Source organism: Bacillus sp. AFS053548 (genome assembly GCF_002575105.1).
Classification (GTDB): domain Bacteria; phylum Bacillota; class Bacilli; order Bacillales; family Bacillaceae_G; genus Gottfriedia.
The window spans coordinates 346,028-461,370 of sequence record NZ_NUHI01000026.1 but is presented as its reverse complement, the minus strand read 5'-3'; the positions used below and the strand labels follow the sequence as shown (position 1 = coordinate 461,370).

General features: G+C 31.6%; 115 protein-coding genes and 2 pseudogenes (2 of these 117 running past the window's edge). 78 read left to right on the top strand and 39 right to left on the bottom strand.

Annotated features, from left to right (window positions below; all coding sequences use genetic code 11):
• From CN946_RS15690 to CN946_RS15680, 3 genes are all read left to right on the top strand, one after another.
• Nucleotides 1–335, top strand: partial view of a glycosyltransferase family 4 protein gene (locus tag CN946_RS15690; RefSeq protein WP_098861988.1) — the end only. The gene continues 1,378 nt to the left of window position 1, outside the view; the window shows 335 of its 1,713 coding nt (coding positions 1,379–1,713); its start codon lies beyond the left edge, outside the window; it ends in the stop codon at nt 333–335.
• Between the two features lie 704 nt (nt 336–1,039).
• Nucleotides 1,040–1,951, top strand: coding sequence for a UTP--glucose-1-phosphate uridylyltransferase GalU (gene galU / locus CN946_RS15685; RefSeq protein WP_098861987.1), 912 nt, complete (start codon nt 1,040–1,042; stop codon nt 1,949–1,951).
• 1 nt (nt 1,952) lies between these two features.
• Nucleotides 1,953–3,263, top strand: coding sequence for a UDP-glucose dehydrogenase family protein (locus tag CN946_RS15680; protein WP_098861986.1), 1,311 nt, complete (start codon nt 1,953–1,955; stop codon nt 3,261–3,263).
• Nucleotides 3,264–3,310: 47 nt separating this feature from the next.
• On the opposite strand, the gene CN946_RS15675 is transcribed toward CN946_RS15680, so the two are convergent.
• The gene (locus CN946_RS15675) at nt 3,311–4,093 is read right to left on the bottom strand and encodes a HipA family kinase (protein WP_098861985.1); all 783 of its coding nucleotides are present in this window, start codon (nt 4,091–4,093) and stop codon (nt 3,311–3,313) included.
• Entirely contained in the window at nt 4,086–5,195 is a 1,110-nt protein-coding gene (locus CN946_RS15670; RefSeq protein ID WP_098861984.1) for a glycosyltransferase family 4 protein, read from the bottom strand. Before CN946_RS15670 ends, CN946_RS15675 begins: the two co-directional genes overlap by 8 nt.
• 316 nt (nt 5,196–5,511) lie before the next feature.
• Between CN946_RS15670 and CN946_RS15665 the strand changes: the two genes are divergently transcribed.
• Genes CN946_RS15665 through menC form a run of 4 tightly spaced genes read left to right on the top strand, consistent with a single transcriptional unit; the run spans nt 5,512 to nt 9,523 of the window.
• Nucleotides 5,512–6,366, top strand: a complete 855-nt coding sequence (locus CN946_RS15665; RefSeq protein WP_098861983.1) for a MurR/RpiR family transcriptional regulator — start codon at nt 5,512–5,514, stop codon at nt 6,364–6,366.
• 24 nt (nt 6,367–6,390) lie between these two features.
• The gene (locus CN946_RS15660) at nt 6,391–7,566 is read left to right on the top strand and encodes an amidohydrolase (RefSeq protein WP_098861982.1); all 1,176 of its coding nucleotides are present in this window, start codon (nt 6,391–6,393) and stop codon (nt 7,564–7,566) included.
• Complete coding sequence (locus CN946_RS15655; protein WP_098861981.1) at nt 7,541–8,383, top strand: GNAT family N-acetyltransferase; 843 nt, start codon at nt 7,541–7,543, stop codon at nt 8,381–8,383. Before CN946_RS15660 ends, CN946_RS15655 begins: the two co-directional genes overlap by 26 nt.
• Before the next feature lie 30 nt (nt 8,384–8,413).
• Nucleotides 8,414–9,523 carry an o-succinylbenzoate synthase gene (gene menC, locus CN946_RS15650; protein ID WP_098861980.1) on the top strand — a complete coding sequence of 370 codons (1,110 nt, stop codon included), beginning with the start codon at nt 8,414–8,416 and terminating at the stop codon, nt 9,521–9,523.
• A gap of 530 nt (nt 9,524–10,053) precedes the next feature.
• Here the strand turns inward: menC and CN946_RS15645 are convergent.
• Genes CN946_RS15645 through CN946_RS15635 form a run of 3 tightly spaced genes read right to left on the bottom strand, consistent with a single transcriptional unit; the run spans nt 10,054 to nt 13,409 of the window.
• Complete coding sequence (locus CN946_RS15645; RefSeq protein WP_098861979.1) at nt 10,054–11,241, bottom strand: hypothetical protein; 1,188 nt, start codon at nt 11,239–11,241, stop codon at nt 10,054–10,056.
• A 17-nt stretch (nt 11,242–11,258) separates the two neighbouring features.
• On the bottom strand, nt 11,259–12,458 hold the full coding sequence (locus CN946_RS15640) for a DUF58 domain-containing protein (RefSeq protein WP_098861978.1): 1,200 nt from the start codon (nt 12,456–12,458) through the stop codon (nt 11,259–11,261).
• Nucleotides 12,459–13,409 carry an AAA family ATPase gene (locus tag CN946_RS15635; protein ID WP_098861977.1) on the bottom strand — a complete coding sequence of 317 codons (951 nt, stop codon included), beginning with the start codon at nt 13,407–13,409 and terminating at the stop codon, nt 12,459–12,461.
• Nucleotides 13,410–13,807: 398 nt separating this feature from the next.
• On the opposite strand from CN946_RS15635, the gene CN946_RS15630 reads away from it, so the two are divergent.
• From CN946_RS15630 to CN946_RS15610, 5 genes are all read left to right on the top strand, one after another.
• The gene (locus CN946_RS15630) at nt 13,808–14,980 is read left to right on the top strand and encodes a CapA family protein (RefSeq protein ID WP_176547338.1); all 1,173 of its coding nucleotides are present in this window, start codon (nt 13,808–13,810) and stop codon (nt 14,978–14,980) included.
• Nucleotides 14,981–15,699: 719 nt separating this feature from the next.
• On the top strand, nt 15,700–16,248 hold the full coding sequence (locus CN946_RS15625; protein WP_098861975.1) for an RNA polymerase sigma factor: 549 nt from the start codon (nt 15,700–15,702) through the stop codon (nt 16,246–16,248).
• Nucleotides 16,245–16,706, top strand: a complete 462-nt coding sequence (locus tag CN946_RS15620) for an anti-sigma factor (RefSeq protein WP_098861974.1) — start codon at nt 16,245–16,247, stop codon at nt 16,704–16,706. The genes CN946_RS15625 and CN946_RS15620 overlap by 4 nt, the downstream gene beginning before the upstream one ends.
• 14 nt (nt 16,707–16,720) lie before the next feature.
• Nucleotides 16,721–17,176 carry a hypothetical protein gene (locus CN946_RS15615; RefSeq protein WP_141546926.1) on the top strand — a complete coding sequence of 152 codons (456 nt, stop codon included), beginning with the start codon at nt 16,721–16,723 and terminating at the stop codon, nt 17,174–17,176.
• Nucleotides 17,173–18,384, top strand: coding sequence for a DUF4097 family beta strand repeat-containing protein (locus CN946_RS15610; protein WP_098861972.1), 1,212 nt, complete (start codon nt 17,173–17,175; stop codon nt 18,382–18,384). Before CN946_RS15615 ends, CN946_RS15610 begins: the two co-directional genes overlap by 4 nt.
• Before the next feature lie 162 nt (nt 18,385–18,546).
• Here CN946_RS15610 and CN946_RS15605 read toward each other — a convergent pair whose 3' ends face one another.
• From CN946_RS15605 to CN946_RS15595, 3 genes are all read right to left on the bottom strand, one after another.
• On the bottom strand, nt 18,547–19,212 hold the full coding sequence (locus tag CN946_RS15605; protein ID WP_098861971.1) for a DUF2642 domain-containing protein: 666 nt from the start codon (nt 19,210–19,212) through the stop codon (nt 18,547–18,549).
• Between the two features lie 28 nt (nt 19,213–19,240).
• Nucleotides 19,241–20,599: an arsenic transporter gene (locus CN946_RS15600; RefSeq protein WP_098861970.1), complete on the bottom strand. Its 1,359-nt coding sequence runs from the start codon at nt 20,597–20,599 to the stop codon at nt 19,241–19,243.
• Nucleotides 20,600–20,846: 247 nt separating this feature from the next.
• Nucleotides 20,847–21,176 (bottom strand): DUF1904 family protein, encoded by a 330-nt coding sequence (locus tag CN946_RS15595; RefSeq protein ID WP_098861969.1) that lies wholly within the window; start codon nt 21,174–21,176, stop codon nt 20,847–20,849.
• A gap of 733 nt (nt 21,177–21,909) precedes the next feature.
• On the opposite strand from CN946_RS15595, the gene qoxA reads away from it, so the two are divergent.
• The 5 genes from qoxA to katG all read left to right on the top strand — a co-directional run bounded on the left by qoxA (nt 21,910) and on the right by katG (nt 28,229).
• Nucleotides 21,910–22,809 (top strand): cytochrome aa3 quinol oxidase subunit II, encoded by a 900-nt coding sequence (qoxA, locus tag CN946_RS15590; protein ID WP_097975828.1) that lies wholly within the window; start codon nt 21,910–21,912, stop codon nt 22,807–22,809.
• Nucleotides 22,809–24,773, top strand: coding sequence for a cytochrome aa3 quinol oxidase subunit I (gene qoxB, locus CN946_RS15585; protein WP_098861968.1), 1,965 nt, complete (start codon nt 22,809–22,811; stop codon nt 24,771–24,773). The genes qoxA and qoxB overlap by 1 nt, the downstream gene beginning before the upstream one ends.
• Nucleotides 24,751–25,341 (top strand): cytochrome c oxidase subunit 3, encoded by a 591-nt coding sequence (locus CN946_RS15580; protein ID WP_025672298.1) that lies wholly within the window; start codon nt 24,751–24,753, stop codon nt 25,339–25,341. The genes qoxB and CN946_RS15580 overlap by 23 nt, the downstream gene beginning before the upstream one ends.
• Nucleotides 25,338–25,619 carry a cytochrome aa3 quinol oxidase subunit IV gene (gene qoxD / locus CN946_RS15575; protein ID WP_098861967.1) on the top strand — a complete coding sequence of 94 codons (282 nt, stop codon included), beginning with the start codon at nt 25,338–25,340 and terminating at the stop codon, nt 25,617–25,619. The genes CN946_RS15580 and qoxD overlap by 4 nt, the downstream gene beginning before the upstream one ends.
• 426 nt (nt 25,620–26,045) lie before the next feature.
• The gene (gene katG, locus CN946_RS15570) at nt 26,046–28,229 is read left to right on the top strand and encodes a catalase/peroxidase HPI (RefSeq protein WP_098861966.1); all 2,184 of its coding nucleotides are present in this window, start codon (nt 26,046–26,048) and stop codon (nt 28,227–28,229) included.
• A 215-nt stretch (nt 28,230–28,444) separates the two neighbouring features.
• Here the strand turns inward: katG and CN946_RS15565 are convergent, their stop codons facing one another.
• Nucleotides 28,445–29,656 (bottom strand): MFS transporter, encoded by a 1,212-nt coding sequence (locus CN946_RS15565; protein WP_098861965.1) that lies wholly within the window; start codon nt 29,654–29,656, stop codon nt 28,445–28,447.
• Nucleotides 29,657–29,850: 194 nt separating this feature from the next.
• Between CN946_RS15565 and CN946_RS15560 the strand changes: the two genes are divergently transcribed.
• Together CN946_RS15560 and CN946_RS15555 are read left to right on the top strand one after the other, a co-directional pair.
• The gene (locus CN946_RS15560) at nt 29,851–30,522 is read left to right on the top strand and encodes a DNA alkylation repair protein (RefSeq protein WP_098861964.1); all 672 of its coding nucleotides are present in this window, start codon (nt 29,851–29,853) and stop codon (nt 30,520–30,522) included.
• Between the two features lie 218 nt (nt 30,523–30,740).
• A complete protein-coding gene (locus CN946_RS15555; protein WP_098861963.1) occupies nt 30,741–31,946 on the top strand; it encodes a D-alanyl-D-alanine carboxypeptidase family protein in 1,206 nt (401 codons plus the stop codon).
• A 44-nt stretch (nt 31,947–31,990) separates the two neighbouring features.
• Here CN946_RS15555 and CN946_RS15550 read toward each other — a convergent pair whose 3' ends face one another.
• Nucleotides 31,991–33,001 (bottom strand): inorganic phosphate transporter, encoded by a 1,011-nt coding sequence (locus CN946_RS15550; RefSeq protein WP_098861962.1) that lies wholly within the window; start codon nt 32,999–33,001, stop codon nt 31,991–31,993.
• Nucleotides 33,002–33,012: 11 nt separating this feature from the next.
• Nucleotides 33,013–33,633, bottom strand: coding sequence for a DUF47 domain-containing protein (locus CN946_RS15545; protein WP_098429972.1), 621 nt, complete (start codon nt 33,631–33,633; stop codon nt 33,013–33,015).
• A gap of 323 nt (nt 33,634–33,956) precedes the next feature.
• Here CN946_RS15545 and CN946_RS15540 point away from each other — a divergent pair, with 323 nt between their 5' ends.
• The 5 genes from CN946_RS15540 to CN946_RS15520 all read left to right on the top strand — a co-directional run bounded on the left by CN946_RS15540 (nt 33,957) and on the right by CN946_RS15520 (nt 39,241).
• On the top strand, nt 33,957–35,351 hold the full coding sequence (locus tag CN946_RS15540) for an aldehyde dehydrogenase (RefSeq protein ID WP_098861961.1): 1,395 nt from the start codon (nt 33,957–33,959) through the stop codon (nt 35,349–35,351).
• Nucleotides 35,352–35,466: 115 nt separating this feature from the next.
• Entirely contained in the window at nt 35,467–36,441 is a 975-nt protein-coding gene (locus tag CN946_RS15535; protein ID WP_098861960.1) for an ABC transporter ATP-binding protein, read from the top strand.
• Nucleotides 36,438–37,289: an ABC transporter permease gene (locus tag CN946_RS15530; protein ID WP_353616025.1), complete on the top strand. Its 852-nt coding sequence runs from the start codon at nt 36,438–36,440 to the stop codon at nt 37,287–37,289. Before CN946_RS15535 ends, CN946_RS15530 begins: the two co-directional genes overlap by 4 nt.
• Nucleotides 37,290–38,096, top strand: a complete 807-nt coding sequence (locus CN946_RS15525) for an ABC transporter permease (protein ID WP_098861959.1) — start codon at nt 37,290–37,292, stop codon at nt 38,094–38,096.
• A gap of 98 nt (nt 38,097–38,194) precedes the next feature.
• Nucleotides 38,195–39,241: a polyamine ABC transporter substrate-binding protein gene (locus CN946_RS15520; RefSeq protein ID WP_098861958.1), complete on the top strand. Its 1,047-nt coding sequence runs from the start codon at nt 38,195–38,197 to the stop codon at nt 39,239–39,241.
• 41 nt (nt 39,242–39,282) lie between these two features.
• Here the strand turns inward: CN946_RS15520 and CN946_RS15515 are convergent, their stop codons facing one another.
• Entirely contained in the window at nt 39,283–39,708 is a 426-nt protein-coding gene (locus CN946_RS15515) for a MarR family winged helix-turn-helix transcriptional regulator (protein WP_098861957.1), read from the bottom strand.
• A 200-nt stretch (nt 39,709–39,908) separates the two neighbouring features.
• Between CN946_RS15515 and CN946_RS24110 the strand changes: the two are divergent.
• A pseudogene (locus CN946_RS24110) lies at nt 39,909–40,107 on the top strand (histidinol dehydrogenase); the annotation flags it as partial.
• Nucleotides 40,108–40,448: 341 nt separating this feature from the next.
• On the opposite strand, the gene CN946_RS15505 reads toward CN946_RS24110, so the two are convergent.
• Nucleotides 40,449–41,060: a YitT family protein gene (locus tag CN946_RS15505; protein ID WP_098862068.1), complete on the bottom strand. Its 612-nt coding sequence runs from the start codon at nt 41,058–41,060 to the stop codon at nt 40,449–40,451.
• Nucleotides 41,061–41,695: 635 nt separating this feature from the next.
• Here CN946_RS15505 and adhE point away from each other — a divergent pair.
• The 3 genes from adhE to CN946_RS15490 all read left to right on the top strand — a co-directional run bounded on the left by adhE (nt 41,696) and on the right by CN946_RS15490 (nt 46,009).
• Nucleotides 41,696–44,299, top strand: coding sequence for a bifunctional acetaldehyde-CoA/alcohol dehydrogenase (adhE, locus tag CN946_RS15500; protein ID WP_098861955.1), 2,604 nt, complete (start codon nt 41,696–41,698; stop codon nt 44,297–44,299).
• A 98-nt stretch (nt 44,300–44,397) separates the two neighbouring features.
• Nucleotides 44,398–45,306: an RluA family pseudouridine synthase gene (locus CN946_RS15495; RefSeq protein ID WP_098862067.1), complete on the top strand. Its 909-nt coding sequence runs from the start codon at nt 44,398–44,400 to the stop codon at nt 45,304–45,306.
• 10 nt (nt 45,307–45,316) lie between these two features.
• Nucleotides 45,317–46,009, top strand: a complete 693-nt coding sequence (locus tag CN946_RS15490) for a copper homeostasis protein CutC (protein ID WP_098861954.1) — start codon at nt 45,317–45,319, stop codon at nt 46,007–46,009.
• 84 nt (nt 46,010–46,093) lie between these two features.
• Here CN946_RS15490 and CN946_RS24105 read toward each other — a convergent pair whose 3' ends face one another.
• The 7 genes from CN946_RS24105 to phaQ all read right to left on the bottom strand — a co-directional run bounded on the left by CN946_RS24105 (nt 46,094) and on the right by phaQ (nt 52,463).
• Nucleotides 46,094–46,906: a CAP domain-containing protein gene (locus CN946_RS24105; RefSeq protein ID WP_483295396.1), complete on the bottom strand. Its 813-nt coding sequence runs from the start codon at nt 46,904–46,906 to the stop codon at nt 46,094–46,096.
• 687 nt (nt 46,907–47,593) lie between these two features.
• A complete protein-coding gene (locus CN946_RS15480) occupies nt 47,594–48,691 on the bottom strand; it encodes an SDR family oxidoreductase (RefSeq protein WP_098861953.1) in 1,098 nt (365 codons plus the stop codon).
• Nucleotides 48,692–49,148: 457 nt separating this feature from the next.
• Nucleotides 49,149–50,513, bottom strand: coding sequence for an N-acetylglucosamine-specific PTS transporter subunit IIBC (gene nagE / locus CN946_RS15475; RefSeq protein ID WP_098861952.1), 1,365 nt, complete (start codon nt 50,511–50,513; stop codon nt 49,149–49,151).
• Nucleotides 50,514–50,699: 186 nt separating this feature from the next.
• Nucleotides 50,700–50,888 carry an alpha/beta-type small acid-soluble spore protein gene (locus CN946_RS15470; protein ID WP_056474082.1) on the bottom strand — a complete coding sequence of 63 codons (189 nt, stop codon included), beginning with the start codon at nt 50,886–50,888 and terminating at the stop codon, nt 50,700–50,702.
• Nucleotides 50,889–50,978: 90 nt separating this feature from the next.
• Nucleotides 50,979–51,422, bottom strand: coding sequence for a MaoC family dehydratase (locus tag CN946_RS15465; protein ID WP_098861951.1), 444 nt, complete (start codon nt 51,420–51,422; stop codon nt 50,979–50,981).
• 64 nt (nt 51,423–51,486) lie between these two features.
• On the bottom strand, nt 51,487–51,996 hold the full coding sequence (locus CN946_RS15460) for a hypothetical protein (RefSeq protein WP_098861950.1): 510 nt from the start codon (nt 51,994–51,996) through the stop codon (nt 51,487–51,489).
• Nucleotides 51,997–52,043: 47 nt separating this feature from the next.
• Nucleotides 52,044–52,463, bottom strand: coding sequence for a poly-beta-hydroxybutyrate-responsive repressor (phaQ, locus tag CN946_RS15455; RefSeq protein WP_098861949.1), 420 nt, complete (start codon nt 52,461–52,463; stop codon nt 52,044–52,046).
• 208 nt (nt 52,464–52,671) lie between these two features.
• Between phaQ and CN946_RS15450 the strand changes: the two genes are divergently transcribed.
• The 6 genes from CN946_RS15450 (at nt 52,672) to CN946_RS15425 (ending at nt 57,730) form a co-directional block, all read left to right on the top strand.
• On the top strand, nt 52,672–53,184 hold the full coding sequence (locus tag CN946_RS15450; protein WP_098861948.1) for a polyhydroxyalkanoic acid synthase subunit PhaR: 513 nt from the start codon (nt 52,672–52,674) through the stop codon (nt 53,182–53,184).
• 21 nt (nt 53,185–53,205) lie between these two features.
• Nucleotides 53,206–53,949: a 3-oxoacyl-ACP reductase gene (locus CN946_RS15445; protein WP_098862065.1), complete on the top strand. Its 744-nt coding sequence runs from the start codon at nt 53,206–53,208 to the stop codon at nt 53,947–53,949.
• A 62-nt stretch (nt 53,950–54,011) separates the two neighbouring features.
• Entirely contained in the window at nt 54,012–55,076 is a 1,065-nt protein-coding gene (gene phaC / locus CN946_RS15440; RefSeq protein WP_098862064.1) for a class III poly(R)-hydroxyalkanoic acid synthase subunit PhaC, read from the top strand.
• A gap of 135 nt (nt 55,077–55,211) precedes the next feature.
• The gene (locus CN946_RS15435; RefSeq protein ID WP_176547337.1) at nt 55,212–56,432 is read left to right on the top strand and encodes an NAD(P)/FAD-dependent oxidoreductase; all 1,221 of its coding nucleotides are present in this window, start codon (nt 55,212–55,214) and stop codon (nt 56,430–56,432) included.
• Between the two features lie 98 nt (nt 56,433–56,530).
• Nucleotides 56,531–57,199 carry a DUF421 domain-containing protein gene (locus CN946_RS15430; RefSeq protein ID WP_098861946.1) on the top strand — a complete coding sequence of 223 codons (669 nt, stop codon included), beginning with the start codon at nt 56,531–56,533 and terminating at the stop codon, nt 57,197–57,199.
• Nucleotides 57,200–57,223: 24 nt separating this feature from the next.
• Nucleotides 57,224–57,730 carry a DUF3189 family protein gene (locus tag CN946_RS15425; RefSeq protein WP_098861945.1) on the top strand — a complete coding sequence of 169 codons (507 nt, stop codon included), beginning with the start codon at nt 57,224–57,226 and terminating at the stop codon, nt 57,728–57,730.
• Between the two features lie 28 nt (nt 57,731–57,758).
• Here the strand turns inward: CN946_RS15425 and CN946_RS15420 are convergent, their stop codons facing one another.
• A complete protein-coding gene (locus CN946_RS15420) occupies nt 57,759–58,238 on the bottom strand; it encodes a spore coat protein (protein ID WP_098861944.1) in 480 nt (159 codons plus the stop codon).
• 239 nt (nt 58,239–58,477) lie between these two features.
• Here CN946_RS15420 and CN946_RS15415 point away from each other — a divergent pair, with 239 nt between their 5' ends.
• Complete coding sequence (locus tag CN946_RS15415) at nt 58,478–58,879, top strand: DinB family protein (RefSeq protein ID WP_098861943.1); 402 nt, start codon at nt 58,478–58,480, stop codon at nt 58,877–58,879.
• 61 nt (nt 58,880–58,940) lie between these two features.
• Here the strand turns inward: CN946_RS15415 and CN946_RS15410 are convergent, their stop codons facing one another.
• A complete protein-coding gene (locus CN946_RS15410) occupies nt 58,941–59,288 on the bottom strand; it encodes a DUF3905 domain-containing protein (protein WP_098429914.1) in 348 nt (115 codons plus the stop codon).
• Between the two features lie 225 nt (nt 59,289–59,513).
• Nucleotides 59,514–61,256: a B12-binding domain-containing radical SAM protein gene (locus CN946_RS15405; protein WP_098861942.1), complete on the bottom strand. Its 1,743-nt coding sequence runs from the start codon at nt 61,254–61,256 to the stop codon at nt 59,514–59,516.
• A 531-nt stretch (nt 61,257–61,787) separates the two neighbouring features.
• On the opposite strand from CN946_RS15405, the gene mtnB reads away from it, so the two are divergent.
• The 5 genes from mtnB (at nt 61,788) to CN946_RS23835 (ending at nt 66,431) form a co-directional block, all read left to right on the top strand.
• Complete coding sequence (mtnB, locus tag CN946_RS15400; RefSeq protein WP_098861941.1) at nt 61,788–62,423, top strand: methylthioribulose 1-phosphate dehydratase; 636 nt, start codon at nt 61,788–61,790, stop codon at nt 62,421–62,423.
• A 462-nt stretch (nt 62,424–62,885) separates the two neighbouring features.
• Complete coding sequence (locus CN946_RS15395; protein WP_025671755.1) at nt 62,886–63,077, top strand: aspartyl-phosphate phosphatase Spo0E family protein; 192 nt, start codon at nt 62,886–62,888, stop codon at nt 63,075–63,077.
• Between the two features lie 74 nt (nt 63,078–63,151).
• On the top strand, nt 63,152–63,598 hold the full coding sequence (locus tag CN946_RS15390; protein ID WP_056474121.1) for a MarR family winged helix-turn-helix transcriptional regulator: 447 nt from the start codon (nt 63,152–63,154) through the stop codon (nt 63,596–63,598).
• A 213-nt stretch (nt 63,599–63,811) separates the two neighbouring features.
• Nucleotides 63,812–65,506, top strand: a complete 1,695-nt coding sequence (locus tag CN946_RS15385) for a M3 family oligoendopeptidase (RefSeq protein ID WP_098861940.1) — start codon at nt 63,812–63,814, stop codon at nt 65,504–65,506.
• Between the two features lie 814 nt (nt 65,507–66,320).
• The gene (locus CN946_RS23835; protein ID WP_235832784.1) at nt 66,321–66,431 is read left to right on the top strand and encodes a DUF6254 family protein; all 111 of its coding nucleotides are present in this window, start codon (nt 66,321–66,323) and stop codon (nt 66,429–66,431) included.
• A gap of 212 nt (nt 66,432–66,643) precedes the next feature.
• On the opposite strand, the gene CN946_RS15375 is transcribed toward CN946_RS23835, so the two are convergent.
• Complete coding sequence (locus CN946_RS15375) at nt 66,644–66,829, bottom strand: YkvS family protein (RefSeq protein ID WP_098861938.1); 186 nt, start codon at nt 66,827–66,829, stop codon at nt 66,644–66,646.
• 175 nt (nt 66,830–67,004) lie between these two features.
• Here CN946_RS15375 and CN946_RS15370 point away from each other — a divergent pair, with 175 nt between their 5' ends.
• From CN946_RS15370 to CN946_RS15345, 6 genes are all read left to right on the top strand, one after another.
• Nucleotides 67,005–67,313, top strand: coding sequence for a spore germination protein GerW family protein (locus tag CN946_RS15370; protein ID WP_098234421.1), 309 nt, complete (start codon nt 67,005–67,007; stop codon nt 67,311–67,313).
• Nucleotides 67,314–67,405: 92 nt separating this feature from the next.
• A complete protein-coding gene (locus CN946_RS15365) occupies nt 67,406–67,600 on the top strand; it encodes a hypothetical protein (RefSeq protein WP_098429920.1) in 195 nt (64 codons plus the stop codon).
• Between the two features lie 358 nt (nt 67,601–67,958).
• Nucleotides 67,959–68,318, top strand: coding sequence for a class Ib ribonucleoside-diphosphate reductase assembly flavoprotein NrdI (gene nrdI, locus CN946_RS15360; protein WP_098429921.1), 360 nt, complete (start codon nt 67,959–67,961; stop codon nt 68,316–68,318).
• Entirely contained in the window at nt 68,305–70,389 is a 2,085-nt protein-coding gene (gene nrdE, locus CN946_RS15355; RefSeq protein WP_098861937.1) for a class 1b ribonucleoside-diphosphate reductase subunit alpha, read from the top strand. The genes nrdI and nrdE overlap by 14 nt, the downstream gene beginning before the upstream one ends.
• A gap of 160 nt (nt 70,390–70,549) precedes the next feature.
• Entirely contained in the window at nt 70,550–71,518 is a 969-nt protein-coding gene (gene nrdF, locus CN946_RS15350) for a class 1b ribonucleoside-diphosphate reductase subunit beta (RefSeq protein WP_098861936.1), read from the top strand.
• An 18-nt stretch (nt 71,519–71,536) separates the two neighbouring features.
• Nucleotides 71,537–72,505, top strand: coding sequence for a quinone oxidoreductase family protein (locus tag CN946_RS15345; protein WP_098861935.1), 969 nt, complete (start codon nt 71,537–71,539; stop codon nt 72,503–72,505).
• 45 nt (nt 72,506–72,550) lie between these two features.
• On the opposite strand, the gene CN946_RS15340 is transcribed toward CN946_RS15345, so the two are convergent.
• Nucleotides 72,551–73,774: a two-component system sensor histidine kinase NtrB gene (locus CN946_RS15340; RefSeq protein ID WP_098861934.1), complete on the bottom strand. Its 1,224-nt coding sequence runs from the start codon at nt 73,772–73,774 to the stop codon at nt 72,551–72,553.
• Between the two features lie 126 nt (nt 73,775–73,900).
• Here CN946_RS15340 and CN946_RS15335 point away from each other — a divergent pair, with 126 nt between their 5' ends.
• Nucleotides 73,901–74,749: a DUF72 domain-containing protein gene (locus CN946_RS15335; protein WP_098861933.1), complete on the top strand. Its 849-nt coding sequence runs from the start codon at nt 73,901–73,903 to the stop codon at nt 74,747–74,749.
• Here CN946_RS15335 and CN946_RS15330 read toward each other — a convergent pair.
• Both CN946_RS15330 and deoD read right to left on the bottom strand, forming a co-directional pair.
• Nucleotides 74,746–75,159, bottom strand: a complete 414-nt coding sequence (locus CN946_RS15330; protein WP_098861932.1) for a disulfide oxidoreductase — start codon at nt 75,157–75,159, stop codon at nt 74,746–74,748. The two genes, CN946_RS15335 and CN946_RS15330, sit on opposite strands and share 4 nt — an antisense overlap.
• 317 nt (nt 75,160–75,476) lie before the next feature.
• The gene (gene deoD / locus CN946_RS15325; protein ID WP_098861931.1) at nt 75,477–76,181 is read right to left on the bottom strand and encodes a purine-nucleoside phosphorylase; all 705 of its coding nucleotides are present in this window, start codon (nt 76,179–76,181) and stop codon (nt 75,477–75,479) included.
• 298 nt (nt 76,182–76,479) lie between these two features.
• On the opposite strand from deoD, the gene CN946_RS15320 reads away from it, so the two are divergent.
• The 7 genes from CN946_RS15320 to CN946_RS23520 all read left to right on the top strand — a co-directional run bounded on the left by CN946_RS15320 (nt 76,480) and on the right by CN946_RS23520 (nt 82,163).
• Entirely contained in the window at nt 76,480–77,208 is a 729-nt protein-coding gene (locus tag CN946_RS15320) for a hypothetical protein (protein ID WP_098861930.1), read from the top strand.
• A gap of 10 nt (nt 77,209–77,218) precedes the next feature.
• Nucleotides 77,219–78,040 carry an HAD family hydrolase gene (locus CN946_RS15315; protein WP_098861929.1) on the top strand — a complete coding sequence of 274 codons (822 nt, stop codon included), beginning with the start codon at nt 77,219–77,221 and terminating at the stop codon, nt 78,038–78,040.
• A 186-nt stretch (nt 78,041–78,226) separates the two neighbouring features.
• Nucleotides 78,227–79,114, top strand: coding sequence for a ComEC/Rec2 family competence protein (locus CN946_RS15310; RefSeq protein WP_098861928.1), 888 nt, complete (start codon nt 78,227–78,229; stop codon nt 79,112–79,114).
• Between the two features lie 248 nt (nt 79,115–79,362).
• Nucleotides 79,363–80,499 carry an N-acetylglucosamine-6-phosphate deacetylase gene (nagA, locus tag CN946_RS15305; protein ID WP_098861927.1) on the top strand — a complete coding sequence of 379 codons (1,137 nt, stop codon included), beginning with the start codon at nt 79,363–79,365 and terminating at the stop codon, nt 80,497–80,499.
• A complete protein-coding gene (gene nagB, locus CN946_RS15300) occupies nt 80,496–81,206 on the top strand; it encodes a glucosamine-6-phosphate deaminase (protein ID WP_141546923.1) in 711 nt (236 codons plus the stop codon). The genes nagA and nagB overlap by 4 nt, the downstream gene beginning before the upstream one ends.
• Entirely contained in the window at nt 81,206–81,943 is a 738-nt protein-coding gene (locus CN946_RS15295) for a GntR family transcriptional regulator (RefSeq protein WP_098861926.1), read from the top strand. Before nagB ends, CN946_RS15295 begins: the two co-directional genes overlap by 1 nt.
• Before the next feature lie 67 nt (nt 81,944–82,010).
• Nucleotides 82,011–82,163 carry a hypothetical protein gene (locus CN946_RS23520; protein WP_176547336.1) on the top strand — a complete coding sequence of 51 codons (153 nt, stop codon included), beginning with the start codon at nt 82,011–82,013 and terminating at the stop codon, nt 82,161–82,163.
• A 189-nt stretch (nt 82,164–82,352) separates the two neighbouring features.
• Here CN946_RS23520 and CN946_RS15290 read toward each other — a convergent pair whose 3' ends face one another.
• On the bottom strand, nt 82,353–83,135 hold the full coding sequence (locus tag CN946_RS15290) for a Cof-type HAD-IIB family hydrolase (RefSeq protein ID WP_098861925.1): 783 nt from the start codon (nt 83,133–83,135) through the stop codon (nt 82,353–82,355).
• A 180-nt stretch (nt 83,136–83,315) separates the two neighbouring features.
• Here CN946_RS15290 and glcT point away from each other — a divergent pair, with 180 nt between their 5' ends.
• From glcT to CN946_RS15265, 5 genes are all read left to right on the top strand, one after another.
• Entirely contained in the window at nt 83,316–84,167 is an 852-nt protein-coding gene (gene glcT / locus CN946_RS15285; RefSeq protein WP_097976180.1) for a glucose PTS transporter transcription antiterminator GlcT, read from the top strand.
• A 288-nt stretch (nt 84,168–84,455) separates the two neighbouring features.
• Complete coding sequence (gene ptsG, locus CN946_RS15280) at nt 84,456–86,507, top strand: glucose-specific PTS transporter subunit IIBC (RefSeq protein ID WP_098861924.1); 2,052 nt, start codon at nt 84,456–84,458, stop codon at nt 86,505–86,507.
• A 142-nt stretch (nt 86,508–86,649) separates the two neighbouring features.
• Nucleotides 86,650–86,913, top strand: a complete 264-nt coding sequence (locus CN946_RS15275) for a phosphocarrier protein HPr (RefSeq protein WP_025568635.1) — start codon at nt 86,650–86,652, stop codon at nt 86,911–86,913.
• On the top strand, nt 86,913–88,622 hold the full coding sequence (ptsP, locus tag CN946_RS15270) for a phosphoenolpyruvate--protein phosphotransferase (RefSeq protein WP_098861923.1): 1,710 nt from the start codon (nt 86,913–86,915) through the stop codon (nt 88,620–88,622). Before CN946_RS15275 ends, ptsP begins: the two co-directional genes overlap by 1 nt.
• Nucleotides 88,623–88,831: 209 nt before the next feature.
• A complete protein-coding gene (locus tag CN946_RS15265; RefSeq protein WP_025568637.1) occupies nt 88,832–89,131 on the top strand; it encodes an ArsR/SmtB family transcription factor in 300 nt (99 codons plus the stop codon).
• 65 nt (nt 89,132–89,196) lie between these two features.
• Here CN946_RS15265 and CN946_RS15260 read toward each other — a convergent pair whose 3' ends face one another.
• A complete protein-coding gene (locus CN946_RS15260; RefSeq protein WP_098861922.1) occupies nt 89,197–89,811 on the bottom strand; it encodes a nitroreductase family protein in 615 nt (204 codons plus the stop codon).
• Between the two features lie 231 nt (nt 89,812–90,042).
• On the opposite strand from CN946_RS15260, the gene CN946_RS15255 reads away from it, so the two are divergent.
• Nucleotides 90,043–90,933, top strand: coding sequence for an NAD(P)-dependent oxidoreductase (locus CN946_RS15255; RefSeq protein ID WP_098862063.1), 891 nt, complete (start codon nt 90,043–90,045; stop codon nt 90,931–90,933).
• A 22-nt stretch (nt 90,934–90,955) separates the two neighbouring features.
• A complete protein-coding gene (locus CN946_RS15250; protein WP_025568640.1) occupies nt 90,956–91,405 on the top strand; it encodes an RDD family protein in 450 nt (149 codons plus the stop codon).
• Between the two features lie 44 nt (nt 91,406–91,449).
• Here the strand turns inward: CN946_RS15250 and CN946_RS15245 are convergent, their stop codons facing one another.
• The gene (locus CN946_RS15245) at nt 91,450–92,610 is read right to left on the bottom strand and encodes an aminotransferase A (RefSeq protein ID WP_098861921.1); all 1,161 of its coding nucleotides are present in this window, start codon (nt 92,608–92,610) and stop codon (nt 91,450–91,452) included.
• A gap of 145 nt (nt 92,611–92,755) precedes the next feature.
• Between CN946_RS15245 and corA the strand changes: the two genes are divergently transcribed.
• The gene (gene corA, locus CN946_RS15240) at nt 92,756–93,700 is read left to right on the top strand and encodes a magnesium/cobalt transporter CorA (protein ID WP_098861920.1); all 945 of its coding nucleotides are present in this window, start codon (nt 92,756–92,758) and stop codon (nt 93,698–93,700) included.
• Between the two features lie 164 nt (nt 93,701–93,864).
• Nucleotides 93,865–95,169 carry a sensor histidine kinase gene (locus tag CN946_RS15235; RefSeq protein WP_098861919.1) on the top strand — a complete coding sequence of 435 codons (1,305 nt, stop codon included), beginning with the start codon at nt 93,865–93,867 and terminating at the stop codon, nt 95,167–95,169.
• A gap of 85 nt (nt 95,170–95,254) precedes the next feature.
• Here CN946_RS15235 and CN946_RS15230 read toward each other — a convergent pair whose 3' ends face one another.
• From CN946_RS15230 to CN946_RS15210, 5 genes and pseudogenes are all read right to left on the bottom strand, one after another.
• The gene (locus tag CN946_RS15230; protein WP_098861918.1) at nt 95,255–96,553 is read right to left on the bottom strand and encodes a DUF3967 domain-containing protein; all 1,299 of its coding nucleotides are present in this window, start codon (nt 96,551–96,553) and stop codon (nt 95,255–95,257) included.
• Between the two features lie 281 nt (nt 96,554–96,834).
• Nucleotides 96,835–97,098: a phage holin gene (locus tag CN946_RS15225; RefSeq protein ID WP_088013908.1), complete on the bottom strand. Its 264-nt coding sequence runs from the start codon at nt 97,096–97,098 to the stop codon at nt 96,835–96,837.
• Between the two features lie 199 nt (nt 97,099–97,297).
• Nucleotides 97,298–97,849, bottom strand: a complete 552-nt coding sequence (locus CN946_RS15220; RefSeq protein ID WP_098861917.1) for a YkyB family protein — start codon at nt 97,847–97,849, stop codon at nt 97,298–97,300.
• Nucleotides 97,850–98,139: 290 nt separating this feature from the next.
• Nucleotides 98,140–98,367 (bottom strand): annotated as a pseudogene (locus tag CN946_RS15215) (hypothetical protein); the annotation flags it as partial.
• 131 nt (nt 98,368–98,498) lie between these two features.
• Nucleotides 98,499–99,332 carry a metallophosphoesterase gene (locus CN946_RS15210; RefSeq protein ID WP_176547335.1) on the bottom strand — a complete coding sequence of 278 codons (834 nt, stop codon included), beginning with the start codon at nt 99,330–99,332 and terminating at the stop codon, nt 98,499–98,501.
• Nucleotides 99,333–99,454: 122 nt separating this feature from the next.
• On the opposite strand from CN946_RS15210, the gene fadH reads away from it, so the two are divergent.
• Both fadH and CN946_RS15200 read left to right on the top strand, forming a co-directional pair.
• Entirely contained in the window at nt 99,455–100,219 is a 765-nt protein-coding gene (gene fadH / locus CN946_RS15205) for a 2,4-dienoyl-CoA reductase (protein WP_098861915.1), read from the top strand.
• A 13-nt stretch (nt 100,220–100,232) separates the two neighbouring features.
• Entirely contained in the window at nt 100,233–101,447 is a 1,215-nt protein-coding gene (locus tag CN946_RS15200; protein ID WP_176547334.1) for an EAL-associated domain-containing protein, read from the top strand.
• 211 nt (nt 101,448–101,658) lie between these two features.
• Here the strand turns inward: CN946_RS15200 and CN946_RS15195 are convergent, their stop codons facing one another.
• Both CN946_RS15195 and CN946_RS15190 read right to left on the bottom strand, forming a co-directional pair.
• The gene (locus CN946_RS15195) at nt 101,659–102,390 is read right to left on the bottom strand and encodes a class I SAM-dependent methyltransferase (protein WP_098861913.1); all 732 of its coding nucleotides are present in this window, start codon (nt 102,388–102,390) and stop codon (nt 101,659–101,661) included.
• Between the two features lie 510 nt (nt 102,391–102,900).
• A complete protein-coding gene (locus tag CN946_RS15190) occupies nt 102,901–103,134 on the bottom strand; it encodes a glutaredoxin family protein (RefSeq protein WP_098861912.1) in 234 nt (77 codons plus the stop codon).
• Between the two features lie 251 nt (nt 103,135–103,385).
• Between CN946_RS15190 and CN946_RS15185 the strand changes: the two genes are divergently transcribed.
• From CN946_RS15185 to CN946_RS15130, 12 genes are all read left to right on the top strand, one after another.
• Nucleotides 103,386–103,622, top strand: a complete 237-nt coding sequence (locus CN946_RS15185; RefSeq protein ID WP_056474223.1) for a YkuJ family protein — start codon at nt 103,386–103,388, stop codon at nt 103,620–103,622.
• Nucleotides 103,623–103,799: 177 nt separating this feature from the next.
• Entirely contained in the window at nt 103,800–104,273 is a 474-nt protein-coding gene (locus CN946_RS15180) for a ribonuclease H-like YkuK family protein (protein ID WP_419179289.1), read from the top strand.
• Between the two features lie 53 nt (nt 104,274–104,326).
• Complete coding sequence (gene abbA / locus CN946_RS15175; protein ID WP_056468609.1) at nt 104,327–104,518, top strand: antirepressor AbbA; 192 nt, start codon at nt 104,327–104,329, stop codon at nt 104,516–104,518.
• 295 nt (nt 104,519–104,813) lie between these two features.
• Nucleotides 104,814–105,260, top strand: a complete 447-nt coding sequence (gene cbpB, locus CN946_RS15170; protein WP_069035530.1) for a cyclic-di-AMP-binding protein CbpB — start codon at nt 104,814–104,816, stop codon at nt 105,258–105,260.
• A 109-nt stretch (nt 105,261–105,369) separates the two neighbouring features.
• Nucleotides 105,370–106,245 (top strand): transcriptional regulator CcpC, encoded by an 876-nt coding sequence (locus tag CN946_RS15165; protein ID WP_056468602.1) that lies wholly within the window; start codon nt 105,370–105,372, stop codon nt 106,243–106,245.
• A gap of 76 nt (nt 106,246–106,321) precedes the next feature.
• Nucleotides 106,322–107,038 carry a 2,3,4,5-tetrahydropyridine-2,6-dicarboxylate N-acetyltransferase gene (gene dapD, locus CN946_RS15160; protein WP_098861911.1) on the top strand — a complete coding sequence of 239 codons (717 nt, stop codon included), beginning with the start codon at nt 106,322–106,324 and terminating at the stop codon, nt 107,036–107,038.
• 241 nt (nt 107,039–107,279) lie between these two features.
• Nucleotides 107,280–108,395: an N-acetyldiaminopimelate deacetylase gene (locus CN946_RS15155; protein ID WP_098861910.1), complete on the top strand. Its 1,116-nt coding sequence runs from the start codon at nt 107,280–107,282 to the stop codon at nt 108,393–108,395.
• 111 nt (nt 108,396–108,506) lie between these two features.
• Entirely contained in the window at nt 108,507–109,049 is a 543-nt protein-coding gene (locus CN946_RS15150; RefSeq protein WP_056468592.1) for a peroxiredoxin, read from the top strand.
• A 247-nt stretch (nt 109,050–109,296) separates the two neighbouring features.
• Nucleotides 109,297–109,752, top strand: coding sequence for a TlpA family protein disulfide reductase (locus CN946_RS15145; RefSeq protein WP_098429991.1), 456 nt, complete (start codon nt 109,297–109,299; stop codon nt 109,750–109,752).
• Nucleotides 109,753–109,922: 170 nt separating this feature from the next.
• Nucleotides 109,923–110,957: a cytochrome d ubiquinol oxidase subunit II gene (locus CN946_RS15140; RefSeq protein ID WP_098861909.1), complete on the top strand. Its 1,035-nt coding sequence runs from the start codon at nt 109,923–109,925 to the stop codon at nt 110,955–110,957.
• Nucleotides 110,958–111,229: 272 nt separating this feature from the next.
• Nucleotides 111,230–111,820 carry a hypothetical protein gene (locus CN946_RS15135; RefSeq protein WP_098861908.1) on the top strand — a complete coding sequence of 197 codons (591 nt, stop codon included), beginning with the start codon at nt 111,230–111,232 and terminating at the stop codon, nt 111,818–111,820.
• Nucleotides 111,821–111,898: 78 nt separating this feature from the next.
• Nucleotides 111,899–112,135 (top strand): DUF3977 family protein, encoded by a 237-nt coding sequence (locus CN946_RS15130; RefSeq protein ID WP_098861907.1) that lies wholly within the window; start codon nt 111,899–111,901, stop codon nt 112,133–112,135.
• 119 nt (nt 112,136–112,254) lie between these two features.
• Here CN946_RS15130 and rnjA read toward each other — a convergent pair whose 3' ends face one another.
• Complete coding sequence (gene rnjA, locus CN946_RS15125) at nt 112,255–113,922, bottom strand: ribonuclease J1 (RefSeq protein ID WP_098861906.1); 1,668 nt, start codon at nt 113,920–113,922, stop codon at nt 112,255–112,257.
• Nucleotides 113,923–113,925: 3 nt separating this feature from the next.
• Nucleotides 113,926–114,138, bottom strand: a complete 213-nt coding sequence (locus CN946_RS15120; RefSeq protein ID WP_069035537.1) for a DNA-dependent RNA polymerase subunit epsilon — start codon at nt 114,136–114,138, stop codon at nt 113,926–113,928.
• A gap of 348 nt (nt 114,139–114,486) precedes the next feature.
• On the opposite strand from CN946_RS15120, the gene CN946_RS15115 reads away from it, so the two are divergent.
• Nucleotides 114,487–115,343, top strand: the 5' portion of a protein-coding gene (locus CN946_RS15115; protein WP_098861905.1) for a DMT family transporter. The gene runs 52 nt beyond the window's last position; the window shows 857 of its 909 coding nt (coding positions 1–857); its start codon is at nt 114,487–114,489; the stop codon falls past the right edge of the window.

Here is a 115,343-nt window from a genome sequence, read left to right as displayed (position 1 = left end):
CAGTAACTCAGTCCGAAATCAAATCTCTTGAAGAATTGCTAGGAATCCTAGTAGAGAAAGCAAAATCAGTTCCTAAAGAAAAAGTAGTCGCAAAAGTAACGAAAGAATTTTCAACTAATACGAATCCTAGAGTACTAAGACGAATTAGAAGAGTAACTGATCAGGTCGTAAATAATGCAACCTCTTATTCAAACCTAAACCAACGACCATATGCAAATGAAGTAAGTAGAGTAGAGAATAGATCTAACAATCTATCTAATAATGTTAATTCAGAACCTTTTAGATTAAAGAAAATTCCTAGCGTTACTGAAATGCATAGAAACAGAAATCGATAAAAAATCATATTTTGAGGAACTTGTCTAAATTGAAAGAGGCTGTCTCATAAGTTTAAAGACTTTTGAGGTAGCCTTTTTTAGTTTGGAAATTATTTATTGCTGATGGATTTCCGAAGAGAGCAACTTATGCAACAAGTGAACTCTATTGATCAAGTTATGAACACCGCTTAATTAAAGTTAAATTGGCTAAATTAACGCCAAAACTGGTGTAATGAATGACAACTCCTGGAACGACAAAAATGGCTAAATTAGCGCTAAAAGTAGCGTAATGAATGTAATGACATGAGTAGCAAATTTGGTTTAATTAAGGGGTAAATCGACTTGCTTAACGCCTATCCTGGTGAAAAGAATGACAATAGCGAGGATGGAAAACCTCTCTTAAATAACGATTAAATTAGCACATTAATTTAATGCCCATGCAGACGCAATTAATTTTCAAATCGCATAATGAATGTCATACCATGCAAACTTGGATTCAAGTAACATGAAAACTCTCTCAAATAAATTTATTTTGGTGCATAAATACCTATGAACATTATCTTTTAATAGATTGGTTTAGTGTGCTTAAAAAAAAATAAATTTATAGGCGAAAAAACCCTAGTTTTTAAGTCATAAACTTTCTAAACATAATAGGTATATATGGTGACAAGACCTCCTTCATTTACATATAAAGTAGAATGAACAAATGTTTGGAGGCAAGTCAAATGAAAATCCGCAAGGCTATTATTCCCGCTGCTGGTCTCGGGACGCGTTTTTTGCCAGCAACAAAAGCGTTGCCAAAAGAAATGCTACCTATAGTTGATAAACCAACTATTCAATATATCGTTGAAGAGGCTGTAGCTTCTGGAATTGAAGAAATCATTATTATTAGTGGTAGAGGCAAACGAGCAATCGAGGATCATTTTGATAAATCATATGAATTAGAAGAATCATTATCTCGAAAAAACAAGCTAACTGTTTTGGAAGAAATGCAGAAAATATCCAATATGGTGAAAATCTTTTATGTGCGTCAAAAGGAACCGAAAGGATTAGGAGATGCAATATTATGTGCTAAGAGTTTTATAGGAGATGAACCATTTGCTGTTTTGTTAGGGGATGACATAGTGATGTCTACAACACCTTGCTTACAGCAAATTATTAATGTTTACGAGAAATATAATGCACCAGTTATTGCTGTTCAGAATGTTCCTGATGAAGAAGTAAGTAAATATGGCGTTATCAAACAAAAAGAAAGTACTTACGATACAAACACAAATCTATTTCAAGTTGAGTGTCTAGTAGAAAAACCAAAATTGAAAGATGCCCCATCAAATTATGCAATTATGGGACGTTACATTCTTACTCCAGAAATTTTTGATATTTTAGAAACAATTTCTGTGGGACAAGGCTGTGAATTACAATTAACAGATGCGATTAATGAATTAAATAAAAATCAATTTGTCTTAGCATATAATTTCGAAGGTAAACGATATGATATCGGAAATAAAATCGGATTTATAATGGCTACAATTGATTTTGCGATTAATAGAGAAGATATAAAAGATGAGGTAATCGCTTTCTTAAATGAGGTCATATCTGATCATGCTCTAAATATGAAGAATCAGGAAGTGGATTAACTTGAAAATTTCTATATTAGGTACGGGCTATGTCGGTTTAACAACGGGAGTCTGTTTAGCAGAGATTGGTCACTCAGTAACTTGTATTGATATAAATGAACTTAAAATAAAGAATTTGTGTGCAGGAATTTCTCCAATATATGAACCAGGAATTGAGGAGTTAATAACTAATAATATAAAGTTAGGAAGATTATCCTTCACAACCTCATATGATAAGGGGTTAGAAGATGCAAAGGTTATTATCATTGCAGTAGGTACCCCTCAAAGAGAAGATGGGGCAGCAAATTTATCCTATCTTGAGGGTGCAGCGATTGATATCGCAAAAAATATTAAACAAGACGTAATTATTGCTATAAAAAGTACTGTTCCAGTTGGAACGAATGAAGTAGTAAAGGAAATTATTCAGCAAAATTGCAGTAAAGATATTGTTGTTGATGTGGTTTCAAATCCAGAGTTCCTAAGACAAGGCTCCGCAATTAAAGATACGATGGAAGCAGATCGAATCATTATCGGTAGCAATAATCAAGAGTCTGCTAGAATTGTTAAAGAAATGTATAAACCATTAAATGTACCAATCTTAATGACTAGTATTCGAAGTGCAGAAATGATTAAATATGCATCCAATGCATTTTTAGCTAGCAAAATAAGTTATATAAATGAAATTGCAAATCTTTGTGAAGCACTCGGTGCAAATGTAGAAGATGTAGCTAAAGGAATGGGGAAAGATAAACGAATTGGTGAAGCATTTTTATATGCTGGAATAGGTTACGGCGGCTCTTGTTTCCCAAAGGATGTTAAAGCATTATTGCATACAGCCGGGTTAAATGGGGTTGAATTTGGTTTTCTAAAGGAAACTATTTCAATTAATAATTATCAACGCGAATTGCTCGTAAAGAAAGCTATTGAACGATTTGGTATATTAAAAGGGAAAAAGATTGCATGTCTAGGATTATCGTTTAAACCAGATACAGACGATATGAGAGAAGCACCTTCTATTAATATCATAAATTCTTTAATAGAATTAGGAGCAGAAGTCATTGCATATGACCCCGTTGCAATTGACAACGCAAAAGAAATACTAGGTAACAATTTAACGTTCGCTAGTTCTATAAATGAATGTGTAACGGATACAGATGCAATTCTTATTGTTACTGAGTGGAGAGAATTTAGAGAACTTGACTTATCTAGCATACTAAAGAAAATGAAGAATCCAATCATTTTTGACGGAAGAAACTGCCTGACGGAAGAAAAAGTAAGAGATTGTGAGAAAATAGAATATTACCCAGTTGGTAAACCGTCCATAATTCAATAAAAATGAAAAAACGACTTTCAAACTAATTTGAAGTCGTTTTTGTTATACTATTCATTTTGTTCATGTAATGGACGGTAGATCGTTTTGACGAATTTATGTTTAAGATAAGGGAGAATTTTTTTTCTACGATTTACTAATCTGCCTACAATTGCCTTTTTGTCTTCCTTTGATAAAAACCAATCATCAGGTATTAATTCTACTATTTCTTCTAAAAGCAGTACCGGGAATCTTTGGATGATTTGAAGTTGTTCATTAAATTCTTCTTCACTATTTATATATTGGGACATGAATTGATGAGTTGAACTTTTCATAATATTTTGAGGCAATGTTTCTAACTCTGAAGTTAACCAGCTATAGGAGCCAAATGCTTCAGCATGGTCAATGATCCATAGTTTAAATTGATCTAAACTTTCTTCGCGAAGTAATATGTTTTTTCGGGTACGGTCTCCATTACACAGCCAATAATCGAATAAAATAATACCTGGAAGCTGTTGGTTATTTAAAATACTAGGAACTGATCCAACTTGATGTCCATTTAACGTTTCCGGTACATATAAAGAAGCAAACTGAAACTTTGAATGTTGAATTTCTTCTATGATTAGATCCGGTATTGTTTTTGAAAATTCTTCAGGAATAGAAACGATTTGAGCAAAAGGAACTGGTAAATCTAAAAATCTAGCAATACAATAGGCAACCCATTCGTTTGGTAATGTTTTCTCATATCCAGACCGAAAATATTTCACAACATAATCTCTACCATCACTAAATGTAATTAAGTGAGCATTGGATTTTCCTTCTAGTTTTTTAATATAGGAAACTGGTTCAATCATTTTGAATCACATCACTATTATTGCCTTTACCAAATTTCAGTAGATATTCGCGATAAATATCGGCTACTTTATGAATAGCAAAATTTTGTTCAACATGGTTGATCGCATTTTGCGATAGCTTTTCATGAAACTTCTTATTATCAACGATTGAATATATTTTTTTAACAGCATCTTGAACATCATGTCCTCGAAAAAGCATACCTGTTTCACCTTGAAGAACGATTTCCGAAATAGGCATTATATTAGAAGCAACAACAGGAACACCACAAGCCATAGACTCAATAAAGGTATTCCCAAATGATTCTACTTTTGTAGTTGCGATTGTACAACCACCGGATTGAAGTACTTTTGCGTATACATGAGGCATTTGTTGATAAGGAATAACCGGAAACCATTTAATTATATCGGTTAGATCTTCTTCCTTCCAAGCTAATGCAAAATCCTCTCGCTGAACGCTTTGAGCTCCTCCAATTAACCAAATTTCAATATCCGACCGTTCACTTTTTATCAATTTTGCAATTTCAATTAACATTGGCCAGTTTTTTCGCTTATCCACTCTACCGATACAGCACACAATTTTTTTATTGTTTGGAAGGATTGGATTATTTTCGGATGCGATTTCAACTTGAGCTAATGGATGGAAAAATGATGTGTCAACACCATTGTAGATTACTTTAATGGGGATATTATCTGTTAAGATGGAAACTAATCTTTTTTGATAATTAGATGGAACAATAATAGAAACAGGTTCAATGGATCTGAATTTCTTTAAATGAGGTTGTAGTTTTATAAGCTCGGGCGTACGTGCTTCTACAATAACAGGACCTTTATATTTAGCTTTTTGTAACCATTTATATGCTGCTCCCGTATCTACTACAATGATTGCATCGTATGCATTGTTTTTAATAATATCAATAATTTCGTTTTCGTCCTTCGTTAAATAGACAGGTGCAACATCTTCCATTATGTGTAATCCACCATGATCTGTTGTGTATAGAAACTCAGTATCAATGCCAAACTTTTTAAAATAAATTGAACGATTCCTCCAGCCAGCATTTACTCCACCAACTGTTAAGAGACGCCAGATTATTAAGACTTTCAAATTTTCCCCTCCTTGATTTTAGGGTATACAAATAACGTTTAAACCGATTTGAAAACTAATTGTATACACGATTACAGCTTTTGACCGGATTCAAATCTTGAATAGTAGTCCTATTTTAGTTAATTCAAATTGAGGTAAATTGTAAGGGCAGTTAACTACTAACTACAAATATTTATTAGGTTAAAAGCAGAAAAACTTAACTTTTTTTTCCTTGCTCCTAGTTTAGGGATATGATAATGTATAAGAAAAAGAAGTATTGACTGCAATTTTTAAAATTTATGAAGTATAAACTTCAATGTTGGAAGGATTAAAAATAATGGAGCGACCTAATTTTAAATTGTTAGTAAAGGAAAAATTTTCACAATTATCACCAGGGCAAAAAAAAGTAGCGACTTATATGATTGAAAATCTTGAGGAGTGTGCCTTTAAAACTGCTCATCAAATTGGAAAAAAAGCTGAAGTAAGTGAAACAACGGTCATTCGTCTTTCATATGCACTCGAATTTGAAGGCTTCAGTGATATGCAGTTATGTGTTCAAAATGAGTTTCTTCATTTAAATAAAACCGATTATATAAAAGAAAAAGAAGAGTTAAAAAATGAAGAAGGACAAAATACTTTTACAAAAATTATCGAAAATGAAGTAAATATTTTAAGAAACTTATTACAACCTTCGAATATTAAGGAAATTTCAAAAGCTATTGAAGCAATTACCTGTGCTGATCAAGTGTTAATAGTTGGTCATCGAGTATCCCATCTAGCTGCGTACTGGTTTTCGAATACGTTAAGCTCAATTAGAGGTAACGTATTGTACTGTTCTCCTGCAGGTGACTTTTATGAAAAGTTTTGTAATTTAACAGAAAAATCAGTTGTTGTTGCTTTTTCTTTTCCAAGGTATGCAAAGGAAACATTAACAATTGCAGAATGTACGAAAGAAAATGGAGTAAGTTTAATTTCAGTTACTGATCGATTATTATCACCAATCGGTCGAATAGCAGATATCGTTCTAACTACAGAAGAAAATGTGGAAAGTGGTTCTAACTCGGTAGCATCAGTTATTAGTCTATTAAATTTAGTGATTGCCGGATTATATGAAAAAGACCAAAAAAGAATTCAAATGTATCAACAAAAATTGGAAAAAATTTATTCTACCTATGAAGTGTTTATAGAATAGAAAAAACAGTTAGGAGAAAATCTGATGAATCCACAATCTTATCTAGATCATAATAAAGAAACTATTTTACAAACTTACCGGGATTTACATAAGCTAGCTGAGCCTAGTTGGCAAGAAGAACAAACAGCAAAGTATTTAAGAGAACGACTAAATGATGCAAAAGTTGAGATTAAAACGTTTAAAAATCATTTTGGATTTATTGCTGAAATTAAGGGTCAAAATGATACAGTTGTTGCGCTAAGAGCTGATATGGATGCACTAGTTCAAGAAGTTGATGGTGTTGTAATGGCAAACCACTCATGTGGTCATGATGCTCATAGTACGATGGTTTTATTTGCAGCGTTGGCGATATCTGCAAGTGGTACAAAGCCAAAACATACGATTCGATTTATCTTCCAGCCAGCTGAAGAAAAGGGTGAAGGAGCCCTTCAAATGATGGAAGATGGTGCATTAGACAATGTTATTTCATTGTTTGGCGTACACTTAAGACCAGAAAGAGAAGTACCTTTTCAAAAGGCATCTCCAGTGATCATACATGGTTCTGCTGAAACGATTAAAGGGACAATTCGAGGAATTCAGGCTCACGCATCTAGACCACAAGATGGTATTAATGTGATTGAAGTAGCTGCTGAAATAGTAAATAAATTAAAGCAAATAAATTTAAATACGGATATGCCTCATTCAATTAAAATGACCCAAATTCAAACTGAAAATGAAGCATCAAATACGATACCAGAAACGGTAAAGTTTTCACTTGATGTTAGAGCGCAAACAAATGACATTATGAATCAATTAAATGCGCGTACAGTTGAGGTTTTTGAGGAAACGATGTTTGAAACAAAAGCTAAGATTTCGTGGTCTATGGAAGAGTTTGTTCCAGCGGCCGTACAAAACGAGCAGGCAATAAAAATTACCGAAAGGGCCATTGCTGAAATGATTGGACAAGAAAACGTAGTCCCTGAATGTATTTCAAATGGTGGTGAGGACTTCCATTTCTATACAAATAAATATCCTCAAATTGCGGCTACAATGGTCGGTTTAGGATGTGGATTAACACCGGGGTTACATCATCCTCATATGAGTTTTAATTTAGAAGCACTTCATTATGGAGCGAAAATTTTAACTCAAACAGTTTTATTAGCATCAGAACAAGAACAATTAAGAGGTGGCGCAAATGCTAAACAAACTGAATCAATCTGAAGTTAAGACAGGAATTAAGATCCGGGCTCTACATTCCATCGAAGAAATGGGGCAGGTACGAGAACTAGAATCTAAAATTTGGGGACTTGAGGATTCAATTCCTACTCATCAAACAATTACAGCTGCAAAAAATGGCGGCTTAGTTTTAGGGGCATATTTTGGCGATAAAATGGTTGGATTTCAATATAGTTTTCCTGGCTATAATGGACAAAATGTTTATCTTTGTTCTCATATGCTTGGAATTGATCAAGAGTTTCGTAATAAAGGGATTGGAAAACTGCTTAAAATTGCCCAGCGAGAAGAAGCTCTTAAACTCGGATATAAACTCATTACTTGGACTTATGATCCATTAGAAACCGCAAATGGATATTTAAATATTTCTAAGTTAGGTGGAGTTTGTAATACGTATATTGAAAACTGCTATGGAGAAATGGAAGACTTATTAAATAATGGAATTCCATCTGACCGTTTTCTAGTTGAATGGTATATTGCAAAAGGAGAAGAGGAAAAGGTGAATTTGAGACCTTTTGAATTAGATGAAGCAGTTAAAAATTCACTTATAAAATGGGAAGAAAACAATGACGGAATACCAATACCGATTCATAACGATATGGATGTATTGAACGATCTAGCCTTTGTTGCAGTACCAAAAGATTTCCGAACAATTCGAGAAACGAATATTAAAATTGCAAGCCAATGGCGAATGCTTACTAGAGAGTCCTTTAAAAAATTATTTCAAAGCGAATGGAAAGTTACTGGATTTTATAAGAATTCAGACTCGGAAATACCAGTTCATTTTTATGTACTAAACAAATAGAAAAGTAATATAAAGGAGAGTTGTTCGGAAATGAAAATTAAAAAAATAATATTACGCCATATGAAGCTAGATTTATTGCATCCATTTACAACAAGCTTTGGTACTGAATATGACCGTGAATTTATTCTATTAGAAGCGATAAGCGAAGACGGTATATCAGGTTGGGCTGAATCTGTTGCTATGCTTGATCCACTATATAATGAAGAAACTTTAAAAACAAATTGGCATATTCTAGAAGATTATTTAATTCCAATCGTGTTAAATAATGATATTAACCATCCAGACGAAATTTCCGAAAAGTATTTCTCACATATTCGTGGGAACTATATGGCCAAAGCTGCCATAGAAGGTGCAATTTGGGATCTGTATGCTAAACAAGAAAATATCTCACTTTCAACTGCGTTAGGTGGAACGAAAAAGGAAATCGAAGTAGGAGTAAGCATTGGGATTCAAGATTCAATCGATTCAACAATTAAAATTATCGAAAACCGACTTGCAGAAGGCTATAAAAGATTTAAATTAAAAATTAAACCAGGCTGGGATATTGAACTGATTGATAAAGTACGTAAAGTTTATCCAACGATTCCTTTAATGGCGGATGCTAACTCAGCATATACATTAGCTGATATGGACCAATTAATTGCATTAGATGAATATAATTTAATGATGATCGAACAACCACTTGCATACAACGATATAATCGATCACGCAGATCTACAAGAAAGAATGAAAACTCCAATCTGCTTAGACGAAAGTATTCACTCACTAGAAGATGTTAGAAAAGCAATAAAACTAGGAAGCTGTAAAATTATTAATATTAAAATTGGTCGAGTTGGAGGATTAACTCAATCAAGAAAAATACATGATCTATGCCAGGAAAATGGAATTCCATTATGGTGCGGTGGAATGCTAGAATCAGGAATCGGAAGAGCACATAATATTGCAATTACATCATTACCAAACTTCATTCTACCTGGAGACACAGCAGCATCTGCATTATACTGGGCAGAAGATATCATCGAACCAGAAGTAACTGTAGAAAATGGAATGATTACTGTACCAACCAAATCAGGCATCGGGTACGAGCCACACATGCAAAATATTGAAAAATATACAATCAGTACGAAAGTATACAATTAGAATTAAATACTAGAGTAAGGAGAGGACACGAACCTAAGTTTATGGTTTGTGTTTTTTTCGTGATGATTCAAGGGCCTCTTATGAGTAAATATGGATCATCATTTTGCATTATTAAGTACTCACAATGGTGTTCCTTGTTGGTCTAACATTGAAATTTTGATATAAAGTTCAAATCAACCATACTTTTACTGGATAATGTTTAGGTTTGAATGATTCTTACTCGATTTATTGTTAGTTCTTCTATTTTTTTGAATCTGATAAACTATTTTCTCATGATGCCAAGCCTTATTTGCAGTTTTCATAGTTTTAATTGCAGACTTGGTTTTTTAAATTGCAGATTAACCAAATTTAATTGCAGTTATGGCATTTATAATTGCACATGAACAGATTTAATTGCAGAAATAGCATTTTTATTTGCACTTAACTTAAGCAAATTAAATTGCATCTACACAGGTTTATTCGTAGTCTCAACCTTTTCAACTGCATAAAAACCCAAACCTAAGTACAAGGTTTGGGTGTATTCTTTGTTCTTAATCTTCTTCCTTATTCTTGCTTTTAATCCTATCCTTGATTCTTTTTACTTGTTCTTCGTATTTCTCAATATCCTTTATTTCACCTTTACCATAGCGCACCGAGTTATATGCATTGATTAGCTCATCTTCATTCGGTATTTGTATGCGCTCCAACCACTCTTTTAATGTTTCATTTTGGTGTCGACCCATCTTGTATTTAGATGCATATTTTTGAAGTTGGAAGATCAGTTTTCTGATTTGCTCTGTTGGGGCAGAGTGTTTGAAAAAGCGTATTTTTTTCCTCTTGTGTTCTGGTATTGCATTATATTCGATGCTGATTTCTTGTTTGACAGTATGTTTTTCATTACGTATATAAGTAAGCTTTCTTATGACTAGCCAAATTACGATTAAAACGATCATCAATAATAATAACCATACCCAAGTAGGAGTCGACTCTAAAATATAATGGTGATTACGTATATTTTGTGGAAGTTTATCTTCAGCGCTTGAATTTTGGCCTAGCTTGATTTTTTTCTCTTTAATAGTGATGTGATCTACATAGTTAAAGAAAGGAGTTCCTAAAAAACCAACTGCACTAAATAAAACGTCTAGTAATTTAAAAATCCCCCACTTTAAGATCGGTAAGATTAACGATATGATTCCAGTAAGCAGGGCTGCCATACTAATAGATCCTATAATTCCTCGATAGTTTTTAATAGTATGTGTTGTGACTGCTTGTTGAAAGTATCTACCTAAACTAAATAAAATTGTAAAAATGATGATTATCCATAAGATCAAGTTCATATGAGAATAATGTGCAGTCCACCCAAAAAAGAGGACTACCAAACTTGTTAAATAAAAAATGATCTGCAATTTATTTCGTTCTTCGATCCATAACGAAGTGTCTTTAAGGAAAGCCTCAAGTCGAAAATAGATAAAGCTAGCGCATAAAATAGATGTAACTGAATTTAATCCAAGAGTATAACTGATTCCTCCAGAAATTATGGCCGCTAGAAATGGAATAACTCGTGATACTTGAGACTTTCGTAATGAGTAAAGTAAAAATAGATTTCCAATCAAAAAAATACAAATTAGTGCCAATGTAGGTGGCAGTTGATTTTTTGATTCGTATATAAAGATAACGATTAAATAGAGTAATAGATATTCTAATGAAAAAAAGTATGTAGAAAGTAAACGTAAAATCATTTCATTTTCCTTTCGACTTAATGATGTCCAAATGGAACAAGCGTTGGACTTTCTAAATCATCTTGTAGATAATAGATGCTTTGGCCACGTTTTCTCATTTGAGCGAAATATCGATCTCCATTCTTACCGAACGGGCCACATAAAATAACAACGGGAGATTTTCGTTGCTGCTTTTCTACGTAATGCAGTAATCGATCAATTGACTGTGTCATCATTGCGCCATTAATTCTAGCAAGAATATCATAAGTTTTACCTAATTGAGATTTACCTCCACCAATAGGTAAATGATAAACAGGAACTCCACTTTCCATGTTCAAATTTAGGAATATTTCATAATTAATATTTTTTATTGCAGCGTATTGGACTATATAGGCAATATTACTAGCAATTGATTCGATGTTTTCAATTATACTTAATCTAAAATTATCATGTTGAGTATCTCTTAAATTTATGATGAATGTAATTGAATAGTCAGCAGTTCGTTCATAAATTTTCGTTTGAAGTACTTGAGTTTTAGCACTAGATTTCCAATGGATTCGATGAAATGAGTCCGAATAAACATAATCTCTTGTTCCAATCGGAGCTAGAAAATCTTCAAACATACTAGTATTTGTTACAAAACTACCATATGAGTTTGTTGAAATTATTTGGTCAATTTGAGGTACAGGAATTAAAGTAGGGTAAATAATAATTTCTTTATATAAAAATGGTTTATAGGTCAAATATAGATAGCCTAAACTAAAAAAGTTTGAAATTTTTAATTCTACATGTTTAATTCTAGTAACACCTCGTTTAGTAGCTGAAAGTGGTAATGAAATCTGAATCGTTTCGTTACCTTTTAGTTGAATAGGGATAATTAGTTCTAAATCTGAATCGCTACTAACTGTTTTAAAATTTATTGCATCTACTATTGGTTCTAATTTTATTCGAACTGTTGCGTTTATAATTGGCAACCAATGATTCTGGGTGATCTTTACGGGTAAATTAAATTGTTCTCCGACGGAAACTCGAATGGGCTCCTTGTCGTTTTCGATGATAAGGTGATCAGCAATATGTTTTAAATAGTATCGACTCATCAAACTAATGATGATTAAAAATCCTCCTAAAAACATTAATAAATAGGTAGATTGATAGACATTAATGATTAGAAATATGATCCCAAAAATAGTTAGGATATCAAGTGAATTTTTACCATGTATTTCTTTATTCCAAGTCATTTATTGACCAGCTCCAGCTTCTACAGGAACTTCAACTTGATTTAAAACTGATTCAATAACTTGTATAGCATTTTTCTTTAAGGATGCCTCAAGGGTCAAGACTAATCTGTGTGAAAGGAGATAAATCGCAACGTCCTTCACATCTTGTGGAGTGACAAATGATCTATTGTTTATATATGCTTTACCTTGTGAAGCTCTCATTAGTGCCAATGTACCACGTGGACTTATGCCGAGTTGAATATCTTCATGATTTCTCGTTGAATGAATAATATTTAAAATATAATCCTCTACTTCTTCAGAAATTGTAACAGTTTTCACTTGTTCTTTCATTTCATCAATTTCTTCTAAAGTTAGTACATTTTTTAAATTCAAAAATGGAGTATTTGAACGATATGACTTCATAATGCTTTTTTCTTCTTCAAATGTAGGGTATTCCAAACGAATCTGCATAAAAAATCGATCCATTTGTGCTTCAGGTAATGGAAACGTACCTTGTTGTGATTCAATTGGATTTTGCGTTGCTATAACGATAAACGGATTCGGTAGAGGAATAGTTTCTCCATCAATTGTTACCTGGCGTTCTTCCATTACTTCTAATAAACTAGCTTGGGTTCTAGGAGTAGCACGATTAATCTCATCTGCTAATAAAATATTTGTCATAACAGGGCCGATTCGAAGCTGAAAGTCTTGTTCTTTTGGATGAAAAAATTGAATACCTGTTACATCACTAGGTAATAAATCCGGAGTAAATTGAATTCTTTTAAACGATCCGTTAATCGTTTTGGCAAAGCTTTTAGCTAATTGTGTCTTTCCAGTACCAGGGACACTTTCGAGTAAAATATGTCCATTATTAATAAGAGCGATGAAAATCATTTCAACGACATCCTCTTTACCAATTATTACGTGACTAATCTCTTTCTTTAATTGTAATAACTTTTCTGTTCTATTCATTGTTCTCTCCTTATCTTTCAAAACGTTTTAAGAATTATTAAATATGAATTGTAACCTGTTTAAAAGTCAAAAAATGCTGAACATGCTATTATTTTAATAGTTGAACATTAGTAAAGTCCAATAATTCTCAATTTTTAAAATCTATTTAAGTAAACGATTAATATTGTTTGATATTTTTAAATAAACACTGTAGAATATATTGTTTGTTTGTTAAAAAATGGAAATAACTTAAAAGGAGTACAGTCGGAAACGACAATGATAGAAGAAAGTTTTTAAGGATCTTAAAGATTATTAATTGATAATAAGGATTAAAATATTAATAGATAAAGGTTCGGATTGTTTTGTCATTCCCTTTACCATGCATTCCAATGAACCTCCCTTTAACAGGAGAGAAAAAGATGAAAAAAATAATTGTAATATTAGTAACCTGTATTATTGCTTTACTTTGCGGGTGTACAAAAAATAATCAAGAGGAACACAAAGTAAAAGAAAATAATCGAAATACAGAACAGGTTAAAGAGCAGAAAGAGCCTATAAAAAAAGTAAATCAGGTTGTTTCAAAGGTGACCGTTGGTGCCGTGGGTGACCTATTAATACATAATGAAGTTTATGAAGATGCTATGCTTCCAAATGGTGTATATAACTTTAATAAAATGTTTGATGAAGTTAGAAAAACGATGGAAAAGCCAGATATTTTAGTAGCGAATCAAGAAACGATGATTGGTGGAAAGCAATTCGGATTATCTACGTATCCAGCGTTTAATAGCCCATATGAAGTCGGAGATGCACTCAAAGGGGCTGGGGTTGATTTTGTAACACTGGCCAATAATCATACGCTTGATCGAGGAGAGAAAATTATACGAAGTGCAATTTCCCATTGGGACGCTATTCATATGCCATATACAGGTGCTTTTAAATCACAAGCAGATCGTGACCAAATTAGAGTGATAAATAAAAATAATATTCGATTTTCATTTCTTGCTTACACATTTGGTACAAATGGGATTCCCGTTCCTAAAGGAAAAGATTATTTAGTAAATTTGATTGACCTTGCCAAAATACGTAGTGATGTTGCAAGGGCAAAGAAAGTATCAGATGTAGTAGTAGTTGCCATGCATTGGGGGATTGAATATGAAAGAATGCCGAACAATACCCAAAAGAATCTTGCAAAACAATTAGCTGATATGGGAGTTCAAATTATTATTGGAAATCATCCACACGTCCTGCAACCGCCGGCATGGATCACTGGAAAAACGGGGAATAAAACGATCGTCTTTTACTCATTAGGAAATTACTTATCAGCTCAAGATGAAATCTATGAGTTAATAGGTGGCATGGGTACAATTGATGTAGTTAAAACTCAAACTGATCAAAATGTAAAAATTGAATTGGCAAATCCAAGTTTTTTTCCAACGTATAATTACTATCGGGATAATCGTAATTTTAAAATTATGTCTTTGGAAAATATTAATGATGTTAATCTGAAAAATGGCAAAATGAGATACAACGAAATAATGAACCATATGCGAACAAATATTAAGGATTTAAAAAGTATTTCTGAGGTTCATTAGCTAATGTTGGCTATTTACTTAACATTGAAGGTTGTAAATAAAAGCTTTCAAAGAGTTGAAATATAAAATGGTCAAACATATATTAAGTAAATTTAAATGATAAAATAATTTATTTATTTATGATCTAAAAATGATAAATGTTAATTATTTGAGCGGTTTTATAATAACAATAAACTCTAGTAATTTTTATTCTTAAGAAGTTAAAAATATTTAAGAGCTAATTTATAGAAAAACAATTTAAAATGATTATTATAATAAGTTGATGTTCGATTTTAATTTGCCTACAAACTGATTAACAAGCTATTATGCAATTCTAAGTAAAGGATGTAAAATTTGGTTTTTAGTGTATCCATTTTTTTGATGAATAAGTTGATTGGAACGAAGGGGTGCTCGACTCCTATGGGANNCCCCATGGAAAGCGAGCACCCCGTAGTGGAAATCAACCTCACTAAACTCCTTTTACGAAAATTTGTTTATTAATTGACAAGGTTGTTTTTCTCCAGTGTGAAAGCTTGTTTTTACAAGCTTTTTTTTTGTTTATTAATTAAAAAAGAGTATTACTCACAAACTATTTTTTAACAAAGTGGAAAATCAATTATTCTTCTTTAATTGATTAAGAAAGATGTTTAAAAACTTTTTTTGAAAAAATTTATTTATTTTTGCAGGGTTTTTAAATTTGTCTTCGTCTAAAGTTATGGAAAAGGAAAAGAGGTGATGCAATGGAGTCGGATGAACACTTAGTAAGGAATATAGTAAAGGGGAATCATCAACTATTTAAGGAATTAATAGTAAGATACCAATCAAAGGTATTTGCAGTAGCATTGAAAGTTTCAAATAACCAAAAGGATGCTGAAGATATTTCGCAAGAAGTCTTTCTCCAATTGTATCGTTCTCTCGAAGACTTTAACGGAGAATCTAGTTTGGCCACATGGATTTATCGAATTACAATGAATAAAGCAATTGATTTTAAAAGAAAACAAGTAAAACAACAGGAAAATGAAACTAGTGAATTACTTTCTACTTTACCAGAGGAGAATTTATTATCACCTGAAGAAGCTTTACTAAAAACGATTGATAAAGAACTTATTCATTCATATTTAATTGAATTGCCACAAGCATATAGCGATGTATTGAAATTATATTATTTTGAAGAACTTACCTATGGGGAAATAGCTTTGAAATTAAATGTAGCCGTTAAAACTGTAGAATCACGTTTATATCGAGCTAAACGATTAATTAAAGACAAGCATAAAGGAGGGATCATTTGAAACATTTAACTTCTGACCAACTATTATCGTATCAACAAAAGAAGCTTTCAAATAAAGAATCTCTTTTGCTTGAACAACACTTAAATGAATGTAGCTCATGCCAGGCGGAACTTGAACTATTAAATGAATTAGACATGGAATGGATGAATCCACCTGAATTCCATTTTTCAGATGAGCTAGTGAACGAAATAATGAAACAAACTGAATCAATACAGATTTCGGAAAAAACGAATGAAAATAAATCTAATACGAATTCAAAAAAAGTTCGTTTAATCCATTTAGTATTGGCTGCTGCAGCAACATTTTTATTCTTCCAATTTCAATTAACTGAACGGATTACAAATTCCAATCGTCATGTTGTACAAACGATTAATCAGACTTCTTCGTTAATTGAAAAAAGTAAAGAAATTAAATTATCAATTCCAATTCCAAAAATTTTGAAAGGAAATAAAAAATAATGGAGGTACAAACATTGAAAAAACGTAAAAAATTAGTTTATTTATTATCGATTTTACCTGGTCTTGGCCATTTTTATTTAGGATTAATGAGTCGAGGCTTACAGTTTATGCTGTTATTTTTCGGTACAGTATTTTTAACACATTTAATTTCAAGCTTTGGATTTTTTATACCAGTCATCGTATTTTATAGCTACTTTGATGCACTTCAATATCATAGTAAATACCGTGAGGACATTGAATTGGTAGATGAGCCAATCGTAAATCATCAATTTAAAATTAATAAGTTTTTAATTGGTTGGGTATTAATCGGTTTTGGTTGCTTATCATTATTAGAGAACACTTCTGATTATATTTCTAGACATTACAATATTTTTATTGACTATAATTTAGTACAAAATTTACTAATCAGTATTATTTTTGTCGGTCTTGGTATTAAATTATTAACTGGAAAGTCGAAAAAAGAAGTATGAGGAATTGGAAGGTTGGCACTATAACAGCGGGAATTATTTTAATCGCTATTGGTTTACTATGGTTTCTACAAAATTTTATTTCAATTCCTTATTCGAAGCTTCTAATTAATGCATGGCCAGTTGCTTGTATTTTATTAGGAATTGAAATTTTACTATTCAATATAGTAAGAAAAGAAGACACACTTCGTTTTCATGGATTTAGTATTTTTTTACTTACATTAATGATGGTTGTTTCATTACTATTTAGTATTGGTCACCTGTTTATCAAAGAAATTGGTTATACTTTTAAATCTAAAAATATTGAAATAAATGATTCTCAAACAATCTCTCCAACAATTAATGAAGTTATTATTAAATCAACTGATGGAGAGATAAATGTAAATGGAACTGACTCGAGTTCGTTAAAAGTAAATGGTCATATAAGAGTTCCTGATCGCGATAATAAAGACAGCGGGAAATTATCCGATTATTATTCAGTAAAAACACTTGGCGATAAACTGTTTATCGAAATTAGTGATGATGACAATCAGCTCTTTCATTTTGATAATGAAAGAGCAGAGATAAATATTGAATTACCTAAAAATATTTTAACGAATATTAACGTAAAAAATGGCTCTGTCAGCTTATCAAATAAAGATAATAAAACAGTCATTAATTCAAATGATGGTCAAATCAATATTGAAAATGTAACTGGAAACTTAGTTGCAAAAACTAGAAATGGTTCAATCAGCTTAACGAATGCAAATTTAAAAAGTGATAGTGAAATTGCAACAAATGATGGTGAAATCACAATCAAAAATATAGCTGGTTATTTAAATGCCGATACGAGAAATGGTAGCATTTCGATTGAACATGCAAATCTAGAAGGTACAAGTGAAATAATGACTAATGATGGAGAAATTAACTTAAGTGATTATAAAGGAGAAATTAACGCAAAAACAAAAAATGGTGCAATTAATGTTGAGGATGCATTATTAAATGGTAATAGTAAAATTTCTTCTGATGATGGTGAAATTCAAATCGACCTACTAACGGATAACAATCTAACGATTAATGCGGAAACAAATGATGGTAGTTTTAATGGTAATATTGGGTGGGAAATGAAAAATAAAGATGAAAATCATACAAATAAGGCAATGGTTGGAAGTGGCGAATATCATCTTAATTTAAAAACGAGGAACGGATCAATTTACGTAAATAAAGATTAGAAGATTAATATATTTAAAAAGCCCCAAATCAAGGCATGGGGCTTTTTTTACTGACGTATTAAGAATTATAAAAGAAAGCAAGGTAAAAAAGGATAGGAAGAAACCTAATTTTTAAACAAAAAAAAACCTTTAAATACATTTTGTATCAAAGGTTGTATCTAGCTATGGTAAGTGTACAGATTTTATATGAGCAAGTTTTAAATAAACATTTTGTCCACTCGCAACGGAAAGTTCTATTTGATTATTATCTACTTTATTTAAAAGCCCAATTTTCATTGGATCTGTCCCACCATCAAAAATAACAAGCTTTCCAATTTCTTTTCTAAGCTGAATTTCTAAAGATCTGTGTAAAGGAGTAGTTGATGGATGAACCGCTAGAGTTTCATTATTTAAATTATATGGTACCACTCTATGGTTATAAGGTGTGATCCATTTTAAATGTGATAAAGAGATATACATTGTATGAAATACAGGTGAGTAAAATACAAGATAATCATTTAATACGTTCATAATATAACCATGAAAAGTTATATTACCAGTTACATAGATTTCTGAAAATATTCCTTTAGCATTTAGTAAAATTTTACGATAAGAAATTGTCTCCATTTCCTGCGTAATGGATGGTTCATTAGGGTTTTTTATTTTTTCTTTCAATTCATTATTTTGATATACCAAATGGATATGCATCCAAGGGATATAATAATATTTTAAGCCGTTAAAAAGCACTAAAATATCTTGTCCTAAATCAGTAAGAATCCCTTCGAATATGACATCTCCAGATAATCTTACTGAAACTTGTTCTCCAAGCAATGTAGATACATCACTCACGTAAATCTCCTCCTAAAGGGTAATTAAATTAATGGGCAAAAAATAATTGTATCCAATAAAATAATAGTATTAATGAAATTATTGTTGTTAATGGGATCACAATTATAGTGACGCTTAAATAATCTTTCCATTTTACTTTAATTTTATTTTCCCTTAAAATGTGCATCCAAATTAATGATGCTAATGTTCCAATTGGTAACAATAGCGAACCTATATCACTACCAACTATATTAGCAAGATAGATTGCTTTTAGTGTCACTGGATCTAGTCCCATTTCAGTTAGGCTGATTGTCCCGATCATAAGGGCAGGGTGATTGTTAAAAAGATTTGACAAAACACTTACTAATCCACCCATTGCCAAGGTGGCATTAAAAAGTCCCTGGTTAACGATTGGTTCAATTTCTTTTACAATAAAATCAGTAAGACCAGCATTGTGAAGTCCGTAAATAATTACATACATTGAGAATGCAAATAAAAGAATTTGCCATGGTGTCTTTTTTAAGATATCTACAGGATTTGTTCTTAAATGGTACCATCTCCATATAAGCAAAATGAGAGAACCTAGTACAGCAACAATTTCAATTGGAATTGAAATAAATGATGCAACAAACAGTAAACATCTCATTACAAATACAAAAGTTAATATTTTAAGCATAAACTTTGTTCTTTTTCTTTTTGTTTCAACAGAAATTTTACTTTTTAACGGATGAAAATTTTTAATAAAAAAAGATTCTTCAATATCATTTGTTGAAGCGGGTAACACTTCTGGAAATTTACTTTTTAATACGAAATACATCATAATCGACATGAATAATAAGCCTAACATTGTAGGTACAAACATCATTAAGGGTTGCATATAAAGTGGCATGTGTACGATTTTTAAACCTATTAAATTTACGATATTACTTACGCCAATTGGAGCACTTGAAGCAGTTGCAATTAATGCACCTGATAATAGGTAGGGAATTTGTTGATGTGGTTTTAAACGTAGATTTTTTAAAAGAATTATTAGTATAGGTGTTGTAATTAGGATGCTACCATCATTATTAAAAAGTAAAGTCATTAAAAAACATAGTAATTGAATGTACCAATATAATCGATAACTAGAACCTTTGGCCAATGTAACTAATCGAGCTGCTGACCAATGAAAGAACCCGAAGCTTTCTAAAATAACAGCCATAACAATAGTAGCTATAATCGTAATTGAAGCTCCACCGATTTTCGTTATAATGTCGTATAAATCGTGTCGAGTAACAATTCCAGTTACTAGAATGATTATTGCACCAATTGAAGCAGGCCATGCTTCATGAATTCCTTTTGGTCTCCAGAATATGACGGCCATTGTCATAATGAAAACAAATGCTGTCATTGCAATTTCAAAATTCATTTTTATTCACCTTTCTCTAATCGGTAGCATTTTTTTGTGTCCTACTTGTCCGATTAATATACTAATATTCAATTTTACAAATCATGTACTTAGTCAGTAGACCATTTTTTTTAGTTTGTATATTTGTCCACATAGTTGAAATGTCCCGAAATGACATCGTCCTATAGGTACACATGCCCCGGAAATATCGATTTTCAAAAAAAAAAAGGTCAGCTGCTCCGCTGACCTAAATTATTTTAAAATATCATTATGGAAATTTCTTCCCATTTATATAATAACTATCTTCTTGATAGGTAATAAAAGCAATTTCAAATTCAGGAATTTTCAATGTGTTAATATGTTTTTCGATTGTAGCTGCGAAACGATCTCTAGTTTCACCACCACGTTCAAACCATTTTACTTCAATGAATGGAAAGCTTTCTACAATTTCACCATTAAAAATTGAAGTTGAATGAATACAATCAATCGTAAAATTATCAGCTCCACATTCACAAACCACTGCGAGTTCTTCGATTAAAGACTTACTAATTTTGCAAATATCATCAGTTGAAATCCCTTTAATTAATAATTGAGGCATAAATGTCCCACCTTTTTTCTACAATTATAACTTAAATTACTTTGAAAATTAAATGAGTCATTTGCTATTTAGAATATTTCTGTAGATAAAAAAACCAATAATTGGTATTGATAATCATTTTCACTTATGTTAATCTAAGATTAATAAAAGAAGTTTAAGAAATACGCTATTGTTTTTCTTAGTTCTTCGTTTGTATACACATTAAAAAGTAAAATGTGGAATGCGACCCTAGAACCCCCAAAAACCCTAAAGAAGAGAAGAACGCGCTAGGACAGTAGTTTTTCTCTTCTCCAAATTAATAACCCTGTTTTTTGACGCAGATTATTCTGCGTTATTTTTTTGTGTGAAAATACAGATTATTTCGTGAAATACCATAAAAATTATTATACTAATTTACTAATATGTAAGTTTCGAAATGTGAACAAAAAGTTAATCAAAATCTAATATTTGTCTAAAATGTGAACGTTGTGAATAAATGAGCAAATGTGTTAAACCATTGATATAAATAGGTTTTGTAGAAAATACCGTATTTTCAAATATGTCTAAAATGTGAACACTCTTTTTTTCCTTCCAAAATGGAAATTAATTGTTTGTTTTTTTAATTAAAGTATCTTACTATAACTGTGGACATTGTTTGTCATTTTAGTGACAATTTATAAAAATACTTATCTAAGAAATAATTCAAAAAAACTATTTTGAACTTTTTACTTACGTTATAGGAAGGAAGAGCGAAATGAAAAAATTTCTAATGGGCATGATGATTATGCTGGTTGCATTAGTAATGGGTGCTTGTGATAAGATTGCAGTTCTTAATCCAAAGGGTCCAGTTGCTAAAACGCAAGCGGATACGATTATCTTCTCGATGTTGATGATGTTAGGAGTTTTACTAGTAGTTTACATTCTTTATATTGTTATTCTATATAAATATCGTGCTAGTAAACTTCCAAAAGATTACGAACCTCCTCATGAAGAGGGAAGTAAAACACTAGAAATTATTTGGACTGTTATCCCAATAATTATTGTTGCAGTTTTATCAGTAGTAACTGTTAAAACAACAAATGCAGTTGAAAGTGTACCAAAAGGTCATGAAAATGATAAACCACTTGTTATTTATGCAAGTTCTTCAAACTGGAAATGGCATTTCTCTTATCCTGAACAAGGAATTGAAACTGTTAACTATGTAAATATTCCAACGAATAGAAATGTAGAATTCAGACTTTATTCATTCGGTCCTATTACAAGTTTTTGGATTCCACAATTAGGTGGACAAAAATATGCAATGAGTGACATGGTAACTAAATTAAATTTTGTTGCTTCAAATGAAGGTTCTTATATTGGTAAGAACAGTAACTTCAATGGTAAAGGCTTTGCTGGAATGGAATTTGAAGTACTAGCAATGAATAATAAGGATTTTAACGGCTGGGTTAAGGACGTTAAAGAAACAGCTCCTGCTTTAACAGAAACAGAGTTTAATAAATTACTAAAAATTGAGCATTTAGGTAGAAAGACATATACTTCGACTCATTTAGGATTTAGACCAGCTCCAGAAGGAAAAAATGCAGGACATCAACATGGTTCTATGAAGGATTCATCTGATCACCATGACATGGATAATATGGAGGGGATGAAATAATGGGCTTTAAATGGGATCACTTTTTTGTAACAGGTGAACCAATGATCTATGGCGCAATGGTGAGTATCGTTGTTGTATCTATTGCTATTGTAATTGGTTTAACCAAATTTAAAAAATGGGGTTATTTATGGAAAGAATGGTTAACAACTGTTGACCATAAACGTATCGGTGTAATGTATATTCTGTGTGCATTATTAATGCTATTCCGTGGTGGAGTAGATGCGTTACTGATGAGAGCACAATTAGCAGGACCAGATTTAAAAATATTAGATGCACAACATTATAATGAAATTTTTACAACTCACGGCTTAATCATGATTCTGTTCATGGCGATGCCTTTCATTATTGGATTAATGAACATCGTTATTCCTTTACAAATCGGAGCTCGTGACGTAGCATTCCCTTACTTAAATGCAGTTAGTTTCTGGTTATTCTTTGCAGGTGCAATGCTTTTAAACTTAAGCTTTGTTATCGGTGGATCACCTGATGCTGGTTGGACAGCTTATTTCCCACTAGCTAGTAAGGAATTCAGCCCAGGTGTTGGGAATAACTATTATGCGATATCACTTCAAATCGCTGGTCTAGGTACTTTAATGACTGGTATTAACTTTATCGTTACAATATTAAAAATGCGAGCTCCAGGCTTGAAATTAATGAAATTGCCAATGTTTACATGGAGTATCTTAATTACAAACGTTATTATCGTATTCGCATTCCCAGTATTAACTGTAGCTCTAGCATTAATGATGTTTGATCGTGAATTTGGTACTCAATTCTTTACGATGGCACATGGTAACGATATGCTATGGGCGAACTTATTCTGGATTTGGGGTCATCCTGAAGTTTACATCGTTATTCTCCCAGCTTTCGGTATATATAGTGAAATTATTGCTACTTTCTCAAGAAAGAATTTATACGGATATAAGAGCATGGTTGTCAGTATGATTGCTATTTCTGCTTTAAGTTTCCTTGTATGGGTTCACCATTTCTATACAATGGGTCAAGGCTCTGTTGTAAATGGCTTCTTTAGTATTACAACAATGGCGATTAGTATACCAACCGGTGTTAAAATCTTTAACTGGTTGTTTACATTAAGAAAAGGTAAAATCGAATTTACTGTTCCAATGTTGTACTCACTAGCATTTATTCCGATCTTTACAATCGGTGGCGTTACAGGTGTAATGCTAGCTATGGCAAGTGCTGACTACCAATATCATAATACGATGTTCTTAGTTGCTCACTTCCATTATGTATTAATCCCAGGTACTGTTTTTGCGGTAATCGCAGGATTCTACTATTGGTTCCCTAAAGTATTTGGATTTAAATTAGATGAAAAAATTGGTAAGATTACGTTCTGGACAATTATCGTTAGCTTTAACGTAACATTCTTCCCATTATTCTTATTAGGATTAAAAGGTATGACTCGACGTACTTATACTTATAGTGCAGAGTCAGGTTTCGGACCATTAAATATGATTGCTACAATTGGAGCTGTTGGGTTAGCAATCGGATTCGTTTTACTTGTTTATAATATTTATTACAGTGTACGTTACGCACCAAGAGAAACAACTGGTGATCCATGGAATGCAAGAACATTAGAGTGGGCTACAAGCAGTCCAATTGCTCCTTATAATTTCGCAGTTATTCCAAAAGTTGATTCTTTAGATCCATTCTGGAAAGCTAAAAAAGAAGGTAAATCTTTACTTGAAGGCGAGATTACAGATATTCATATGCCAAGTAATAGTGGTATACCATTCATATTAGGTGCAGCATTTATGGCATTTGGTTTCTTCTTAATATTTGAATGGTGGGTACCAATGATTGTATTTGCGGTTCCTGTCGCACTATGCTTAATTGCACGTTCTTTCCAACGCGATCATGGCTACCATATTCATAAAGAAGAAATTATTGAAACAGAGAAAAAATTACGAGGTGATCACTATGAGCAGCAGGCCTCTGTATAGTCTAGGTGAAGAGAGTTCTAATAAGATTTTAGGCTTCTGGATATTTTTAGGAGCTGAGATTGCCTTATTCGGAACATTGTTCGCGGTTTACTTCACTCTAGCAAATAACACTGGTTCAGCACCTACTCAAAAAGAATTATTTGAGATGAAAGGTGTAATGATAGAAACATTTGCCCTATTAACAAGTAGTTTTACGATTGGTTTAGTCGTAAACGCAATAAAATTAAATCACAAAAAAGCTTTTATAAGCTTCCTTGTATTAACACTAGCTTTAGGAGCAGTCTTCCTAGGAGTAGAGATTACAGAGTTCTTTACTTATGTTCATGAAGGTGCAACAATCCAAAGTAGTGGAGCATTATCAGCATTATTCGTATTATTAGGTACTCACGGTGCCCACGTATCATTCGGTATGTTATGGGGTATTGCAATCTTAATTCAAGTTTCTCGTGAAGGAATTACAGAAACTACAGCAAACAAAACATTTATTTATTCATTATACTGGCACTTCTTAGACGTAGTATGGATCTTTATCTTTAGTTTTGTTTACGTGAAAGGACTGATTGGATGAGCGCATTATTCCCTAAGCATCAAGTGGTTGGCTTCATCCAATCACTTGTTCTAACAATCATCGCTTTAAGTGTTTACTATTTAGATTTACCGTTTAAAGTTTCATTTATTATTTTAATTGTCACTGCATTATTACAAGGCGGTCTTCAGTTAATTGTTTTCATGCATATGAATGAAAATGAAAATAAAAGTGTATTATATATCAATTTAGGTTACGCAGTATTTATTGCAGTAGCAATTGTCTTTGGTACTCTTTGGACATTAGTTTGGGGTATGTAATAGTGAAAAGCTCTTCGACATTCGAAGAGCTTTTTTTGCTTTTTAAAAAGGTAGATTTTGAAGTTCTTACTTGCAAAATCAATTAATTAAGAAAAATAAAAAAGCGGTAAATCAATTAAATAGCAGGTCGTTTTGTATTGTATGTAGAAGTAAGTAATTAAAAATATTCGTGTTTATACTTATGAACAATTACATTAAAACAATGATGGATAAGGTTTGAACTGGACAAAGTATTGCGCAAAAAAAGTTAATGTCATCGATTGTTCACAATGTTATGAATAATATCTTATTTGTGATACTTATTTCTATTAATATATGTAATAGTCTAATATAATGATTGCATAATAATTAATCATATCTTGTTTGAAAAGTAATACAAGATACATAATTATTGGGTATTTATTTACTTTTAAGGAGGAAAAAAGTATGGAAATGAATGACAATTCAAACATTGCAAAGTGCCCGTTTAATCATGGTAGCACTACTACTCCGAAATCAGCTGGTACAGTAAATAAAGACTGGTGGCCAAACCAGTTAAATTTGAACATTCTACATCAGAATGACAGAAAATCAAACCCTATGGATGAAGAATTTAATTATGCAGAAGCATTTAAAAAGTTAGACTATCAAGCGATTAAACAGGATCTTCACAATCTAATGACAGACAGTCAAGATTGGTGGCCTGCTGATTATGGACATTATGGTCCATTCTTTATACGTATGGCTTGGCACTCAGCAGGTACATATCGTACGGGTGATGGCCGTGGTGGAGGAGGAACAGGTACACAGCGTTTTGCTCCACTTAATAGTTGGCCTGACAACGGAAATCTCGATAAAGCACGTCGACTGCTTTGGCCGATTAAGCAAAAATATGGTAACAAAATTTCTTGGGCTGATTTATTTATACTAACAGGTAATGTTGCTATTGAATCAATGGGCGGTAAAACATTTGGTTTTGGAGGAGGACGCAAAGACGTTTGGCATCCAGAAGAAGACGTCTACTGGGGTAATGAAACGGAATGGCTAGGGGATAAGCGTTACAAGGGTGATCGTGACCTTGAGAATCCACTGGCTGCTGTTCAGATGGGTCTTATCTATGTTAACCCAGAAGGACCAAACGGTAATCCAGATCCTATTGCAAGTGGCCGTGACATACGCGAAACCTTTGCTCGAATGGGAATGAATGATGAAGAAACAGTTGCACTAATCGCTGGAGGGCATACTTTTGGTAAAGCTCACGGCGCAGGGGATGCTGCTCATGTTGGACCAGAGCCAGAAGCAGCTCCGATTCATTCCCAAGGATTAGGCTGGCTAAGTACTCATGGCTCTGGTAAAGGTCGTGACACCATCACTAGCGGTATTGAAGGTGCTTGGACTGCAAACCCAACAAAGTGGGATAATGGTTACTTTGACTTATTGTTTGGATATCAATGGTGGCTTACAAAGAGCCCAGCAGGTGCGTTCCAGTGGCTTGCAGTAAATCCTGAAGAGAAGGATCTTGCTCCAGATGCAGAAGATCCAACCGTTCGTGTTCCTACCATGATGACTACAGCTGATATGGCATTGCGTTTTGATCCAGAATACGAAAAGATATCTCGTCGTTTCCATGAAAATCCAGATGATTTTGCTGATGTATTTGCTCGTGCGTGGTTTAAACTAACGCACAGAGATATGGGACCACGTTCAAGATATTTAGGACCAGAAGTCCCAGAAGAAGTTTTAATTTGGCAAGATCCAGTACCTGCTTCTGAATACGATATATCTGCTGCAGAAGTTGAAAAGATCAAATTAATGATCCTAGATACAGAGCTTACTATTAGCGAGTTAGTAAATACTGCTTGGGCTTCTGCAAGTACATTCCGTGGCTCAGATATGCGTGGAGGTGCTAATGGAGCTCGAATTCGACTATCTCCACAGAAGGATTGGGAAGTAAATCAGCCTGATCAACTTGCAAAGGTACTGAATGTATTAGAGAGCGTTCAAAACCATCTACATAAGAAAGTCAGCCTAGCCGACTTGATTGTACTTGGTGGTAGTGCCGCGGTAGAAAAAGCTGCACAAGATGCAGGTTTTGATGTAAAAGTTCCATTTACTCCAGGACGTGGAGATGCAATACAAAAGCAAACAGATATAGAAAGTTTTGCAGTGCTAGAGCCGATCGCTGATGGTTTCCGAAACTATCAAAAGAAACAATATAGTGTAAATTCAGCAGAGCTATTAGTAGATAAGGCACAATTGTTAGGCCTAACTGCACCTGAAATGACTGCACTCATAGGTGGTATGCGCGTACTAGGTACAAACTATAATGGCACACAATACGGTGTATTTACTGACCGAGTTGGTACACTTACTAATGACTTCTTTGTAAACTTGCTAGACATGGGAATTGCGTGGACGCCTGTAGACGGAGATGTTTTTGAAGGACGTGATCGTAAGTCTGGTGAGAAAGTACGTACTGCAACTAGTGTTGATTTAGTGTTTGGTTCAAATTCAGTGTTACGTGCGATAGTAGAAATATATGCTCAAGACGATAACAAAGAGAAGTTTGTGCGTGATTTTATCGCTGCATGGGTTAAAGTCATGAATGCAGATCGCTTCGACCTTGGATGAGGAAATATACAATATATGTTAAATAATATGGAGTAAATAAAAATCCTTCCTGATCAATCAGGGAGGATTTTACTTGATATGTACAGCAGATAAAATGGAGTAACAAAAGGATGAAATTGATACTCGTTTATCATTCTTTAAACTTAAGTTTTTGTATATTGACTAAAATCAAAAGGCAGTCATATAGACAGCCTTTTTGGAAAATATATCCCTACTTAAGCTGATTTTTTTCGATCATTTGGCAGCATAAAAGCTACTAGACCTAATAGTGGTAAGAAGCTACACAAATTCATTACGAATTTTAGGCTAGTTGCATCGGCAATTACACCTAATAATACTGCTCCTAAAGCACCCATTCCAAATGCTAAACCAACTATTAATCCACTTACTAAACCAACTTTTCCAGGAACGAGTTCTTGAGCGTAAACAACAATTACACTAAAAGAACTTGAACTAATAATCCCAATTAAAAATAATATTGGAATAACTGCCAGTAAAGAGATATGAGGTAATAATAATGCTAATGGAAATGTACCAACTAATGAAAATAAAATCATATTCCGTTTTCCGAAGCGATCAGCTAGCGTTCCACCTATGAAAGTACCTATTACGCCTGCAATCATAAAGATAAATAAATATAATTGTGTACTTTTAATCGATAAACCATAACTTTTAATTAAGTAAAACTGATAATAATTTCCTATGCCTGCTGAGTACCACGAACGGGCAAATGTAATAAATACTAGCAGGATAATAGCAAATTTTACAGCAGATGTAATTTTGATATTTTCACCAGAAGATTGACCTTTACCTTTTAATTTAAACGGGTTTTCCTTCAATTTATTTCGATACCATGTGGATACGTAAATTAATACACAAATTCCAATTGCAGCTAGGATTGTAAACCATGCAGCACCTTTTTGTCCTAGTGGTACGAAAATTAGCGCTGTAAAGATTGGCGCCAGTGAATTCCCTGTATTTCCGCCTACCTGGTAGATAGCTTGCGAGAGTCCTCTTTTTGAACCAGACGCTAAAAAGGCTACTTTTGAGCCTTCTGGGTGGAAGATGGCAGAACCTATACCAATTAATAGAACTGATAATAATACAATAAATAAATTAGGTGCAAATGCTAAGCAAAGCATTCCGAGTAGACTGGATGCCATTCCAATCGGTAGGAGAAATGGTGAAGGCTTTCGATCGGAAAAAATCCCAAAAACGGGTTGCATTACAGAGGAAGTCATATTTAGCGCAAAGGCTATGAATCCAATTTCTGTATAAGTTAAATTCATAGTCTTTTCTAAAATTGGAAATATGGCCGGTACAACTGCTTGCATAGAATCATTTAATAAATGGCCTAAACTGATTGCAAATAAAATTTGATACATTGTTGACTGATTAATAACCTTTGTATTAACTGCTGGTTGCATAATATCCTCCTTTCTTATTAACGTATCTATCATAAACCAATCTTCGGAAAATTTACACAATTTTGCCTTATACACTTTTCATTAAACTTTATGCTCATTTATAATAGAAGAAATGATAATTGTATCTAATAAGCTGCTATGCTAAGAAAATTTTAAAAGATGATAATTAATTTGTAATCAGTAGGGAGTGTAGAATGGACAACTATTCAACAGAGTTAATGAGATTTTTTAAAGAACACAAAAATAATAAAAATCGGCCCGCAATGGAAGCGTATATGAAAAAAAGATTTACATTTTTAGGTATTAAAGCACCAGAACGAAATGAACTGCTGAAACAGTTTCGAATGAGTAATGGTGAACCACCGAATTTAAAATCAATAATCGATATTTGGAACTTAGAGGAAAGAGAATTTCAATATATTGCATTAACATGTTTAGATCGCCAGTATAAAAAAGCGGAGCTCGAAAGGATTAAAGTATATGAAAAACTAGTAGTCGAAAAGTCTTGGTGGGATACCGTTGATACTATTGCTGGACGATTAATTAGTTATCATTTTTTAATCTATCCAGAATTGATTGATGAGTATGCTAATAGGTGGATGTCTTCAGATAATATGTGGCTGAATAGAGTAGCGTTATTATTTCAAATGAAGTTTAAGGAGAAAACGGATCAGGAGCGTTTATTTCATTATTGCCGCCAGCTCCAAGAAAGCAAAGAATTTTTCATTCAAAAAGCAATAGGTTGGGCATTGAGAGAGTATTCCTATATCAATCCTAAAGAGGTTGAATTATTTATCAATCAAACGAATTTATCACCTTTAAGCAAAAGGGAGGGATTAAAATATATTGATAAATTAAAGTATTAAATATGTCGATTTTCCGGGAAATAACCGATATATTTTATTTTAACTGAAAAATACTACTAATTTAAGTAAGTTGAGACATTAGTATGAAAAGGTTATAATAGGTGCATTATTGTTTTTTTAATCCAATCCTCTTTTATAGAGTAGTGTTATTTAAACTTGAGTTATGTAACCTGTACGAAATAACTAAATGAAAAAAGTTCAAAGGAGATTTAGTGTTCATGAAATCTACTTTTAAAAATATTATAAAATTATGTCTTAGTATAAGCTTAATTAGTAGCTTCTTTATACAAAAAACTGTACACGCAGAAGAAAAAAAGCTATTTAGTGATAAAGCAATTTCAATATTGGCTGATAGTGGCGAAGTAATTTATAGTAAGAACGCAGATAAAGTTGATTTCCCAGCTAGCACAACTAAAATAATGACCGCAATGGTTATGATGGATCATTTAAAAGAGAATGATAAAATTCAAATGACTAAAAGAAGCATCCAAGAAGAAAAAAGTAATTCTCAAATTCTTTTTTCTGAAGGCGAAGTTTTAGATCGAAATACAGCATTAAAAACAATGATGATTTTAAGTGCCAATGATTTAGCATATGCTATGGGTGAACGAGTTGGCGGAAATATGGATCACTTTGTAAAAATGATGAATGCAAAAGCTAAAAAGATTGGCGCAAATCACACAAATTTCATGAATCCAAATGGTCTTCACAATGTAAATCATTATACAACTGCACATGATTTAGCTTTAATTACAAAAGAAGCTTTAAAATACCCATTAATCATTAAAGCAATGGGTACAAAAGACGCTCGTATTAGTACATCTAAGCAAAAAAATGTATATATTTTTAATCGAGGAAAAATGTTTAAAAATCCTTACTTTTATGCGGGGAAAACAGGATATACAGATTCTGCTAGGAATACTTTAATTGAAATAGATAAAAAAGACGGCCAAATGATTATTAATATTTTATTACGTTCATCAAAACCGCAATATCTTCAAGATATTAAGTTATTAGATTCTTATGCATTTTCAAGAATCCATAAAAAAACGCTTATAAAACAAAGTGATTGGCAGCGAGAATTAAAAATTAGAAATGATCTAATTCAAACAAAAATACCAAACGATTTATCCTTTTTAACTGCACTAGGCGCGAATACAAATTACGATATTAAAATAAAACCTTTAAATGCAATAGATAAGTCATACAAGGAAAATGGAATTTCTAAAAATCAAAAAATTGGTAAGGTTGAAGTATGGACGAATAACGAAGAACTGTTCAGTACTGAGTTATTAGCTGCTAAATCATATGACAGACCGACCATCCTTTCTATGAATACATTTATCATTGCAGGATCGGTAATTTTACTTTTGGTGTTAATATTTTTTATTACAAAACCAAAAAGGAAAAGAGAATATATGTAAATAAAAAAGGCGAATCGTATTTTTTACGTTTCGCCTTTTTATCATTAAAGTAAGATTAATTTTAGAATTTGATAGAAAATTGCAGCCACTGTTGCTGAAATTGGGATTGTAATAATCCAAGTAATTACCATACGTTTCGCAGTACCCCAGTTTACATCTTTAACACGTTGAGCAGAACCTACCCCCATAATAGAAGATGAAATTACGTGAGTTGTACTTACTGGTAAATGTAAAGCAGTAAATGTGAAAATAATAGCTGCTGAAGATAAGTCAGCTGCTGCACCATTAATCGGGCGAATTTTCATGATTTTACCACCAACAGTTTTAATAATTTTCCATCCACCAACTGAAGTACCAATAGCCATTGCCATAGCACAACCGATACGTACCCATAAAGGAACGTCTGCACCTGCTGGTTCAATTTTAGCGGCAATTAAAGCGATCATGATAATTCCCATTGCTTTTTGTGCATCATTTGTACCGTGAGTAAATGACTGTAAAGAAGCAGTGAAAATTTGAACTAGTCTAAAGCCTTTATTAGTTTTAGATAGGTTAGAACGTCTAAAAATAGTTGCTAAAATTGTCATTACGATAAAACCAAGTGTAATTGCAATAACAGGGGAAATTAATAAAGCTTCGATAATTTTAACAAAACCATCCGCCTCTAAAACGCCAAATCCTTTTGCTGAGACAGCGGCACCGGCTATTGCACCAATGATTGCATGAGAAGAACTACTTGGAATACCAAAATACCAAGTTAATAAGTTCCAAAAGATACCGCCTAATAAAGCAGCGATTACGACAACTAGTCCATTTGAACCTTCAATTGTAATCGGATCAACGATACCAGTCGTAATCGTTTTGGCAACTCCTGTAAATGTGATTGCACCAATGAAATTCATTAGAGCTGCTATTAAAATAGCTGTACGTGGTTTCAAAGCCTTCGTTGAAACGGACGTTGCAATAGCATTTGCAGTATCATGAAATCCATTAATAAAATCAAACAAAAATGCAAAAATCACGATTAATATCGTAAGTAAAAATAAATGCTCCATTTTATGACTCCTTACGCATTTCGCATGATAATTTGCTCAAGTGTGTTTGCTACATCCTGCGCACTATCAGCTACAGATTCTAGATTTTCGTAGATTTCTTTATACTGAATAATTTTAATAGGATCTTTTTCATTCATAAATAATTGTTTTATTGATGTACGTAATAGCTCATCACATTGAGACTCATAATCCTTAATTTTGATTGCATGAACGCGGATTTCTAATAATTTTTTATTTGAAAGTAATTTAACTGCAAGTAAAATTTCTTCAACAGCTTTTTGAAGAATATCAACGAATTTAACCATATATTCATCAGCAGATGTGATTGAATACATTTCAAATCGAGCTGAACAATGTTCAAATCCATCTAAAACATCATCCATTTTCATTGCAAGTTGTAAAATATCTTCTCGCTCAATTGGAGTAATAAAGGTTTTGTTTAATTCAACGATTAAAGAGTGAATAAACTTATCACCTTTTGTTTCATATTCTTTCATTTCTTCTTGAAACTTCTTTAAGTCGCTTGCATTTTTTATTTTAAATTCAACGTAATACTTTGATGAAACGTGCAAGTTTTCAGCTATACCTAAAAGCTTTTCAAAGAATACATCCTTTTTTTGTCCAAAAAACATTATGATTCCTCCAACTAAAACATATAATTTATTATCACCTTCACATTTGTCAGTTAATTTTAAAATGTCAGAAACTATGTAAAAATGTCGAAAAAAGTAAAGGCCACTTTAATAATAATAATTGGTTTTTGAAATTAATCAATTAAAAACGTTTAATTAATTTACAAATTTACAATATCTTTACATTCCCTTAACAAAGTTAATATTTCGATTCCTACACTAGTTAATATTAATAATAGTATTCACAGAATTATTGACTTTATGTGAGATTTTAATTTAGCATTAGATTATACGTTTAAACTATTGGACTAAAAAAGGATGTGATGATTTTGGAAAGTACATATAAAGCATCTGAAATTACACAATTAGTAACTAAGCAAAAAGCATTTTTTCAGACTGGTTCAACTAAAACCTCAAATTTTCGAATTGAACAATTAAAAAAATTATATAAATCAATCGTAGAGAACGAGGAAGAAATAAAAATAGCCTTAAAAAAGGATTTAAATAAGTCAGATTTTGAAGCCTATATGACTGAAATTGGATTTACTTTAAAAGAAATATCGGAAGCAATCAAACAGATAAAGAAATGGATGAAACCTAAAAAAGTTAAAACTCCGATTACGCATATTGGTACAAAAGGATATATTTACAGAGAACCGTATGGAGTAACATTAATTATCTCGCCTTGGAATTATCCTTTTCAATTAACGATGGCTCCATTAATTGGTGCAATAATTGGGGGAAATACTGCTATTATTAAACCATCGGAATTAACGCCAAATACATCAATCATTATTAATAAAATAATTAATGAGAATTTTGATAAAGAATATATTGCAGTAGTTGATGGTGGAATTGAAGAAAGTACGATACTATTACAACAAAAATTTGATTTTATCTTTTTTACTGGCAGTGTTCAAGTTGGAAAAATTGTGATGGAAGCAGCAAGTAAAAATTTAACACCATTAATACTTGAATTAGGTGGGAAAAGCCCAACAATTGTACATAGCGATTCGAATATCCAACTAGCTGCGAAAAGAATTGTTTGGGGGAAATTTACAAATGCAGGACAGACTTGTATTGCTCCAGATTATATTTATGTCAACAAATCAGTAAAAAAGGATTTTATTGATGCATTAAAGAATGAAATTGTTCAGTTTTATAGTGATAAGCCTTTGTTAAATAATGATTATACAAAGATCATCAGTGATCGCCATTTTAATCGTTTAGTTGGCTTTTTGAATAATGGTGAAATCCTACATGGAGGGGAATTTGATCAATCATCCCATAAAATCGAACCAACTTTAATTTCAGATCTATCTTGGGATTCACCAATTATGTCTGAAGAAATATTCGGTCCCATTTTACCAATTCTTTCCTATGAAAATATAGATGAAGTAATCAATGAAATAAATCAACACCCTAAGCCATTAGCACTATACATCTTTACAGAAAGTAAACAAATCGCTAATAAAGTAATTGAAAGAGTTCCATTTGGTGGTGGTTGTGTAAACGATACGCTTTATCATATGGCGAATCCGAATTTACCTTTTGGTGGGGTAGGAGAAAGTGGTTCAGGAAATTATCATGGTGAGTATAGTTTTGCAGCTTTTACACATGAAAAAAGTGTCCTTTTACAAACTACTAAAATTGACTTGAAAATTAGATATCATACAACAAAAAACGCTTTACGGTTTATTCGTAAATTGTTAAAATAAAGGTTAATTGTAACTTAGTTTCTTAGCTCCTTGACAAAAGGGGCTTTTTATATTTTGAAAATAAATTATTCATTTTTACATAATAATAAAATATTAATATAGATGGGACGCGAAAATGAAAAATATAATTGAAATTGAACAAGTCGAGAAAAATTTTAGTGAAAATAATGTCATTTCTCCACTTTCATTAGAAATTTATTCTGGAGAATTCTTAACAATCTTAGGACCAAGTGGTTGTGGGAAAACGACACTTTTAAGAATGATTGCTGGTTTTGAAGAACCATCGTCAGGTGTGATCAAACTAAATGGAGAAGCAATTAATAGTTTACCTCCATATAAAAGGGATATGAATTTAGTGTTCCAACACTATGCATTATTTCCTCATATGAATGTTGAAAGAAATATTCAATTCGGATTAAAAATGAAAGGTATTTCGTTAGAAGAGCAAAAGGTCCGTGCTGACGAAGCAATGAGATTAACTCAATTAACTGAATTTAGAAATCGTAAACCTAGTCAGTTATCAGGTGGACAACAGCAAAGGGTTGCAATCGCTCGTGCAATAGTGAACAATCCAAAAGTCTTATTATTAGATGAACCACTAGGCGCACTTGATTTTAAGCTTCGTAAAGATTTACAAAGGGAACTAAAAAATCTTCAACGCGAATTAGGAATTACTTTTATCTATGTAACCCATGATCAAGAAGAAGCGATGAGCATGAGTGATCGAATCGTCGTTATGAATAACGGAAAAATCGAACAAATCGGAACACCGAAAGAAATTTATCAAAATCCAGCAAGCAAATTTGTTGCTACATTTATTGGTGAAAATAATTTCTTTGATAAAGCTGTGAAAGAAATTGCGGTTAGACCAGAAAATATTAAAGTTTCTCATGCTACAAATGAGAATAATCCTTATTCAGGCATAATAAGAGATGTAGAATTTGTTGGGACTCTAAATAAAATCTTTATTGATTTACATAAACATGAACAAACGATTATTGTCTATCAAATGCCAGATCAAACAAGTTTTAATAGAAATGATAAAGTTGAGATTAGTTGGAAGTCGGAAGATGAGGTGATTATGTATTGAGAAATGAAAAATACATAATTGCACCTACGATTATCTGGCTATTAGTTTTTTTTCTAGTACCTTTATTATTAATTTTTGGTTTTGCATTTATGAAAAATGGAATGTACGGAGAAATTGAAAAAACATTTACACTAGAAAATATTGTAAAAGTTTTTGACCCACTTTATTTAAAAGTTTTATGGACAACTTTTTGGATTGCTTTAGTAACTACAATAATAACTCTTTTGATTGGATATCCTTATGCATATACGGCTACAGTTGTAAATGAAAAATGGCAGAGGATTTTACTATTATTAATCACAATACCCTTTTGGATAAATTTCTTAGTCAGATCTTATGCATTAATTGTTATCCTTCGTTCAAAAGGGATTATTAACACATTATTAATCCAACTAGGTATTATAAAAGAACCTTTACAACTACTTTATAATACACCATCAGTCATAATGGGAATGGTCTATACATTATTACCATTTATGGTGTTACCGATCTTTGTAGCAATTGAACAATTGGATAACCGAAAATTGGACGCTGCTAATGATTTAGGAGCTACTCCATTTCAAACCTTTATCTATGTAACTCTTCCATTAACGATGAAGGGGATTTTTGCAGGTAGTATTTTAGTTTTTGTTGCTTCATTTGGTATGTTTGTCGTTTCTGATGTAATGGGTGGATCAAAAGTTGCTTTAATCGGAAATGTCATTCAAAATCAATTCTTAGCAGCAAGAAACTGGCCATTTGGTTCCGCACTTTCAATTTTCTTAGTCATTACTTCAATCGGTTTAATAGGACTATACTATTTAGCTACAAAAAATATTGGTGCTGATAAAAGTAGAGGTGAAAAATAAATGAAAAAACCTATACTTATTGGATTTTCAACAATTATCTTGATTTGTTTATATTTACCAATCTTGATATTAATACTATTTTCATTTAATAAATCAAAGATTAATGCACAGTGGACTGGATTTACGTTTGATTGGTATTTAAATTTATTTCATAACCCGCAAGTTATTGATGCCTTAATGAATAGTTTATTTATTGCTATTGTAACGACAATCCTTTCAACAATTCTTGGTACTATTTGTGCACTTGCCTTACATAAGCATAAATATAAATTTTCAAATCTTATTAGTGGGCTAGTTTACCTACCAATTGTCGTTCCAGATATATTAATGGGGCTTTCGTTACTAATACTATTTACTAATTTTCATATTGAATTAGGTAGTATCACAATTATTATTGCCCATGTCACTTTTTGTATTTCATATGTCATTATTCTTTTAGCAGCTCGACTTTCAGGAATGTCATCTGATTTAGAAGATGCTGCAAGTGATTTAGGTGCTACACCATGGCAGACATTTAGATTTGTAACTTTACCAGCGCTAATGCCTGGAATTATTGCTTCAGCACTTTTATGTTTTACATTAAGTATTGATGATTTTGTCATAAGCTTCTTTGTTTCAGGACCAGGTTCAACTACATTGCCAATTTATATTTATGGAATGGTAAAAAAAGGTGTTACACCTGAAATAAATGCAATTTCGACGATTTTAATTGTTACAATAATTTTCTTAATGGTAATTTCAGAAGTTTATCGTACAAAAGGTATTAATAATCAAGAGGAATCAGAGAAAAAATCCTATATCGTTTAGGTCTAGTTCCACTTAAAAAAACGAATCTTTGGATTAGAATTCAACTAAGGCATACTGGATTTATTTTCCAAATTTTAAGGAGGTAGTCAGTAGACATTATGAGTATATTTAGAAAAACTGCTGCAATAATGGTTTCTTTAGGCTTAGTAAGTTTACTTTTATCTGCTTGTTCAGTTGGAAAAAAAGAATTAAATATTTATAGCTGGGCAGATAATTTTGACGAGAAGGTTTTAGAATCATTTGAAAAGAAATATGATGTTAAAATTAATTATCAAGTTTTTGCAAGTAATGAAGAGTTGTATGCAAAACTAAAAGCTGGTGGTTCGAACTATGATGTAATCCAGCCTTCAGATTATATGGTTAAATTAATGATTCATCAAAATATGTTGGCTAAATTGGATAAAAGTAAAATGCCAAATTTAAATAATATTTCATCAGAATATACAAATCAAGAGTTTGATCCAAAAGGTGACTATTCAGTTGTTTATACTGGGGGATTAACGGGGATTGCCTATAATCCAAAATATGTAAAAGAAAATATAGATAGCTGGAATGATCTATGGAACCCAAAATACAAAGGTCATGTAACTTTACTTGATGACAATAGAGAAGTATTTGGAATGGGATTAATTAAAAATGGTTATTCAAATAGTTCAACAAATGAAGACGAATTGCTAAAAGCTTATAACAATTTAAAAACATTAACACCTAACTTATTAGCATTCGACACAGATACGGTGAAACAAAAGTTTATTACAGAAGATGCATGGATTGGTCAAGTATGGTCCGGAGATGCTGCATATATTCAAAAAGAGCTTAAAGATATTAAATGGGTTATACCAAAAGAAGGATCATCAAGATGGGCAGATACATTAGCAATACCAAAAGATGCAAAACAAAAAGATCTAGCTGAAAAGTTTATTAACTATCTATATGACCCAAAAGTAAGTGCACAAAATTATGAGGCTATTGGTTATGCTGATCCAAATAGTAAATCAGGACCATATCATTCAACGGAGTATAAACAAAATCCGTTTATTAATGTAACAAAAGAACAAACTGATGCAACCAACTGGATTAAGGACGTTGGGGACCAAACAGAATTATATGATAAGTATTGGACAGAATTAAAAACTGGCAAATAATATTTCAAACTAAAAAGGTTATCTCCTTAGAGATAACCTTTTTAGTTTGAGATTAATTTGTTTAATAAAAAACGAAATTGATCTCTTTCACTATGTGAAAGATTTTCGAATAAATTTAGCCACAATTCTTGACGGAAATTGAAGTTTTCTTCAATCAAACGTTTTCCTTCATCGGTTAATTCAAGCCATGTAACTCTTCGATCCCGGCTATCTCTTTTTCGAGAAATTAAGTGATTATTAACCAATTTATTCACAGCTGTCGTAATAGAACCTGATGATAATCCAATTTGTCTTCCAAGTTCAGAAGCAGTAAGTTTTTGATTTTTATATATTAAATATAAAAGCAAATATTTTGGTGGAGTTAAGGAGTTTTTTACTTCCTCATCAGTTTTTTGCCAGTTTTTTCGAACTCGAATCATTAAGCTTGTTAAATCATCTAGAAGAAGTTTGTCGTTTTCGGTTAACAAGGCAGCCCACCTCCTAAATTATGATTTAAAGTTGTTAATAAAGTGGGTATTGTACGTATAGGTTACCAATATTTTAAATCATTTTCAAGAATGCAGGGAAATTAGCCAAGATTTTTAAATTTGTAAAGTTTTGGCTGTATAGTATCTATAGTGTTTTGTAAATAGTATGATAAAAGAGACATTGGTAGGGGTGAAGTTCAATGTTTAAGTATTTTAAGTTTAAAATAAATGATACTGTTCAATTTGTAAAGAACGATGGTCATTTCTATCGAGTGATCGGGTACAGGATCGAAAAAAGTATTTATTTAAATGATGAGTACAGTAGCATTATATACGAACTCTTACGAGAATTTGATGGTCTTCAAGTTGACGCTGAAGAAGAAGAATTAGTAAGCGTATCGAACTTTGATGAATTCTACGGTTCAATGTTTGAAAAACTAGGTACATTTACAATTAAGTTTGCTAAAAAGCAAGAAGAAGTAAAGAAAACAAATATGGGTGAAGCCTCATCTGTGGACGAGCTATTAGATAAATATAATGATTATCGAAGACTGGCAATACTTTTTAAAGATTGTCTTTACGATTTAGCTGCCGAAAATGTTCTAAATGAGCTCACCGATTTTTCTGAATCAAAAAAAGATTACATGCATTAAGGTTCAGACTGTTGATAACCGCTTTCAATTAGTCTGAATTCAAATTATTTGAAACTCTAATTTACAACGTAAAAAAGATTACATGCATTAAGCATGTAATCTTTTTTCATTAGTTTTAATTGTAACAGATTTTTTTTGAAATTTACTTTCATAGACCAATTCTGTTACTTTCGCACAGATTGCAACAGAAAGAATTGTATATCCTACTTCATTCCATGATAGGTAGGATAGTGAACAAAGAAGAATGACAGCATCAAAAATAAAATATACTTTACCGATCGATATTTTTGATTTTTTGCTCATTATTATTGTTATTAAATCATCTCCACCTGTTGCACCACCACTTCTTAGAATTAACCCTAAACCAAGTCCAGCGAAAATTCCACCTAAAATAGCGGGTATCCAAAGATGATTTCCAAAATTAAATGTAATATTGGAAGTTGTTTTTTCTATTATAGAATAAAAAACAGAAAACGAGATGGCTCCGATGGTAGTATTAATTAATAATTTTCTACCTAAATACAAACCAGCGATCAAGATAATTGGAATATCGAGTAGCAAAGTTGTAATTGAAGGTGATATATTTAGTGCGTTCTTTACTAATAAAGCAATACCAATAAATCCACCTTCAGCTAAATTATTTTGATAATGAAAATGATACAGTGTAGTGGCTAAAATAAATGAACCAATTAAAATCATTAAGGTCTCACCCAAACGATTGTTACTCATTGTTATTTCCTCTTTTCGTAGTTAGTAGTTAAAAGTGCAGCTTATAAACTAACTACGTACATATAGAGCTCGTAGTTAGTTTTTTGGCTTTCTAACTACATAGCTATATATCATTGAAGAAATAACATAATCGCCTGTCAACCATAGTTTCGCCTACCTTCAGTTTTATTTTAGAGTTCTTTTGGTTCTCTAAATTAAAACTGCTAAGTGTAGGATAAGTCTTTACGTTGCCAAATGCTCCTTCGAGCAATCATGGTTACACGTCCTTTTTACCAGTTTTGTTAGAAAAATCTAACAGGTGAAAAATAAGTTCTATGAGAACTTATTCTTAATTTTATCATATGCGAAATTATTTGAAAAAAGAAAAGAATTAACAAAAATCTACAAAAAGTTAGAAGTAAGGAAAGGAATAGGTAGAAGAGGAACATGTTTCGCTGAAAAAATGTAAAATATTTCACAAATTAGACATAGCAATTTTAATAAAAAGGATATATATTATATTTGTAAACAATATTGTGAAATGTTTCACAAGTATAAATGATAAATGGGAATTAATGAACCTTAAATAGGCTGATTAATCTCCAACATCAGAGGAGGAGAGCCAAATGGCTGTTCAAGAAAAAATTGTAAATGAAATTAGTAACGCTTCTAAAATGGTAAATGACTTAGTCGTAAAAGGACAAAAAGCATTAAAAGAATTTGAAAGCTTTAATCAAGATCAAATCAACGAAATTGTACATTCGATGGTGTTAGCTGGTTTGGATCAACATATGCCACTTGCAAAAATGGCAGTTGAGGAAACAGGGCGTGGGATATATGAGGATAAAATTATTAAAAATATATTTGCGACAGAATATATATGGAATTCAATAAAAGATAATAAAACGGTTGGGATAATAAGTGAAGATATACAAACTGGAATAACAGAAATTGCTGAACCTGTTGGGGTAATTGCAGGTGTCACTCCAACAACTAATCCTACATCAACAACATTATTTAAAGCAATCATTGCGATTAAAACAAGAAATCCAATTATTTTCGCTTTTCATCCTTCCGCACAAAAATGTAGTAAAGAAGCAGCAAGAATCGTTCGTGATGCGGCAATAAAAGCTGGAGCACCTGAAAACTGTGTACAATGGATTGAAGTCCCTTCTATTGAAGCAACAAAGTGTTTAATGAATCATGAAGGAGTAGCACTTGTTTTAGCAACAGGTGGTGCTGGAATGGTTAAATCAGCTTATAGTACAGGAAAACCTGCTTTAGGGGTTGGACCTGGTAATGTACCATGTTATATTGAGAAATCTGCTGAAATTAAGAGTGCAGTGAATGATCTTATTCTTTCAAAAACATTTGATAATGGAATGATTTGTGCTTCTGAACAAGCAGTTATTGTAGATAAAGAAGTTTATGAAGAAGTGAAAGCAGAGTTAAAAGCAAATAATTGTTATTATGCTACAAAAGAAGATAAACAGAAATTAGAAAAGCTTGTCATAAATGAAGCTACATGTGCTGTAAATGGTGACATTGTTGGTAAGTCTGCATATGAAATTGCAACAATAGCTGGAGTAAATGTACCAGTAGATACAAAAATTCTTATCGTTGAATGTGAAGCCGTTGGTGCAAATGAACCTTTAACAAGAGAAAAACTAAGTCCAGTTTTAGCTGCAATTAAAGTAGATGGAAAAGAAGAAGGGTTTAAACGTTGTGAAGAAATGTTACAGCTAGGAGGATTAGGCCATTCGGCAGTTATTCATAGTAATAATGAAGAAATTCAAAAAGAATTTGGACTAAGAATGAAAGCATGTCGTGTTATTGCAAATGCTCCTTCAGCACATGGTGGAATTGGGGATTTATATAACGCATTTATTCCTTCTCTTACATTAGGCTGTGGATCGCACGGTAAAAACTCTGTTTCGACTAATGTGACAACTGTACACTTATTAAATATTAAAAAATTAGGAAGAAGAAATATGAATATGCAATGGGTCAAACTGCCACCAAAAATTTATTTTGAAAAATATTCAACTCAGTATTTAGAAAAAATGCCAAAGGTTAAAAAAGTATTTATTGTAACAGATGAGGCAATGGTTAAATTAGGTTATGTTGACGTGATTAAATATTATTTAGAAAAAAGACAAGAAAATATTCAAATTGAAATCTTTTCAGATGTAGAACCAGATCCTTCAGATGTTACTGTATTGAAGGGTGCAGATAGAATGTTATCATTTGAACCGGATACTATTATCGCTTTTGGCGGTGGATCAGCAATGGACGCAGCCAAGGGTATGTGGATGTTCTTTGAATACCCAGAAACTACTTTAGACGGACCTAAACAAAAATTCTTAGATATTCGAAAAAGAGCTTATAAATACCCTAAATTAGGTCGTAAAGCTCAGTTTGTTGCAATACCAACTACTTCTGGTACTGGTTCAGAGGTTACACCTTTTGCTGTAATTACTGATAAAGCTAACAATATTAAATATCCTTTAGCTGATTATGAATTAACGCCTGATGTTGCAATTATTGACCCTCAGTTCGTATCAACTGTTCCTAAAAGTATTACAGCAGATACTGGTATGGATGTATTAACTCATGCAATTGAGGCTTATGTAAGTGTTTTAGCTAATGATTATACAGATGGATTAGCATTACAAGCTATAAAATTAGTGTTTAAATATTTACCTATAGCATACAAAGATGGAAACGATTTTGAAGCACGTGAAAAAATGCATAATGCTTCAGCAATAGCAGGTATGGCATTTGCAAATGCGTTCTTAGGAATTAACCACAGTTTAGCGCATAAAATTGGAGCGGAATTCCATATCCCTCATGGTAGAGCGAATGCAATCTTAATGCCACATGTAATAAGATACAATGCTAAAAAACCAACTAAGTTTACAGCATTCCCAAAATATAAGCATTTCATTGCAGATGAACGATATGCTGAAATTGCTCGTTTCCTAGGTCTTCCAGCTTCAACTATTGAAGAAGGCGTTGAAAGTTTAATTACAGCAGTTATTAAATTATCTAAGGAATTAAATATAAATATGAGTATCGAAGCACAAGGAGTTACTGAAAAAGAATTTTTAGAAAAAGTTTCATATTTAGCTGATCGTGCTTTCGAAGATCAATGTACTACTGCAAATCCAAAACTACCTCTAGTAAAAGAATTAGAAGAAGTTTATCTGAATGCTTTCAAAGGATGTTAATGAATTTAAATTTTTCATTAAGGAGCACCTTAACAGGTGCTTCTTTTTTGACTAATTATATTTTGATATAATAGTCATATTGAAAGTGGTGATTAATGATGGAGTTAAAGCAACAAAATCCATGGTTTAAGGTAATAATAGGTGTTGAGCATAATAATCAAACAGTGGAGTCATATTTAAAAAATGTGTGGCAGTTTCCAAAGAAGTTGCTACATGAATTAAGGATGGCAAAAGGTTGTAGGATTAACGGAGAAATTAAACCTTGGAATACAATCCTATTGAGTGGTGACCAAGTTGAAATGCAATTGTACATAGAAGAGGATTTTGGTGTAATTCCACAGGAACAATCTATTGAGATCTGCTACGAAGACGAACATTTACTTATTGCTAATAAACCATTTGGAGTCGACACACATACGAATGAAAAAGGACAGTTAAATACATTAGCAAATGGGGTAGCATTTCATTTTCAAGAAAATGGATTGAAAACAAAAGTACGCCATATACACCGTCTCGATAAAGACACTACCGGTGGAGTCGTATTTGCTAAACACGCATTAAGTAGTTCAATTCTAGATTCGATGTTAAGTCAACGTAAAATAAAACGTACCTATACAGCTATAGTTGAAGGGAATGTTAAATCACCAAAAGGTACAATAAATGAAGCGATTGGAAGGGATCGACATCATCCTACCAGAAGAAGGGTTTCACCAAAAGGCGATAAAGCAATTACACATTATAAAAAAATAAGATATATATCAAAGTTGAACGTAACAATATTAGAATGTCAGTTAGATACTGGTCGAACACATCAAATCCGAGTTCATTTAAGTTTTTTAGGTCATCCATTAATTGGAGATCTATTGTATGGTGGGAAACAAAAATTATTGAATCGTCAAGGATTACACGCTAGTAATGTACAATTTACGCATCCTTTTACGAAAGAAAATTTATCGATTGATATCCCATACCCGTCGGACATAAAACAAATACTTAACGAAAAGTGAGATGAATGAAATGTTATTAGAAGTCATTGCCACAAACGTAAAAGATGCACTAGATGCAGAAAGCTTTGGGGCAAATCGCATCGAATTAGTTACTGGAATAAAAGAGGGAGGATTGACACCAAGTTACGCGACAATTAAACAGGTTGTTCAAAGTGTCTCAATTCCAGTGCATGTAATGATTCGACCACATAGTCGTTCATTTATATATGATCAGTATGATCAAGAAGTAATCTTAAGCGATATTGATGTATGTAATGAGCTCGGAGCAGCTGGTATCGTTTTTGGAGCCTTGACAAAGGAGAATACAATTGATGAAGATCTTTTAAAAAAAGTAACAGCTCGAGTAAAAGATATGAACTTTACGTTTCATAGAGCAATAGATGAATCAAATGATTTGCTAAAAGCTATTGATACATTAAAACAATACCCTGAGATTACGCATGTATTAACATCTGGAGGTGTTGCTAGTGCAATTGATGGGAAAGAAACAATAAAAAATATGATTGAACTGACAAAAAAATCGAATATAAAAATTTTAGCAGGAAGCGGATTATCCATTGAAAATGTATCAGACTTCACCCGATTTACGAATGTAGAAGAAATTCATTTTGGTTCTGGGGTTCGAAAAAATAACTCTGCAATTGAAGAGATTGATTCTTCTTTGATGGAAAGTTTGCAAAGAAGGTTAGTACGTAATGTTTGAATAAACCAATATTATTTTCATATAATAAAAAAGTAGTCCGCATAAACGGACTACTTATAATACAGCTTTATACAATTTTATTTATTATTTACCGATAAATTGTTGAGTCCAAGCATTTGATCTTGAATCATAACCAACACCAATTTGAGTTAAGTTAGGATTTAAGATATTTGCACGGTGACCAGCACTGTTCATCCAAGCAGTAACTACTTCTTCAGGTGTTTTTTGACCTTTAGCAATGTTTTCTGCTGCATAGCTATAAGTGATTCCGAATTGTTTCATCATATCAAATGGTGATCCATAAGTCGGTGAAGTGTGATCAAAGTAATTTTTGTCAGTCATATCTTGTGATTTTAAACGTGCTGTTTTAGATAATGTTGCATTTACAGTAAATGGTTTTAAACCAGCTTTAGTACGTTCAGCATTTGTTAAATCAACTACTTTTGATTCATAAGCTGATAATGATGCTGAATTTGATGGTGTTTCTGTTGACGGTGTTGATGGTTTAGCTGGTGTTGTCGGCGTTGTTGGTTTAGCTGGTGTAGTTGGTACCGTCGGTTTTGTTGATGGTGTTGATGGTTTAGCTGGCGTTGTTGGTACTGTTGGTTTTGTAGTAGTTGTATTTGAACCATTACCTTGTTTTAATTGAGCTTCTAATTGTTGTTTAATTGCATCTTGAAGCTTAGTCATATCAATACCAAATTTAGTTAAATCTACTTTACCGTTAGTAGTGTTTAAGCTTGGTAGATTAAAGTAGCTAAATAATACATTATTTAAATCAACTTTTTGAGTATATGGTTTTGTATCCTTATTAATTGTATCCGCGTGTACTGCAGTTACAGGAGCACCCACTAGTAGAGTAGCAGCCAATGTTGATAATGAGATTACTTTTTTCATGTCTTATTCCTCCATTTGTTTGGTTATTGTCTCGCTGTACAAGTAATACTTTAGCATGAAAACGCATGACATAATTATGGGAAATAATGGGGAGCAAAATTTGAGGATTTTTTTGGTAGTACTGTTTTAGTACAGAAACAAAATAAATCGTTGTTATGACAACTATTTTACTAGAATAATATTAAATGAGTAACATAAATTTTTGCTTAAAATTTCCATTAAAAAAGTTTGAAGTTAAGAAAACGTCATATTTTCACGTTATAATACAGGAAGAAAAATCCAGTTTTGTTGTTATCCAGTTACGATTGTAATCATTCTGTAATGAACGTATTGAGGGTGAATAATTTGAAATTATTTATTGATGATACTGGCCAGTTCCAAACGGTTTTATATTGGCAAGACTCTTTGAGGAATGATTAAAAGAATGTAAACAACAACAATTTCAACAAATATCTCTAGATTATAAGCTACGATTTAGGAAAGAAAATGGATTAGACCATATAAAGAAGTTTATTGCACATACTTGGCGTTTTTAAAATGGAATATGAAATAAATCATTAATAATAGAAGGAAAGAAACAAAACACTATAATTACATAGAACTATTTATTAAAAAAAGGACACTAATTAAATTAGTGTCCTTAAACTTTTCCTTCATATATATAGAAGCGAAATTGCATAACCCGGTTTACTTAATTAATACATGCTTCTCTATCACTGTCTTATGCACTTTATAATAATTTGCAATAACAGGAAGTATATCTTTAAAGTCCGGACATTTAATACTTGTATCTTGTAGATCAGTTAAGGTATTCATACAATCATACTCGGATTTACAATTAAAATAAGATAAAACTTCTTTTTCAACTTTAAGTAATCGTCTAATGAATGGAATTGATAGAAGAGGACTAATAAATTTAATTGGCATAATGCCCACGGTAGTTTTGTTTAAATAATAGGAAAGAAAATCTTTATATACATCTTGTACAGGGTAAAGAGAGGGATCTGTAATTTGATAAGTTTTGTTAACTCCGATTTCTGCATGACTCAAATAGTAAACAGCATTAATTAAATAGTCAATGGGAATGAAATTGCAATAAGCGTTGTCTTTACCGATTTGTGGTATTGGTAAATAGCGAAGTTTTGTGAAGAAATTTAAAATGAAATAAGGTCCATCAAATTTACTTGTCTCACCAGTTTCTGAATGACCAACTACAATTCCAGGTCTTATGATGGTGATCGGAAGTTGTGTTTTTAGCTTCTCAACTTCTATTTCAGCATAATACTTGGTTTCTTCATAAAAGTTTTTAAATGTTTGTCCCATCTCTAACTCATGTTCATAAATTCTTCCTTCACGAGTACCCGAGACATAGCTAGTACTAAAATAGGTGTAACGCTTTAAAGATTTCAGTTTAAGTGCAAATTCATTTACGTTTATTGTTCCTTTCACATTTACTTCATATGCAATTTTTTTAGGGACTGCAAGGTCATAAATAGCAGCCAAATGAAATAAGTCCGTTAGATCATTAAAAAGTACATTAAGGTATTTTAGGCTGAGCCCAAAGTTTTTCTTGGTGATATCGCCACTTAAAAGTTCTATTTTTAAAAGAGTGTAATCTGGATACTTTTGATCTAATGTAAATAAGAAGTCTCGGCATTGTTTTTCAGTATTAGGAAGAACGAGTAAATAAATTTTTTGAAAAGACATTTCATTATCAAGAATTTTGAGGAGTAGATGCTTCGAAATAAATCCAGGAAATCCAGTAATAAAGTATGTTCTTTCCATTCTAGCCACCTACTTTATGTAAATTAAATCCCATTGTTTATTTTATTAAAGAAATATACATTTAATGTAAGGTTCGCTTCAATATAATACAGGTATTTTGATCTTTTTCACTATTTATAGAAGGTAAACTCAAGTTTTAGCCTATCAAGTTCCTCATGTAGCTTATTTAGTTCCTCATGAACTGCTTATGAGAAAGTATAATTCATGATTTAGTTTATTTAGTTCCTCATGAACCGCTTATGAGGAAGTATAATTCATGATTTAGCTTATTTAGTTCCTCATGAACCGCTTATGAGGAAGTATAATTCATGATTTAGCTCATCCAGTTCCTCATGAACCCCTCATAAGTATATATCCTTCAATTTTAGCTTTTTGACCAACTCATAAATCCCTTAATCAGCAAAATAAGCAAGAAAAAAGCTTGCCCATATGGACAAGCTTTTAAAATCAAAATCAATTATTTAACTTCTTTCTTCAAGTCTTCAGCAACAAACTCTACGTTTGTACCTACAACTACTTGTACGTTTTTATCGTCTAATTTAATAACTCCACGAGCACCAGCTTTTTTAAGAAGTGCTTCATTTACTTTAGAAGCATCTTTTACTTGTAAGCGTAAACGAGTTGTACAGTTATCAATATTTGTTAAGTTTTCTTTTCCACCTAGAGCTTGTAGGTATAAAGAATCACCAATTTCAGTTGTTACTTCATCAGTTTCAACTTCTTCGTCTTCACGACCTGGTGTTTTAATGTTAAATTTCTTAATTGCGAAGTAGAACACTACAAAGTAAATTACACCAAAGATTAAACCGATTAGGAGTAAAAGAATAGGTTTAGTTGCAATATTGTAGTTCAGAATGTAGTCCATGAAACCAGCTGAGAATGTAAAGCCATCTTTAATTCCTAAAGCATTTACGATACCCATTGATAAACCTGTTAAGATTGCATGGAACGTATATAGTACTGGAGCAATGAACATGAATGCAAATTCGATTGGTTCAGTAATACCTGTTAAGAAAGATGTTAAAGCTAGACCAATAAACATACCTGCAACAGTTTTACGTCTTTCTGGTTTTGCAGCAGCGATCATTGCAAATGCAGCAGCTGGAAGACCAAACATCATAATAGGGAAGAAACCAGTCATAAATGCACCAGCAGATTTGTCACCAGCGAAGAATCTGTTTAAGTCACCGTGAACTAATTTACCAGCAGCATCAGTGAAGTCACCTAAGTTGAACCAGAAAATTGTATTTAATACGTGATGTAATCCAAGTGGGATTAAAATACGGTTTAAGAAACCGAATACTGCAGCTCCGATTGGACCGATATCAATGATCCAGTTACCAACTGAGTTAATTGCATCTTGAATTGTTGGCCATACATAACCAAATATTCCTGCTAATACAAGCATAGTAGCTGACGTTATAATTGGAACGAATCGTCGTCCACTAAAGAATCCTAACCATTCAGGTAATTTAATTCCACTGAAACGGTTGTAAAGAAGACCAGCTACAACCCCTGTAATAATACCTCCAAGTGCAGCCATATTAATATCTTTATTTATCGTTGTTGTTCCTGCAGTTAATACGAAGTAACCGATTGCACCTGCAAGACCGGCGGCTCCATTTCCATCCTTTGAAATACCGATTGCAACACCAATTGCAAAGATTAATGGAAGATTAGAGAAAATTGCATTACCAGCAGCCGCCATAAACGGTATGTCTAGTAGATCAGGTTGTCCAAAGCGCAGTAAAAGTCCTGCAGCTGGAAGGACAGCGATTGGTAACATTAATGCTTTACCAATACGTTGTAAGAAACTAAGCATATTATTTTCCCTCCGAAAATTTTTATAATGATTACGCTTTCAATAATAACTTAAAAGTTTTAACTTGTCTATACAACTAGTTAAGATAAAAATTGCTATTTTCTTCCAAAAAAAATTAAAAATAAAAAGGGAAGAATCAAATCTCCCCCAATATTAAGCCATTTTATATAGTTTGTTTTTCTTTAATTATTGACCCTTTAAATGACTTTGCGCTTGAGCAATTAAACGTTTAGTGATTTCGCCACCAACTGATCCGTTTGAACGTGCAGTTGTATCGGATCCTAAAGTTACACCGAATTCGTTAGCGATTTCGTATTTAAATTGATCAAGTGCTTGTTCTACACCTGGAACTAATAATTTATTTGTTCTTGTCATGATTATCTCCCTTTCTGTAAGTAATAGCTTACAATTCTATTTTTTACATTTAGGGTTTTATCATGCTTGGTAAATACAGTCATATTAGGGTTATGTTAACTTTTTAACCAACGCTGATCCTTCAACGACGAGTACATTTTCTTGATTATATACATTCGTTTGGAGCGTTAATAATTTCTTTTCATCTCTTTTACGTACAACACTGACGATTACTTTAATTGTGTCATTAATTTTTACTGGTGCTTTGAAAAATACTTCTTGAGATAGGTAAATGGTGTTTTTGCCGGGTAGTTTTGTACCTAATACTGAGGAAATAAAGCTGCAAATCAACATGCCATGTGCAATTCTTTCCTTAAAGATGCTTTCTTTAGCAAAATCATCTAATAAGTGAATTGGATTTACATCTGTTGAAATTGCAGCAAATTGTTCAATTAACTCTGCAGTAATTTTAACTTGAAGAGTAGCTTCGTCACCAACTGAAATGGAGTCAAAATGAACTTCCTGTACATGTCTTGCACTTTCGAAAACATTCATTTTGTTTCATCCTCTCCTTGATGAAATGTCTAGCTAATCAAGAAAATTGTTTAAGCTATATCGATTATAGTTTTGTAAATGAGAATTCTTGTAAGTTTTTAAACCAATCTTCTTGTGTTTTTTGGAACTGTTGGTACATGTTCGTCCAAGCAGTGTAAGGTGTGTTATTTAATGGTTGTTTAAAAAATTGTTGAAAAAATTGTTGTTGTTGATTTGAAAATGTACTCATAGCTTGAAAAAATGGTTGATATGGGCTTTGATTCATATTTGTCCATATAGATTGAAATGGAGCAAACTGATCAACTAATTTTTTCCAAGTTTTTTCATAAGTTTCTTGATTAATTGTAGGCTTAATTTCGTTTAATAACTTAATCATTTCTTGGAACTGCTCGTAAGACTCTTGTTGTTGTACTTGAACTTGCTCGTTTAAAGTTTTCCATTGTTTTGCTTGTTCTTGAAATAAAGACTCTGTCCATTGTTGAATTTGTAATTGATTATCTAACAAATATTGAAGCATTTTTTGAAAATTCTCAGCTGCAAGTTCAGTTTGTAATTCGATTGTTTTTTCAGTCATTAGTGTTTCCTCCAAAAAAATTTATTATTGAATGCATTACTGCAATTTCAATCATCTTTAAAACTTTGATCAGAGTTGCTAAATGGAAAGAATGAATTTGTGTAAATCGAAAAAAATGTTTGGAGCATCTGATTATATTGAGTAAATGAATTATGACAAGTTTTTAGATATTCCTCTCCAGCATCTGTAATTGAGTAAATTCGCTTTGCCGGACCTTCCATTCCATATTCCCAACTAGATTTAATATAACTTTCTTTTTCAAGTTGTCTTAGAATTCGATAAACATTACTTGAATCAAGCGTAGTAAAACCTAAATCAAATAATACTTGCATTAATTTATAGCCATGCATATTCCATTGCTTAAGGCTAAGAAGTAGAAAGGGAACTAAGAAGTTTTTAGGCAATGTAATCGATTCAGAAGTTTCGTGTTTACTTTTTTTACTTGTTTCCTTTTCATTTGTTGTCATAAAGTAATGTTCCCCCCTATATCGTAGTAATGGAATCATCATCCCTTAGGTGTAATTTACACTTAGTTAAATTTATTGTCAATGTATTTTAAATATAATGAATATTAAAAAACAAATTTCGACAAGGAATGTAGAAATATCGCGAAAACATTGGATTGTTTTGTCGTTAGCTTGTTTTCTATACTTAAAAGTAGTGAGGGGGATTAACATGTCAGAGCAAAATTATTCAGATCCATTAAAAATGTGGAAGCAAATGTATGATGTAAATGAAAAATACTTTGGAAAAATGATGAACGAATATGTTCAGAAAGAAGAATTTTCCGAGTGGATGGGTTCTGTAATAGATTTTAATCTATTCTGTAAAAAGATGTTGAATGATCAATCAAAAACTTTCTTAGAGGCTTCAAATATTGCTTCTAAAGAAGATATCGCAAATGTAGCTAGCTTAGTGATTAATTTAGAATCGAAAGTAGATACATTAGAAGATCAATTATATTTAGATTCCCAACCCGAGTTAGATGTAGCAGCATTAAAAAAAGAGTTAGACATTGTGACAGTTAAACGAGATCTTTCAAAATTGAAAGCTGAAACCAAATCAATTCATCAACAAGTTAGTGAATTAAAGTCCTCAATGGAAAGCATTGAACAACTAAAGTCTTCGATGGCTAATATTGAACAACTTTTACAACAATTAACTACTAAACAACCAACAAAACAATAATTAGTTAAAAAAGGAGAAATGATAATGGATTTAGTAAATCGTGTAGCGATCGTAACAGGTGGAGCAAAAGGGATAGGAAAAGGTATAGCATTTGCTTTAGCAGAAAAAGGCGCAAAAGTTGTAATCAATTATAATAATAGTGAAGCACACGCAAAAGCAGTTGTAGATGAACTTTTTGAAAATGGTTATGAAGCGTTAGCAGTGCAAGCTAATGTTGCTGATTTAGATCAAGCGAAAGCATTAATTGATCGTACGGTTGAGCATTTTGGCCGATTAGACATTATTGTTAATAATGCTGGTATTACTAGAGACCGTAGTTTCAAAAAACTAAGTGCAGAAGATTGGCATGAGGTTATTGATGTAAATTTAAGCAGTGTTTATAACACTTGTAATTCTGCTTTACCATACTTACTTGAATCTGATAACGCTCGTATCATTAATATTTCATCAGTTATTGGTCAGGCAGGTGGATTCGGCCAAACAAACTATTCTGCTGCAAAAGCTGGTATGATTGGATTTACTAAATCATTAGCACTTGAATTAGCAAAAACAAACGTTACAGTAAATTCTGTATGTCCAGGATTTATTGAAACTGACATGGTAAGAGAAATTCCGGAAAATGTACAAGAGCAAATTAAATCAAGAATACCAAAAAGAAGATTTGGTACAGTTGAAGAGATTGCTAAAGCTGTTATTTACTTATGTGAAGGTGGAGAGTACATTACTGGTCAACAGATTAATGTAAATGGCGGACTTTACGTTTAAGTCTTACTTATAGATTACCTTTTTTAAGATCAAAAGGGGGGAAATGTGTGTTTAATTCACAAATGTTAGAAGAAGCTACGGAATCGCTTCCGAGCGGATTAAAAGAATCATACAAAAGATTGAAGAAAACTGCAGATATTCTTATAAAAGAGGGAGAACCTTTAGTAGGTCAATCTCCTAAAGAAGTGATATGGACGAAAAATAAAAGTAAATTATATCATTATATTCCAACTACAAAAAAGGTAAAAAAGACTCCAATCCTTCTTATCTATGCTTTAATTAATAAACCGTATATTCTTGATTTAACAAAGGGGAACTCTTTTGTTGAGTATCTTGTTAATGAAGGATTTGATGTTTATTTATTAGATTGGGGAACTTTTGGCCATGAAGATCGTCATTTGAAATTTGATGATATTATTCACGACTATATTGCAAAAGCGGTAAATAAGGTACTTCGTTTTTCAGGTGCAAAAGAATTATCGATGTTAGGATATTGTATGGGTGGTACTTTAACAAGTATTTACGCATCACTTTATGAAAATGCACCAATTAAAAACTTAATTTTTGTAACTAGTCCATTTGATTTTTCAGATACAGGTTTATATGGTGCATTTTTAAATGAAAAATACTTTGCACTTGATAAAGCTGTTGATACATTAGGGAATATACCTCCTGAGATGATCGATTTTGGTAACAAAATGTTAAAACCAGTTACTAATTTTGTTGGACCTTATGTAACATTATTGGATCGTTCTGATAATACAAAGTTTATTAAATCATGGCAGTTAATGCAAAAATGGGTTACAGATGGTATTCCATTCCCAGGTGAAGCATATCGCCAATGGATTAGAGAGTTTTACCAACAAAATAAATTATTAAGCGGTGACTTAGAAATTAGAGGAAGAAAAGTAGATGTATCTAACATTAAAGCTAATGTTTTAAATATTTCTGCTACTAAAGACCATATTGCGATGCCTTGCCAAGTTGAAGCATTAAATGAGCATATTTCTAGCGTAGATAAGCAGTATGTTTCGATTCCATCGGGCCATGTATCAATCATGTTTGGAGCTGTTTCATTAAAAACGACATATCCTACAATTGGTAAATGGTTAGCTGAAAGATCATAATTTCAGTAAATTTCTAGAAATCCATTCACATTAAATATTATGTTAAAAAATCTCACTTATAAAAAGGTGGGATTTTTTTTATTCAACTGACAAAAACTACCTTAAATATGATCTGAAGAAAGGAGAATAGAAGACGTGAAAAGTATTAGCGGAGCCTTATATTGGCCAACGACTTACACTGATTCTCATTCCGAACTCGAAAATATAAAGCCACTCGATGAAGATTTAGATTGTGATTTTGTAATAGTTGGCGGTGGTGAATCAGGAAGTTTATGTGCATATTTCTTAAGTCAAACGGGTGCTAAGGTCATTTTATTAGATAAGCGAAAAAAAGTTGTACAGGGAAGTACTAGTGCAAATACGGGGCTCTTACAGTATACAAATGACAAATCTTTAAATTCATTTATTAATTCATATGGAAAAGAAAAAGCTGTTCGTCATTATCAATTATGTGTAGAGGCAATTAAAGGCATTGAGGAAATGTCAAAAACAATTGAAATTAATCCAGATTTTATAAAAAGAAAAAGTTTATACTATGCTAGTAATTTAGATGGTAAAGAAATGATTGATTTGGAATATAAAACATTAAAAGAAAATGGTTTTAATGTTGAACGATATACAAAATCGCAAATTGAAGAAAAGTTTAATTTTACAAAGGAAGTTGCACTTTTCACAGGGGATGACGCTGAAGTAAATCCATATAAATGCGCACACGGCTTACTTTTATATGCTCTGAAACGAGGATTAAAGGTGTATTCGGATACAGAGGTAACACGGATCATCGGTACAGATGAAGGGGTACAACTATTTACTAAAAATAAACATACTGTTCGAGCAAAAAAAGTTATTTTTGCTGGAGGTTATGAATCATTAGAGGTAAAAAGTGAGAAAAATGCAGTTTTAACTTCGACATTTGCGATTGCAACTCAACCTCTAGTTGAGAAAAACAATGCATGGTATGAAAATTGTTTAATTTGGGAGACGGCAAGACCATATTTATATCTTCGGACTACAGTTGATGGGAGAATAATTGTTGGAGGACTTGACGAACCTACAATAATACCAGAAAAACGTGAATCTATGTTATTTCATAAAAAAGAACAGCTTATAAAAAATTTAATAGATTTATTTCCTCATTATAAAGATGCTAATCCAGAATATTATTGGACAGGTACATTTGGAGGAACTCATTCAGGCTTACCAATGATTAGACAATACGCTGAATATCCTAATTGCCTTTTTTTAATGGCCTATGGCGGCAATGGAACGGTTTATAGTTATATATTAGCTAAAATATTAAAAGATCTAGTTACTGTCGGGTTTCATCCAGACGCACATATTTATATGGATCATTAAATTTTAATTAGAATGTTAATCAATTACCAATTTTATGTATAAAAAGAGTAAAGTAGTAAGAAAATTTAATAGGTAATAAAAATATAGGAGTGTATTACATGAGTTACCATGAAATGTTTACTGAGTTGTTTTTAGGTTATATAGCTCTTTTTATTGTCGTTAAAATTAATGGGAAAACACAAATTACGCAAATAACACCATTTGATTTAATTTCGTCACTAGTGTTAGGAAATATCCTAGGAGATGGAATATATGATAAAGAAGCAAATCTACCAAAAATTCTTTTTAGTATTTTTGTTTGGGGTGCATTAATATTTGTAACTGAGGTCTTGACACAAAAATCACTGTGGGCTAGAAAGTTCTTAGAAGGTGATGCTTCAGTTGTTATTAAACACGGAGCAATTCAATGGAAAGAATTAAAAAGAAATCGGTTGGACACTGACCAATTGATGCAATTACTAAGAGCAAAGGATACTTTTGCAGTCAGTGAAGTTGCATATGCTATTTTAGAAAATGACGGTACGATTAGTGTCTTGAAGAAATCAAATTTCGACACGCCTACTAAACAGGATTTAAAAATTCAAATGGAGAAGGAATTTTTACCTGTGGTTGTAATTAGTGATGGAAAAATAATTAAAAGGGCTCTTAACTCGTTGAAAAAAGATGAAAAGTGGGTTCATAAAAAACTTTCTGAGTCAAATTTATCACTTAAACAAGTATGCTTTGCAGAATGGGATTCAAAACAATTACATTTACATACGTATTAATATAAAAATTTGAGGATGAGATAGATGAAATATTATATTTATTACTGTTTTGGAGGTACACATTCTTCACCTTTGGCTGCTGCTTATCATTTAAAGCAATTACCACTTGATCGCCAGCCGACAACGGAAGAAGTAAAGAATACTTACTTATTTAATAAACTAAAACCAAAAGATGGTGGAAAACTATTTTATCACGGTGAAGACGAAAATGGGGACCAAGTGTATACAGTAGCAAAAAGATATACCAAAAATGTGCCGACAGCGATCGAAGGTTTAGGAAAAATCTTATTAAATGAAGAAGATAAAATTATTTTATCAAGTACATCGCCAACAGTACCATTAGCTATGACTTTAGGTGGTTTTACATCAAGATTTTTACATATCGATTTTATTGGGGTTCCATTACTCGTATTAGGGGCTAAGCAAACTTATCTAAATTTGATAAAATTAGTTGAAAATACGAAAAGATATCATCACATAGCAGCTGAAAAGGTCACCGACTTATCTAATAAAAACTTCAACAAAGATTAAAAAATGGACGTTCTATTACGTCCATTTTTTAATACGACATATTTATGACATCCATAGCTTTTTTAGCATCGTTTTCGATTAACTTATTAATATTAAATACGGAATATTGACCTTGTTTTGATAAATAGCTAAAAATTTGAACATGCAAATTGTTCACCGACACTAGTTGCTTAATAAATAAATTACTTAAGTCAAGAGTAGCGGTTTCTGTAAGTGCATGCGCATACATTTTTGTTAATACTTTTGTTGCTGATAATAAATCTTCTGCACTCATTTCGCTTGCTAATTTATCGCTTTCTGCATCCCTTTCCCCAATCGTAATATTGCTCATAAATTTTAGTAAATCCCGTAAGTTATTTTCAAATAATGTAATAGAAGTTTTATATAATTCCTTTAATCCTGAATCTGTTATATTTTTTATATTTGTTTTAAGCTTATATAAATAGTAGGTAGTTGTAGCAACAATTTCATGTAATTCTAAGGTTTCATGCCAAGCCAATGTTCTCATTATTTTCCCTCCTCTATTGTACAAGTCTATTCAGTAGGAAAGGGTCATATGACGGATAAAATAAGGTAGAGGCCAAGCAGGAAAGGAGGAAAAGGGAAAAAGGTAGAAATTATTGAGGGATTGATCGAGAACTTAAAAATTCCGATTCAAAAAAATTCCGCCATTCTTTTCCCACCCAACTTATGTATATAGAAAATGTGATTCATCAATTGAGTTTATGTGTAAAGAGTGTTTTAGAAATGATTGATTTAATTAATGAGGAAGATTTAAAATTTCGACCAGTAGAAGATAAGAAATCGATCGGGGAGTTAGTTCAGCATCTGTGTGAGCTTATTGGTGCAGATATGGAAATTATGAGAGGCGTTAGTCAAGAAATGATGGTAAATTACTATACCGAGGTTGAATGTAAATCACTAGTTGATATGAAAAGATTATTACAAAAAAACTTTCATGAATTAAAGGAAGTCTATTTTAATATGAAAGAAAATGATTTAGTTGAAAAAACTACTTCATATTGGGGTCTACAATATTCTAAATTCGAATGGTTATTAGAGATTTTAGTCCACTTCACACACCACAGAGCGCAATTACATATGCTACTAGTCCAAAAAAAGGGCGATATTAATATCGCACTTTTTTAAGGACGAAATAGGGGATAGAAGAAATGATACTTTCTTCCTATCCCCTAGATCTTGCACATAATCAGTCTTTCGTTTCGTGCTGTGGATGCATAAATTGTTTAGCAGGTTGTTCTCGTTTTTTTGATTCTAATAGGTCTGTGTTTTCTGCACTTGCCCAACCAATATCATTTGTTGGATGAACCCATTCGTCGCCTGCCATAACTGATGGATCAACATCGTCAGACCAATTATTTATTGGAGAGTTAGGAGAGCTATACTTACTATCTCCAATTACTACACCCTTTGAATTTACAAAAGGTTCTTCCATTTTAATGTCTGTCCCTTTAAAAGAAGGAAAATTTGAAATATGAGGTAAAGTATCATTCATTACCGGTGAATCGATTTCAGTTTTCTCATTTTTTCTCTTCATTATATATCACCTCTACTTACAAATTATTATTTGCTATTTAGTAAATTCAATACAAAAGGACTATATTAAAAAATATTGTCCTTTTCAGAGGGGTGCAATAGAGTAGTAAGTGGAAATCAACCTCACTAAACTCCTTTTACGAAAATTTGATAATTTAATAAATAAGGTTGTTTTTCAAGAGTATGAAAAAGGACAATATCCAAAATGAATATTGTCCTCTTGTACTTATACTTCAATTGTAAAAAATGAAGGCGATAATGTTTTAGGTGAGAAATAAACTAGCATCGCATAATTACCAGTTCTATATTCTCCAGTTAGTAAGAAATGTTGGATATTAAATGAAAGTGATTCAATCAATGTGTGCTTATAAATTTCTTTTTCATTTAAATTAAGTGAAATAAAATCTGAACCTAAATATTCAGGATTTTCGATAATTCGTTTATAAATATCCTTCGCAAAATCATGATTTGTTACTTCGTCCCACCAAGGTTTACGCGGTTTATATTTATGATTTAAGTAATAATCAATTTTCATAATATCTTTAACGATCGTATCGTTTTTAATTTGGTATTGAGTTAAAAACTCATTTAGACGCTTAAATAAATCTTCAAGCTGGTGGCCGATTCTTGACCAACCTCTTTCTTCCCAATATGAACCAAATAGTTGGAAGAAATCAAATGGACTTTCAAACTCATTTTTAATTAAATATTCAATTGTACTATTTGTTCGATGGTCATTCCAATATTTTTCGAGTACGTCTTCAACTTGCTTAATTTTTACAATATCATCGAATGATAGTACATTATTACTTAAAATTTCATACGGAGCATAATCCATATATACGTATTCATGTTCATGCGCTCTTAAACGTACTCCAGTGCCTCTTAGCATTTTTAAGAACCCTAGTTGCAGTTCTTCTGGCCTTAAAGCAAAAACGTCATTGAATGTTTGACGAAATGAATTGTAATCCTCTTCAGGTAAACCAGCAATTAAATCTAAATGTTGATCTATTTTTTCGCCATCTCGTACAAGAGTGACAGTTCTGCAAAGCTTTTCAAAGTTTTGTCTTCTCATAACTAGTTCGTTTGTAGCATCATTTGTAGATTGAACACCTATTTCAAATCGGAATAAGCCTTTAGGAGCATTTTGATTTAAAAATTCGATGACTTCTGGTCGCATAATATCACCAGTAATTTCAAATTGGAATACTGTTCCTTCAACATGTTCGTCGATTAAAAATTGGAACATATCCATTGCATAACTACGACTTATGTTAAAAGTTCTGTCTACGAATTTAAACACCTTCGCTCCGTTTGCCATAAGGTAACGAATATCATCTTTGATAACCTCTCGATTAAAATATCGAACCCCAACTTCAATAGAAGATAAACAAAACTGGCAATTAAATGGGCAACCTCGGCTTGTTTCGATATATTGAATTCTTTTACTTAGAAATGGTAAATCTTCTTTAAAGCGATAAGGCGATGGAATAGTTGTTAAATCTAATTTTTCGGTCTGTGGTTTAATGATATTTTTTCCTTCATCTCGATAACCAATGCCATTTATGGTAGTGAAATCATTCCCGTTTTCAATAGCATTAATTAATTTCTTAACAGTAATTTCTCCTTCACCAATCGTAATGATGTCAATTTCCTTTACGCGATCTAACCAATAATTCACATCATAGCTTACTTCTGGCCCGCCAACAAAAATAATAACTGAAGGATCTATTTTTTTATACATACGAATAACTTCAATTGTTTGTTCGATATTCCAAATATAGCAGCTAAAGCCAAGTATTTTTGGCTTGCGTTTATATAAGTCTGTGATGATGTTAAGACTTGGGTCTTTAATTGTATATTCTGCAAGCTCTATATCATATTCAGGCTGAGCATACGCTTTAATGTATCGAATACCCAAATTAGTATGGATATATTTTGCATTTAATGTTGCTAAAACAATGTTCATTTATATACCTCGTTCTAAATTATTATCGATTTATTTTATCATAAAATAATGAGATTACTAAATTTTCAAAAGCGAAATAGAAAATGAAGGAAGAAAAGAAGCAATCCAAATATCAAATTACTTATTTATTAGGGTATTTTAGTCCCTCCTAAAGTGATTTCCTCTAACTGAAACTTGCCAGATTTTATAGTAGATTTTCTTCACATTTTTATAAAAAAGACATATGATTTACTAAATACAAAAAAGTTTCCCTAGGGAAAGAAAGGATAAACAAAATGAGTAAGAAAGTTTTATTTTTCACTTATTTGTGTAATAAAATAGGAGTACTGTCAAATCAGGATGTAAAAAAAGTAATAAATCATTAATTACTATCAAAAATGGATAAAAGTTGTAGAAAATTGATGATTGTTCATTTACTTAGAACTATTGACAATGAAGACCGACACATGACATAATTTTATTAAATAGTATGAATAGTTTGAATTTTTAACGGTGTCCAAATAGATAGTCTAAATAAGTGGAGGTGTAAATATGAGTTTATTTTTAGAACAATGGAAAAAACTTGCGAATATTAAATGTGATTTGGCTAAAAGAGATTGGTTTTATGGTACGAGTGGAAACTTGTCTATGAAAATTTCAGACGATCCATTATTATTTCTTGTAACAGCTGATGAGAAGGATAAGAGAGCACGCTGTGATGAAGAATTTATAGTAGTTAATAATCTTGGTGAACCAGTATTTGATACGGTATTAAAGCCATCACTTGAAACATTGGTTCATGCAAATATTTACGAAAAAACATCTGCTAGTTGTGTGCTCCATGTACATACTGTAGATAATAATGTTATTTCTGAATTATTTGGTGATGAGGGGCAGGTAGAACTTGAAAATAATGAAATGATTCATATTTTAACAAGTTCTTATTTTGAAAATAAAATAACAATTCCAATCATTGAGAATGCGCAAGACATGGAAACTTTTAAACGTGCATACACTCCATTTTTAACAAAGGATTTTGGGGCTGTTCTTGTTAGAAATCACGGGATCACTGTTTGGGGAAGAAGTCCACTAGAAACGAAGAAGTGGCTAGAAGGAATTGAATTTTTAATAAGTTATAAAGTAAAACTAATGATGATTCAAGGTCATAGATTAAAAGCAGGCAACTAAATACAATCAAAAAAAGCTGAAATAGTAGTGGTAAATAAATTCCATTACATTTCAGCTTTTTTATTTTATAATAAAATTATACTATTTTTTAAAAGTGATCATTTCTAGTCGGTTTTGCTAAATAAAATTTTTTAGAGAATACTGTATTTAAAGGAATTGAGCAATACTATTTGTTCATAGCTACTATTTACTAAACCTTAGAAAAAAGTGTCTATAGAATTTCACTTAAATCAAAATTAATCATTTTAAGCAGGATTTAATAAAAAGTCGTCTAATTTATAAGTAAGAACGATAGAAAAAAGAGCTATTTCATAAAATAAATAAACCTACTAAGTAATTTTGCTTAGTAGGTTTCATATTGTATCTATTTTAAATAATTTAGATAGAATGAATAATAGAAATTAATTCGATTATGAATGAAAAGGTTTGTTAAAAAACATCCTGTAGAAGGGAATCAGTCTAATGAATGAATATCAACTCAGCCGTTTATTATTATCTATTTCATTAAAAAGGGAAGAAATGGTATTTTTTGCGGAAACTAAAGGGTTAAACGAACATTTGACCTTAAAGGCCAGTCAAGAATTGGACGAGTTAATTATTTCATACCAAAAAAAATTGCTATCGGAATTAAATAAGTCATTTTCATTGAAATAATCTTAAGATTGATTAATAAGTGTAAAATAATAATATAGAATGAACTATGTAAAAGAAATTGAAGGGGTATTATTATGGAAGAGACAAATAGAAAAGATATAGAGCTTTCTTTAAAGCTATTTATTGTATTATCGCGAGCTCATAGAAAGATAAATGATTCTGCAAACAAATCAATTGCTAGTTTTAATTTAAATCCAACTGAATTTGCAGTGCTAGAGCTCTTGTATCATAAAGGGAATCAACCACTTCAACATATTGGAGAAAAAATATTAATTGCAAGTGGCAGTATTACTTATGTTGTAGATAAACTTGAGAAAAAGGGTCTAGTTTATCGAAATCCTTGTAGTGCAGATCGTCGCGTAATTTATGCAGAAATAACTGAAAGTGGAAATAAACTGATGGAAGAAATCTTTCCTGTGCACGAAGAATTTTTACATGAGCAAATGAGTGATTTATCTAATGAAGAAAAAAATTTCCTAATTCACTTATTGAAGAAAATTGGATACCATGGATCTAACTAAAAAAGCTCTCATTTAATGGAGCTTTTTTTATTTTTAATCAATTATCCTTTAAAAACTACTTTTTATGCTGCTAAAAAACTAGTTCTTCTGTAATACAATTTTTAGGTTCTAAGTAAATAATTTTTAAATTTTCAGAAATTTATTTAGTTTTAGGTTTTTTTACAGGAAGTTTTTTTATATAATAGCAATATCACAAAAAATGGAGGGATTAACATGGGTTTTCAAGATTACCAGTATTCTAGACCAAATATTAAGAACCTTGGGGAACAATTTAAACGTTCACTACAAAATTTTTATGATGCTTCAACGGTCTACGAACAAGAATTAGCAATGAATGAAATCAATGATTTAAGAAATGAATTTTCAACAATGGAAAATTTATGTGCAGTTCGCCATTCAGTTGATACAAACGATAAGTTTTATGAGGATGAGCAAGCGTTTTTTGATGAGAACACTCCAATTGTTCAGTCATATGGGCAACAATATTATAAAGCATTAATCGGTTCTCCGTTTAGAGAGCAACTTGAAGAAAAATATGGCCATCAATTATTTGCTTTAGCGGAGTGTGAAGTGAAAATTCTAAGTGAAGAAGTAATTCCGGATTTACAGGAAGAAAATAAACTTACGACTGAATACGCTAAGTTAGTAGCGGCTGCTAAACTTCCGTTTTATGGTGAAGTGAAAACGTTAGCACAAATTTCAGCACATTTCGAGGATAAAGATCGAGAGGTTAGAAAGACAGCTTACGATACATACTTTGGATACTTCTCGGAGAATCAAGATAAATTTGATGAGATTTACGATAAATTAGTAAAAATCCGTACTCGTATTGCAAACAAGCTTGGTTTCTCAAACTTTATTGAACTAGGATATGCTCGTATGATGAGAACGGATTACGATGCAAATGATGTTAAGAAGTTTAGAGAGCAAGTTCTTGAAACAATTGTTCCAATCGCTACCGAATTAAGAGAACGACAAGCTAATCGAATTGGTGTAGAACAACTTTATTACTATGACGATAAATTCGAATTTGTAACGGGTAATGCAACACCTAAAGGTAATCCTGAATGGATTATTGAGAATGGTAAAAAAATGTATGATGAATTATCGAAAGAAACAAGTGAATTTTTCAATTTTATGTTAAAGGAAAATTTGCTAGACTTAGTTGCTAAGGAAGGAAAACAAGGTGGGGGATATTGTACTTATATTCCAAACTATAAAGCTCCTTTTATTTTCTCGAATTTCAACGGAACATCTGGTGACATTGACGTATTAACACATGAAGCTGGTCATGCATTCCAGGTTTATGAAAGTCGAAAATTTGAAACACCTGAGTATAACTGGCCAACTTTTGAGGCGTGTGAGATTCATTCAATGAGTATGGAATTTTTCACATGGCCTTGGCAAGAAGAATTCTTTAAGGAAGATACACAAAAATATTATTTTACACATTTAAGTAGTGCAGTTACTTTTATTAGTTATGGTGTGGCAGTAGATGAATTCCAGCATGAAATCTACGCAAATCCTGATTTAACACCTGAGGAACGCCACGGACTTTGGAAGAGCATAGAAGAAAAATATTTACCTCATCGAGCAAATGATGGAAATAGTTATTTAGAAAAAGGTGGTTTATGGCAAAGACAAGGGCATATTTACCAATCACCATTCTATTATATTGACTATACATTAGCTCAAATTTGTGCGTTACAATTCTGGAATAAAATGCATGAAGACCGAAATTCAGCTTGGTCCGATTATGTTGGACTATGCCAATTAGGTGGCAGTAAATCATTTTTAGGCTTAGTTAAAGAGGCTAAACTTGAATCTCCATTTAATGATGGCTGTATTGAGGAAACACTAGAACCTGTTAGGAAATGGCTAGCAGGAGTTAACGATCAAAATTTATAATGAATTACTCCGACTTTTTAAAGGTCGGAGTTTTTATATGGGTAGAAAAGATGAAGATATGATTCTTGTGAAGTTCAAATAACAATGAAACCAAAAAGAGAAAGAAGTATTTTCTTTCTCTTTTTGACTTGTTGGAAAAAGTGGTCGTCAATTAATCAAGTAATGCCTGCTACGAGTATGGCATTTTTACTTTGATATTAACCATTTATCAGCAAAGTATTTTCAGTCAACCCTAACTTAAGGATTGTCATGCTTCTTTGTTTTTAAGTAAAGAACAGTTCATTAACAACTGGAATAAATATTAGCATTAATAAAGTCGAAATAAGTGTACCACTAGACGTTTTAATGTTAAGGGTGGTAAAGGAGCTATTGAAGCAAATGCGGTCATTAATTTAGGTTTTAGACGTGTTTTTACCTCCCTCGATGATTGCTAGGCGAAGAGGTAGTCTTTTTTCTTTTGTACGATCCATTGATATTGAAGAACTATTTTAGGTCGTTATGCATTTAAGGGTGCCACTTGAAGAAAAAGTAGAAAAAATTCTAGTTTGGTGCGGTAAAGTCTTCCTTTCTATATATAGTGGTAAAATGATAAAAGAATATAAACGGAATTTCCAAACTTTTTATGGTGTTTTTTCTCTAAGAAAGAAAAATGTTAATTTCAACTCTGGTATGCTCGCTTTAAAATACAAGAAAAAGATCTAAAAGTCCTATACGATTTTCTTGTTCAAATCTTCTAAAAATAATTAACATAGATTTTCATTTTTTGTGAAATGATAAGATGGCAAGAAACTCATTAATTTTAGGAGGTATGAAAATGACAAAATCAAAAAAAGAAAAGGAACGATTTTGGAATGAAAGAAAGTCGAACCATCAGCCACATGATAAAGTAAAATCGTTTAAAGAATTGGACAAAGAAACAAAATAGCCATCTCCTTTACTAAAGAGTGATTGGTACTAGATTTTTTTCGTGAAGATCACTTATCATTTTCATTTGTAATCATAAAAAAAAGTCCCGTGATATACACGGGACCTGAGACTGATTTGGTAAAGAATTCTAATAAAATTTTAATAGAATCGAAATCTATGTAGTTCGAACCTTTTAAAATATGAATATAAGCAGAATCTACTATTTTAAAACTATTCTGCTGTTTTTAGTATTTTATAATTTTTATGATTTACGACTGTTAGCGCTTCCATTTCTAAATCTCTGAAGTTTTCCATTATGGATATGTCAACAATGACAGAATTTTTATTTACTTTTTGTACTCTACCTTTCAATCCCTGTTTAAACTCAATGATATTTCCTGCTTCTGCAATTTTCATGAGCATATCTCCTAACAAAGTTTTGATTTGACACCTTCTATAATGCATGAAAACGGTTTAAAGGTAAAGAGAAAATTGAAATTTTTTTACAATTTTGTCTTTTTTCATAAAAAATTATGTTTAAAAACCTTTTGAAAGGCAAAAATGGTTGTAGCACTTTCAGGAGGTTAGTTTGTTGAAAGAATGGTTTGAAGAGTTTGAAGTAGAAATTTCTAATGAAATTAAAAATTTGGTTAGTAGTAATACTCTTATAGGTGATCCAATTTTATTTTTTGAAAACATTATTTTAGTACCATTTTTTGAGATGATTTTAGCGCTAGGCGAAGCTCATTCATCATACGAGTTTGCGAGTATTGGAACAGGAGTAGAAGTAATTCCTAAAGCATTCTTAGTTTTAAAAGATGGAAAAAGTGAAGTAATTTTAGTAAATAATAAAAATATGAATTTAGCTGTTACAGAAAAAATTCTTGATGTAACTATTTAGTTTCCATTAAGAACATTCTTTGTTAATGTTAGGTTTGAAGTTTATTTCTTGTAGCGATCAAAAAATCGATCAAAATAATAAAGGGTGATTATATGGAACAAAATGAATTTATCAATTTGATTGATCAGCTAGTTAAAGGTGAGATTTCAGAAATTAGTGTTACAAAAGATGATTTTTTAGCATTTAGACAAATAATTGTTCATCGGGAGGACTTTAAGCACTTTCGTGGGATTGCTCAGCATGGAGGCCATGTAATTTATACATACTTGGAAGAAGCTAGAAGTTAACAGTTTTTGTTAAAATCTAAAGCAAAAATAATATTATTTTAATCGAGTACTCATTAAAAGTTTGCGAAAAAAAAAAGTTTTTTTAGCTTTTTTTCTTATTTCGCAAGGTGTTAATGAGTACTTATTTTGTGAAAATGTTATGACCTCATTTGACAAAAAAATCGTTTTACACTTTATTGCACTCTTCTCCATAATTTGTTAAATTTCATATATTGTTTTATTTCGAGACATATTGTCGAAATGTTTATTTTCTAAATTTAGTATCTATATGTTGTGTTTGTTCTAAAAAGGTAATACAATATGTAGGTATATAATATAAGTATTTTCAATATTCTTACATATTAACGAGGGTGATAATATGGTGATAGTTTACAGTTCAATGACTGGCAATGTTAAGCGATTTGTCAATAAAGTTAGAATGCCGTCAATCCAAATAAAAGATGGACTAAAAATTGAAGTACCGTATATTCTCGTAACCTATACTACAGGATTTGGTAACGTACCTGAAAACGTAAGTACTTTTTTGGAGAGTAATTCGGAGTATTTAAAAGCAGTTAGTGCAAGTGGTAATAAAAACTGGGGAGATTCTTTTGCAGCAAGTGCAGATAAAATAGCATCAGACTATCAAGTTCCAGTGTTATCAAAGTTTGAACTGTCAGGGACAAGTCGAGATGTACAATATTTTATTGAGGGAGTGGAAAAGCTTGAGACATATTGAGCTGAATAATGAATTGACGATTAAAAAAGATGGTTTTTTTGATCTCGCAAAAGATAAAGAAGCGCTTCTTTGTTTCTTAAAAGAAGTTGAAGATAAAAAGATTCAGTTTTCTTCCTTAAAAGAACGCTTAAACTATATGATACAAGAAAACTACTATTATAATGTTGAGATAGATTACTCCTTTGATGAAATAGAAAAATTATATGAGTTAGTATACAATGCTGGATTCACTTTTCAATCATATATGGCTGCATCAAAATTCTTTAAAGATTACGCATTAAAAACAAATGATGGAAAGCATTATTTAGAAGGATATGAAGATCGAATTGCGATCGTTGCACTATATTTAGGAAGAGGCAATATTGAAAAAGCATTGAAATTAGCAAAAATGATGATTCAACAAAACTATCAGCCAGCTACTCCAACTTTCTTAAATGCTGGAAGAAGTAGAAGAGGCGAATTGGTGTCATGTTTCTTACTAGAAATGGACGATAGTTTAAATTCAATCGGATTTCAAATTAATACAGCAATGCAGTTGTCAAAAATCGGCGGTGGTGTTGCACTAAATCTATCAAAACTTAGAGCACGTGGAGAGCAAATTAAAGAAATTGATAACGCTGCAAGTGGTGTTGTTCCTGTTATGAAGCTATTAGAAGATTCATTTTCATATGCTAACCAGCTTGGACAACGTAAAGGTGCTGGTGCAACCTATTTAAATATTTTCCACTGGGACGTAGTTGAATTTCTTGATACAAAAAAAATCAATGCCGATGAGAAGAGTAGAATTCAGTCACTATCAATCGGTTTAATTGTTCCAAATAAATTCTTTGAACTAGCAGAAAAAAATGAACCATTCTATGTATTCGCACCATATACAGTGTATAAAGAGTATGGCATTCATTTAGATGATTTTGATATAGATGAAAGATATGAAGAGTTAGTAAATAATGAGCGTATTAAAAAGAAAAGACTAGACTTAAATGCTCGAGATCTTTTAGTAAAAATTGCTGCGATTCAGTTAGAATCTGGTTATCCATATTTAATGTATAAAAGTAATGCTAATCAGCAGCATGCATTAAAGGATATTGGCGAAATAAAAATGTCTAATTTGTGTACAGAAATTTTTCAACTCCAAGAAACATCAGTCATCAATAACTATGGTGAAGAAGATTCGATCAAACGTGATGTGAATTGTAATTTAGGATCATTAAATATTGTAAACGTAATGGAAAATAAAGCGATCAGAGAATCTGTACATGTTGGAATTGAGGCATTAACAGCTGTAACAGATATGACGGAAATAGAGAATGCACCTACAGTGAAAAAGGCAAATGAAGAACTTCATTCAGTTGGTCTAGGTGCAATGAATTTGCATGGATTTTTAGCGAAAAATGGAATTTCATATGAAAGTGCTGAGGCAAAAGATTTTGCGAATACATTCTTTATGATGGTAAACTTTCATTCTATTGAAAAAAGTATGCTAATCGCTAAAGAAACTGGTAAAACGTTTAAGGATTTTGAAAAGAGTGAATATGCTAAAGGTACTTATTTTGAAAAGTATACTTCAAAATCATTTGAACCTAAAACAGATAAGGTAAAGGAATTATTTAATGGAATCTATATCCCAAATGAATTTGACTGGGTTACATTAAGTAAGCAAGTACAAGCGTATGGTTTATATAACAGTTATCGTTTAGCAATCGCGCCTACACAATCGATTAGCTATATTCAAAATGCTACTTCATCAGTTATGCCGATTGTAAATGTTATTGAATCTAGAACTTACGCAAATTCAACAACTTATTATCCGATGCCATATTTATCAAAAAATAGTTTCTGGTATTATAAATCAGCTTATGATATTAACCAATTTAAATTAATCGACTTAATTGCTGAAATTCAGCAGCATGTCGATCAAGGTATTAGTACAATCTTATATGTAAACAGTGATATCTCAACACGAGAGCTTGCTAGATACTATATTTATGCTAATAAAAAAGGATTAAAGAGTTTATATTACACACGTACTCGTAAATTGAGTGTAGAAGAATGTATAAGTTGTTCAGTATAAAATAGGAGTATTGGACTTTAGTATATAAAGAGTTCAATAGTCTAAACCTGAATCTAAATTAAATTACTTAATGATCTAAAATGAAAAGCTCGAATATAGAATGCTTTATGCATATTGTTCTATATCATCGAGCTTTCTTTATGATTAGGGGGAAATATGAATGAAAGCTGTTAACTGGAATAAAAAAGAAGATGATTTTAGTTTAGTGTTTTGGAAGCAAAATCTTTCGCAGTTTTGGACTGAAGAAGAAATTGTCGTTTCATCTGATAAAAATACTTGGAATACATTATCAAAAGAGGAACAATCAGCATTTAAAAAGGTTTTGGGTGGTCTAACATTATTAGATACTAAGCAAGGCGGAGAAGGAATGCCTTTAATCTTAGTTCATCTTAAAAATTTACAAGCTAAAAGTGTACTAGCATTTATGGGTGCTATGGAAGAAGTACATGCAAAAAGCTATTCACATATTTTTACAACTCTTGCTACAGAAGATGAAATTGAAGATTTGTTTAAATGGGTGGACGAGCATCCAATTTTAACAAAAAAATCGGAATTAATTTCTTCTTATTATTTAAATCTATTAAAGCGTGATGTTTCGGATGAAGAGTTATACATGGCAATGGTTGCAAGTGTATTTTTAGAAAGTTACTTATTTTATAGTGGATTTTTCTTCCCGTTATACTTAGCAGGTCAAGGTAAAATGACTGCTAGTGGTGAGATTATTAATCTAATTTTACGTGATGAAAGTATTCACGGTGTATTTGTAGGACTATTAGCTCAACAAATTTATGATCAATTTACTGATGAACAAAAAACTCGACTTTACAATGAAACAATGTCATTATTAGTTCAATTATATGAAATTGAGTTACAATATACAGAAGAAATTTATTCTTCAATTGGTTTAGTAGATGAAGTTAATAAGTTTATTCGATATAATGCAAACAAAGCGTTAATGAACTTAGGTTTTGATACTTATTTTGATGAAGAAGATATTAATCCAATTGTTTTAAATGGTTTAAAAACGGATACAAAAAATCATGATTTCTTCTCTGTTAAAGGTAATGGGTATGTAAAAGCAGTTACAGTGGAAAAATTAACAGATGAGGATTTTGTCTTTGAATTTTAAATGTAAGGAAGTATGTAAATGAAAGCACTAGTTTTTAGAGAATTTGGTCAATCAGACGTATTAAAATACGAAGAAATTGCAACACCTAAAATTTCAAACGATGAAGTATTAGTTGAAATGAAGGCTGTAGGTGTTAATTTTGCAGATATTTATCGACGTAAAGGAAATTATCATTTAGCAGGTGATCCTCCGTATATTTTAGGGTATGAAGGCTCTGGAATAATTACAGAAGTCGGTTCTGATGTAACGGACTATAAAGTAGGAGATCGCGTAGCGTTTGCAGATGTTCCTTTTTCGAATGCAGAGTATGTTGCTGCAAAGGAATCTCATATTGTACCAATTCCAGATGAAATTAATTTTGAAATTGCTGCGTCTATTATGCTTCAAGGGTTAACTGCACATTATTTAATGAATGATAGTTATAAAATAAAATCAGGTGATGTTGCACTTGTTCATGCAGTAGCAGGTGGTGTTGGCCAATTATTGACTCAAATGATTCTTTTAAAAGGTGGAGAGGTAATCGGATTAACCTCATCACAAGAAAAAAGAGAAAAAGCTTTATCAATCGGTGCAAAAGAAGTATTTTTATATACTGATAATTGGGTTTCACAAATAAAAGAGTTTACAAAAGAAAAAAATGGTGTAGATGTTGTTTATGAATCAGTAGGATCTACAATCATGGATAGCTTTGAATCAACAAAAGTTCACGGTACAGTTGTATTTTATGGAATGGCTGGAGGAGATCCGGTTCATATTGATCCAAGAATGTTAATGGATACCTCAAAAACACTAACTGGTGGAGACTTGTGGAATGTACTTATTTCAAAAGAAGAGAGACTACGTAGAAGTAATGAGCTATTTAATTGGATAGCAACTAAACAATTAATCGTACAACAACCTACAGTGTTTCCTTTAAAAGATGGTAAGCTTGCTCATGATCTATTAGAAAGTAGAAAATCAACTGGAAAAATCATATTATCTGTTTAATGAATTAGACCAAAACTTTTATGTTTTGGTCTTTTTTTTATAAAGCTATTTAATTGGTAATGTAATTGTAAAAGTAGTTCCATTATGATCGCTCATCACGCATATAGTACCGTTATGATTTTGGATTAGTTTTTTAGTTAAAGGTAGACCTAGTCCAGTACCGTCATCTTTAGTTGAGAAGAACGGATCAAATATATATGGTAAATCTGAAGCTGGAATTCCTGATCCATCATCTTTTAATGCAATATAAATAAAATCCTTATCAATATAAGTTGAAATGATAATTGTAAGCAGACCTTCTTTTTTTGCATCTAATGCATTATGAAATAAATTTAAAATAACTTGTACAAGTTGGTTTTTATCAAAGAAAATATGTGCTCCGATTAATTCCTCAGATAGGTAGTATTCAATATTAACATTATTTAAAACGGTCTCGCTAAATAATAGCTGTTTTATATGATTCGATAAAAAATCATTAATATTAATTGGTTCAGGTTTATAGTTCGCATTCTTTGTAATAGATAAAAAGTCAGTAATGATTCCATTTGCTCTATCTAATTCTGGAATCAATAAATCATTAAACAATTGCTTATATTGAGGTGGAGCTTCTTCTTGCAAGAATTGTAAATAACCTCTAACAGTTGTAAGTGGATTGCGGACTTCATGTGCTATACCTGCAGCAATTCTACCTGACATTGCTAGCTTTTCAGAATCCCTTGCCTCGTTTAAATTATGAAAAACACCAATTACTCTTGAAATTGCTCCATTTATATCACGGATGATACGGGTATTGATAATGCCATAGTTAATATTTAAAATTTCCTTATTGTAAAATTCTTCACCTGAATAAAGTGTTTGTAGTAAACAAATGTCTTTATCGTCTATTTTTAATAAATTTCTAATATGTCGTCCAATTAATTCATATTTAGTAATTTTAAAATCAATTGCAACTTGTTGGTTATATAGCGTAATGATCCCATCTTTATCGATAAATACTATGTGATGCGGTAAAGCATCGTAGATGGATTGCAAAGTTCTCCGACTATTAGATAAAAAGTTAGAGAATTTAGTATGTAATGGAAGTGTTTCATTATTTGTATTACATAAACTTGTATTTCTAGTTAAATGATTCGAATTTGATAATTCACGAGTTTCATTTGAAAATATAGATCCGGAAGTTATTGTATTTAAAATTGTTTCATACGATTTTACTTTTTCTTCAAGCTCGGTAATTTTATTTTTTAGTTCTTGTACGGTCTCGTTAATCATTTACACTATACTCCAATTTCTACTAAAATAAGATTATACTGTAGTCATTATATCAAACTAATTCGTTTATTTTAATGAAAATTAGAAATAATTAATTAGTAATGAAAGAACTAACGGGAGAGAAGCATGGAAATAAAGATTGGAGTTACTGGGTGGGGCGATCATGATAGTTTATACCCTGATCGGATTCACTCTTCAAAAAAATTGAAACAATATTGTATGCATTTTCCAATTGTTGAAATTGATTCTTCCTATTATAGTATTATGCCACAATCAAACTATCAAAAATGGGTAAATCAAACTACAGCTGACTTTTCGTTTATCGTTAAAGCGTACGGCGGAATCACTGGCCATTCAAGGCAAAACTATTCTAAAGAGGAACAAATTTTACTGTTGACGCCATTTTTGGAATCAATCCAGCCTTTAATTGAAGCGGATAAATTAAAAGGGATATTGTTTCAGTTTCCACCATGGTTTAATTGTAAAAAAGAAAATGTTGAATTATTAAGAACTTTGAAAAGTAAACTTAAAGGTCTTCCTGCAATTTTAGAATTTCGTAATCAGACATGGTTTTATCCTAATTTTTATGAGCAAACGTTGAAGTTTATGGAAGAGGAAGGATGGATTCATTCAATTTGTGATGAGCCACAAGCAGGTAATGGAAGTATACCAATTGTATTACATCCTACGAATCCAAATTTAACTTTAATCCGTTTCCATGGTCGAAATATATATGGATGGAATCACAATGGACAAGATAATTGGCGTGAGGTACGTTATTTATACCGTTATAATGAAGAAGAATTATACGATTGGGTAGAAAGAATTGAACAGCTATCAAAAAACACAAAAGAAATTTGTATACTGTTTAATAATAATTCTGGTGGAGATGCAGCGGATAATGCTAAACAATTAATGAAGCTGCTAGGTATTGAATTTGGACCATCTTCTACCGAGCAGCTTGAATTATTTTAATTTGATTTTCGTAAAAGAGTTATGCAACAAATATTAATAAGTAGGAATGCAACAAATGCCAGCATTGGTATTGTAATGAATCCAAACCAATTTAAATAATCTCCAGTACAAGGGACCGGACCGCACTGTGTTGCTGTTTCCTTAAGTGCAGGAACTTTTTGAATTAAAATATGATAGATTGAAATGCACATACCTATTAATGATAAAGGTAAAACATAAATAACATCTTTTATTTTATTTTTATAAAAAGCGATTCCTATTATAAAAACGATTGGGTACATAAAAATTCGCTGATACCAGCATAATGAACAAGGTGTCCAATGATTAATTACTGAAAATGATAAACTACCTAGAGTTGCAATTATACTTACAATCCAGGTGAAAAGTAAAATTGATTGCTGTTTCTTCATTCCTTACCATCCTTAATTTGATTTTCGATATTGTTATTGTACCTTTGATTGGATGTAAAGTGGTATAAAAACGACGTTAGGTCACAAATATTTAATAAAATAATTCCGGAATTTGAAACATTCAATATTAATCATTGGTAAGTAATTTGGTTGAAGTTGATTTCCACTACAGGATGTTCGCAACTTGATGTACACTAACAAAACTCAACTCTATCAATAAATTATTCACTTAGTGTTCTAGTTTTCAAAATTTCCTCATTTATATTTCAATACAATGAAAAAACCTGAGATCATAATCCCAGGTTTTTTTAGATATATTAAGCGATTGCTGCATCTAGCGCGATGACAATCATATCATTGAAAGTAGTTTGTCTTTCTTGTGCAGATGTTTCTTCACCAGTGAAGATATGATCACTTACAGTTAAAACAGTAAGTGCGTCTACATTATGTTTTGCTGCGATTGTATATAATGCAGTAGTTTCCATTTCTACCGCAAGAACTCCGTAATTAGCTAATTTTTCATACATGTCCATACTATCTCGGTAGAAAAGATCTGAAGTTAAAATATTTCCTACTTTAACATTTAACCCTTTATTCACTGCACCTTCATAGGCTTTCTTTAATAAATCAAAGCTAGCACATGGAGAGTAATCGAAACCAGGGAATGTTTGACGATTCATATTTGAATCTGTACAAGTCGTCATCGCAATAATGACATCACGAATTTTTACATCCTTTTGAAGTCCACCACATGTACCAACGCGAATCAAAGTTTTTACACCATAACTATTAATCAATTCATTTACATAAATACCAATTGAAGGTACTCCCATTCCGGTACCTTGAACGGAAATTCTTTGGCCTTTATATGTTCCAGTAAAACCAAGCATTCCACGTACTTCATTATAACAAACAACATCCTCTAAAAATGTTTCTGCGATATATTTAGCTCTTAATGGGTCACCAGGTAATAAAATTTTATCAGCAATTGCACCTTGTTCGGCACCAATATGTATACTCATTTAATATCCTCCTAAAAAACTGTTTGTAAAATATCCCATCCATTATCAGTATGTTAGTTTCTACATTTAAATAAAAAACATTCTTATTTGTATGCTACTTAAAGGAAAAAGTAAGATGGACGTAGTACATATTAAATATAGAAATACTCATAGACAAAATTAACCAATACAGATAATTTATGGCGAATTTTAATTATTGCACAGGTGATAAGATAATGAAAGAGTTTACAATTAGAATTTCAGCTTTCTTGAAGTAACTAAAAATTATTAATTTTAACTATTTAAGGGAGAATGATCTATGAAATCTCGTTTTATTGCAGCTCTATGTATAGCTATATTAATTATTCTATTAATTAGCAATCGCCTAGTTAATCATAGTATATTATCAAGTGGTAGTCAGGTTAGCCAACTAAAAGTTCAAAAGGTAAAATGGAATCTTACGACTAAAAAAAATTCACAAGAAGTAACCGTATCATCTAGAACTTTGAATGTGTTACAACGTGAAAAAATTAGAATATTTATTACGACAGATCAATTAAAATCCTATAAAGTCATTGAACCAGTTTATAATGGAGATAATCAATTTACATTTAAGTACTCCTTTAAGAAAGCCACTCCTTATTATGTTAGTATATTTTTAAATAATCAAACGCTTGATACTAAGATTTTCCAAAAACAAAAGGAAAAAAAAGAAGAAGTATTTCCGACAGCAATTTTAACAAAAAAGACTGATGATTATAGAGTATCCCTACTATATACTTCAATTCTTCCAAAAACTAAGAGTAAAATTACTTTTGATTTTGATCAATTTAAAAAACGTTCTAAATTTACAGATCAGCAATTTTATATTATGAATGAAGAAGGAACATATTTTAAGCTAATTAGTCATCCTAATAATCAATCAAAAGTAAACTATGAACTTGATTTACCTGAAGCAGGTATGTATAAAATATTTTATGAATTTAAATTAAATGATGATCAAAAATCATTTGATTTTATTTTAGACGTAAAAGACAAAGACAGCTAAGGAGTATGAAATGCATAATTTATTAATGAATTCAAAAGTATTAGTTTTTGATTTAGATGGTACTTTGTATGATGGTACTGAGCACTACGATTACTATGCTAAATTACTAGCGAATGAAATAAGTTCAGAAAAGAGAGATTCTTTTTTAAATGATTATAAAAAAATAAAAGATTATGACCATGCATTAACAATTGGAAAAATTTATGACTCAGAAAATGATTTAATCATATCGCTAGATCCAATTACATTGAAGCCAATACAAGTATTTACTTGGGAAGGGCAGCTACTTTCTAAAGAGGAGCTTCCAGAGAATTATCTTGAAAAAATTAATTATGAATTACCATATATCCCAGTAGGTGATGGTTGGTGGATGCCTTTGGTAGCGATTTATCACTACGGTGCAAGAGACGTATATCACTGTTATGATAAAACAAAAGAGTATATGGCAACAAAAGAGTTTAGTATTCCTTATATAAAAGGATTAAAAGAGGCTTTAGAAAAAGTTAAGGATTCTAAAAAATTAGTATTGTTAACGAACTCTGATCGAGAAGATGTAACTAGATTACTGAAGTTACTTAATTTAAATGATTTATTTCATCTAGAAATTACGGATGGTAAGAAGCCATTAGAAACAGAAAACCATTTTAAAAATATCATGAATAAGTTCAATGTTATGCCACATGAAATTGTGTCAATCGGTGATAATTTCATTAATGAAATTTCTCCTGCTTTAAAATTAGGTATGCATGGAGTTTACATTACAAATCAAACGACTATACAAGTTAGTGACTCCTTATTAGTTGTAAAAAAACTAGAGGAAGTATTTGAGTAACTAAAAAAAACTGTAAGCGAAAAATTGCTTACAGTTTTTTTTTTGTGCTGTGGGCTAATTTTTAACACTGATTTGAATTACAATTCCAATTTGAAGTATACTCAATTTCCAACTTATTTTTATGGGCATCATACATACTTTTGAAATGGCTATGAGAAAATAATGTTAGGATAGGAGGAAGTGTGAATGAACAAAAATCGAAAACGATACTCTCTCATATTTTCTATCTTTATTTTTTTTACTGCCTTTTTTTGTAATAACATAAATAGTGAAGCAAGAACTACAAATTACGGCTATATTACTCACCCGTTATTAATTTATTTTTTTGATGTAGGTCAAGGAGATAGCATGGTTATGATTTTACCAAATGGTAAGACTGTACTAATCGATGGAGGAGATGTTGAACATGGTGGAGTCGTTATAAAAAAACTTAGACGACTACATATAAATGCGATTGACCTATTAGTCAGTACTCATCCAGATATCGATCATATTGGTGGGTTATTAAAAGTAATGAATAGTATTAAGATAACAAAAATCCTGGATAGTGGGAAAAAATATAATTCACATTCTTATTACTTATATAAGAAAGAAGCGTATCAGAAGAATATTCCAATTAGTATTGCAAGGTTAAATGAAAAAGTAATGCTTGACCCTAATGTAGAAATTACTGTTTTAAATAGTGGGAAAAAATCGTATACAAATAATAACAGTTCAATTGTATTGAAGGTTAAATATAATGACATTTCAATTTTATTAACTGGAGATATTGAAAGGAACACTGAAAAAAGATTAATTAAAAATGAGAATATCAATGCTCAAGTGCTAAAAATTCCGCATCATGGTTCATCAACATCAACTTCAGAAGCATTTTTATTTGCTGTAAATCCTACAGTCGCAATCCTTTCATATGATAAATTTAACTTGTTTGGTCATCCACACCGGTCAGTAATGAAGCGGTTAAATCATCTAGGTATTAAGCAATATACAACGGACCAGTTCGGAGATATCGAATTATCAACAAATGGTCATAATTTATATATTGAAAAAGAAGAAGTATTGGTAGATCCTTGAAGGACAAAAACCATTACTTCTTCTTTTTTGTGGTAAAGAGGATATTAGGAATCTAAATCAGTCATTATTTGTGACGTTTTTGTTAATTGCTTATTAGTAGTATAGACAACTAGGAGTATATATCATAAAATAGTAATGAAGAAATCAAGGTACTTTTATAAATGAATGTGAATGATGATTAAGTAAACACTACTTCCTATATTGGAGTAGTGGCGAAGACTTCTTAAGCAAAGGAATGAGGAGAGTAAATGAAATCAATTATTAATGTAAAAATTTACACAGGTACAGAAGTAATTGAAAATGGTTATATTCGATATGATGAAAAAATTTCTTCTGTTGGTCATATGAATGGATACGAAAATGAAGGTGAAGAAATAATTGATGGAAAAGGAACTGTTATTATTCCTGGAATGATTGATATCCATATTCACGGAGCATATGATGTTGACGCAATGGATGCTGATCCAAACTCAATGGTAACGATGAGTATTGAAATGATGAAGGAAGGGGTAACAACCTTCTTTCCAACTACAATGACACAATCTAAAGAAAATATTAAAAATGCTTTAAAGTCTTTAAACGAGGCTAAAAAACTTGGTGCTCATTTTGAATATATTCATTTAGAAGGACCGTTTGTTAATAAAAATAAAGCTGGAGCACAACCATTAGAATATATTATTAACCCTGATGTTGAACTATTCAAAGAATGGCAAGAAGCTTCTGGTGGATTAATCAAATTAGTTACTTATGCACCTGAGGTTGAAGGTGCAAAAGAGTTAGAAAATGAGCTAGAACGCACAAATGTAGTTGGCACAGTAGGTCACTCTGATGCGATTCGTTCAGATTTTGAAGGTAGAAATATTTTCCACGCTACACATTTGTACAACCAAATGAGACCTATGCATCATCGTGAAGCAGGAACAGTTGGACATGTATTACTTGATGACCGAGTAATGGTAGAAATGATACCTGATGGAATTCATATTCATCCTGATATGGTAAAACTTGCTTATCGCCTAAAAGGTGCTAAAAAAATAAGTGTAATTACTGATGCGATGAGAGCAAAAGGGTTAGAGGACGGCAAATATGAATTAGGTGGACAACCTGTATTTGTAAAAAATAAAAGTGCAAGATTAGAAGACGGAACGCTTGCGGGTAGTATTTTAAAAATGGATGATGCATTCAGAAACATTATGGCATTTACTGGCTGTAGTCCTGAAGAGGCAGTACAAATGACATCAATAAACCAAGCTGAAGAATTTGGTCTTAAACATAAGGGCGTATTAGAACCAGGTAAAGACGCTGATTTTGTGCAAATGACTCCTGATTTCTTCGTTATTGATACAACTAGACAAGGTAAAAATATGAATGAGGTGACTTTATGAACGTAATCGTAGTAAAAAATGCAGAAGAAATTTCAAAAGTAGCATATGAAAAAATGGTAAAGGCATTTGAAGGGAAAGCGGAATTTACATTAGGATTAGCTACAGGTGGATCTCCACTAGGTATATATGAACTTTTCCGTATTCATAAACCAGATGTGTCAAACGTCATTACTGTAAATCTTGATGAATATGTTGGACTTGCTGAAGATGATCAAACAAGTTACCACACTTATATGGCAGAACAGCTTTTTAACCATTTAAATTTTAAAGAAAACCATTTACCAAATGGAAATACAAAAAATTTAGAAGAAGCTTGTAAAAATTATGAGGAATTACTACAGAAGCATCCTGTAGATTTACAACTTTTAGGAATTGGTGAGAATGGCCATATTGCATTTAATGAGCCTGGTACACCATTCGATACACCTACTCATATTGTAGAGCTTACAGAATCAACTCGTAACGCAAATAAAATTTATTTTGAGAACGAAGAAGATGTCCCAACACACGCAGTTACTATGGGAATTGGTTCAATTATGAGAGCGAAAGAAATCATTTTAGTGGCTTCAGGCATTAAAAAGGCTGAAGCAGTTAAGGAAATGTTAAATGGAAAATTAGATATTAACTGTCCTGCTACTGCACTCCAAAACCACAACAATGTAACAATTGTTGTTGACGAAGAAGCATACTCACTTAGTAATCAATAATGTTAAAACTAGATAAAAATTCACCGTTACCGATTTATTTTCAAATACAAGAGATTTTAAAGCTTAAAATTAACTCAGGAGAATGGAAACCTGGTGAGCGAATTCCCTCTGAGCAAACATTGAGTGAGATGTTAAATGTAAGCAGGATGACAATAAGACAAGCATTAAATAATCTTGTAAAGGAATCATTAATAAGTCGGAAACGTGGAATTGGTACGTTTGTATCAGTAAAAGATGGGATTGAAGTTGAGGAATCACTAAAATCATTAAGGAGTTTTTCTGAAGATATTACATCCATAGGACTGACCCCTACGAATAAACTACTAAGCTTTTCAACGATCGAAGCTGATGAATATTTAGCAGAAGTGTTATCAATTGAAAGTGGTTCTGAAATTTTTAAAATTGAAAGATGCCGTTTAGCAAATGATCATCCCATTGCAATCGAAACAACATACCTACCAAAAAAATTAGTAAATCGAATTGATGAAAAAGTATTGAATCATTCTTTATATGAATATTTTGAAGTTACATTAGGTTATTCAATTAAAAAAGCCACAAAATGGATTAAAGCATCTTTAATGACAGAAAAAGATTCATTAATTCTTGAGGTAGCGGAGGATTCCCCTGCATTAGAATTACACCAAGTAACGTTTATTAATGAGGGAATACCACTTGAATATGTAAGCTGTATTTACCGAGCTGATCGCTATCGTTTTACAATTGATATTGACCGTTAAAAAGAGTGCTTTTTTAAGCACTCTTTTTTCATCGAATAGAGGCCAAGTCAGCGGTGGTGCAAATAAAATGGCTGAAACTGCAATTAAATTTGTAGAAGTGCAAATAAAAAAGCCGAAACTGCATATAAAATTGGTAAATCTGCAAATAAAAAAGTCATATCTGCAATTAAATTCAGAGAATCTGCAAATAAAGGGAACCATACAAGAAGAAATAGAGTGAAGGAATCAAAAATAGAAGAAATTTCGGTAAAATTGATTTAAGTACCGCATAAACGTTCATAAGTAAGTAAAAAAGAGAATCTGAAACATTCATATTCAAAAGAGGTTCGTGTGTAAAAAAAAGAAAATTATGATTCCCATACATTATATTTCAATAGAAAAAGGGTGCTCCAATAAGCACCCTTTCCTCTTACTTAATTTGTAAAACAATTTTAACTGCTTCGGCTACTGAAGGAACGATATACGAAGCATATTTTTTAACTTCATCGTCAGCATTTTCCATTGCAAAGCTATTAGGAGTCAGTTCAAACATTGAGATATCATTATATGCATCACCGATACAAGCAATTTCATCAGGTTTAATTCCTAATTTTTCGATCAGTATTTGAATTGCTGAACCTTTACTTACATTAACTGGAACGATATCTAAACAATTTTTAGCAGAAATATAAGAAGTTACAAATTCAGGCAGTTCTTTTTGTAATTCTTTTTGTAGCTCAAGTAAGTCTTCATCTTCACCTAAAACTACATATTTTTTTGGGGTAATTGATTTACCTAAATCGTTTTTTAGAGTTTTTAATTCAACTGCATTCATGCTAGAGTTCTTTTCAATTTCTCTAACTAAATCCGTTTTCTCTTCGATATAGTATGTTTCATTATCAGCTACATAGATTAAAAATTTATCGTGTGAAATCATTTCGTAAACTTTATCGATTACACTTGGATGGAATGTTGCATCTAACAATGCTTCTCCATCATTTGAATAAATATAAGTTCCATTCATACTAATACGGTGAAAATTACCTTTTAAGCTTTCCATAATTTTTACGATTTCATAATCTAAACGTCCGGAAGCAAAACATAATAAAACACCACGATCTAAAAGGGTTTTTAATGCTTCTACATCATGTTCAAATAGTTGACCTTGGTGAAACATCGTCCCATCCAGGTCACTAACAAATAACTTAATCATTTTTCTTAACACCTACTCAATTTATATTTATACTTTTATATTCTATCCTACTATAATAGATTATCAAAAAAATATGATTAATTTATGAAACTTAAACTGTGTTTTAACTTTTTCAGAAAAATTATGTTATGATATAAAAGCGATTTTTTAAACTTGGGGGTGATAAAAAAAATGTCAGAGATGTCAGTATGTTATACAATCAAAAAAGTTCTAAATAATAATGTTTTAATAGCGAAAAATCCCGATCATACCGAAGTAGTTTTGCTAGGTAAAGGCATCGGTTTTAATAAAACTAGAGGAGATTTAATTTCCGAAGGTGTAGTAGAAAAAATGTTTATTTTAAAAGATGAACAAAAACAAAAACAATATAAATCATTAATCAACTTTATGGATGAAAAATTAATGGGTACGCTGCAGCAGGCGATTTATTTAATTTCTGAAAGAACAGGATGTACTTTAAATGAGCAAATTCATATTGGGTTAACAGACCACTTAATATTTGCGATTAAACGTATTAGAGAAGGCTATAATGTTGATAATCCTTTCTTACAAGAAACGAAAGCAATGTATCCTGAGTATTTTAAAATTGCACAAGAAGTTATTGATTTGATAAATAAAGAAATAGATATAAATTTACCGATCGAAGAAGTGGGGTTCGTAACACTTCATATTGTTAGTAATTTATCGATGGAAGTTGTATCGGATGTAAATAAGTTCTCTCAGATCATTAAAGATCTAGTCATCTATATAGAAGAATATTTACAAATTGAAATTGATAAAGAAAGTATTCATTATTCAAGATTAGTTCGTCATTTACGGTTTTTAATTGACCGTATATTTCATGGTAATTCATCTGAAGAGTCACCAGCTTTGGGCATAATCTTAAAAAAAGAATACCCCGTATGCTATGATTTAGCATGGAAAATTTTAAAGTCAATCCAAGCTTCATTAAATAAAAAAGCTAGTGAAGCTGAAGTAATATACTTAACCTTACATTTAGAACGACTTGTTCAAAGTAAAATTAATAAATAATTTAAGAAGCCTAAATAGAAATTTGGCGCTTTTTTAACATAGTAAATAAATAATTTTAAAAAATAGGTAATTTGTCTTGAAATTTTTAAATTCTATAGATATAATGAAAGCGAAATCATATAAAAACATAATTGAATATTGTACACATTAAACGTGTTACTGATTCGATCAGGCATGAGTTGAAAAAATGTGAATTATTATACTTGGGTAGGGGAAACTATATCCAGGATTCAATAATCTCATTTTTTCTGCTCATGCCTTTTTTGTTTGGATAAAAGGAGGAAGACAATGTTTAAGAAAATCTTTGGAGTTTTACAAAAAGTTGGTAAAGCGCTTATGCTTCCAGTTGCAATTTTACCAGCTGCTGGATTGTTACTTGCATTCGGTAATGCATTTCAAAATCCACAAACATTAAAGTACTTACCGTTTCTTGATGCGCACTGGTTCCAACTAGTCGCAAAAGTTATGGAACAATCAGGTGACATCATTTTTAGTAATCTCTCATTATTATTTGCAGTAGGTGTTGCCGTTGGTTTAGCAGGAGGAGAAGGTGTTGCAGGTTTAGCAGCGATCGTTGGATTCCTGATTATGAATAAAACAATGAGTGTGTTCAAAGATGTTGGACAATATGTTGTTTTAGATAAAACATTAAATATTGCTAAATTTGATGATCCATCATTTGCGTACGTATTAGGAATTCCTACATTACAAACAGGTGTTTTTGGTGGGATTATCGTAGGTATTTTAGCTGCATGGGCTTACAATAAATATTATGAAATTGATTTGCCATCATACTTAGGTTTCTTTGCAGGTAAGCGATTTGTACCAATTGCTACAGCAGCGTTTTCAGTATTACTTGGTATTTTAATGTGCTTTATTTGGCCGCCAATTCAGCACGGTTTAAACACATTTTCACATAATATGATTGATGCGAACTTAACATTGTCAGCATTCATCTTTGGTGTTATTGAGCGTTCATTAATTCCATTTGGTTTACATCATATTTTCTATGCACCTTTCTGGTTTGAGTTTGGTTCATATACTGATAAAACAGGTATGGTTGTACACGGGGATCAAAAAATCTTCTTTGCTCAATTAAAAGACGGAGTAAAATTAACTGCTGGTACATTCATGGTAGGTAAATTCCCATTCATGATGTTTGGTTTACCAGCTGCTGCATTAGCTATGTATCATGAAGCAAAACCTGAAAATAAAAAAATCGCTGGTGGTATTTTGGCATCAGCAGCATTAACTTCATTCTTAACTGGTATTACAGAGCCAATTGAATTCTCATTCTTATTTGTTGCTCCAGTACTATTTGGAATTCATGCAATCTTTGCTGGTTTATCATTTATGATCATGCAATTATTAAATGTTAAAATTGGTATGACTTTCTCAGGCGGTCTAATCGACTACTTATTATTCGGGGTTCTACCGAATAGAACTGGCTGGTGGTGGGTAATCATCGTCGGTTTAGTATTAGCAGTCATTTACTACTTCGGTTTCCGATTTGCAATTAGAAAATGGGATTTAAAAACTCCAGGACGTGAAGATGCAATCGCTGAAGATACTACAAGTAAGACTCCAGCTAATGAATTACCATATGAAATTTTACAAGCTTTAGGTGGAAAAAGTAATATTTCTTCATTAGATGCATGTATCACACGATTACGAGTACAAGTAAATGCAAAAGATGAAGTAAATAAAGATCGTTTAAAAGCATTAGGTGCCGCTGGAGTTCTTGAAGTTGGAAATAATATTCAAGCAATTTTTGGACCTAAATCAGATACATTAAAATCACAAATTAAAGACATTATGACTGGAAAAACGCCAGTTGTTAGTCAAGAAGCACATAAAGAAACAGCTTCAGCAGTAGATACTACTATTGAAGAAGCGATTATTAATCCAATTGAAGGGGAAATAATCCCAATTACAGAAGTACCAGATCAGGTATTTTCTGGAAAAATGATGGGTGATGGATTTGCGATTATTCCTTCAGAAGGTACAGTAGTATCTCCAGTAGATGGCGAAATCGTAAATGTATTCCCAACTAAACATGCAATTGGTATTCTATCAAATGGTGGAAAAGAAATTTTAATCCATATTGGTATTGATACTGTAAAACTAAATGGTGAAGGCTTTGAAGTACTGGTATCACAAGGTGAGAAAGTAACAAAAGGTCAACAATTAGTTAAAATTGATTTACACTTTATTCGTGAAAATGCACCTTCTACAATTACACCTGTTGTATTTACAAACTTAGCTGAAGGACAACAAGTTGTTATTGAAAAACCAGGTAAGCAATCAAAAGGTGAAGTAGGCATCATTAAGATTAAATAAATCTAATTAAATAGACGAAAAATGTTTGATTTTATAAGGGGTAGTATAGTTGACACTATGCACCCCTTTTAATAGAATATTTATAGTAGGCCAAACGTCTATACCAAAAATGTAGATTTAATCACAAAGGAGATAAATTATTATGGAAAAAACTTTTAAAGTAACAGCTGATTCTGGAATCCACGCTCGTCCAGCAACATTATTAGTAAATGTAGCAGGTAAATTTAATTCTGATATTAATCTTGAGTATAATGGTAAAACAGTTAACTTAAAATCAATCATGGGTGTAATGTCTTTAGGAATTCAACAAGGAACTGAGATCAAAATTAGCGCTAACGGTGAAGATGCAGAACAAGCTATCGCTGCAATCGATGATACAATGAAAAAAGAAGGTTTAGGCGAATAATGTCTTTACATATTAAAGGTATTGCCGCTTCTAGTGGAATTGCAATTGCAAAAGCATTTCGCTTAGAAAATCCTGAATTAAACATTGTTAAAAAACAAATTTCAGATATTGATGCTGAAATTGCTAAACTTGACAATGCAATTCAAGTTTCTAACACTGAATTAGAAAAAATTCGTGATCACGCGAATGCTGAACTTGGTGAAGACAAAGCTGCAATCTTTTCTGCGCACATCTTAGTTTTAAATGATCCAGAGCTAGTTAACCCAGTCAAAGATAAAATTAAGTCTGAAAGTGTCAACGCTGATTTTGCTATGAATGAAGTTGCTTCAATGTTCGTTCAAATGTTTGAAAGCATGGATAATGAATATATGAAGGAACGTGCTGCAGATATCCGCGATGTTACGAAACGTGTAATGGCGCATCTTTTAAGCGTTACGATTTCTAACCCTGCAAATATTACTGAAGAAGTAATTATTATTGCAGAAGATTTAACACCATCTGATACAGCACAATTAAACCGTAAATATGCTTTAGGTTTTACAACTGATATTGGTGGTCGTACATCTCACTCAGCGATTATGGCTCGTTCTCTTGAAATTCCTGCTGTTGTAGGGACAAAAGAAGTAACAAGTAAAATCGAAAATGGCTTAATGGTCATTGTTGATGGATTAGATGGTCATGTAATAGTAGATCCTTCTAACGAAGAATTAGAAGAGTATAAAGCTAAAAAAGAAAAATTCGAGCTTCAAAAAGTTGAATGGGCTAAGCTGAAAAATGAGCCAACTGTAACGAAAGATGGACATCATGTTGAGTTAGTAGCTAACATTGGTACACCAAATGATGTAGAAGGCGTTATTAATAATGGTGGTGAAGGTGTTGGCCTTTACCGTACTGAGTTCCTATATATGGGACGCGATAACTTCCCATCAGAAGAAGAGCAGTTTGAATCATACAAATCAGTTCTTGAAAGTATGGGTGATAAACCGGTAGTAGTAAGAACACTAGATATCGGTGGAGATAAAGAATTATCTTATTTACACTTACCAAAAGAAATGAACCCATTCTTAGGTTACAGAGCGATTCGTTTATGTTTAGATCAGAAGGAAATATTCCGTACACAATTACGTGCATTACTTCGTGCTAGTGTATATGGTAATTTAAAAATTATGTTCCCGATGATTGCAACTTTAGATGAGTTTAGAGCTGCAAAGGCTGTTTTATTAGAAGAAAAAGAACAGCTATTAAAAGAAAATGTTCAAGTCTCAGACAATATCGAAATTGGTATGATGGTAGAAATCCCTGCTTCTGCTGTTCTAGCAGATGTATTCGCTAAGGAAGTTGATTTCTTTAGTATCGGGACAAACGATTTAATCCAATATACAATGGCTGCAGATCGAATGAATGAACAGGTTTCATATTTATACCAACCATATAACCCATCTATTTTAAGATTAGTTAAAATGGTAATCGATGCTGCAAACAAAGAAGGTAAATGGGCTGGAATGTGTGGAGAGATGGCTGGAGATGCATTAGCTATTCCTTTACTTGTTGGATTAGGCTTACATGAATTCTCTATGAGTGCTACTTCAATCTTACCTGCTCGTAGTCAAATGGCTAAACTTTCTAAAGCTGAAATGGAGATATTAGCTGAAAAAGCTTTATCTATGTCTACAGCTGAAGAAGTTGTTAACTTAGTTAATAGCATCTAAAATAAAACAACAGAATTTAAAGTATTTTGTCTACAAACTAAACAACAGGGCAACCTGTTGTTTTATTTTTAACATTATATATATTCTGTATGATAATCTACCGAATCGAAAAGTTCCTACTGTTGACAAATTCGCTTCTTTAATTTAGTGTATGTTTAAATTATTAAACGAATAAGATTATTTTTGGATAATAAAAGTAGGTGGCAGATTTGAGTAAAGAGGCAATTGAAGTATTTAGAGAATGTATTCCCTTGTTCCAAGCGTTAAGCGATCCTTATAGACAGGATATCATTTTAATGTTATCAGAAGGTGAGGCGCTAACTGTTAATGAAATTACGGAAAAAACTTCATTATCTAGGCCGGCTATATCACATCATTTAAAAATATTGCGTGATAATCAATTAGTACAAATTGAGCAAAAAGGCACACATAGATATTATTCATTAGCAATTGATTCTTCTCTAGAATTACTTAAGAAACTAATCATTACTGTTGAACAACATTGTTAATGAATCGTAATGACATAAAAGGGACTCCGACTTTTGTCAGAATCCCTTTTACTTTTCATTTATGATTAAATCCAAATAGACATTTCTTTTGCAGAAAAACGTGTTGTATGATGTCCTGGTACTTTTTCTTTACCAATGGCAATCAACATCGTTGGAATGTAACGATCATCAGTTAAGAAAGTTTCTTTAAACGCTTGTTCGTTAAATCCTCCGATTGCACAAGTGTTCCAACCTTTTGCAGAAGCAGCCATTATTAATTGCATACCAGCAAGAGAAGAATTCAAGATACCTTGTTCACGATTACGCTGCTCTGTTGCATAAGCACCTTCAACATTGGCTTTTAATTTGTCTTTTGCTTCTTGAGTCATAAAACCAGCTTCCACAGCAGGTCCGAAAACTAAGTCAACATTTTTTGCTGATTGTGTATCGGCTAATACAGCTATTACACATGAAGCATCTTTAATTTGACCTTGGTTATATGCAACAGGTAATAATTTACCTTGCGCGTTTTCACCATGGAATACAACGAATTTCCAATGTTGTAAATTCCAAGCAGATGGTGCAGTCATTGCAGCATCAAGAAGTTCAGTAATTTCGCTGCTACTGATTTCAGTAGAAGAGTCGAATACTCGAGTAGAGTTTCGTTCTTTAATCATTTCAAAAAATTGTTCATTTTTCATATGAAAATACCTCCAAAAATTAGGTGCATTAAATACATTTTTATGTACTTTTTTAATATAGATAGTTCCATTATTAGAGTCAACAAATTAGTGTTGAAATAACCTAAATATAATTTGAAATAAGGTTAAGTTCGCTTATTTTTTTATAAGAATAGATCAGGCTTTTTTATTAATATTTTTTATGTTAGTTTAGTTATGGATATAAAAAGAGGAGTGTGTAATATGGAAGCAATTAATTTAAAAGATTTACAAGTTGGATTTATCGGAATTGGCGTTATGGGTAAAAGTATGGCAAAGCATTTAATCAATGCAGGTGCAAAATTACATATTTATAACCGTACAAAAGAAAAAGCAAATGAGTTAATTGATTTAGGTGCTACTTGGTATGATACACCTAAAGAATTAGCACCAAATTGTCAGGTTATTTGTACGATGGTCGGCTATCCAAGTGACTTAGAGGAAGTATACTTTGGTGATAATGGGATTATCCAATCGGCTTCAAAAGGGACAACATTTATCGATTTTACAACTTCGACACCAACTTTAGCTAAAAAAATTGATGAGTTAACAAAATCAGTAGGTATGTCATCATTAGATGCACCTGTGTCAGGTGGAGATTTAGGGGCAAGAGAAGCTAGATTAGCAATTATGGTTGGTGGAGAAGAAGAAACTTTTCATAAAATGTCCACATTATTTGATGTTTTAGGAAAAAATATTGCGTATCATGGAAATGCTGGTAGTGGACAACATGTAAAAATGTGTAATCAGATTGCAATAGCTTCTGGTATGTTAGGAGTTTGTGAAGCCCTTGCATATGCTTCAGCAGCAGGATTAGATGGAGAAAAAGTATTAGGAAGTATTTCTACTGGTGCAGCGGGTAGTTGGTCATTATCCAATTTAGCACCTCGTGTTTTAAAAGGCGATTTCGAGCCGGGGTTCTATATTAAACATTTTATAAAAGATATGGGAATCGCAATTGAAGAAGCCCAAAAGATGGAATTAAATCTACCAGGACTTTTACTTGCAAAAAAATGCTACGATGAACTGTCTAAAAATGGTTTAGATGAAAAAGGAACTCAAGCACTTTATACTTTATACGATCCGTCTCACCACATTCAATAATTTAATGAATAGAGGTTAACAAGTGCAAAATTTTCAACTTGCAAAGTTTTATCAACGATTAAGTGCGTTTTTATTCGATACATTTATCGTTTCAGTAGCTTATGGGATCATTATCGCTATTATTACGATGAATCCTGAGAAGATATTAAGTCGTTTTAATTCTACATCAGGAAATTCAACGGTCGATTTAATTGTTATTTCAATTATTATGATCATATTATTTGTAGTTGTTCCACAATTTAATAAAGGGATGACATTTGGTCAAAGATTTTTAGCTATTAAAATGATAAAAGATAACTATGAAGAAACGACAATGATACTATTTTTCATACGTTTTATCTTTATAGCAGGAATATCAGTTCTATTTTTAGGTGTACCATTAATAGTTAATGTCTATTTAATGTTATTTAGAAAAGACCATAAAACAATTCAGGACTTGTTATTTAAAACAAGAGTAATACAAGCTAGATAAAAAAGCAGGGGAGAGGATCTAGAAATCCACCCCTGCTTTTTTATTTAATTTCTAAGACTAGTTACAAACTCTTCTAATCGATCACATGCAATTTCTAGTTCTTTCATTGAATAAGCATATGATAATCGAATATATGAATCTCCAAATTCAGAAAAAGCTTCTCCTGGAATAACCGCTAGATTATGTTTTTCTACTAGATTTAGTGCGAACTCCATGGAAGGCATATTGAATTCTTTAATTGATGGGAATAAATAAAATGCACCTTCTGGCTTAATACAAGGTAGTCCTAGCTTTTCTAATCGGTCAATCATATAATTACGTCTTATTTTATATTCCTTTGCCATTTCAATTGGAGAATCAATGCAATCAGTTAATGCTGTAATTGCTGCATATTGAGATATTGATGTAGCGCATGATACGTTATACTGATGCACTTTTAAGATTTCCTGAGCTAAATAAGCAGGTGCATAGATAAAACCAATTCTCCATCCGGTCATAGAATGTGATTTACTAAGACCGTTTATGACAATTGTCTTTTCTCTCATTCCAGGGTAACTAGCAATAGAAGTATGAGTCGTATCATATGTCAGCTCACTATATATTTCATCTGATAAAATGAATACATCTTTCTGAGATAAGTAGTTAGCTAAATTCTCAAGTTCCTCTTTCGTTAATGTGACGCCTGTTGGGTTATTTGGATAAGGTAAAACAATACAACGTGTTTTTTCAGTGATGTGTTCTTCCAATAATTCAGGTGTAATTTTAAAACTACTATTAGATGTATCTACAAAAACTGGTTTTGCTCCACAAGTTTGAATAATTGGTGCATAGCCAGGGTAGATAGGTGCAGGAAGAATAACCTCACATTCATCGTTAAGGATTGTTCTGAATGTAACATCGAGTGCTTGACTAGCCCCTACTGTAACGATTACTTCGTTCGTTGGATCATATGATAAAGAATAATTTTTCTTTAAAAAATTAGAAGCAGCATTTCTAAGTGCAGGCAAACCAGCATTAGGAGTATAGACTGTTTGGTTTTGATTAATTGCATGAATAGCAGCTTCTTTAATAGGTGTTGGAGTTGGAAAATCAGGTTGACCCAATGTTAATGCAATGACATTGTCATATTTTTCGATTTTTTGGGCAAATTTTCTAATACCGGAGATTTGAATTTCTTTTACACTTTCGTTTATATATCTGTTCATTTTAAATCCCTCTACTTATTATTTTTATATTAAAATTAAACTTTTTAATCGAACTATTCAATGAAATTTTCTTCATTTTACCATATAATAAAAAAAGTATTTAGTAGTGAAATAATTTGATTGCCTAAAGAAGGTGAGTAATAACATGTTACAAGTAATAGGAATCACTAAAAATAAAGAAATCGATCGTAATATAACAATTGCAGATGCAAAATCAAATAATTACTTATGGTATTGGGTAGATATTGATGAGCCTACCGAAGATGAGATTCAACTTTTATCAACCGAATTTAATTTTCATCCTTTAGCGATTGAAGATTGTTTGGAATATGTACAACGACCTAAACTTGACTACTATGAAGGATATCATTTTTTAATATTGCACGAATTAAATAAAAAAGACTTAGAGGAGACGGAACTAGATATTTTTGTAAGTGATCATTATGTTATCACATTTCATATCCATAAAAGTCCGACAGTACAACTAGTTTTAGATAATATAATGTCAGATCGTCGAGCTTCAAAGAGTCCACTTCATTTAACACATCGAATTATTGATGAGCTTGTTGATAGTTATTTTCCACTAATTTATCGTTTGGAGGATGAACTATCAGACCTTGAAATTGATCCATTAAAGAAACAAGTAAATAATGCTGTAGAAAGATTATATGATATTAAATCTGATTTATCGAAATTAAGAAGGACGATTTTACCAACTCGTGATTTATTATATCGAATCCTTAATTCGAATCGATTTAAAGATATATCTGAACATCGAATTTATTTTGAAGATATACACGATCATCTAATGAAGCTTTCGGATATGATTGAGACGAATCGAGATTTAGCTTCCGATATTCGAGAAAGCTATTTTTCATTAAGCTCAGAAAAAATGAATAATATTATGAAAACATTAACAATCATATCATCTTTCTTTTTACCACTAACGTTTATCGTAGGTTTATATGGAATGAATTTCCATTATATGCCAGAATTAACATGGAAATATGGATACTTATTTATTTTAATTTTAATGGGATTTGTTACGATCTTAATGTACATATTTTTTAAAAGAAAAGGTTGGTTTTAAGTCGTTAAGCACTTAAGCTTGACGACTTTTCTTATATTTTAGAATACTTTGTAATAATGTGACGTTCTATGTAGAAATGTTTTTTTCGAATTTTTTGTATTAATAATTAGAAGTTTAAATAACTATGTTATAATTTGTTGAAAGAAGGGGTGGAGGACACTTTCATGCTGCAATTAAAAGATTTATTAATTCAATTTGCAATCATAATCATTCCGGTCTTTTTATACGAAATGTTCTGGCTTAGTAGATACCACAATACAAGCCCGAAACAAAATAGAATATTAGTTGGATTGCTAACTTTTTTTAATATTTTTATTTGCTTGCTTTACCCAATTCACATTAGTGAAAGCATGGCTATTACTTTTAGTATTTTATTAATCTATTCATCTATTTTATATGGTGGAAGATTGATCGGAACGATTATTATTTTAACGAAAGCAGTTTTTGTGTATTTGCTATATGGTTTAGCATCTTTGAAATCTTTTCCGTTTGAAGTGATTTCGTGTATCTTACCATTTATTGTTTCACCACATTGGGTTAGTTTTTCTAAACGAAAGAAATTTGCTTTAAGTATATTAATGCCAATTTTATTTTCGTTCAGTATGGTCTGTTTGCTTTATTATGAAGCAACGGTAAATGGTATAAAAGAGTACCAATCAGATCAAACAATTTTTTCGGCGTGCATATTTTTTACTGTTTTAACAATTACAATGCTGTTTCATGTTTATTTAAGAGAGTTTTTATTTGAAAATGCTGAAATTCGTGTTCAAATGCAGAAATCAGAGAAATTAAATATGGTGAGTGAACTTGCGGCGAGTGTAGCTCATGAAGTCAGAAATCCATTAACGGTTGTAAGGGGTTTCATACAGTTAATTGAGAATCAAGAAAGTGGAACGAATCGAGAATATATGAAACTTGTATTAGCTGAACTAGATCGAGCTGAAAATATCATTTCGGATTATTTAAACTTAGCTAGACCTCAAATTGAAGAAAAGAAAATAATCAATATGACAGAACAACTGAATGAAGTAACAACATTAATGTCAAGTTACGCCTCACTGCAGGGTGCTTTCTTACAAGTAAATGTAAATGAGGATATGTATACTGTCGGAGATCGAGCTAAGCTTAAACAGGCAATCATTAATGTTCTAAAAAATGGTGTAGAAGCTATAAAGGACACGAAAGGCTATATTAAAATTGAAGCAAATATTGAGAAAGAAAGAGATCGAGAGTACATACGAATTGTTGTTAAAGATAATGGAGTAGGTATGTCGAAAGCTCAATTGGACCGTTTAGGACAACCTTTTTATTCTTTAAAAGAAAAAGGAACAGGTCTAGGATTAATGGTTACTTTTAGTATTATCGAAGCTCATAAGGGAACGATTGAGTATTTAAGTGAAGAAGGCAAAGGGACTGAAGTACATATTGTCTTACCAGCTTATCATCAAGAACAGAGTGAAGAGGTATAATAAAGAGAAGGGAATTTTCCCTTCTCTTTTCAAACTAAAAATCTTTAAATTCATAATATAGTAAAAGTGCTAAATAATAAGTAAATTATTTTACTGACTTAGGTTTAAAAAAGAGTGATTTTATTGCATTTTTCCAGTCTCTTTCCTTTGAAGCAGCTACCATCTTCTTTGTTTCCTGTAATTCTCTAATCATCCTCATTAATTGAGCATCTCGACCAGATTCTTTTGATTTAATTTCTTCAAACATTTGCTCTAATTTTTCATCTTTTTCTTCAATTACTGTTGCTAACCCTTGAAGCTCTTCACTTTTTTCTTCAACTGAATATAATATTTTTTCTAACTTTTGATCCTTCTCCAAGTTCTGTTTGATTAATGTTTGATTTTGAGTTAGGATTTGTTCATTTTGATATGCTAGATTCGTAATTTGGGACATAAACTCTTCAAACATAATTTGATTAGAATTTGTCGGTACAAAAGTAGTAACATTCTCTTTCGAAACGATCGGTTCCGTAACAAAGGTTGATCCATTTAACTTTGAAAGAACTACTTCATCAGGTAGTTTTTTATTTTCCTCAAGTACTTGTTCAACAGTCATTTCTTCAAAACGATATTCTTGGACTACTTCATCCTCAGAATTTTGATCTGTTTGTTTTGATAAAGCATCAGATACTATAACATGCTCTTCTTTTCGTAAAGACTGTTCTACTACGACTTCTTCAATTATTTCTAATTGTGATATGGAGTCTGCAAACGTCTCAATATCTTGTGAAAAAGAATGCTCCATTATGCATTCATCAATTGTTTCTAGTTGTGAAAGTGATTCTTCTAAATGCTTTGTATCTTGTGAAGTTATTTGACTGTTCTCTACTACTTCGATTGGTTCTAATTGGGATACAGACTCTTCTTCTTGTAAAAGTGAATGATGGATTAATTCCGAATCAATTGTTTCAAATTTGGAATCTGCTTCTTCAACAATATTCTTCTGTTTTATTTCAATTAATTCCATTTCATTCTTCATGTCAAAATTTTTATGTATGTTATTTTCTAGAGGAATATTCGGGGTGTTATTTGTAACGTTTTCAATATTTTTTTCTGTCATTTCATTCTCAATTGAAGTTGTTTCGATTACATGTGCTTCAGATTGACTTTGAACTGACTGGTTATTTAAAGCATATTCAACTGATTGTAAAATATTTTCATTCTTTTGGTACTCTTTAATTATCATTTGAAATAATTCGAAATCGTTTTGATTATAGATCCTAGTATCTTGGTTCTTTGTAAAATGATATTCTTTCTTTTCTAGTTCCTTACTAATCTCTCTTACACGAGATTTACCTATTTTTAATTTCTTTGAAATGTCTTTACTTGTAAAAATTACTGACATTTGATATCCTCCTGAAAAATATGTGTTTTTAGAACATTCAATACAAAGTTAAATTTTTCCTACCTAATCTACTTAAAATAATTCTACAATGTATAACAAAGTCCATATGATTACTAAAATTAAAATCAATATATGAGGAAAAATAGTGAAAAATAGAAAATATTACTTAAAAAGTAGCATAAATTCGACTAAAAAAAAGAGAGTGACTCAATGTGTAATCACTCTCAAACCAAATCTTTAAATTTGTAATCTAATCTATCAAAAAGTAGACATAAAGTAATCTATTGATCCGAATTAGTCTGCTTATTTGTTTTTTCTAATCCTGCTTCTTGAAGTACCGCCTTTTGAGCTTGTCCTTTTTTACCTAAATAATTATGCTTAGCACCGAAGTATAAAATAAAAAGGAATGAAATTATATTAATTACAGCATCAATTTGTTCATTATTTAGGAATTTAAACCCAAAAGAATTTAGTAACAATTGAAGTGCAAATAAGAACCCAGCAACATAACGAATAATATCTTGTAAGTTATTATTACCGAACATATCAATCACCCCCTATTCATAAAGTATGCTTGTCTCAAGTAATAGGTGAGACAAATCTACTAAAATATGAGAGGGAAATAATGATTTTCTGTACATTCAAATAAAAAAAGGGAAGGATTGAAAACCCTTTAATTTAAAAGGTCTTTAAATCTTCCCATTTAATCTATATTAATGTTATTTTAGTAAGAATTGTTTCAACCTATTTCTCTTGCTTACCTTTATTTTTACGAATTGGTTCACTCGGAAAAGTAAATGTAGAGTTATTTAGAAATGAAGAAGCTCTTAAAAATTGCCCTGGGGTATTTCTTCGGTAGTTAGATCCGTTGTTAGATCCGTTTTTAAAATGGTTTTCAGATTTAACGTTTTGAATACCTAAGAAATGATGAAGTATTTTTTTGGCATAGCTTAATGACATGGATACTTTTGGGTTACGATGAGTATTTTCTAATATTCCTAAATGCGGGAGAAGTTTAAAGTCTTCTTTTAATGGTGGTATATGAAAGAAAAAATCTCCACAAGCAATCAACACATCAGATTGTTGTTTACTTGACTTGGGATTATTTGAAAAATGTAATCCAACTTTTTTAGCAATTCCTTTATCAATAAGCTTTAATATAGCTTGTCTTTTTAGTGAATATAGTTCACTTGGTTCAAGTGCTGTTTTAGCATGTTTATTTACAACAAATATTGCCTGAAAAATTTCTTCATTTGTAAAATTTAGTTTATTCAGGCTAGGTTCTTTCGATTTCATGCTTCTTGGTTACCTCCGAAAAATAATAGATATGAGTATATTATATCTTTAGTTTAAATTTTTTCAAATCAAATCTGGAGAAGTGGTTATATAATAAAAAGCTAATCGAAATAATATTCATTAATGCGACTAGCTTTTTTATTTAATTAGTATGGATAGGGTCCTATATTACCTGGAGAATTTAATCCCGCATTACTAGGTAAAAAAGCACCAGGATTTACAGGTGGGTAAGGTTGTTGGTATCCAGGGTAGCCACCACCGAAGCCACCACCGAAGCCACCACCAAACCCACCACCGTACGGAGGATATGGTGGATATGGTCCGTATGGCGGATAATAAGGTGGTCTAAACGCAAGTGCACCTAACGCGAATCCGCCTGCTAATCCCGCTAATCCTCCTATTATTGGCAAAAATGGGAAAAAAGGAAGAAAGCGTTGTTCGTTATGATCAAAGTAGTAGGATGGAACATGATCTTCTCTATAATAATGATTTATATTAGGGTGATATTGATAATTCATTTATTTAACCTCCTCTCTTGTCTTTAATGTTAGTGTATGGTGTACTAAAATAATTGAGCAAGTACCCATAAAAATAGGTAACCAACCTAGTATGGGTGAGAAATGTGAGGAATTTTAATTCTTAATCATTTTTACTTTTTGATTTGACCTGTAATTTTAATTGATACTATTTCAGGTGGTGTAAATAGGCGAATTGGTAGTTTAGTTGTTCCAATTCCATTTGAAACGACTAAATGACTATTATATTTACTTGATAGGGTATAAACACCTCGGTTGTATTTCTTTGCATATGGAGGCATTATAAAGGATTTATAAAAAGGTAAATAGATTTGTCCGCCATGGCTATGGCCAGAGAGCTGAAGGTTTATCGGATAGTTTTTCGTCAAATCAGCAATGTCAGGTTCATGTGCTAGAACAACTGTATAACTATTTTTTTGAATTCCTTCTAAAATGTCATTATATTGTTTGTTTCCTAGCATATAATCATCGAGACCGATAAATGAAACTTTTTGTTTTTGAACGTAATAAGTTTTTTCTTCGTTTTTTAATAATATAAAATTGCTTTCGGTTAACAGCTCTTCGTATTGTTCAGTAAAATAACCTCCATGATCATGGTTACCGTATATTGCAAGCTTTCCTATTTTTGGATTAAGTTCTTTTAAAAGCCGAATAACTTCATTCTTGTAAGAAAACTTTCGTATATCACTAACCAAATCCCCAGTAAAAAGAATAAAATCAGGCTTCATTTGGTTTAAATTTTTTACAACCTTTTTAAATCGCTCTATATCTTTTTTATTATTAAAGTGAGTATCAGAGATTTGTATTAATTTAATAGTAGTATTCGCATTTAACCGATTGTCTGAAAATGTTAAATGCTTAGTTCGAATTGATGTTGGCTCAACATAAACTGAATAATAGATTGTACAAATTAATAGTAAAAAAAATGATGTAAGTTTTATTTTCAATTGTCCCCCGACCTTTTTAAAGAAATAAATACCGCATACTATATTAAATAGTTTAATTGTTAAAAATATTCTCAAAATAATAAAATGTTGTTAAACTATAGAATACAAAGGGAGTGATACGAGTGAAGGATAAGGTTGTGATCGTTACTGGTGGCTCTAGTGGAATGGGGAAAGCAATGGCTATGCGTTTTGCAAAGGATGGTGCAAGAGTAGTCATTGCCGGAAGAGATTTAGAAAAATTAAATAATGCAAAAGAAGAAATTGAACAATTTGATGGTCAAGTATTACCAATAGCTATGGATGTAAGGGATCCTGAATTAATTAAAAATATGGTAAATGAAGTTGATCAAACATTTGGAACGATAGACTTCTTAGTAAATAATGCGGCTGGTAATTTTATTTGTGCTGCAGAGGATTTGTCTGTAAACGGTTGGAATACGGTTATAAATATAGTTTTAAATGGAACCTTTTATTGTAGTTCTGAAGTAGGCCGGTATATGATACAACATAAAATTAAAGGTGCGATTACAAATATAATTGCTACATATGCTTGGGATGCGGGTCCCGGAGTTATTCATTCTGCATCAGCTAAAGCTGGTGTTCTTGCTATGACAAGAACTTTAGCAGTTGAGTGGGGTAGGAAATATGGAATTAGAGTCAATGCGATTGCTCCTGGACCTATTGAGCGTACAGGTGAAGCGGCTAAACTATGGCTTTCTGAGGAATTAGAAAACCGCACAATACAAAGTGTACCACTAGGCAGATTAGGTACTCCAGAAGAATTAGCGGGACTTTGTGCGTATTTATTTTCAAATGAGGCTGGTTATATTAATGGTTCTTGTTTTACAATGGATGGAGGACAGTCCTTACATCAATACCCATTCTAGAAGGAGGTTCAAAATGGATCCTTTAGACGTAATAAGTAACTTAGATAAAGTCGTACCATATTTTCAACCAATATATGGAGCCGATACACAAAATTGTGTAGGAGTAGAGGTTGTTGGTAGACTAAAACTTGAAAATTTACACAGCCTTGAATTCTTCTTTGCAAATGATTTGGTGCCAGATGACTACTTATTAGAGGTTGACAATCATATATTAATTCAAGCTCTCGATGAAGTTGTACAATCTAAATTCGATGGTGGTATTTTTATTAATCGTCACCCTTCAGCGCTTCTTTCAGATGACCCAGAAAATCTTTTATCGATTTTCCAATCATATGAAGAAAAGGGCATACAACTAAATAAAATTGTCATTATTCTTCAACATCAACTTTTTTATGGTTTTGAGAAAGAGCTAAAAAATTTAATTACATATTATCAAACTTATGGTATTAAATTTGCGATTAATAGCGTAAATGAGAAGTTAATTAACTTAGAAAAACTTCGGTTCTTATCTCCTGATATCATTAAAATCGATTTTAAAATGGTTCAACAACTTCATACATCATCATTTCAAGATTTATTAAATTCCGTAATTTATGTGGCAAGAAAAGTAGGGGCATCGATGTATTACGATGGAATAATCGATTCAATTCAGTTAAGAAATGCATGGAAGAATGGTGGAAGATTCTATCAAGGCGCATACTTGTTTATACCACAACCATCAATTAGTCAGTTAAATCATGAATGTGAGCCACTAAAGAATGATATCTTAAAATATATTCGAGGCGAAAAGAACAAATTAATTGCGCTTAGAGATATGACTAATTTAATACAACAAAAAGTCGAATCGACAATTAATAAATTTAAATTAGGAGTAGATTTAAATTCATTTTTAATGAATATATCAAGTGAATTAAATACCTTTTGTTTTAGGATGTATATTTGTGATGAGGATGGTTTTCAGCAATCAGCTAACTTGTTTAAAATTAGTGGTGAGCAGTGGGAGCTTCAAGAAAAGTATAAAGGTAGAAACTGGAGCTGGAGGCCGTATTTTTTAGAAACCGTTTTGAAAATGCAATCAAATGATCAGGGTCAATTATCAGATATGTACAGAGATATTGAAACCGGTGAAAAGATTCGAACGTTTTCTTATCCAATGAATAATGGAAGCTATTTATATATTGATTTAAGTTATGATTTTTTATTTAAACATAATGAGTTACTTTTTTAATGACTCTCTATAGATTTAATCAAAAAATGACTGTCGCTTTGAAAAAAGGCAGTCATTTTTTTGTAGTTAAAAAAAATTGTCAATTAAATAAATAATTTCATGATTTTAGTTCAGAATGCTCGCTTTTTATTGGAGTGAAAGACTTGAGCCACCTCGTCACGTTCTTTCCTCTTAAGTCTCAGCCTTCCCACATCTCCAATAATTAATAATTTTATTTAAAACAAGAAAAGACAAGTACGATTGGTATTCTTTGTCTTCTTAAAAACTCTTCTTCGCTTTTAAAATGTATTTGTTGTGGAGTACCTTCTTTTAATTGATCAATCCGGAATCCAGTTTTTCTTAAAAGAGTAAAATATTGTTCAATTGTGCGATGGTTTTTGACTACTGTTTCATTTATCCATGGTTCTTTTCTTTCGCCAGTTCGAAAGTAATCGTCTACAATCCAGTTTTCGCGTCGATCTCCTGATTGTTTACTTAAAAAGGAGGCAGTAGTTAATGGATGTTGAACACTAAATATAAAATGGCCATTTTCTTTTAAGCTCTTAAATATTTTTTGAAATAATAGCTCAATGTTTGAAATATAGTGTAGTACAAATCTAGAAGTGACAAGTTCAAACGAATTTGTAGGAAAATGATAATCCTCTATTGTAGTATGTTGGACGGTACCTACTGTATCCTTTAAATTGCTCAAGGCTGCTTTAATCATGTGCTCTGATCCCTCGATACCTGTATAGGTTCTAGCTCCAAGTAGTAGAAGTTCATTACCAAATGATGCGTCACCACAACCTAAATCTAATATGTTTTTTCGATCAACATTCCCAATTAGTTCATTGATGATTGGTCCTTCGATTGCATTGTTAGGACTATCATCTCTATTCTTTCGTCGAATGTATTCTGTAAAAAAATCATCTTGATTGTAAACCGTTGAACCACGATATTCCATCATAACACTCCCTAACCGTTCAAAAATTTTTAAAAAATTGAAAGTTGACACAAATTAACTAACTTTAACATTAAATATGATCTAGATAAAGGGAGAAATTACCCAGAAAAATTTTGATTTGGAGCATAGAGTTTTGGTTGATTGTAATCAAAAATCGACGAATACATATATAAAAGCCTATTTTAATTAAAAGTAGTGTTTTTCTCTGTCAACTAATGTAAAAAAGATAAGAACGATTCGTGTAGTAAATTTCAATATAATAATGATACGATTAGAAAAAGTTTAGCCCGAGGAGGATTTTATTTGCGAGGACTTATTTCGAAAGTTCTTTTTGCATCGTCCGTCATGTTTTTTGTTTTTCATTTTATCGGAGTTGGGTAATGATAAACTAATTTGGGACAAGTCCTTGAAACAATCTTAAAAGAAATGTAGTATAGATTGATAAAAAACACCTAAATGAATGTTCATTTAGGTGTTTTTAATTTGAAAAGGGAGAAAATTGATAATAGATTAACGTTTTTGTAATGCGGCTTCAATTTGCTCCATCTGAACGCCTCTAATTACCTCATCATCAATTATTAAAGTAGGTGTTGAGTATGAATCTAACTCAAACATCATTCTTTTTTTAGCACTTTCATCTTGTGATACGTTATATTCAACATAAGAAGCATTCATTTCTTTTAAATAATTTTTCAAAAATTCACAAGGAGGGCATCCATCTTGTGTGAATAATTCGATCTTCATAAAACGACATCCTTTTTTTATTTTTTCTTAAAGCATTTGTATAAAACTATTATGACATAGAAAAATATAGGATATAAAGAAATTTGTTTTTTAGTTGATTCACTATTTTTCTTGAATTTATCTTGAAATACAAGTATTCTTATTAATGGACACTTACATAGCTGAAATCTATCAGAAGTTTTTTGGATAGAAATTGTAAGAAAGTAAAACCTATATTTAGGGAATGACACATGGTAGAAAGGAGTTCTAATATGTCTTTATTATTAGGAATTTTAGAACGCTTAGAAAGTTTAAAACAACAAGCTACGAACGGTGAGGTTGCTCAAAGATATTTTGAAGTTAACGGTGAAAGAAAGTGTAGCGTAAAGTATTCTGAGAAAAATGAAACATTTGAATTAGAAGTATTTCAACAAGGTGAAAAACCACAAACGTTCCCATTCGATAATATCGATATGGTAGCAATTGAAATATACGAAATTATTTCATAGGAAAAGAAAAAACAAGCTTTGCTTGTTTTTTCTTTTTTTTTAATATTTTATTACAAAATAGTAAGGTCGTGCTAATCCCAATTCTTAATGAATACATTATTATGTATTGTTATGAAAAGGGAGGTCATATACGTGAATAAAGATCAGTATCGATTTTACAATGTAAGTGAAAGAAATATGAGTTTTGATCATGTAGTTGATCGGCTATATCATTTTGTAAAAAGTGATCCTAATAAACAATATCGACTTTCCATTGGAACAGATTCTCAGGTTCATAGTAATGGAACTAAGTTTATTACAGCACTTCACTTGCATAGGGTAGGTAATGGAGCTTGGGGATGTTTACATACTTGTTGGCATCACAAGAAAATCCGAAATTTAAAAGAGAAAATATTTCTAGAAACGATGTATAGTCAAGAAATAGCTTTTTTATTATCACCTTTTCATTTAGAAAAAATTTTTAGTCCTCTTCATGAAAATGCTAATTCGAATAATTTTAGTTTTGAAATTCATCTAGATATTGGTACGATTGGGCTAACGAAAGAGTTTATACAAGAAATGACATCTAAAGTAAGTGCAATGGGCATCATTCCTAAGATAAAACCTGATTCTTACACAGCATTTAGTTATGCAAATAAATTTACAAAATAAGAAGTTTAAACTAAATAAACATTGATTAAAATGAGGATTAGGAGGGATGATGGATGCTAAGTGAACAAAATTTCACAGAAGATGAATTGTCTTTATTGGTTGACACAGTGATGAAACAAAATTATGCAATTGAACTCATTTCATCACAGATAACTGATATAGAAAATGGATTAATGGATGCAGGCGAGGATCAATACGAAAGATTAATACATTTATATCAAAAATTAAGGGATTTAGGGCTATGAAGACAAATATAGATGAACGTTTAGATAATAAATTATTTATCTAAACGTTTTTTTGTTTTTTGAATAGTTATAGTTAAATAAGTAAATTTTTAAGAAAAGTTAAATTGGAAAGGGGTTACAAATCTGATAATATAGGGATGGGGACATAGTCCTTAATCGAATAAAATAATGTATAGGATTTTTTCCATACAGATGATTAGCAAAGTTGTATGTGTATTGATTTGATGTTTATCCATGAATAGATAATTTCTACCATTTTTAAATACTTTTGCTTTTCTATTGGGGGACGATGTTTTTGATTAGTATTGATGGTTCACAATTTTTTGAACATAAAGTAGAAGAAGTCATTATTTCAAGTGAAAAAGTAGCTCATGTACAAATTGGTAATAGTTTGGAGCATGCATTATTAGTACTTACAAAATCTGGATATTCTTCAATTCCAGTGTTAAATCCAAAGTTTCAGTTGCTAGGTTTAATTAGTACATCTATGATCTTAGATGGAATACTTGGATTAGAAAGAATTGAATTTGAACGTTTAAGTAATATGAAAGTTGAAGAGGTAATGGGTACTGAAATACCATTATTAAAAACGACTGATACACTCGCTAAAGGGCTTGAATCAGTAGTTGATCATCCTTTTGTATGTGTGGTTGATGCTAATAATACTTTTGAAGGTATATTAACTCGTAGAGCGATTTTAAAACAATTGAATAAAAATGTTAGAAGATATAATAAGCATTAACGAATAAAAAAGTAAGTCATCATCAAATTGACTTACTTTTTTAGTATTTTTTTAAAAAGAAGTGTTGAAGAGCCTGATTCTATTAGGTTTAAAGGCAAGGGGGGATTATATGCAAATTGATGATATACGTTTAATAATTACTTTGTCTGAAGAGAAGAATATGAGGAAGGCCGCAGAGAGGTTGTTTGTTTCTCAACCTGCTTTAAGTCAAAGGCTACAAAATTTAGAGAAGCAGATTGGTAGTGAATTGTTTATTCGTTCTCAAAAAGGGTTGATTATTACTGCCTCTGGTGAAATCATATTAAACTACGCGAAAAAGATGGAAGAAACGTATCAAACAATGTTAGAGCAGTTGCAAATTTTAAAATCCGATATTTCGGGTACTTTAAAGATTGCCGTTTCATCTGTTGTTGCGCAATACTGGTTACCGCCAGTTTTAAAAAAATATGTTTCGAGCTATCCAGAAGTACAAGTTTCACTTTTTACCGGTTGGAGTAGCGAAATTACAAATCGCTTATATGAAAATGAAGTTCATCTAGCAATTGTTCGAGGAAACCAAAATTGGTTTGGAGAAAAGGAATTACTTTTTTCTGATGAATTATTATTAGTTGATACAAAAAAACATAGTCTTGAGGAATATAAAACTATACAAAGACCATTTATTCAGTTTAAAAGTAATTCAAATTATTATCAGCTGATCCAGTCATGGTGGTATGAGCATTTTAATTCATTACCAAAACATGAAATTGTAGTCGATCAAATTGAAACATGTAAGCAATTTGTATTAAATGGTCTAGGCTTTGCGATCTTACCTTCCTCTGTATTACATGATGTTAGTGATGAAAATATTATTAAAACACCTTTAATTACAAAAGAACAATCAGGGTTATATCGCGATACATACTTACTTTATAATCGAGATGCGATGAAATTAAAACAAGTAGAAGGATTTATAGAATCAATTCGAAAAAAAAATAAAGATTAAACGACAAAATGTTGCTAGTTACTTACTAGATTTGATAGAGTATTCTTATTGATAATAATAAAGGGGGCAATTCATTATGAAATTAATGGACGCAAATGAAATTATTGCATTTATTGCAAATAGCACAAAAAAAACACCTGTAAAGGTTTATGTAAAAGGTCAATTAGACAAGCTTACTATTTCTGAATCAGTTCAATCATTTATTTCTCAAAATTCTGGCGTTTTATTTGGTGAGTGGGATGATGTTAAAGTAATCCTTGAAGAGCAAAAAGAATACATAGAAGATTATGTAGTAGAATCAGATCGTCGTAATTCAGCGATTCCACTTTTAGATGCTAAAGGTATTAAAGCTCGTATCGAGCCAGGTGCTTTTATTCGTGATCAAGTTACGATTGGTGACAATGCAGTTATTATGATGGGTGCTGTAATTAACATCGGTGCTGTAATTGGAGAAGGTACAATGATCGATATGAACGCGGTACTTGGTGGACGTGCTACAACAGGTAAAAACTGTCACGTTGGTGCTGGCGCTGTTTTAGCTGGCGTAATCGAGCCACCATCAGCAAATCCGGTTATTCTTGAAGATAATGTACTAATTGGTGCTAATGCAGTAATTTTAGAAGGTATTAAAGTGGGTGAAGGAGCAGTAGTAGCTGCAGGTGCAATTGTTACTGAAGACGTTGCTCCTTACACTGTGGTTGCAGGTGTTCCTGCTAGAAAAATCAAAGATATCGATGATAAAACAATTTCAAAAACTGAAATCATTCAGGCTTTAAGACAACTAAATCAATAATAACAAGAAGTAAGCGTAGAATTTATTTTTCTACGCTTACTTTATAGACATTATACTAAAATAAAATTTCAGAACTGATTACCAGCGATTGTCTTTCGAGGCGCGAAGCCTGATAAGGAGTGGAGTTACATTAGACGGTAATGAGCACCGCAGGCAGACGAATCAACGAAGAAAGCGCTCGTTTGGTGAGCAGTCTGAAGCGTAGAATTTATATTTCTACGCTTTTTTTGGAGGAGTTAAAATGGATTCATTTATTAAAATTAGACGGGATTTACATTTAATCCCTGAACTTGGATTTCAAGAATTCAAAACACAAGCGTATTTACTAGATTATTTATCTAGTTTAGATCATGAAAGAATGATAATTGATACATGGAGGACAGGTATTTTCGTTCGAGTAAAAGGGTTGAAATCTACTAGAACGATTGGTTACCGTACAGACATCGATGGATTACCAATGAAAGAAAACACAGGATTAGAGTTTTCATCCATTCATGAAGGTAATATGCATGCCTGTGGTCATGATGTACATATGAGTATTGCACTTGGTGTTCTAACTAACCTTGTTAATGAGCCAATAAATGACGATGTCGTATTTATTTTTCAACCTGCAGAAGAAGGTCCTGGGGGAGCGGAACCTTTACTTAAAAGTGAAGAATTTAAACCATTTAAACCAGATGTAATTTATGGTTTACATATAGCACCTGAATATCCTGTTGGTACAATTGCAACGAAACCTGGTATGTTATTTGCTCATACATCAGAGCTATTTATTGATTTTCATGGCTTAAGCGGTCATGCAGCTTTCCCTCATTTAACGAATGATATGATCGTTGCATCAAGTCATTTTATCACTCAAGTACAATCGGTTGTATCAAGAAATGTTAATCCATTAGACAGTGCTGTCATTACGATTGGAAAGATAACTGGTGGTACAGTTCAAAATGTTATTGCAGATCATGTTCGAATAGAAGGTACGATGCGAGCATTAAGTGAAGAAGCGATGCTAAAATTAAAAAATAGAATTGAGAGTCTTGTGAATGGATTTCAAGAGAGTTTTCAGTGTAAAATAGAAGTAGATTTTGGAAGTAATTACTATGGAGTAATAAACGATGAATCGTTGACGAATGAATTCTTTAATTTTGCGAGACAATATGACGGTATTGAGGCCGCCCGTTGCAATGTTGCAATGACAGGTGAAGATTTTGGTTATATGACAAAAGAAATTCCAGGCCTAATGTTTTGGATTGGCGTAAATTCTGAATTCGGACTCCATAACCAAAAATTAAACCCAGATGAAAATGTGATTCCTTTAATGATTCGATTTATTTCGGACTTTATGAAACAATCACAATGAAAATGATTTCTAGTTAATAATAATTATAAATTAATATTGACTTTAAATAAGTAGTTTACTATAATATCACTTGTATGATAAATAGTTACATAAATATTGGAGGTAATAACGATGGCAGAACGTTTAGTAGGAAAACAAGCACCACGCTTTGAAATGGAAGCAGTTTTAGCAAATAAAGAATTTGGTAAAGTAAGCTTAGAAGAAAACATGAAAAACGATAAATGGACAGTATTATACTTCTATCCAATGGACTTCACTTTTGTATGTCCAACTGAAATCGTAGCAATCTCTGATCGTTACGACGAGTTTGAAGATCTAGATGCAGAAGTTGTAGGTGTTTCTACAGATACAATTCACACTCACTTAGCATGGATCAACACTGATCGTAAAGATAATGGCTTAGGACAATTAAAATATGCATTAGGTGCAGATACAAACCACGCTATTTCTCGTGACTATGGCGTATTAATTGAAGAAGAAGGTATTGCATTACGTGGATTATTCATCATCAGCCCAGAGGGTGAATTAATGTACCAAGTAGTACACCACAACAACATCGGTCGTGAAGTTGATGAAGTTTTACGTGTACTTCAAGCTTTACAAACTGGTGGACTTTGCCCAGCTAACTGGAAACCAGGTCAAGCAACTCTATAATTCACAGTAATTAAGAATTAATGTCAAAGGTCTAACTTATAGTTAGGCCTTTTTAAACACAATAACGAAAAGTGGAAGGCGTTTGCTAAAGACCCGACAAACATAGGGCAAGGACCGAGAAAAGTTGGTTTTTACTTTTATCGGTCATTGACTTATGACCTCGAGGCTCTAACGCCTGTAACATTACAAACACTAAAGTAGAACAAGCTCACTTTAAAGCAAATGAAACAAGTAGGAGGACTATAAAATGAGACTTCGCTCACCAATGCCTGAATTAGATGGGGCAACAACAGTATTAAATGGAGAAATTCAAAAAGAAAACCTAATCGGTGACAAACCAACATTAATTCATTTTTGGTCTGTTAGTTGCCATTTATGTAAAGTAGCAATGCCAAACATTAATGCTTTTAGAGATGAATATAAAGATCGATTAAATGTAGTAAGTGTTCATATGCCAAGATCTGAAGATGATTTAGATATTGAGAAAATTAAAGAAGTCGCACAAGAACACGGAATTACACAAACAATTTTAGTTGATAACCAACATACAATTACAGATGCATTTGAAAATAAATATGTACCTTCATATTATGTATTTGATAAAACAGGTGTATTACGCCACTTCCAAGCTGGAGAAGGCGGAATGCCAATGTTAGAAAAGCGTGTTAATCGAGTATTAGATGAAGCGGCAAAAGTAGAATAATTTTTAGATTCAACAATCTTGAGGGGAGACTTTTTTAAGTCTCTTTTTTTAAAGTCTTTTTTGTATTTCTGTAATCTTTATCTTGAAACTAGTAGAAAGTGTATTTTATAGGTATAATTAAAGAAAACTAATCTGTAGTTTAAGGAATTATTCTGTAGGAGGAAAAAAGTTTGGAGATTCAAACAATCGCAATCTTTATCTTATGGTTGTTTTTATATGCCTACATGATTATTGCTTCAATTGATTTTGGTGCAGGTTTTTATGCGTTTTATGCGATTACAACTAAAGAAGAACCAAAATTAATTGGCTTAATAAATCGACATCTTTCATCTATTTGGGAACTTGCTACATTATTTTTCATTTTCTTCTTTGTAGGTGTAGTTGGTATATTCCCAAGGGTAGCATATTATTATGGTGTTCCCCTATTAGTTCCGGGTAGTGTAGCAATGATTTTTTTAGCAATTAGGGGATCATTTTATACTTTTCAGCAATATGGAGGAAATAGGAGTAAGTTCTTTTTAATTTTGTATGGTGCGACAAGTCTATTAATACCTGTTACATTATCTACTGTTTTAACAATATCTGAAGGTGGATTTATTATCGAGAATGGAACAGATATACGATTTTATCCATTTAAATTAATTACGAATTCTTATTCTCTATCCGTTATGCTATTGGCTGTATGTTCAGTCTTATTTATTAGTGCAATGTTTTTAATTTATTCTGCAAAATTAATCAATGATTCGGAGTCCGAAATTAAATTAAGAAAGTATGTACTAGTCTGGTCATTGCCAACTATTATTTCGAGTATCATCGTATTTTTATCAATGAAATTACATAATAAAGTTCATTTTGATCGAATGCATAATGTATGGGAATTCTTTCTTATCTCTTTGATTTGCTTTTGTATAGCAATTTATTTTGTTATAAAAAGAAAAAGATATGGTTTAGCGTTTATATTAGTATTATTGCAATATTTCTTCGCATTTTTTGGGTATGGAATAAGTCATCTACCATTTATCTTATATCCTTATTTAAGAATCGAAACAAGTTTTGCTAAGAGTAGTTTAGCAATCGTACTAATTATTCTGTTTGTTGTATTTTTTATCTTATTTACTGTGTATTTTATATTTTTAGTTCTTAATAAACCTTTTTTTATGAAAGTGTTTTTAAAAAGTAATGAAAAAAATGACTTTCTAGATTAATAAAAAGATAAGAACTTATTATTAGGGAAAACCACGAATTTATGAATTCTGTGGTTTTTTATTATTTATAGGCTCTGTTAAAGCAGATTGGTGATTTTCTTATGCAACAAAATGGCAGTTGAGTTGAAGAAGAAATTGGGTTTTTATGGTAAAGTCAAATATTGTTTACGGAGTTCTATTTTTAAAAAATATTATATTTTAATCGCTAATCTTTCTTATTAAACTAACGCAATGCGATAGTTACATAAAAATAAAACAAGAGGTTAATAATTATGGATACTCAAAATCTATATAAAAAAATAATTGCAAATGTTGAACTTTTTGATATTCTTTCCGATTACTTTGATTTTGAATTAGTAGAACCTAATTTAAATACAAAAGATTATTTTTTTAGAATTGATGATCCAGCTACAGTTATAGCACAAGATGCAACTGGTGGTGTTTTTGCTTTGATTGGTAAAGCTAAAACAGATTATTTACCAGTAATTTTTATTAGTTCAGAGGGACAAGTGGGTAAAGTAGGAAACAACTTTGTAGAGTTTTTTTCAATAATGATCTCTTGTCCTTATTGGAGAGACTTATTGAAGTTCTCTGGAAATGGTCAATTTTCTGAAATGAAAAAAGCTTATCCACTGCTAAAAGATGAGTTACTAGAGGACTTCCCTGAAATTGAGACTGTTATGAGAAAAGTTACTTCCGAATTATCCTTAAATTTAATTACAAACCCAGTCGAAGCTTTATATGAGGCAATGACTTCACAAACTAACTTTATTGTTTATTCTCTCGAAGGTGAGGAATTTGAATCGTTATTTAATTCACACATAGTAACTGATAATCCACTATGGAAAAAAAAGCTTCAATAAACATAGAAATATAATTTGTTATACAACTAACACAAGCAATAGTTGTATAACTTGTCTTTTAAAAAGGGAGAGTTTTGTTTGAATTTTATTGAGTTTGGAATCGGTAATACTTGGTTAGTTAGGACAGAAACAGAGTTAGAAGATGGGACTGAATTTGAAGAAAAGGGAATTATTGGACCAGTAAAAATTAATTCTTTATATATAAGAATCTGGCTAGCTAAAACAGTTATAATAATTGACACTAAAGAAGGCTTTAAACGAATAAAAAAGAAACGTAATCATTTAAAATTTATTTTTGGGTTTAGTAGTTGTTAATTACAGTATAAGAGTATTCAAAAATTCACATTTAAAATTAACAGAGCTTTTTTATAAAAAAAGGGCGATTTCAAAAGTATTTTGACTTTTGAAATCGCCCTTTTATCATGTACTAATGATTAAACTTCCATAATAATTGGAAGAATCATTGGTTTACGTTTTGTTTTTTCGTATAAGAAAGGTGATAAAGTATCAGTAATTTCATTTTTTATTTCTGACCATTGAGAAGTTTTACGTTCCATGATTTTGTTTAAATGAGTAGAAATCATTGCTTGTGCTTCATTTATTAAATCGCCACTTTCTCTCATATAAACGAAACCGCGTGAAATGATATCTGGTCCTGCTGAGATTTTAAATTCCTTCATATCGATACTTACGACAACGATTACAAGACCTTCTTCAGATAAAATTCGACGGTCTCTTAAAACGATATTACCAATATCACCGATACCGCTTCCATCAATATAAACATTACCAGAAGGTACTTTACCTGCAACCATAGCCTCATCTGCACGAAGAGCTAAAACTTCACCATTATCCATGATAAAGCAGTTTTCTTCAGGTACTCCACAGTCCATAGCAAGCTTAGCATGCATGCGCTGCATTCTATATTCACCGTGAATTGGCATAAAATACTTAGGCTTCATCAGTCTAAGCATTAATTTTTGCTCTTCTTGACCACCATGACCACTAGTATGAATATCATTTAATGAACCGTGAATTACTTCAGCACCAGCACGGTATAGTAAGTTGATAGTACGGTTTACGCTCATTGTATTACCTGGAATTGGTGAAGAAGAAAATACTACAGTATCTCCAGGAATAATTTGAATTTGACGATGTGTACCATTTGCTATACGTGATAATGCAGCCATAGGCTCACCTTGACTACCTGTACATAAAATTACTAATTGATTAGCCGGAATACGATTAATTTGAGATGCGTCAATAAATGTATCCTTAGGACATTTAATATAGCCTAAGTCATGACCGATCTCGATATTCGCTTCCATACTTCTACCAAAAACAGCAATTTTACGTCCATTTGCAATAGCAGATTCAACTACTTGCTGAAGACGATGAATGTTTGAAGCGAATGTTGCAAAAATAATTCGACCGTCTACTTTACGGAAAATTTCATTAATCGTGTCTCCAACTTTTCTTTCAGACATTGTAAAATGTGATACTTCACTATTTGTACTGTCAGAAAGTAGACATAAAACGCCTTCCTTACCAATCTCAGCCATTTTTGTTAAATTAGCTGTTTCTCCAACTGGTGTAAAGTCGAATTTAAAGTCACCTGTATGAACGACTTGTCCTTGAGGAGTTTTTACAACAATTCCGTAACAATCTGGAATACTGTGAGTAGTACGGTAAAAAGTTACGCTAGTTTTTCTAAATTTAATGATGTCGTCTTCTTTTATTTCAATTAATTTAGCTTTTCTTAAAAGACCGTGCTCTTCTAGTTTATTTTTAATTAAGCCAAGAGCAAGTTTTCCACCATAAATTGGAATGTTTAATTCTCTTAATAAATATGGAATACCACCAATGTGGTCTTCGTGTCCGTGAGTGATAAATAAACCTTTAATTTTTTCCTCATTTCGAACTAAATAGGAATAATCAGGTATAACATAGTCTATCCCTAGTAGCTCATCTTCAGGGAACTTGATTCCGGCATCTATTAATATAATTTCATCTTGATATTGTACTGCGTATGTATTTTTACCAATTTCCCCTAAGCCACCTAGTGCGAATACGGCAGCTTGATCATTTTTAAGAAATTTCATAAATTACGCTAGCTCCAAAATTTTAAAGCTTTCACTTTGTTTTTCGAATTCAAGATGAGCACCGGTTAAAGCTTGAACAAGCTCAATATTATAATTGAAAGGTAATAATTTCGCACGAACTTCTCTTTCACTATCTGCTTCTAAATAAACTGTTTTAGTTTTTTCTCTTACAGGTACCTCTAATGGTAATTCCTGATAGTATACTTTAAAAATCATTTAAATCTCTCCTTGTCAAATCACTATCTTCTCAATATTATAAGTGATTTTCTATATATTTTCATTCTTTTTATTGAAGATTACCTAAAATACGGTTATTTTAAAAAAAAATTTGAAATTATTGAGATATATTTCTTCTTTTTCAAAAATTGTTTTAGCCGCTTTTTTAATTTTTTTCTAAGTTTACGTAACATTAGTTTTACCTCCTAGACATGAAATTAAACTTATATGTAGAGAACACGGACATAGTATATTTATGTGTAGTATTGATCGAAAAAACATTTTCATTCAATATAATCCAAAAAGCAGTTAAAATAGAGGGTATCTTAAAGTTAAGGGGAGAAGAATGTGAAGAAGTTATATGGAGCTTTGTTTTTATTAAGTATTATTTGGAGTACATCTTTTTTATTTATTAAGCTCCTTTTAAACGACATAGGGCCAGAAGCAATTGTATTTTATCGCTGTTTCTTTGGTGCTATGACATTATTAATTATTATGTTAATAAAGAAGGTAAAGATTGATTATAAAAATTTACCTAAAATGAGTTTAATTATTGTCATCTCATTATTTAATCATGCTATACCGTGGCTTTTTCTTTCTTTTAGTGAGACCCATCTGCAAAGTAATGAAGCGGCAGTATTAAATGCTTTTACGCCAATTGCAACACTCATTATTGGATATTTTTTCTTTTCGCAAAAAATTCATAAGAAACAATGGATTGGACTTATGATTGGGATCATTGGACTTATGATTATGATGAATCTTAATCCATCAACAATTTTCTCGGATAATATAATTTATTCAATATTAATGTTATTTGTTACTTTTTGTTATGGGCTTGGTTCACATTTAACTAAAAAGTATTTACAACAAATTGATGTAATGATTGTTTCATTTTTAACTTTAGGTATTTCTGGTGTATTCAGTTTTTTTTATATGGTCGTTGTAGGGAAGGGCACTCTAAAACCATTTGTTAATTTTGAAGTTTTTGGTGGTGTGTTTGGATTAGGCGTTATATGTTCGGGGTTGGCATATTTATTATTTTATTATATGGTTAAAGAGGGAAGTGCAGAATTTGCAACAATGGTTACTTATATAGTACCTGTATTTGCTTCTATTTGGGGATTTTTCTTTTTAAATGAACCTTTATCTTTCAAAATGATTATAGGACTTTTAATCGTACTTCTAGGAGTATTTATTACGAA

Bases quoted from the DNA above. Each gene is read 5' to 3' on its own strand.
- CN946_RS15150 (WP_056468592.1), top strand. From the start codon at position 108,507: ATGGCAGAACGTTTAGTAGGAAAACAAGCACCACGCTTTGAAATGGAA.
- CN946_RS15495 (WP_098862067.1), top strand. From the start codon at position 44,398: ATGGAGTTAAAGCAACAAAATCCATGGTTTAAGGTAATAATAGGTGTT.
- rnjA (WP_098861906.1), bottom strand. From the start codon at position 113,922: ATGAAATTTCTTAAAAATGATCAAGCTGCCGTATTCGCACTAGGTGGC.
- katG (WP_098861966.1), top strand. From the start codon at position 26,046: ATGGAAATGAATGACAATTCAAACATTGCAAAGTGCCCGTTTAATCAT.
- CN946_RS15290 (WP_098861925.1), bottom strand. From the start codon at position 83,135: ATGATTAAGTTATTTGTTAGTGACCTGGATGGGACGATGTTTCACCAA.
- CN946_RS15600 (WP_098861970.1), bottom strand. From the start codon at position 20,599: ATGAATTTTGAAATTGCAATGACAGCATTTGTTTTCATTATGACAATG.
- CN946_RS15425 (WP_098861945.1), top strand. From the start codon at position 57,224: ATGAAATATTATATTTATTACTGTTTTGGAGGTACACATTCTTCACCT.
- CN946_RS15540 (WP_098861961.1), top strand. From the start codon at position 33,957: ATGATTTTGGAAAGTACATATAAAGCATCTGAAATTACACAATTAGTA.
- CN946_RS15405 (WP_098861942.1), bottom strand. From the start codon at position 61,256: ATGAACATTGTTTTAGCAACATTAAATGCAAAATATATCCATACTAAT.
- deoD (WP_098861931.1), bottom strand. From the start codon at position 76,181: ATGAGTATACATATTGGTGCCGAACAAGGTGCAATTGCTGATAAAATT.
- CN946_RS15470 (WP_056474082.1), bottom strand. From the start codon at position 50,888: ATGACAAGAACAAATAAATTATTAGTTCCAGGTGTAGAACAAGCACTT.
- menC (WP_098861980.1), top strand. From the start codon at position 8,414: ATGAAAATTAAAAAAATAATATTACGCCATATGAAGCTAGATTTATTG.
- nrdF (WP_098861936.1), top strand. From the start codon at position 70,550: ATGAAAGCTGTTAACTGGAATAAAAAAGAAGATGATTTTAGTTTAGTG.
- adhE (WP_098861955.1), top strand. From the start codon at position 41,696: ATGGCTGTTCAAGAAAAAATTGTAAATGAAATTAGTAACGCTTCTAAA.
- CN946_RS15315 (WP_098861929.1), top strand. From the start codon at position 77,219: ATGCATAATTTATTAATGAATTCAAAAGTATTAGTTTTTGATTTAGAT.
- abbA (WP_056468609.1), top strand. From the start codon at position 104,327: ATGCTAAGTGAACAAAATTTCACAGAAGATGAATTGTCTTTATTGGTT.
- CN946_RS15410 (WP_098429914.1), bottom strand. From the start codon at position 59,288: ATGAAGAGAAAAAATGAGAAAACTGAAATCGATTCACCGGTAATGAAT.
- CN946_RS15545 (WP_098429972.1), bottom strand. From the start codon at position 33,633: ATGTTTTTTGGACAAAAAAAGGATGTATTCTTTGAAAAGCTTTTAGGT.
- CN946_RS15185 (WP_056474223.1), top strand. From the start codon at position 103,386: ATGTCTTTATTATTAGGAATTTTAGAACGCTTAGAAAGTTTAAAACAA.
- CN946_RS15120 (WP_069035537.1), bottom strand. From the start codon at position 114,138: ATGATTTTTAAAGTATACTATCAGGAATTACCATTAGAGGTACCTGTA.
- CN946_RS15200 (WP_176547334.1), top strand. From the start codon at position 100,233: ATGGATCCTTTAGACGTAATAAGTAACTTAGATAAAGTCGTACCATAT.
- CN946_RS15195 (WP_098861913.1), bottom strand. From the start codon at position 102,390: ATGGAATATCGTGGTTCAACGGTTTACAATCAAGATGATTTTTTTACA.
- CN946_RS15660 (WP_098861982.1), top strand. From the start codon at position 6,391: ATGAATCCACAATCTTATCTAGATCATAATAAAGAAACTATTTTACAA.
- CN946_RS15595 (WP_098861969.1), bottom strand. From the start codon at position 21,176: ATGCCTCAATTATTAATTAAAGGGATTTCAACTGATGATATTTGCAAA.
- ptsG (WP_098861924.1), top strand. From the start codon at position 84,456: ATGTTTAAGAAAATCTTTGGAGTTTTACAAAAAGTTGGTAAAGCGCTT.
- CN946_RS15520 (WP_098861958.1), top strand. From the start codon at position 38,195: ATGAGTATATTTAGAAAAACTGCTGCAATAATGGTTTCTTTAGGCTTA.
- CN946_RS15220 (WP_098861917.1), bottom strand. From the start codon at position 97,849: ATGAAATCGAAAGAACCTAGCCTGAATAAACTAAATTTTACAAATGAA.
- CN946_RS15655 (WP_098861981.1), top strand. From the start codon at position 7,541: ATGCTAAACAAACTGAATCAATCTGAAGTTAAGACAGGAATTAAGATC.
- CN946_RS15580 (WP_025672298.1), top strand. From the start codon at position 24,751: ATGAGCAGCAGGCCTCTGTATAGTCTAGGTGAAGAGAGTTCTAATAAG.
- qoxA (WP_097975828.1), top strand. From the start codon at position 21,910: ATGAAAAAATTTCTAATGGGCATGATGATTATGCTGGTTGCATTAGTA.
- CN946_RS15415 (WP_098861943.1), top strand. From the start codon at position 58,478: ATGATTGATTTAATTAATGAGGAAGATTTAAAATTTCGACCAGTAGAA.
- mtnB (WP_098861941.1), top strand. From the start codon at position 61,788: ATGAGTTTATTTTTAGAACAATGGAAAAAACTTGCGAATATTAAATGT.
- CN946_RS15375 (WP_098861938.1), bottom strand. From the start codon at position 66,829: ATGAAAATTGCAGAAGCAGGAAATATCATTGAGTTTAAACAGGGATTG.
- CN946_RS15460 (WP_098861950.1), bottom strand. From the start codon at position 51,996: ATGACTGAAAAAACAATCGAATTACAAACTGAACTTGCAGCTGAGAAT.
- CN946_RS15245 (WP_098861921.1), bottom strand. From the start codon at position 92,610: ATGAACAGATATATAAACGAAAGTGTAAAAGAAATTCAAATCTCCGGT.
- dapD (WP_098861911.1), top strand. From the start codon at position 106,322: ATGAAATTAATGGACGCAAATGAAATTATTGCATTTATTGCAAATAGC.
- CN946_RS15525 (WP_098861959.1), top strand. From the start codon at position 37,290: ATGAAAAAACCTATACTTATTGGATTTTCAACAATTATCTTGATTTGT.
- phaQ (WP_098861949.1), bottom strand. From the start codon at position 52,463: ATGACAACAAATGAAAAGGAAACAAGTAAAAAAAGTAAACACGAAACT.
- CN946_RS15135 (WP_098861908.1), top strand. From the start codon at position 111,230: ATGGATACTCAAAATCTATATAAAAAAATAATTGCAAATGTTGAACTT.
- CN946_RS15340 (WP_098861934.1), bottom strand. From the start codon at position 73,774: ATGATTAACGAGACCGTACAAGAACTAAAAAATAAAATTACCGAGCTT.
- CN946_RS15565 (WP_098861965.1), bottom strand. From the start codon at position 29,656: ATGCAACCAGCAGTTAATACAAAGGTTATTAATCAGTCAACAATGTAT.
- CN946_RS15610 (WP_098861972.1), top strand. From the start codon at position 17,173: ATGAGGAATTGGAAGGTTGGCACTATAACAGCGGGAATTATTTTAATC.
- CN946_RS15335 (WP_098861933.1), top strand. From the start codon at position 73,901: ATGGAAATAAAGATTGGAGTTACTGGGTGGGGCGATCATGATAGTTTA.
- CN946_RS15675 (WP_098861985.1), bottom strand. From the start codon at position 4,093: ATGATTGAACCAGTTTCCTATATTAAAAAACTAGAAGGAAAATCCAAT.
- CN946_RS15480 (WP_098861953.1), bottom strand. From the start codon at position 48,691: ATGGAAAGAACATACTTTATTACTGGATTTCCTGGATTTATTTCGAAG.
- qoxB (WP_098861968.1), top strand. From the start codon at position 22,809: ATGGGCTTTAAATGGGATCACTTTTTTGTAACAGGTGAACCAATGATC.
- CN946_RS15165 (WP_056468602.1), top strand. From the start codon at position 105,370: ATGCAAATTGATGATATACGTTTAATAATTACTTTGTCTGAAGAGAAG.
- nrdI (WP_098429921.1), top strand. From the start codon at position 67,959: ATGGTGATAGTTTACAGTTCAATGACTGGCAATGTTAAGCGATTTGTC.
- CN946_RS15625 (WP_098861975.1), top strand. From the start codon at position 15,700: ATGGAGTCGGATGAACACTTAGTAAGGAATATAGTAAAGGGGAATCAT.
- nagE (WP_098861952.1), bottom strand. From the start codon at position 50,513: ATGCTTAGTTTCTTACAACGTATTGGTAAAGCATTAATGTTACCAATC.
- CN946_RS15665 (WP_098861983.1), top strand. From the start codon at position 5,512: ATGGAGCGACCTAATTTTAAATTGTTAGTAAAGGAAAAATTTTCACAA.
- ptsP (WP_098861923.1), top strand. From the start codon at position 86,913: ATGTCTTTACATATTAAAGGTATTGCCGCTTCTAGTGGAATTGCAATT.
- CN946_RS23835 (WP_235832784.1), top strand. From the start codon at position 66,321: ATGACAAAATCAAAAAAAGAAAAGGAACGATTTTGGAATGAAAGAAAG.
- CN946_RS15505 (WP_098862068.1), bottom strand. From the start codon at position 41,060: ATGATTTTAATTGGTTCATTTATTTTAGCCACTACACTGTATCATTTT.
- CN946_RS15465 (WP_098861951.1), bottom strand. From the start codon at position 51,422: ATGAATGTTTTCGAAAGTGCAAGACATGTACAGGAAGTTCATTTTGAC.
- CN946_RS15155 (WP_098861910.1), top strand. From the start codon at position 107,280: ATGGATTCATTTATTAAAATTAGACGGGATTTACATTTAATCCCTGAA.
- CN946_RS15430 (WP_098861946.1), top strand. From the start codon at position 56,531: ATGAGTTACCATGAAATGTTTACTGAGTTGTTTTTAGGTTATATAGCT.
- CN946_RS15295 (WP_098861926.1), top strand. From the start codon at position 81,206: ATGTTAAAACTAGATAAAAATTCACCGTTACCGATTTATTTTCAAATA.
- nagA (WP_098861927.1), top strand. From the start codon at position 79,363: ATGAAATCAATTATTAATGTAAAAATTTACACAGGTACAGAAGTAATT.
- CN946_RS15450 (WP_098861948.1), top strand. From the start codon at position 52,672: ATGTCAGAGCAAAATTATTCAGATCCATTAAAAATGTGGAAGCAAATG.
- corA (WP_098861920.1), top strand. From the start codon at position 92,756: ATGTTACAAGTAATAGGAATCACTAAAAATAAAGAAATCGATCGTAAT.
- CN946_RS23520 (WP_176547336.1), top strand. From the start codon at position 82,011: ATGGCTGAAACTGCAATTAAATTTGTAGAAGTGCAAATAAAAAAGCCG.
- CN946_RS15555 (WP_098861963.1), top strand. From the start codon at position 30,741: ATGAAATCTACTTTTAAAAATATTATAAAATTATGTCTTAGTATAAGC.
- CN946_RS15535 (WP_098861960.1), top strand. From the start codon at position 35,467: ATGAAAAATATAATTGAAATTGAACAAGTCGAGAAAAATTTTAGTGAA.
- CN946_RS15225 (WP_088013908.1), bottom strand. From the start codon at position 97,098: ATGTTCGGTAATAATAACTTACAAGATATTATTCGTTATGTTGCTGGG.
- CN946_RS15345 (WP_098861935.1), top strand. From the start codon at position 71,537: ATGAAAGCACTAGTTTTTAGAGAATTTGGTCAATCAGACGTATTAAAA.
- CN946_RS15230 (WP_098861918.1), bottom strand. From the start codon at position 96,553: ATGTCAGTAATTTTTACAAGTAAAGACATTTCAAAGAAATTAAAAATA.
- glcT (WP_097976180.1), top strand. From the start codon at position 83,316: ATGTCAGTATGTTATACAATCAAAAAAGTTCTAAATAATAATGTTTTA.
- CN946_RS15390 (WP_056474121.1), top strand. From the start codon at position 63,152: ATGGAAGAGACAAATAGAAAAGATATAGAGCTTTCTTTAAAGCTATTT.
- CN946_RS15490 (WP_098861954.1), top strand. From the start codon at position 45,317: ATGTTATTAGAAGTCATTGCCACAAACGTAAAAGATGCACTAGATGCA.
- CN946_RS15320 (WP_098861930.1), top strand. From the start codon at position 76,480: ATGAAATCTCGTTTTATTGCAGCTCTATGTATAGCTATATTAATTATT.
- CN946_RS15385 (WP_098861940.1), top strand. From the start codon at position 63,812: ATGGGTTTTCAAGATTACCAGTATTCTAGACCAAATATTAAGAACCTT.
- nagB (WP_141546923.1), top strand. From the start codon at position 80,496: ATGAACGTAATCGTAGTAAAAAATGCAGAAGAAATTTCAAAAGTAGCA.
- CN946_RS15145 (WP_098429991.1), top strand. From the start codon at position 109,297: ATGAGACTTCGCTCACCAATGCCTGAATTAGATGGGGCAACAACAGTA.
- CN946_RS15560 (WP_098861964.1), top strand. From the start codon at position 29,851: ATGGACAACTATTCAACAGAGTTAATGAGATTTTTTAAAGAACACAAA.
- CN946_RS15550 (WP_098861962.1), bottom strand. From the start codon at position 33,001: ATGGAGCATTTATTTTTACTTACGATATTAATCGTGATTTTTGCATTT.
- CN946_RS15635 (WP_098861977.1), bottom strand. From the start codon at position 13,409: ATGAATAGAACAGAAAAGTTATTACAATTAAAGAAAGAGATTAGTCAC.
- CN946_RS15420 (WP_098861944.1), bottom strand. From the start codon at position 58,238: ATGAGAACATTGGCTTGGCATGAAACCTTAGAATTACATGAAATTGTT.
- CN946_RS15275 (WP_025568635.1), top strand. From the start codon at position 86,650: ATGGAAAAAACTTTTAAAGTAACAGCTGATTCTGGAATCCACGCTCGT.
- CN946_RS15630 (WP_176547338.1), top strand. From the start codon at position 13,808: ATGAAAAAAATAATTGTAATATTAGTAACCTGTATTATTGCTTTACTT.
- CN946_RS15235 (WP_098861919.1), top strand. From the start codon at position 93,865: ATGCTGCAATTAAAAGATTTATTAATTCAATTTGCAATCATAATCATT.
- CN946_RS15190 (WP_098861912.1), bottom strand. From the start codon at position 103,134: ATGAAGATCGAATTATTCACACAAGATGGATGCCCTCCTTGTGAATTT.
- galU (WP_098861987.1), top strand. From the start codon at position 1,040: ATGAAAATCCGCAAGGCTATTATTCCCGCTGCTGGTCTCGGGACGCGT.
- CN946_RS15330 (WP_098861932.1), bottom strand. From the start codon at position 75,159: ATGAAGAAACAGCAATCAATTTTACTTTTCACCTGGATTGTAAGTATA.
- CN946_RS15365 (WP_098429920.1), top strand. From the start codon at position 67,406: ATGGAACAAAATGAATTTATCAATTTGATTGATCAGCTAGTTAAAGGT.
- CN946_RS15645 (WP_098861979.1), bottom strand. From the start codon at position 11,241: ATGATTTTACGTTTACTTTCTACATACTTTTTTTCATTAGAATATCTA.
- phaC (WP_098862064.1), top strand. From the start codon at position 54,012: ATGTTAGAAGAAGCTACGGAATCGCTTCCGAGCGGATTAAAAGAATCA.
- CN946_RS24105 (WP_483295396.1), bottom strand. From the start codon at position 46,906: ATGAAAAAAGTAATCTCATTATCAACATTGGCTGCTACTCTACTAGTG.
- CN946_RS15395 (WP_025671755.1), top strand. From the start codon at position 62,886: ATGAATGAATATCAACTCAGCCGTTTATTATTATCTATTTCATTAAAA.
- CN946_RS15310 (WP_098861928.1), top strand. From the start codon at position 78,227: ATGAACAAAAATCGAAAACGATACTCTCTCATATTTTCTATCTTTATT.
- CN946_RS15180 (WP_419179289.1), top strand. From the start codon at position 103,800: ATGAGTTTTGATCATGTAGTTGATCGGCTATATCATTTTGTAAAAAGT.
- CN946_RS15260 (WP_098861922.1), bottom strand. From the start codon at position 89,811: ATGAAAAATGAACAATTTTTTGAAATGATTAAAGAACGAAACTCTACT.
- CN946_RS15640 (WP_098861978.1), bottom strand. From the start codon at position 12,458: ATGACTTGGAATAAAGAAATACATGGTAAAAATTCACTTGATATCCTA.
- qoxD (WP_098861967.1), top strand. From the start codon at position 25,338: ATGAGCGCATTATTCCCTAAGCATCAAGTGGTTGGCTTCATCCAATCA.